Raw genomic sequence first — 115,343 nt, forward strand, 5'->3', positions numbered from 1 at the left:
GCGGCGGGGTCGGCGGCGCGCGCGGTGCGGAAGGCGACCTCGATCCAGTCGTTGCCGGTGCGCTGCAGGTTGGAGTCGCGCCGGCCGCCGCCGCTGTCGGAGAAGGCCTCGTTGACGACGTCCCAGGCGTAGATCTTGCCCTTGTAGTGGTTCATCACGCCGTTGATGTGGTTGATCATCGCCTGGCGCAGCGAGCTGCCCTCCATCGACCGCATCCAGTTCGGCTGCTGGTTGTGCCAGGCCAGGGTGTGGCCGCGCACCCGCTTGCCGTTCTGCACCGCCCAGTTGTAGACCCGGTCGCCGCCGGAGAAGTTGAACTGGTTCTGGTTGGGCTCGGTGGCGTCGATCTTCATCTCGTTCTCGGCGGTGATCATGTCGAACTCGCGGTTGGCGATCGTGGTGTACTGCGAGTCGCCGAGCCTGCTCGTCGAGATGGCGGTGCCGTAGTAGCGGCCGCTCTGCTGGGCCGCCGCGCCCAGCGTGGACGCCGCCGCGCTGACGGAGGCGGCGCCGGAAGCGGCACCGGCGGAGACCTGGCCGGCCACCGCCGTGAACGTGCCGAGCACGAGGGTGCCCAGAGCGCCGACGGTCAGGACCCGGCGAAGACCGCCGAGGGGTCGCCGGGTGCCGGGCGGGGGTATGGCGTTTGTGCCCATGCCTGAGCCTCCATAAATGCGTCACGGGAAAGCGGGAACGTGGGGGGACACCCCCGCGAACTCGACGCCGCGCCCATTTCCGGGGAGGCACACACCACCGGGGCGTCGCAGGCGACGGCCCTGCTGCGCACCACCGACCCGGCCGTGGGAGGACGCCTTGGGGACTCAGTCTGGAAACCTCCCCGAAATACGTCAAGGCAGCCCAGAAACTTTCGGTTGGCCCGCCCTGACGGACATACCTCGTACATCTCCCAACCTTTGTCCCTGCCTCCTGAAACCTTGCGGCTTCGTCACGCCGGGACGAGGAACGGCGGATGTAAGTTTCAGCACGACGCCCGCACCGGACGGGGCGTGCCCGGCCCTGTGGCGGGTCAGACCTGTAGCGGGTCAGACCTGTGGCGGATCAGACCTGTGGCGGATCAGACCTGTGGCGGATCAGCGGGGACCGGCGCCTGCGAGCAGCCGCTCGCAGGTGTCGAGCAGGCGCTGCCTCAGCGGCCTCGCCCGCTCGGCGAACCCCCGCTGCTCGGCGGCGTACTCGGCCCGTCCTTCGGGTGTCTCGATCCGGATCGCCCGGTGGCCGAGGGCGCTCAGGTCGTACGGGCTGGCGCGCATGTCCACGGCGCGGATGTCGCGGGCCAGCGTGAAGCAGTCGGCGACCAGCTCACCGCTCACCAGCGGCGACAGCTTGTAGGCCCACTTGTACAGGTCCATGTTGGCGTGCAGGCAGCCCGGCTGCTCCAGCTCAGGCTGCCGCTCCCGCGTCGGCTGCAGCACGTTGAGCGGGCGCGCCTCGGGGGTGAAGAAGCGGAACGCGTCGAAGTGGCCGCACCGCACGCCCCGCTGCTCCACGACCTCCGCGATCTCCTCCCCGCTGAGCCGCAGCGGCCAGGAACCGTGCCGTACCTCCTCGGCCCGGTAGACCATCGCCCACTCGTGCAGGCCGAAGCAGCCGAAGTATCCCGGCCGTGACGCGGTGGCGGCCAGCAGCCGCATGATCCACTCGATGGAGGTCCCGCGCCTTTCCATCAGCGCCGCGACGTCGAGCGTCGCCCCGTCGGGGGTGTCGAGGTAGTCGCGGCCGAAGTCGCGCGCCCCCCTCAGGACCACCCCGGCGCCCGGGTGCCACCTGCGCAGCCGCGCCGGCCGGTGCCCGTAGTAGGTGAACAGGAAGTCCTCGATGGGATGGGCCTCGCCCCGCGCCCTGCGCGCCAGGTGCGGCTCCGCCCACACCTCGACCCGCCGCCGGTGGGCCTCCGCCCGCGCCCGCCACTCCTCCGGTTCCAGAACCTCCACCGCTGAATGGTACGCGCGGGCCGGTGGTGCCCGTCCGCCCCGGCCGGTCGCCCGGCGGCCCGGTGCGGCGACGGCGAGCGCCCGCCGAATGGCGCAACGGTGAACGGAAAATGAATTGTCAATACGTTGTGAGTGCCTCGCTCCGCACTGTCGTCATCAATCACATAATTCAAATACAACCGCTATTTCATAGCGGTATGGGGCAAGCCTTCGAGGAATCACATGAGGCGTTGGATCGGTGTCGGGCTGGCACTTCTCCTCGGCGCCGCCGTGGTGGCGGCGATCGTGGTGGGCAACCGTGACGGCGACGCGGAGACGCGGGAGCTCACCCTGGTCCGGGGGGTGATCGGATCGGAGAAGAAGCCGTTCTTCGACGATCCGAGGGTGCGGGCGGCCTTCGCCGCGCACGGCCTCCGGGTGGAGGTCGACACCGCCGGATCGCGCCAGATCGCGACCTCGGTGGACCTGGGGAAGTACGGCTTCGCGTTCCCGTCCAGCGCTCCGGCGGCCGAGAAGATCAGGCGCGACCGGGGTGCCACCCGCACGTTCGCGCCGTTCTCCTCGCCCATGGCGATCGCCACTTTCACCCCGATCGTGGACGTGCTCACCAGGGCGGGTGTCGTACGGGACTCCGGTCAGGGTTATCAGGTGCTCGATATCCAGAAATATCTGGATCTGGTGGCTAAAGGCACTCGGTGGGACAAATTACCGGGTAATACCGCTTATCCGGCGCGCAAGCGCGTGCTGCTCACCACCACCGACATCCGCACCTCCAACTCCGCGGCGATGTACCTCTCGATCGCCGGTTACGTGGCCAACGGCGACGACGTGGTCACCTCCGACGGGCAGGGGACCAGGGTCGCCCGGACCGTAGCCCCCCTCTTCCTCGACCAGGGATACTCCGAGACCTCCACCGAGGCGCCGTTCGAGGACTACCTGTCCCTGGGGATGGGGAAGACGCCCATGGTCGTGATCTACGAGGCGCAGTACGCCTCGCGCCTGTTCGCCGGGGACGGCTCTATCCGCCCCGACATGCGGCTGCTCTACCCCTCGCCCACGGTCCTGAGCAAGCACACGCTCGTACCGCTGGGCGAGCGGGGCACCGAGGTCGGCAGGCTCCTGCAGGAGGACCCGGAACTCGGGCGCCTCGCGGCCCTGTACGGCTTCCGCACCGCCGCCGCCAGGGCGTTCGACGACCTCGTGGCGAAGGTGGGGGCTCCGCTGCCCCCCGGCCTGGTCGACGTGGTGGAACCCCCCGACCACGAGCGGCTGGAGGGCATGATCTCCGCGGTCGAGACGCTCTACCGCTCCGGAGCGGTCCCCTCACCCACCCCCTGACCTCACCCTCCCAGCGCTTCGAGGAGAGACCACCGTGAGCGATCTCGTGCTCAGCCCGCCGGAACCCGTGGCCAAGGTGCCCGCGGAGAAGGCGGCCACCATGCTGCCGGTCCCGGAGGAGCGGGAGGCGGAACTGGCGGAGAAGGCCCGCGGTTTCGCCGAGGAACTGGGCGGCCTGGACCCCAGGTCGCCGGAGTTCACTCAGAAGGTGCACGACATCACCTCCATGGGCGACTCGGAGATCCGGGCCTCCTCCCAGGTGGCGAACCGCATGCTGAGGCGCCCGGTGGCCGCGCTGGCGTCCGTCAGGGGCGAGGGCGGGGACGCGCAGGCGGCGGTGGCGGGGCAGCTGGTCGCGCTGCGCCGGACGATCGTCGACCTCGACCCCAAGCAGACCTCCGGCCCGGCCAGGAAGCTGCTGGGGCTGATCCCGTTCGGCGACAGGCTGCGCGACTACTTCGCGAAGTACCGGTCGGCGCAGAAACACCTCGACGACATCATCCGCGCCCTGAAGTCCGGGCAGGACGAGCTGCGCAAGGACAACGCGGCCATCGAGGGCGAGAAGACCAGCCTGTGGGAGTCGATGAAGCGCCTGCAGGAGTACGCCCTGCTCGCCGCCGCCCTCGACGCCGCGGTGGAGGAGAAGATCATGTATGTCGAGGCGGCCGAGCCGGAGAAGGCCACCGCCCTGCGCTCGGACGCGCTGTTCGGCATCCGGCAGAAGCACCAGGACCTGCTGACCCAGCTCGCGGTGTCCGCCCAGGGGTACCTCGCGCTGGACCTGGTCCGCAGGAACAACCTCGAACTGGTCAAGGGCGTGGACCGGGCGACCACGACGACGGTCGCGGCGCTGCGCACGGCCGTGACCGTGGCCCAGGCCCTCGCCGACCAGAAACTCGTGCTCGACCAGATCACCGCGCTGAACGCCACCACCTCCGACCTGATCGTGGCGACCAGCGAGATGCTGCGCACGCAGGCCGCCGACGTCCAGACCCAGGCGGCCTCGACCACGGTCGGCATGGACGCGCTGCGCAAGGCGTTCGACAACATCTACGCCACCATGGACATGATCGACACGTTCAAGGCGAAGGCCGTGGAGAACATGGCGATCACCGTGGACAGCCTCACCGTCGAGCTGGACCACGCGCGCACGTACCTGGAGCGCTCCCGGCGCGGCGACGACCAGGGGCTCCCGCGATGAGGGGCCCGGCGCCGTCACCGGACTGCCACCCGGCACCTGGCCTGTCATCCGGTTCCCGCCCGGCCGGATCGGCATCCGGCCTGTCACCCGGTTCCCGCACGGCCGGATCGGCGCTCGGTGTGCGGGCGGGTGGTCGCCGGGTCGGTTGGGCGCTCGCCGCGCTGGTCCTGCTGGTGGCGTCGGCCGCGTGCGGCGGAGCCGGCACGCCTGACACGCCCGGCACCCCCGCCGACGGCCCCGACGTGCTCCGCGTCCTCGCGGGAAGCGAGGTCGGCGACCTGGAACCGCTGCTCAGGCGGGCCCAGGACGCCGTCGGCGTCCGGGTCACGCTGTCGTACGCCGGAACACTCGACGGGGCCGACCAGGTGGCGAGCGGCGGCGCGGACGGGCGGTACGACGCGACGTGGTTCTCCTCCAACCGCTACCTTTCGCTGATCGACGGGGCGGCCGCGCGGCTCTCGACCCAGACCAAGGTCATGGTCTCGCCCGTGCTGCTCGGCCTGAAGGCGTCCAAGGCCCGCGAGCTCGGGTGGGACGCCAGGCCCGTGACCTGGAACGACATCGCCTCGGCCGCGCGCGCCGGGAAGTTCACCTTCGGCATGACCAGTCCCGCCGCGTCCAACTCCGGGTTCTCGGCGCTGGTCGGCGTGACGGCGGCGCTCTCCGACGCCGGTGAGGCCCTGGAGGAGGCCCAGATCACCGCGGTGACCCCCAAACTGAAGGAGTTCTTCTCCGCGCAGACGCTCACCTCCGGCTCCTCCGGGTGGCTCGCGGACGCGTACACCAAGGAGGGCAAGGTGGACGGGCTCGTGAACTACGAGTCCGTGCTGCTCGGCCTGAACGCCTCCGGAAGACTCCCCGAGCCGCTCACGCTGGTCTATCCGGGCGACGGGGTGGTGACGGCCGACTACCCGCTCACGCTCCTGAGCTCAGCGCCCCCGGAGAAGAAGGAGCTGTACGGGAAGCTCGCCGCCTGGCTGCGCACGCCGGAGATCCAGCGGGAGATCATGACCACCACCCACCGCAGGCCCATCGTCCCCGAGGTGAGGCCGGAGCCGCGTTTCGGGACCGCGTCGCTGGTGGAGCTGCCCTTCCCCAACCGGCGCGACGCGGCCGACGAGCTGATCGGCGTCTACCTCAACCAGGTGCGCAGGCCGTCGCGGACCCTGTTCGTGCTGGACACCTCCGGTTCGATGCGCGGGGAGCGGATCGACGCGCTCAAGCAGGCGCTGACCGCCCTGTCGGGCGCCGACACCTCGGCCAGCGGGTCGTTCTCACGCTTCCGCGACCGCGAGACGGTCACGATGATCCCGTTCAACACGGGCCCCGGTACCCCGCGGACCTTCACCCTGCCCGACCGTGACGCCGAACCGGTGCTCCAGCGGATCCGCTCCTACGGCGAGGGACTGCGGGCCGACGGCGGCACCGCGATCTTCGACAGCCTGCGGGCCGCCTACGAGCAGGTGCGGTCCTCGCCGTCGGAGGACTTCACCTCGATCGTGCTGATGACGGACGGCGAGAACACCGACGGCGGCTCGTACGACGACTTCGCCGCCTACTACGCGTCACTGCCCGTGAAGTTCCGGACGTTCGTCGTGCTCTTCGGCGACAGCGACGTCGACGAGATGAGGCGGATCGCCGAGCTCACCGGCGGGGCGACCTTCGACGCCCGGCAGGGGTCGCTGGCCACGGCCTTCAAGGAGATCCGTGGCTACCAGTAGCCCGGGAGGGCGGATCCTCGCCTACGCCGGATCGGCCAGGAACATCGCCGGGTGCGCCCTGGCGCTCGTCGGGGTGGTCCTGGTCTTCCTCGGCGTCGCCGGGACGTTCTGGCCCGTCGTGGTCGCCGGGTTGTACGGCGTCGGGGCGCTGCTCGCCCCGGCGGACCGGGTGAGGCTCACGATCTCGCACGCGGAGGTGGAGTCGCGGAGCCTGATCGCCGACCTGGACACCCTGCTGGCCGAGGTCGGCAAGAACGGGTTCCCCGACGACGTGACGACGAGGGTCGGCGCGCTCGCCGAGGTGCTGCGCGACATCCTCCGGCGGGCCGACACGCTCACCTCCTCGCCCGACCACCTGCACATCGTGTCGCAGACGATCAGGGACTACCTGCCGTCCAGCCTGGAGACGTACGCGAACCTGCCCCGCTCCCGCGCGCTCACGCGGCGCGGCGAGCGGGAGCGCAGCGCGCACGAGGAGCTGCTCGCCCAGCTCGACCTGCTGGACACCCGGCTGCGCGAGGTGGCCGAGTCGGTCTACCGGGGTGACGAGCAGGCCCTGCGCGACCAGGGCAGGTTCCTGCGGGACCGGTTCGGCGGCTCCGGCCTGGACCTCTGACCCCGCCACCCGACGACGCCTTCGACGACCGCGGTCGGTGAGCGCCTTCGGTGAACGCCTTCGACGACCGCGGTCGGTGAGCGCGTTCGGTGAGCGCGTTCGCGAAAAGAGTTTCGCGCCGTCTTCGCCCCGCCTTCAACGCGTTCCACCTGGGGGAACAGCGTTCCGTTGACCGGAACAGCCAGGGCGTCGGCGGCCCCAAGGCGAACTGGGTGCTTGACCCGCACCTTTCTCGGGGCGTAAAAGTGCGAAAAGAGTTGGATAGCGCTTTCCCACCCTTCGTCCAAGAGCGACGTGACGGGTCTGCTCGGCGTACTCCGCCGCAGGTCAGCCATGCCCGAAGCCCTCATCCAGGGGGCCGGAGGCGGGCTCGCACGTCGCCCGACGGACACCGCTCGCCGGGCCCCGGCGACGCGGGCGCGTGACCGCGGAGTGCGGCACGTGCCGGCGGCGCCGGTTCGGTCCCGGCGCGAGGCCATGGCCGACCGGGCCGGGAGCACGGCCGGTCGGTACTGACGGAACTTGGAGGTTCCACGGTGCGAAGAAGGAAAGGGCTCGGCGGTTCGCCGCTCATCGCGCTCGCGACGTCCCTCGCTCTCGCGGTGATCGGGGCGCTGGTGCTCGTGGCGATGCCCAGCGCGTTCGCCGCCTCGTTGTTCTCCGACAACTTCGAGGACGGCAACTCCAACGGCTGGTCGAAGTCCGGGGGAAGCTGGTCGGTGGTGGCCGACGGCTCCCAGGTGTACCGGCAGTCCGGGACCGGCGCGGACGCCAGGACGGTGGTCGGCACCGGCTGGTCGGGCCAGGCGGTGCAGGCCCGGGTGAAGCCGATCGCGTTCAACGGCAGCGGGCGCTATGTCGCGGTGCTGGCCAGGGCGCAGAGCTCCAGCAACTACTACTACCTGGGGTTGAGCAACTCGGGCTCGGTCGTCCTGGGCAAGCGGACCGGCGGCGCCCCGGCGACCCTCGACTCGGCCGCGGCGACGGTGACCCCGGGTACCTGGTACACCCTCAGGCTCGAGGCGTTCGGCACGACGCTGCGCGGCTTCGTGAACAACGTGGAGGTCGTCTCGGCGACGGACTCCACCTTCTCCTCCGGCAAGGTGGGCCTCGCCGGTTACTACGCGAGCGCCTCGTTCGACGACGTGCAGGTGACCGACAGCGGCGGGCCGAGCGAGCCGCCGGTCACGCCCACGGTGACGCCCACAGTGTCGCCGCCCCCGGGCTCCTGCCCCACCTCCGGGACGCCCGTCGGGTTCGCCTCGGTGAACGCCTGGGGCCGTAACGGGACCACCGGCGGCGCGGGCGGGCCGACCGTCGAGGTCGACACCGCGAGCGAGCTGATCTCCGCGATCGGCCAGAGCGGGCCGCTGAACATCTGCGTACGCGGGATGATCACTGTTCCGGCCGGGATGTACAACGTCACCTCCGACAAGTCGATCGTGGGCATCGGCTCCACCGGCGGCATCAGCGGCGGCGGCCTGAACGTCGGCCTCCCCCTCGACAACTCGGTCACCTCGCCGCCCGCGAACGCGGTGAACAACGTCATCATCCGCAACCTGTCGTTCCGGAACGCCAACGACGACTCGATCAACGTGCAGATGTTCTCCCACCACGTCTGGATCGACCACAACGACCTGGCCGACGGGTACGACGGGCTCATCGACATCAAGCGTGGTTCGTCGTACGTCACCGTGTCGTGGAACCACACGCACGACCACACCAAGAACATGCTGCTCGGCCACGATGACGGCAACAGCGCGCAGGACGTCGGCCGCCTGAAGGTCACCTACCACCACAACTGGTTCGACCAGACCCCGCAGCGCAACCCGCGGGTGCGGTTCGGCGAGCCGGTGCACGTGTTCAACAACTACTACGTCTACAACACCGACGTCGGGGTGGCCTGCCAGCTGAACGCCGGATGCCTGGTCGAGGGCAACTACTTCGAGCGGGTCGAGGTGCCCGCGACGAACACCTACGCCGGTACCGCCGGCAGGTGCGTGGCGCGCAACAACGTGCTCGACGACTCCGGCCCGCCCGAGTGCAGCGGCAGCGTGCAGGAGGCGAGCTCGTACTACGGCTACACCCTGGACGACCCGAACTCCGTGAAGGCGATCGTCAGCGCGGGGTCCGGGGTCGGCAAGATCGGCACCTGATCCCCCGGGGTCCCGGTGATCCCGGGCCCCCCGGAATCGAGGCCCTGCGGGCGGTTCACCGCGTCGCCCGCAGGGCCCCGGAAAGTGACTCCGGGAAACATCGACGGATTGGTCACCGGAGTCCACCCTCGTGAAAATCGGCCGGGGCACCCTCCGGCCGCAGCCGGTGCGCGTGCCCGGTGACCGGCTCGACGACGAACCCGGCAACCTTCCCCGGCCGCTCCGCGTCGAGAACCCGCGGGTGAACGTCACCGTCACCTCCGGCGACCGCCCGGACGCCGGTCTCGCTCTCCTCGTGGCCGGTCTCGCCGGGAACGACCCGCCAGGCGGTGAGATCGGCGGATCCGAGCTGCTCGCACCTGGGAACCACGATGTCCTCCTGCTCGTGTTCGCGGATGAGGCGGTCGCGCGTGACGGCCTCCCATCGTGCCGGGCTTGATGATCGGTAAGGCGGGAACGGCCAGATTCGTCAGCGCCGCCCGGGACGGGCGGCCACCCGGACGGTAATCGTCCCGGAACGCCGGTCCCTCGTATCCGGGAACCGTCGCACCGGTGCCGTCCCGTCCGGCTCGTCGCTTCCTGGGCGGTCTCCGTCCGGGCGGGCCGAGTGGGAGGGGTGGGGCGGGTGCGTGGCGGTCCCCTCCCCCCTTCCGTCCGAGGCAGGACAGCTGCGGGAGTGCCCCGAACTCTGGCGGACACTTCCAGACTCTCCCCAAGCTTGAACATGCTCACTCCGAGTAGTCCCATTGGCGCTCACAGCAACGGTGGGGTGGTCGGCGCGACGCGGGCCGCCCCTGTCCGAAAGGAAGAAACAGCAATGAACCGCATCACGATCGCCGCCGGGCTGATCGCTCTCGGCGCCGTCCTGGCCGCGCCCGCTCTGGCCGTCGGCCCGGCCCACGCGACGGCGTCCCCCTCCGACCCCTGGGACGGCCTCGGCCTCAGCCTCGGGAGCGGAACCGGGGGCGGCACCGGCTTCGGGAACGGGAGTGGCCTTCTCGGGAACGGGATGGGGGGCGGCTTCGGGAACGAGATGGGCTTCAGGAACGGGGGCGGCCTCAGCTTCGGGGACGGGACCGGGAACGGGATCGGCCTCGGGAACGGCATGCCGCTCCTCGGCTACGGCAACCTCGGCCTCCTCTAGGAAGGACGACGCCAGGAAGGACGACGCGCCCCGGTGGTCTCGTCCCCCGGGCCGAGGCCACCACCCCGACCGGCGTCCCCGTCAGCCGAGGCGCACGGTGACCGTGTTCGAGGCGCCGCCCCGGCTCGCCAGGCGTCCGAAGGTGAGCGTGAGCCGCGCGCCGGTCGTGGCACCCGCCAGGAGGGGGTGCCCGCGGAGCACCCCGGCCACCGGCCGGTTCCAGGTGACGGTCAGCTCGTCCAGGTCGCGCCGGGGGTCCGACACGGTCAGCGTGGCCGTACCGTCGCCGAGCTCCCTGACGAGGACCGCGCACGGGGCGGAGGCGGCGAGATCCCCGGTGGCGGCCCCGGCGGCTCCGGCGGCTCCGGCGGCCCAGATGTCCCCGGTGGCTCCGTCGTTCCAGAAGTTGACGGCGGTGATCCCGAGCGACGGGACCCGGACGCCCTGCCGCCGGGCGGTGTTGGCGAGCACGCGCGCCCAGTCGGGGTCGGCGGCGCGGGCCCGGGTCTCCGCCAGGCTCGCGCCCGGCAGGAGGAGGTACACGTAGCCCGCCGAGACGGGGTCGACACCGTGGTCGAGCCAGAGGGTCACGTAGCTCCGGGTCACCCGGTCCCGGCCGCTGGCGCGTTCCTCGCGCAGCGTGCGCAGGCGGGTGCCGCAGGGCAGCACGTAGCCGCCGTGCCCCTCCAGGTGCGCCCAGCCCCGCCCCTCGTCCACGACGAGAGGCGCGCCGGTCCTGCGGTTGTCCACGACGGTCTCGACCGGTACGCCGTCCCCGGCGGTGATCCCGGCACCGAGGCAGACCACCGCGTCGTCGAGGAAGAACCACGACTTGAAGGCCTCCAGGGTGCTCTCGAAGCCGTTCAGGTGCTGGCCGACCGTCGCGTACGCACCGTCGGTGGCGCCCCCCACCCAGCGGCCCTGCGGGCAGGTGTCACCCCACGCCTCACCGGCGCCGTCGGCCAGCCGCCGGGTGGAGACGGTCGTGCCCGGCAGGCGGTAGGGGTCGACGGTGGCCCAGAAGGAGTCGGAGTACTGGTCGCCGTGGCCGTCGGCCCACCAGTAGAGCATCCCCGAGCCGGTGTGCCAGCCGCGGAGGTTCTCGCCGTTGCCGTGCTCGTAGTGACCGATGCGGTGGGAGGCCATGCTGAGGCCCGCGCACCAGCCGGGCCCGCCGCGCGCACCGCGCGCACCGCGAGCCGGGCCGGTGCGCGGGGCGCGGTGGACGGCGCGGGCGCTCATCGCCGGCAGCCGGTGCCCCACGGGTTCCTCCGCCGCGGGTACGGCGTCGTCGTCCAGGATCGCGGCGAGGCGGGCGTGGAACCCCAGGTCGTCGCCCTCGGCCGCTTCGAGCATGGGCCGGTGGGTGTTCCGCAGCGCCCACCCCTTCACCATGCCCTGCCAGCGCGACCGCTCGGCGGCGGAGGCCGTCTCCCCCAGCAGCAGGATCGCGGAGGCGATCGCCCGCCCCCTGTCGTGGTCGCCGTACGGCCGCCTGCCGACCGCCCGGCCGCTGACCAGGTCCATGCAGAAGCCGTCGTGGACGACCGGGGCGAACGTCCTCTCGACGCTGTCGAAGACGACCTGCCGGTTCGGGTCGACGACCTCCCACGGCGAGCCGCGCAACACCGCGAACAGCGTCGCGAGACCGGACAGCAGCGACGCTCCGTACGTGCCCTGGTAGGGGACGGTCGTGTGCTGGACGAAGGAGCCGTCCCGGTAGAACCCGTCGCCCTCGGAGACGTGGGGGAAGACCGGGGAGAGCGCGGAGACCGCCAGCGCCGCCTTCGCCGGATCGGAACCGAGGACGGCCCGCAGCAGCGTCACCACGCACAGGTCCACCCGGTTGGCCCCGGTGCTGGTCCCGTCGTAGTCGTCCAGGCGGCACTCCGGGACGAAGTGGTCCACCGCCTCCCGCAGCGCCCGGCTTCGCGGGTCCGCCAGGTGCGGGCCGATCAGCAGGGCCGCGTCGAGGAGGTTCCTGGGGGTGCCGATCTGCCAGTACCACCAGTTGCCGACCTCGTCGGCACCCGCCGCGTACACCCGCCGCCGGTAGTGGTCGATGCCGTCCGCGACGGCCGCGGCCAGGTTCGCGTCGCCGGTCAGGCCGGTCCCCGGCAGGGCGTACGCGCGGGCCATGGTCCGCAGCCGGGCCGGGGTGGCGCCGAGCGAGGGGAACGCCAGGCCGGGCCAGAGCGACGCGCCGGCCGGGGCCATGGTGTCCCGGTATCCGGCCGCTCTCGTCCCCAGCCTCGCCAGCCGGGTCCGGTACGGCTCGGCCGTCGCGTCGAACCCCGACCCCGCCGTCACGTCCCGCCACCGGTGGCGCAGCGGGGCGAGGGGGTCGGCCGACGTGCCCGGCGCAGTCTGTGGGTACGCGGTTCGTGTATGCGCGTCATGCGCCGGGATCAGCGCCCCGGCCGCGGCGACACCACCGAGCTGAAGAAACGATCTCCGGGAATGTCGGTCCACGCCTAGATTGTCAGGCGGAAATCTCCCTTACCGCGGATACCACGCCGTATTGCCCCCGTGTGGTCTCTCCCGTCCCGGCCGGGGCCATCCTCGTGTCCGGGTTCGTGAGCGCCGTCGCCGGAGGTCAGAGATCCACGTCGCGGGAGGCGACCACGCGGACCCCCTCGGGTTCACGGCCCGCCGGGGTCACCACGACCCGCCTTCCCTCGTCCTCGTAGCCGTGCTCGGTCAGCCACAGCAGGGTGTACGGGTCGAGCTGGCTGAAGTCCACCGGGGAGGCGGGCGAGAAGATGTCGTCGCCGGAGGAGACGCCGCCGGTGTCGCCTTCGACGATCGACAGGGTGTACGCGGTCATGGCAGCCTCCGGGCCGTGGTCGTCCTCGGTGAGGTCCATACCCCGAGGACGACCGCACTCCCCTGACCTGGTGATACCCGTCGACACCCGCCGTGTCCGGCCCGGCTCCCGGAATCGCCGGGAGAGTCTTTCCCACGGGGGCGCCCCTGGCACGGGGAACCGTACGGACTCACCGTCCTGGAGTGACGGATTTCGGTCGATATCGCTCGCGTCAAAAATCATTGTGGTGGCGGCGATGTCTTCCTAATGTCGGAGACATGACTCAGGAGGGCGTGCCGGACGGGCGACGCATTCACGAGATCGACGTGGTGCGCGGGTTCGCCCTCGCGGGCATCCTGGTCGTGAACATCGAGTTCTTCGGCGACCCCGGGCTGCTGGGAGCGATGACCGGCGGGACCGGGATCGGGGGCGGGGAGCACGGGCCGGTGCAGTTCGTCGTGCAGGCCCTGTTCGAGTTCAAGTTCTACGTCATCTTCTCCTTCCTCTTCGGCTACTCCTTCACCCTGCAGATGCGCTCGGCGGAACGCGCCGGGGCGAGCGTCCGGGCCAGGACCCTCAGGAGGTGCCTCGGCCTGTTCGTGATCGGCGTGCTGCACGGGCTGCTGCTGTGGGTGGGCGACATCCTCACCCTGTACGCCGCGCTGGGCCTGGTGCTGCTGGCGGCACGCAACATCAGTGTGCGGGCCGCCACGATCGCCGCGACCGTGCTCATCTCGTTGATGTCCATCCTCGCCCTGCTCCTGGCCGGTCTGGTCGCCCTCGTACCCGGCCCACCCCCCGCGGGCGCGGACGGCGCGCTGGCCGCGGAGACCGCGCGGATCCTCGCCGCCACCACCGGCGGCCCTCTCGACTACCTGGGCCTGCACCTGACGCAGTACCCACAGGTAGCGATCATGATCTGGCTGCTGCAGGGGCCGATGGCGATGGCCCTGTTCCTGCTCGGCCTGGCGGCGGGCAAGAGGCGACTGTTCGACGAGCCGGACCGGTGGGCCCACCTGCTCACGAGGGTCCAGTGGATCGGCTTCGGCCTCGGCCTGCCCACGGGGGTGTTCCACGCGACGGTCTCCGGCCGGGGCGACACGACGGAGCTGGTGGCGCTGGCGCTCACCCTCGCGACCTCGGTGCCTCTCGCAGCCGCCTACGTGGTCACCCTGCTCCGCCTGATCAGGCGGTTCCCCGCGGTGGGAGGCGTGCTCGCCCCCGCGGGCCGGGTGGCGGCGTCCAACTACGTCGGCCAGTCCGTGCTGCTCTGCCTGGTTTTCACCGGGTACGGCCTGGGCCTGATGGGCCGGATCCCGCCCCTCGGGGTGATGGGCGTCGCCGTCGTGGTCTACGCGGTGCTGCTCGCGCTGAGCGCGTGGTGGCTGCGCGGCCACCGTTACGGTCCCGTGGAGTACGGTCTGCGCCGCCTGACGAACTGGAGCTGACGACCGGACGGTCCGGACGGTCCGAGCGGCTCGCGGGGATCGGCCGGGGTCGCCCCCGCGCCGGGCACCGACCGGCACCCGCCCTCGCGCCGGGCCACGGGCCGGTCACACCCGTCCGCGCGGCCCCCGGAAGGCGGCGCGCCCGTTCGTCCTCGTACCGGCCGATCGCGCACCCGCGCGCCCTGCCGGGCGGGCGCCCGGGGGCGTAAGGCGGCCGTCCGCGCGAACCCGGAAAAGCGGGCTCCAATTACCCGAACGAGGGGGCGGGAGCCGGACCGCCAAACAGAGGAAACGCATACATATCAACTTGCTATGACGGCTTGCAACAATCCGGAGAAGGAAACTCGTGGCGCGATCTTCCGTACGCGACGAGAGCGCGCACGGGCACCGGAAAGCCCAACGGGAGACGAACGACCGGCCGACACCGGAGAAATGGCAGTTCAACAAGAAACGTGAAGGATCATCCGAAACCTCGCGATGACCGTACCTCTCCAGAGAACTCGTGGCACGGTCCACCCGCAGGATGGCAGCAGGTGGGGGGATTGCATGTTTCGGACGGCCCATATATCTACTTAAGTGTTATTTATAATCCAATAACCATAAGTGTCAATTACTGAGCCCTTTACCTTCCAAATAGATCACGGTCAGTCTAATATTTGGACCTATGTCATGGCGTGCATCAGATTTCCCAGATGGACAGGCTGGGTCCTCTGGCCGTGGCAGTGCTTCCTCTAGGCACGATTCCGAACACTCATCCGACTGGCATCCCGAACGCCTCCTGTCATTCGATTGGCGGAAGGTCATTCTGTTCACGGCGGTTTTAGCGATCATCGCCGTGGCGGTGTTCTGGCTCGCGACCAGAACACCCTCCGATCCGTCCCTCGCGGCGAACCCCACCCCAGACCCCTCGGACACCGGCTGGGAGAAGGCCCCTTCCTCGCCTTCACCGACGCCGGCCTCCTCCCGATCCACCCCCCCACCAACCCCGAAGCCCACCGGAAACGGCACGGCCAGGTCCCCCCGCCCCGAGGCCACTCCCACGAAGAGGCCGCGGACCGAGACCAGGACCACCCCGCCGCCCGCCGACCCGCCGGCCGCCGGAGCCAACTCGCCCCAGCTCACCGCCAAGGAGGCGTACGGCATCCACGGCCGCTACCAGCGGGGGCTGTCGGTGGCCCAGGCCAGGAAGGACCAGGCGGCCATGGCGAAGCTGGAGCACGGGCTCGCGCTGGAGATGACGAGGGCGGCCTTCAAGACCGCGAAGATGCAGGGCACCTCACTGGCGACGGGTATATGGCCCAACCCCCAGGTGTGGATCCCGCGTCATGTGGAGGGCGCCGCCGACTGGTTCGTCGCGGTCTCGCACGAACCCGGCGTCGCGCGGATCGTCGACGTGATGAGCTCGGCCCCCGGCGGCTGGCGGCTCGTCGCCTCGGCCGCCGACACGCGCGCCACCCCGGCGCGGTTCCCCAAGATAGCGACCGACGGCGAGGGCTACGCGACGAGCCTCCCGGAGAACGCCACCGGGCTGAGCGCGACCCCTCGGCAGATCGCCCGCGCGCATCTGGCGAGCCTGCAGAACGCCGAGGTCGACCCGGCGTTCGACGAGGGGCCGTGGACCAGCGAGGCCTCGCTGTTCTGGCAGCAGGAACGCGACCGGCTGGAACAGGCCGACTGGAAGCTCGCGCTGTCGTACCGGCTTGAGGGACCGGTACGCGCGCTCAGGACCAGTGACGGGGGCGCTCTGGTCTGGTACGGAGCCCGATCCACCGAGCTTCGCGAGGCGGTGCGGGAAGGGGCGAAGGTCAAGCTGAAGGGCTCGGCCGCCGTCCGCACCCGCGACAAGGCCTTCGCCCGCTCGGTGAGCGCCACATACGGACGCATGTATGTGACACATGTCCCCCCCGCCGGCTCGAACGAGCCCGCTCGCGTACTGGGCGAGTGGAGCGACGTCCTGGAGAGCCACGGCGACTGACGTTTTCACCGGAAGAAAAGGAACATTCTAATGACACCCTCACGTAAGCCATCGCGCGCGACGGTGATCACTGCGAGTGTCGCGATCGGCGTCTTCGGAGCCGGCGCCGGGCTGGGAACCGTCATCGCCATGCGCCCCGATCCCGGCGAGGGGCAGGTGATGCGACTGGCGGCGGGCACGTACCTCCTCGACGACCAGGCGGGAGCCTGGACGTCGAGCACGGCACCCGGCGGCGACCAGCCGCTCCCGCTCTCCGGCGCCGACGCGGGCAGCACGATCGCGGACGGCGCCGAACCCGCCGCCGCCGGGGACCAGCGGGTCTGCCTGACCGCCACCACCGACGGGCACGCGATCGCGGGCTCCGCGGAGGGCTGTGTCGCCCTTCCCGTCCTGGGCGTGGCCGCCGGCGCCGCCGCCCCCGCGGCCGCGCAGCGGCCGGGAAACCCCAAGAGCACGCCGGCCCCGCCGCCGGCTCCCAAGACGACCGCGCCGAAGCTCGCGGCGACCAAGAAACCCGACCCGCCCGCCAAGGCCGACGTCGCGCCGGTGCGGCCCGCTCCCGACCCCGGACCCGCGCAACCTCCCCCCGCCCAGCCCCCGCCGGTGAACAACCAGCCCGTCCAGCCTCCCGCCCCGCCGCCCCCGACCCCGACGAAGAAGATCAGCGGCAACATCTCGGAGAGCGACAACGAGAGCGGCAGCGTCATCCAGCGTCCCGCGGAGCAGAAGATCGAGGTCGTCTCGCCTCCCAAGCCGGCTCCCGAGTCCGGCGGGACGAGGTCCTCGGGCCCCTCGCAGCCGGCGCAGCCCAACGGCGGCAACGGCCGGTCGCAGCCCCCGGTGAGCAACGGCGACAGGCAGCAACAGCAGCCCCAGCCCACCGGAAACAGGCAGCAGCAGCCCCCGCCGAACGGGAACGACAGGCAGGCGCAGCCCCGGCCCACCGGCGGCCTCAAGCCCCCGCAGGCCCAGCCCACCGGGGGGAACAGGCAGCAGCCGGGGCCCACCGGTGACGTCAGGCCCCCGCAGCCCGGCGACAACGCCAGGAACCCCCGGCCGACGGGCACCCTGAAGCCGGCGATCCGGTCGGGCCCCGGCCGGTCGATCGTGCCCTCGGGCGAGGTCACCCTGCCCACGGCGCCCCCCGAGACCAGGCCGACCGGCGACGCGCCCTCGACGCCGCCGACCGTGGTGCCGACCGCGCGCGACGACCAGAGGCGCTCGCAGGCGCCCAGCCCGTCGCGGAGGCTTCCCTCGGCCGGGCCGTCCCGGCCCGTACAGCCGCAGCCGTCCGTCGGTCCCGGTGAGAACGCGTCGCGGGGTCCCGACGGGACCGTGCTCATGCCCGCCGACCCGCGGCTTCCCGGTGGCGGCCCGGACGGCGGTGTCTCGCTGCCGGTCTTCGAGAACCCCGACCTCCTGCGGCGCGCCTACGAGGCCCTCGGGCTGGACAGGGGCATGCGCTACACGGACGAGAACGGCGTGTGGGACCTGAACATCGCCCCGCCGGGCACCCCGCCGTGCCGCAACTACACCGCCGAGGAGATCCAGGCGCTCAGCGCGACCCAGGGGCCGAGCGCGTCCCCGGGCGCGCAGGCGACGATCCCCCGCGACTCGTGTCTGTGGCCCGCCTTCATCCGCTGGCTCTACGCGGAGCCCGCGCCCGGCCAGATCAGCAACTGGACCAAGTTCACCGGCCTGCCCCAGCGGAACCTGGAGCTCGTGGTGACCGACGTCCCCCCCGTCCCGCTTCCCAGCCCGCTCCCCAGCGAGAGCACCCTCCCGCAGCCCGACCAGGTACAGCCTGACCAGGGACAGCCCGACCAGCAGCAGCCCGACCAGCAGCAGCCTGACCAGCAGCAGCAGCCCGACCGGCGGCAGGGCGTCCCCGGCGAGGAGGAGCCCTGGCAGCCGGACACCGGCGGACTGGACCCCGCCCGCCCGGGAACCGGGGACGTGGCCCCCAGGAACTCCGGGGACGGCGTTCCCGAGCGGCAGTGGCCCGGCGGGAACACCGGGGACCGGACCGCTCCCTTCCAGCCCGACCAAGGCCAGGTCGACCCTGACTCGGTCGAGTACTACGGCCGATGAGCACACCCACCGGATCCGGGCGTCTCACGCCCGGCCCCGGCCAGGGGGCGGCCTGGGTGCGCGAGCACGGCGCGCACCTGATGGACTACGCCGCCTCCCACCTCGAGTCCGGCCGGGCGCGGGCGGCGGTCGTCTCCGCGCTGGCGGCCGGCCGGGCCGAGGCCGCCCCCGGGGACGTCACGGTCCGGGGGCGGCTGCTGGCCGTACTGCGACGTGAATGCCGCACCTCTCCGGGGTACCGGGAGCGGTACGTGCCGGGTTCGGGGCCCGGCATGCCCGACGCCTCGCTGATCGAGCGGGTGTGGACGATCGTCGACCCCCTGGGCACGGAGACGCTCAGGCTGACATACCGCCACGCGCTCGGTATGGAGGATCTCTCCCACGTGCTGGCGATGCCCGTCGACGAGGTCGGCAGGCTCGCCACCCGCACCCAGGACCTGATCGAGACCCTGGTGAGCGGGCTGGACGCGCTCGCCCACGGGCGGCGCACCTGCCCGGAGCTCCCCCCGCTGGTGGAGACCGTCTTTCCCGGCGTCTTCCCCGCCGGCCCGGCCGTCGAGCGGGCGGACTCCTCTCCCGACGGCCCGGAGGACGCCGAGGCGCGCCTGCTCTCTCACATGATCAGGTGTTCCGTGTGCACGCGGCCGATCAACATCCGTTACACGGTGCCGCAGATGATCTCCCATCCTCCGGTCGCGCCGCTCTCCGCGGAGGAGCGGCAGAGGCTCACGGACGCGCTGCCTCCCGAAGCCGCCCCCGGGGCGGCCGCGGAGACGGCCCCCGAAGTGATCCCGCCCGCGCGTCCGGCCCGTGGCGGGTCACCTGTCCTGTCCGCCCCTCCGGGAGGGGGACGGTCCCCGGTCCTTCCCGCGCCCCCGCCCGGGGGCCGGACCACCACCCCGCCCGGACACCGGCCCCCCGGCTCACCCGGGCACCGCTCCACCACCCCGTCCGGGCACCGGTCCCCCGGCTCGCCCGCCACTCCGGCCGGGGGCGGCGTCCCGGCCGCCCCGACGTCGTCGGCCGCGGCGCCGTCCACGCCCACTCCCAGGGTCGGCACGCCTCCCTACCCGCCGGTGGCATCGAAGCCCCCCGCGAGACCACCGGCCGCGACACCGTCGAGCACGGCGGCGAGCACGGCACCGGGAGACGGACCCGCGACGGGCTCCCCCGATCCCGCCAACCCCTCGGGGCTGCCCCCGCTGCCCGACCTGCCGCCCCGCAGGACCCGGCCGTCCCGGCCGCCGTCCCCGCCTCCCGTACCCGGGCACGACACCCCGCTCTACGACGCCCTGCTCACCCAGGCGTGGGCGCGCGAGGTCCTCGCCCAGAGCGAGGAGCTCACCGGCACCATTCCCCGGCAGGCACCGCCCGTCCCCAAACCCGTCACCAAGGCCGAGCCCGTCGTCATCGCCGGGCAGGCCTCCGTCGAGATGCGCGACACCGGCGTACGCGAGACCGGAAAGCGTCAGACCGGAAAGCGTGAGACCGGGATACGTGACACCGGGACGCGTGAGATCGGAACGCGCCGGACCGGGGCGCGCGGGACCGGGGCGCGGGACGACTCCCAGGTTCCCGCGCTGCGCTTCCACACCGAACCCGACGACCGCCCCGACGAGGAGCGGATCGAGATGGGGATCCGCGTGCTGGAGGCGCTCAGCTGGGCGGGCGCCCGGATCAGGAACACGACGATCAAGCTCGTCATCATCGTCGTGGCGGGCGCGGCGGGCACCCTGACCGGGATGAACCTCCTCGGCCCCGCGATCGAGTCCAAGGAGCCCGCGAGGTCGTTGCAGGCGTCCACCAGCCAGGCCACCCGCTCCCCGCCCCCCGCCGCCGCCCCCGGGCCGGCGCGACAGGACGGGCTCGCCTCGCGCCTGCGGGTCCCGCCCGTGGTGACGCTGGACGAGTTCGGCCTGGGAAGCATGGTCATCACCATCTCGGGAGAACCGTTGAAGTGGCGGATATCGGCTCCCGGCCTGGCCGTGAGCCCCTCCAGCGGCACGTTGCGGGAGGGGGTCACGCAGGTGATCAACCTGCGCGCCCACCGGGTCCGCAACTGGTGCGGCGCCCCCGCCTCGGTCACCGCCCCGATGACCGTTCACGGCCTCGACGACTCGATCAGCACGACGGTGCGCTGGCGGACCTGCTGATCTCCCGTTCCCCCTCAAGATCGCTATTCGAGAAAGGACCCTGGCAGTGACGGATACCTCCCCTCATATCCATACATCGCCGCCCACCCCGCCCGAGCAGTTCCACGAAACGGTCCCGCTCACCGCGGAACACCTGCTCACCAACCGCCGCCCCGAGCCCGCCGGCGGATGGCGCCGTCTGGTCTGGCAGCTCTCCGGCAAGCGCTTCATCCCCGCGGAGTCGGCGGCGGAACTGGAACGTCGCACGCTGATGGCGCAGGCCCAGACCCCCGTCGCGAGCGGGCACCACCGGATCGCGGTCATGAGCCTCAAGGGCGGGGTCGGCAAGACCACGACGACCGTCGCCCTCGGCAACACGCTGGCCTCCCTGCGCGGCGACCGGGTGATCGCGATCGACGCCAACCCCGACCGGGGCACCCTCGGCATCAAGGTCAAGTCCGAGACGGCCGCGACCATCCGCACCATGCTGGCCGAGGCCCCCCACATCCTGCGCTACGCCGACGCCCGCGCCTTCACCTCCCAGTCGCCCGCCCGGCTGGAGGTCCTCGCCTCCGACACCGACCCGGCCGTGAGCGAGGCGTTCAACGCCGAGGACTACCGCACGGTCGCCGGGCTCATCGAGCGCTACTACTCCATCTGCATCACCGACTGCGGGACCGGCCTGCTGCACGGGGCCATGGGCGCGACGCTCGAGATGGCCGACCAGATCGTGCTGGTCAGCCTGGTCGCGGTGGACGGGGCGAGCTCGGCCGCCGCGACGCTGGACTGGCTGACCGCCCACGGCCACGCCGACCTCGTCAAGAACGCCATCGTCGTGCTGAACGCCGTGGAACCCAAGTCCGACGTGGACCTGGACCTGCTGGAGCGCCACTTCACCTCCCGCTGCCGCGCGGTGATCCGCATCCCCTACGACCCGCACCTCAAGGAGGGCGCCGAGGTGGACCTGGTGCGCCTGCGGCCCACGACACGGGGCGCCTACCTCCGCCTGGCCGCGGCGGCCGGGCAGACCTTCGGGCAGCGCCCAGACCGGAGCCACTAGTGCGGCCGGTCGCCGACGATCCCACGCTGAACTGGGATCTGGGCCCGCCGCCGAGCGCCCGGCGGCGGATGCTCATCGTGGTCGTCTCGATCGTGGGGACGATCCTGCTGGCGGCCGGGGCATGGCAGCTCCTTCGAACCGATTCCACCCCCGTGAACGCCTCCGCGCCGAAGGCCGTCGGGGACACCGTTCTCCTCGCCCCGCCCTCCGGCTACGAGGGCGCGGCCGGTTACCCCGTCGGGTTCCCCCGCACCGAGCTGGGCGCGGCCTCGGCCGCCGCCGCGGCGCTGGAGGCGGCGTGGACCCTGGACGCCGAGCAGGCCGAGCAGGCCGCGGTGCTGTACGCGCGGCCCGAGCAGCACGAGGCGGCACGGGCCGGCGCCCGCGAGGCCGTCGCGGGCTGGCGGGAGATCCTCGGCCTTCCCAAGGACGGGGCGCTCCCCGACGGCGCCGCGATGCGGACGCGGACGATCGGCGTCCAGTGGAAGGCTCGCGCCCAGGATCAGGTGCAGGTCTCGGTCCTGGTCCTGGTGACCGCGACCAAGGGCGTCGGCGACACCGATCCGACCTATTCGAGCCCATACGCCATGAGCCTGCTCATGGTCTGGCAGCCCGGCATGCGCGGCGCGAACCAGGGGGACTGGGTGAACGTCCCCGATCCCCTCGCCACCTCCGTGCCGCCGGTCGCCCTCCCGGGCACCCCCGAATTCACCGCCGCGGGCTGGAAACCCATCTCCGGCCCAGAGCCCACCCAATAGATCCAGGAAGAGCGATCAATGCCCCCACGCAGCTCGTCCCGGCGTGTCACCTTACTCTCCGGCCTTCTGCTGGCCGCGGTATCCGCGACGACAAGCGCGGTCATCGCCCAGCCGTGGGCCGCCCTGGCGGATCCCGGCGTGAGTTCGGGATCACCGTCGCAGGAGTTCGCCGTCCCCCCCGCGGCCGCCGCCCCGGCGCCCCTGGGAGAGGAGCCTCCCTCGACGGTGAACGTCCCCGAGACCGGGAACCGCTCCGGATCGGACCGGAGCCCCCGCTCGAACGGCGACTCCGGCTCGACGTCGGACAGGACCCCGCCCTCGGAGAGTGGAACCCGCCGCGCCCCCGCGGAGAGCGGGTCACCCCCCGAGACCCGCGACTCCCCTCCCACGTCCCGTAGCCGTCCCGGCGAGCGGAACACCGCCCCCCGCACGGAGGAGTCCTCCGCGCCCTCGCGGGAGACCGTACGGCCCAGGAACGAGGCGCCGGCGAACCCGCCGTCGAGAAGGACGCGCGCCGACGAGGACCCGCCCGTGAACACCCGGCCCACCGACGACCCGCCGACGACCTCCAGGAACACCAGGCCCGACGACGACCCGCCGACGACCTCCAGGAACACCCGGCGCACCGAGACCCCGCCGGAGACCTCCAGGAACACCCGACGCACCGAAAGCCCGCCGGAGACCTCCAGGAACACCCGACGCACCGAAACTCCGCCGGAGACCTCCAGGAACACCCGACGCACCGAGACCCCGCCGGAGACCAGGAAGGCCACCCAGGCACCTCCGAAGAACACGGCGCCCACCAACGCGCCCCCGGAGACCAGGAAGGCCACCCAGGCACCGCCCGGCGGCACGAAGCCGTCGGCGTCGTCCTCGGCGTCCTCCGCCCCGGCCACCCCCGCGCCGTCGGCGAGCGCCACCTCGTCGCCCACGTCGAGCGCCACGCCCACGGCGACCGGAACGTCACAGCCGCCGAAGGCGACGCCGAACCCCTCCGTCACGGCCACCAAGCCCGCGCCGCCCCCGGCCCCCACACCCCCCGCCCCCACCGCGACACCGAAGCCGACGGCAACCGCAACGGCGACGGCGACGGCGACGGCGACGGCGACGGCGACATCGAAGCCGACGGCGACGGCCAAGCCCGTGCCGACCAGCACCGCGCCCAAGCCCACCCAGTCCACGGCGCCGAAACCCACCACCCCGCCGGGGAAGACGCCGAAACCCTCGGCGAGCCCGACCCTCAAGCCCACCGGCCCGCCGCGCACCGCTCAGCCGAGCTGGGTGACCCACGCCCCCCGTCCCGCGCCCACGCGGACCGGCGCGTACGAGCCCTCCCTCCTGACCGAACCGGTCCAGAACACCCGATCCCCGATGGCGGCCCCGTCCCCGGCGCCCTCGATCCCCACCATCCTGCCCCTGCCCCCGCTCAAGCGCTCCACCTCCGACGTCTGTGAGCCGGGGGACCTCGCCTCGTGCTGGAGCCTCGGGCCCTGGCGGGGCCGTACCGCGGAATCCCCCGTCGTGCTGATCGCGAACCGGGAGCCGGCGGGCGCGCCGCGCTGGGTGTTCGCACCGCCCGCCTCGCCCGCCCAGCCGCCGCCGAGCCAGTACAGGTCGTCAATCCCCAGCCCGACGAGCATCGGCTGCTGGAGCTTCAGTCCCTCCAAACTCTGCGCCAGATCCTGGGAGGAGTAACCATGATCACCAGATCCCACGTGCGGGTGGCCGTACTCAGCATGGTGGCCGCGCTGACGGTGAGCACCCTCAGCGCGGCCCAGGGAGAGGTGGTCTCGGCGGCGCCCTGCGCCCCCGCCGCCACCGGCGAGGCCAGCGCCGCGCAAGCCCTCAGCTGGGGCGCACCGTCCTGGTGCGCGGAGTTCGACGACTACCTCGACGAGTCCGACTGGGTGTTCTACGACTCGGCCGGGCACGCCGGGAACGGCCGCCGTTCCCCCCAGCAGCTCTACCTCGGCAACGGGGCGCTCTACCTCTACGGCCGCGAGGACGGGACCACGGCCGGTCTGGCCGCCCGTCACGACCAGGCCTACGGGCGCTGGGAGACCCGTATCCGCCTGTACCCGGGCGCGGGGTCGTACCATCCCGTGGCCCTGCTGTGGCCGAAGGACGGCGGCGGCAACGTGCGGAGCTCCACGGGTGAGGAGATCGACTTCCTGGAGGTCATCAACGATCCGGACAGGCAGCGGCCGAACTTCTTCCTGCACACCCCTCAGGGGCAGGAGCAGGCCCACGCCAACATCGACATGACCACCTGGCACACCTACGCCGTGGAGGTCACTCCCGACAACGTCGTCGGCTACATCGACGGGCAGGAGTGGTTCCGCTCCGGCAACGCCACCAGCAGCTCGATGTCGGTCTGCCTGCAGCTGGACTGGTTCCCCGGCCAGGGCAGCTCGGGAGAGGCGTGGATGGAAGTGGACTGGCTCCGCATCTACCCGGCCTCGACGGGCACGGCGGGCTGAGCCCACCCGGGCGGCACAGGAGGGTGCGGGATCCGTGAGGACGGGTCTCGCACCCTCTTCGCGTCTCCGGCGCGAGCCGTCCCGAGCGAGCCACCCTGAGCGAGCCGTCCCGAGCGGGCCCGCCCCGAGCGGACCGTCCCGAGCAAGCCACCCTGAGCGGGCCCGCCCCGAGCGAGCCACCCCGAGCAGGTCGTCCCGAGCGGGCCGTTCAGCCCGTGGCGGCGGGAAGTCTCGCCTCCAGGATCTGGCCCGGCCAGTCTCCGACCCTGAAGCTCTCGGTCCTGGTGAAGCCCTGGCTCTCGTAGTACGCCACCAGCCTGCCGTCGTCACCGGCGTAGCAGTCGACCCGCACCAGCGAGACCCCCAGCCAGGCGGCCTCCGCGCGGGCACGTTCCAACAGCGCGGCCCCCACCCCCCGGCCGTGGTATCTCCGGTCGACGACCAGCCCCTGGACGTACAGCTCAGGCTCGCGGGCGGGGGAGACGTAGGGCATCGCGGCCCCCACCACCAGGCAGCCCGCGGGCCGGCCGCCGAACTCGGCGACGCGCATCCCGCCGGACATCGCCCACAGGGTGATGCTCTCGACCCGGGCCGCGTTGAGGGAGAACGGCTCGCTGCCCCACTGGCCGGTGCGTCCCAAAGAGGACAACCACGCCACCGCGCCGTCGAACATGGCCAGGACGGCAGGTACGTCGCCGAGATGCCCGTGGCGGATAATCACCGGCGGATCGTAACAGGGATGCGTACCACCACACAGGACAGGCATCCGTACCCCCACCCGGGACAGACCCGCACCGGACCGGTCGCATCGGGAGGTCAGTAAACTCTGCGACGGCCGGAACACGGCTTCTCGGCCACGGGCGCACGTCGTGGCCGCTTCCCCCCCGGGAGTCACGTGAGCAGCGGGTTGATCGACGCTTTCCCCGAACCGCCCTCCGAGCCGCCGGCGCCGTCCGGCCGGCGCTCGTGGCGGCCGCGCCGCAGGTGGTTGTGGTGGCTGGTGGCCGCCGTGACCGCGGTGGTGCTCGTGGCGGCGGGGACGGTGGCGGGCGCGTACGTCAAGCTCACCGGCAACGTCAAGCACGTCGAGGTCTCCGCGGAGGACCTCGGGCGACGCCCGGTCAAGGCCGCGGGCAGGGCGATGAACGTCCTGGTCGTCGGCTCGGACCAGCGGGGCGGCAAGAACGCGAGGTACGGCCGGGTGGCGGGCGAGCGGACCGACACGATCATGCTCGCGCACATCTCGCCGAAGCGGGACAACGCGATGGTCGTCAGCTTCCCGCGCGACTCGATGGTCCAGCTTCCCGCCTGCCGGGCCAAGCAGGGACTGCCCGGGCAGCGACCGCACGTGGGCATGATCAACGAGTCGTTCAACTCCGGCGGCATCACCTGCACCTGGAAGACCGTCGAGTCCCTCACCGGCATCCACATCGACCACTTCGTGAAGGTCGACTTCACCGGCTTCAAGGGCATGGTCGACGCGGTCGGCGGCGTGGAGGTCTGCGTACCCGAGGCGATCGACGACAAGAAGGCCCTGCTCCACCTGGCCGCCGGCCGGCAGAACCTGGGGGGCGAGCAGGCCCTGGGCTACGTCCGGGCCCGTTACAGCCTGGGCGACGGGTCGGACATCGGGCGCATCCAGCGCCAGCAGATGTTCATCGCCTCCATGGTCAAGAAGGTCATGAGCGGCGAGACGCTGACCGACCCCGCCCGGCTGTTCGGCTTCCTCGACGCGGCGACGAAGTCGGTCACCACCGACCCCGGCCTGACCCCGGGCGTCATGAGGGACCTGGCGACCAGCGCGCAGGGGCTCGCCGCGGGGCAGATCCACTTCATCACCACCCCGTGGCGCTACTCGCTGGTCCACCCCGGCCGGGTGGAGTGGGTCCAGCCGCAGAGCGGCAGGCTGTTCAAGATCGTCGCGACGGACCGCGCCATCACCGGCTCCGGGGTCAAGGGCGGCCAGACCAGGACGCCCAGGTCGAAGATCCAGGTCGAGGTGCGCAACGGGACCATGCGGTCCGGCCTGGCCACGCTGGTGGCCGTCCAGCTGGAGGAGCGCGGTTACCACGTCGCCAGGATCGGCGACGCGTCGCGCAAGCCGTACCCGACGACCACGATCGCCTACTCCCCGAACGGCACCGCCAAGGCGCCCACCCTCAGCCGCGACCTGCTCGCCTCCAGGCCGCTGCCCGTCCGCCGGGCGACCACGGGCAGGCTCGTCCTGACGATCGGCGACGACTGGAAGGGCCTGAAGCCGCTTCCCCGCGACGACACCGAGAGCCTGAAGGGGTTCGACGCGACCCACGACTCGTGCGCCGGCGCCTGACCGTCCCCGCCGGGGAGAGAACCGCCGTCCCGCCGGGATCCTGGGCCGCGCGTCCCTCCGGCCCCCGGCGGGTGGTAACCATTGCCCTTCACCTCCGAACGGCGTGAGAGCTTGGTCTGGCTTTGCCTTTTGATTAATACCAATCACCTATAAATGGTCAAAAGCATGTGCTTATGGGAGGGACAGCCCTTTTTGAGGGGGTAGCCGTATTGCGACATCCGCGCTCGATCCGGGGTCGGGTGACCCTCATAGCGATCATCGTGTTCGCGGTGGTGCTGGGGACCGGCGCGTTCGCCACCTGGCAGGTCGTGGAGACCAGGCTGTCGGCCGACCTCGTCGACTCGGCGGCCGAGGCGGCGGGAAAGACGGTCCAGGACATCGAGACGGGGCCCGCGGACTCCGTCGTCCTCCCGGTCACCCGGATCAACCGGATCCAGGTCGTCGCGAACGACGGACGCGTGGTCGCCTCCAGCCCGGCCATGAAGGGAAAGCCCCCGATCACCCGGATGCGCCCGGCCCCCGGCGAGATGCGTGTGGACGGGACGCCGTGCGTGGGCCTCTCCGCGAGTGAGCGGACGTGCTACGTCGCCGTGGGCCTGCGGGCCGATCACACCGTCTACGGCAACGTCATGGTCTACGCGGCGACACCGGAACCGCAGTCGCTCCGCACCAACTTCCTGGAGATCACGCTGGCGCTCTTCTCCTCGGCGCTTCTCGCGCTGCTCGGCTGGGGCACCTGGCATCTGGCCGGCCGCACGCTCGCCCCGGTGGAGCGGATCCGCACCGAGATGGCCGAGATCACCGCCTCCGACCTCAGCCGCCGGATGCCCGTCTCCGACTCCGAGGACGAGATGGCGCAGCTCACCGGGACCATCAACGCGACCCTCGAAAGGCTGGAGCGGGCCGTGGAGAACCAGCGCCGCTTCGCCTCCGACGCCTCCCACGAACTTCGCACCCCCCTGACCGGGCTGCGCACCAAACTCGAACTGGCGATCTCCGATCCGGGCTCGGAGGACCCCCTGGTGACGATGTGCTCCGCGCTGGCGGACACCGAACGGCTCCAGATCCTCATCGAGGACCTGCTGCTGCTCGCCCGCCTCGACGCCGGCGTACGAGGCCCGCCGGAGCTGATAGACCTCGCGGAGCTGGTCACCTCCCAGGTGGAGAACCAGCCGACCCGGCACGAGGTGCTGCTCAAGCTCGACCCCGGCGTCGTGGTGCGGGGCAGCAGGTCCCAGCTGGGCCGGCTGCTGACCAACCTGCTGGCCAACGCCGACCGGCACGCGGTGAGCGAGGTACGGGTCCGTGTCGGGAGCCTGCGGGGCGAGGCCGTGATGGAGGTCACCGACGACGGGCTCGGCATCCCCGTGGAGGAGCGGGAGCGGGTCTTCCAGCGGTTCACCCGGCTGGACTCGGCACGCAGCCGCGACGCCGGGGGGACCGGCCTGGGCCTGCCCATCGCCAGGGACATCGCCATGGCGCACCGCGGCCGGCTCTACGCCGCCGACAGCACCACCGGCCGCGGCGCCCGGCTCGTCCTCCACCTGCCGCTGTCGACCGCGTTCCGCCCCTGAGCCCGCCCCGCGGAGCGGCCCCCACGAAGATGGCCCGTATCTTCCATGTGTGAGAATCAGGTCATGCACAGGATCGTCATGCTCGCGCTGGACGGTGTGATCCCCTTCGAGCTGGGCATCCCGCCGCGCATCTTCGGCGGCGCCAGGGACCCGGACGGCGAACCGTTCTACGAGGTGCTCACCTGCACCGTCGACGGCGCGCCCGTACGCACCGACGCCGACTTCTCGATCACGGTGGAGCACGGGCCCGAGGCCCTGGAGAGCGCGGACACCGTGGTGATCCCGGCCACCCACGCCCTCGGCACGATCTCCGGCGAGGGACGGCTCCCCGAGCCCTTGGCCGCCGCGCTCGCGCGCGTCCGGCCGGGCACCCGCCTGGTCTCGATCTGCACCGCCGCCTACGTGCTCGCGGCGGCCGGGCTGCTCGACGGCCGTCCCGCGACCACCCACTGGAGCTACGCCGACCACTTCCAGGAGCTGTTCCCCCAGGTCAAGGTCAACCCGAGCGTGCTGTTCGTGGACGACGGGGACGTGCTCACCTCGGCCGGGGTGGCGGCGGGGATCGACCTCTGCCTGCACATCGTCCGGCACGACCACGGCACCGAGGTCGCCAACCGCGTGGCCAGGCGATGCATCGTCCCCCCGTGGCGCGACGGCGGCCAGGCCCAGTTCATCGAGCGCCCGCTGCCCGCCCCGACCGCCGCGACGACCGCGGCGACCAGGGCCTGGGCGCTGGAGCGGCTGCACGAGCCGCTCCCCCTCAGCGAGCTGGCCGCCCACGCCCGGATGAGCCGCCGTACCTTCACCCGGCGCTTCCGCGACGAGATGGGGCTCAGCCCGGGGCAGTGGCTCATCCTGCAGCGGATCGAGCTGGCCCGGCGACTCCTGGAGACCAGCGACCTGCCGGTGGACGGCGTCGCCCTGCGGGCGGGGTTCGGCACCGCGGCCTCGCTCCGCCAGCACCTGCAGGGAGCCATCGGCGTCTCGCCGATGGCCTACCGCCGCACCTTCCGGCTCGTGGACGCCTGACCCGGCCGGGCGCCCCGGGACCGCCCGGCCGGGCGTCCCGGGGACGTCACGCCCAAGGAGCCGTCACTGACCGCGGGCCCACTCCTTCTGCAGGAGGTCGGCCGCCTTCTTCGCGGTGGTCCGGCCGTTGGCGACGTCGAGGATGACGTCGCCCTCGGCGCGCTCCAGGAAGACCTCGTCGGGGACGTTCAGGGAAGCGCCGTCCCTGACGAGTTCCTGGATCGCGGCGTAGCCGTCCTTGCCCTCGGAGGCGGCGAAGACGGACGAGGCCGGCCGGAAGTCGTCACGCGAGGGGATCATCGTCAGGTCCCCGGCCCAGCTGGAGACGCCGTCGCCCGCGGTCAGGAACTCGATCAGCGCGGCCGCCTCGGCCACGTGCTTGGAGCCCTTGGGGACGGCCAGCCCCACTTCGGGCGTGCTGCGCACGGCGTGCTCGGCACCCGACAGGACGGTCGGGAAGGGGCCGGCGCCGATCTTCTTGACGGACGCCTTCCCGCTCCCGGGGTAGGACGCCGACAGCATCGGGCTCCGGCCCGAGCCGTCCACCAGGAACAGGGCCTTGCCCTCGCGGAAGAGCTCGGCCGGGCGGTCGCCCTTCAGGGCCAGCCCCGACTTCGCCAGCACGCCCCTGTCGAACAGCGACCGGTACGCGGTCAGGGCCGAGACCATCTCGGGGCCGTTCCAGGGCTTGTCACCGGCCAGCAGGTCGTCGGAGAGGGTCGGGTGGGTCTGGCTCGCGACGGTGAACAGCAGTTCCTCCTGCCGGCGCGGCTCCCCGGAGAAGACGACCGGGCGGAGGTCGGGGATCTCCTTCTTGATCCGCCTGACGACGGACTCCAGATCGGCGGCCGTCTTGGGGAAGGACTCCCCGAGCTCGGACAGGAGGGAGGCGTTGTAGTACATGACCGCGCCGCCGCTGGACCCCATCGGGACGGAGTAGAGCTTGCCGTCCTTGGCGGCCTTCCCCGTCTGCTCCACCACGCCCTCGTCGAGTTCCTCGACCCAGTCGCCGGAGACCTTGCCCTTCCAGTCGTCGACCGGGCGGAGCCGGTTCGCGACGGCGCGGGTCATCGTCGGGATCTGGAGGCCGACGACGTCGAGCGCCTCGCCGCCGTCGAGCGCCTTGGGCAGCCGCTTGCGGTAGTCGGCCTCGCCGAAGGTGCGCAGCTCGACCTCGATACTGGGGTTGGCCTGCTCGAACGCGGTGATCGCCCTCTTCAGCGCGTCCGCGGGCGGGGAGAAGGTCCAGTACTTCAGGGTGACGGGTCCGGCCGGCTTCTCGGGCTTCTTGGTCTTCTCACCGGCGTCGGGGACGGACTGCTGGACCGGTCGGCCGTCGGCCGCCCCGCCCGCGCTGCAGGCGCTCAGCCCGAGGGCGAGGGCGGCGGTGGTCACGGCGAACGCACGAGCTGTATCACGCATGCATACCTCCAGCAGAATCACGGTGCGGGTGACGATGTTCAGCCCGGCGAGGTCGATCACGGCCGATCCGGCCGATCACGAAAAATGATCTTATGGGTCCTCTGCCGCGACAGAGGGCCGCCAAACTTACACCAAAGGACTACCGGACTTCCGGCATGGCCGTGGCTCTCAGTCCGGGGTGGTGCTCAGCGGCTCGGCGATGTCCTCCAGGCCCCTGCCCTCGGCCTTGACCCCGAGGAAGAGCTCCACCAGCCCGGCGGCGACCATGAGGGTCGCGCCGATACAGAAGGCGAGAGCGGTGTCACCGGGCCTGCCGCTCTCGACGAGACTGGCGAAGATCAGCGGCCCGGACACGCCGCCGACGAAGGTGCCGATCGCGAAGAAGAACGCGATGGCCATGGCCCGGGTCTCCATCGGGAAGATCTCGCTGACGGTCAGGTAGGCCGAGCTCGCCCCGGCGGAGGCGAAGAAGAGCACGACGCACCAGCAGGCGGTGAGCGTCGTCGCGGTCAGCACCTCCTGGTTGAACAGCCAGGCCGTGCCGAAGAGGAGCACCCCGGACAGGATGTAGGTGCCGGAGATCATCGGGATGCGGCCGATCGTGTCGAAGAACCGCCCGAGCAGGAGCGGGCCCAGGAAGTTGCCGACCGCGATGACGGCGAAGTAGTAGCCGGTCTCGGTCTCGATGCCGAAGAAGGTCGACAGGATCTGCGCGTACCCGAAGGTGATGGCGTTGTAGAGGAACGCCTGGCCGATGAAGAGCGACAGCCCGAGGACCGTCCGCTTGGGATAGCGGGCGACCATGGTGTGGGCGATCCTGCCGAACCCGATGGACTTTCGCTGGTGGATGGTCATCGACTGCGAGGGCTCGTCGAGCTTGACGCCCTTCTCGCGCTCGATCCGCTTCTCCACCCCGTCGACCAGCCCCTCGGCCTCCTCGTCACGGCCGTGGATGAACAGCCAGCGGGGACTCTCCGGCACGTGCCTGCGTACCAGCAGGATGGCCAGGCCGAGCACCACGCCCATGCCGAACGCGACGCGCCAGCCGATGTTCAGCGGGAGGTTGTTGAGCAGCGGCACCGTCAGCAACGCGCCGCCCGCGGCGCCGAGCCAGTAGCTGCCGTTGATGATGATGTCGATCCTGCCCCGGTGGCGGCTCGGGATGAGCTCGTCGATGGCCGAGTTGATGGCGGCGTACTCGCCGCCGATGCCGAACCCGGTCAGGAACCGGAACAGGAAGAACCACCAGGCCGAGAAGGAGAACGCCGTCGCGGCGGTGGCGACCAGGTAGACGACCATCGTGATGATGAACATCTTCTTGCGGCCGAACCTGTCGGTGAGCCAGCCGAAGAACAGCGCCCCCAGGCACGCCCCGGCCACGTAGAGGGCGGCCGCGGTACCCGCGACCTGGGCCTGGGTGATCGCCAGGCCGCTGCCCTCCTTGGCCAGCTGGGCGGAGAGGTTTCCGACGATCGTCACTTCGAGACCGTCGAGGATCCAGACGGTGCCGAGCCCGATGACGACCATCCAGTGCCATCGTGACCATGGCAACCGGTCCAACCGCGCGGGGACCTTCGTGGTCACCGGCCCCGTCCGAACGTCGCTCATGGCGGCACCCGCTACCCCTTCACGACCGGCTCATACCACAGTGGGTCTCCTCTTGCTTCTGTGCCCCCCTCACCCTCGGACGATCAGGACAAATCATCGTCTTTTAGATACATTGCGCGAACATGGGGAGACTTGACGCTGTTCAGGGAGATCAATGAAAGCCCGGATCACGGGCGTCGCGGCGTATCTGCCGGAGCGGACCGTCTCCAGCGCTGACGTCGAACGGCGGATCGAGGGCTACGCGCCCCACGGAGGCCTCGTCGAGCGGCTGACGGGAATCCGGCGCCGGCACGTGGCCCGCGAGGACCAGCAGGCGTCGGACCTGGCCGTGGAGGCGGCCCGCGAGCTCGACCACTCCGACGTCGACCTGCTCGTCTTCGCGTCGGCCTCCCAGGACATGGTCGAGCCCGCCACCGCGCACATCGTCGCGGCCAAGCTGGGACTCTCGTGCCCGGTGTTCGACGTCAAGAACGCCTGCAACAGCATGCTCAACGGCATCCAGATCGCCGAGGCGCTGATCCTGACCGGCGCGCACCGCAAGGTGCTGGTCTGCTCGGGCGAGATCCCGTCGCGGGCGATCCGCTGGCGGGTCAGGGACCGCGCGCAGTTCGTCGACTCGTTCGCGGGCTACACGCTGTCGGACACCGGTGCCGCGGTCACGGTCGCCGCGGATATGGAACGTGGCATTTTCTACCGCGACTTCGCGGCCGACTCCACGGCCTGGGCGGTCGGCACCCTGCCCGGAGGCGGTTCGGCGCACCCCCGCGACCCGGAGTACTCCTACTTCCGCGGCGACGGGCGCAGGCTGAAGGAGGCCTTCGAGGCGGTCGGCCCGGACATCTTCCTCAACGCGCTCAAGCGCACCGGCCTGACCTGGGACGACTTCGCCATCGTGGCGGTTCACCAGGTGGCGATGCCCTACCTGCGCTTCCTGGCCCAGGTGCTCGACATCCCCGAGGACAGGCTGGTGGTCAGCCTGCCCGAGCACGGCAACTGCGCCTCGACGACGCTGCCGATCCAGCTCGCGCTGGGCGGCTGGCGGCCGGGCGACCGGGTGGCGCTGCTCGGGCTCGGCGGCGGGATCAGCACCGGCGTGATGCTGGCGGAGATGTGACGGATCGGCACCGGCATGACACCGGCGAGAACGTGACAGACCAGTACCGGCATGACACCGGCGAAAACGTGACGGACCAGTACCGGCATGACACCGGCGAGAACGTGACGGACCAGTACCGGCATGACACCGGCGAGAACGCGATGGACCTCTGGGTGATCGTCCCCGCCTACAACGAGGCCCCCGGCATCGAGGCGACGCTGCGGGCGCTGGCCGAGCAGGAGGACCGGGACTTCACGCTGCTCGTGGTGGACAACGCGAGCACCGACGGCACCGCCGAGGTCGTACGGCGGCACGGCGTCCAGGTGGTCGTCGAGACGCGGAAGGGCACGGGCGCCGCCTCCGACACCGGCATGCGCCACGCCATCGCGCACGGGGCGACCCACCTGGCCAGGACCGACGCGGACTGCCTGCCCCGCCCCGACTGGGTGCGCAACATCCGGCGGGCCTTCGGCGACGGGCTGGAGATGGTCGGCGGGCAGTTGCGGCCCCGGACCGACGAGTTCCGGCTGAAGTTCTGGGAGCGCCACCTCATCCCGTTCGTGGTGGAGGTGGCGGCGACCTTCGGGCGCTTCCGGCCGGGCAACAGGGACCCGCGCTACCTGGGCCCGTACGTGATGATGCCCGGCGCCACCCTGGCCATCACCGCGGGCCTCTACGAGCGCGCGGGCGGCTTCCCCAGGACCGCGATCGAGGAGGTCCACGAGGACCGCGCCCTGGTAAACCGGGTGCGCACCCTCACCCCCGCGTACGCCTCGCGTCGCGACGTGGTGGTCTTCGGCTCCGTGCGCAGGCTGCGGGCGTACGGCCTCGCGGGCACCCTCGCCTGGTACGCCGACCACCACTACCGGCCGGAAGTGATCGACGTCCGGTGAACCACGAGACCCGCCTCTACCTGGCCGCCCACCCCTTCGTCTACCCGCTCATGCGGCTGCTGGCCCGGCTCGGGCCCGTGGTGCGCGTCCCCGGGCTGGGGGTGGTGGTCAACGACGCCGCCGTCGCGCGAGCAGTGCTGATGGACGAGCGGTTCCGCAAGGACGGCCCCGGCTCGCCCGGCGACCTGTGGACGCCCGTGCTCGGCCCCTCCGTGCTGCTCAACATGGAGGGACCCGGCCATCTCGCGCTCCGCAGGAAGCTGATGCCGCTGTTCACCACCGGCTACGTGTCCGCGCTGGTGGACGACGTGCTCCGCGAGCCGCTCGGCGCCCTCTCCGCGCGCCTGGGGCGGGGCGAGACGGTCGACCTGGTGGACGCGATGCGGCTGATGGCCGGGGCGGTCATCTGCCGGGTGATCGGGCTGGGCGAGGTCTCCGAGGCGCGGGCCAGGGAGCTGTTCGCGGACGGGGAGCGGGTCGTCTCGATGGTCTCGCTGCGCTCGCGACGGCTGTCGGGCCGGCAGGTGGCCGTCGCCAGGCGGGTGCTCGACCGGATCGGGGACATCGCGCAGGCCGCCTACGAGGCCGGGGACGAGTCCACGGTCATGGGCCGGATGCGGGCTCAGGGGCTGTCCGTGGCCGAGGCCAGGGGCGCGGCCGGGGCGTTCTTCCTGACCGGTACCGAGACCGTCGCCACGTTCGTCCCCCGGCTCGTCGCCCTCCTGCACGACCACCGGACCCCGGTCGGCGACCTGGACAGGACCATCGAGGAGGCCATGCGGGTCACCACGCCGACCCCGCTGATGCTGCGCTCGGTGGCCGCCCCGGCGCGCGTCGGGGACACGGCGGTACGTCCCGGCGACCGGGTGCTGATCGTCACCCACAACTGCGCCAGGGCGTACGGCCCGTTCGACCCTTCCCGCGCCCACCCGCCCGAGCTGCGCAGGCTCTGGTTCGGCGCGGGCCCGCACTTCTGCATCGGCTACCCGCTGGCCCTGGCGGAGATCAGGGCGGTGGCCTCCGTCCTGCTCTCCCACCGGGTGCGCGTGGTACGGCGACGCGCGGCCAGGGGGGTTCTCATCCCCACCTACGAGCACCTGTGGGTCGGCCGGGTCGACGCCGCGTGAACGACATCATCCACGGGATCATGACGGCCGCCGCCCGGGAGCCGGGACGTACCGCCATCGTCGACGGCCGGGGCCGCGAGATCACCTACGGCGAGCTGGCCCGCCGGGTGTCGGCGGTCCGCGACGCGATGGGCGGGCCACCGTCACGCGGCAGGGCACGACCGGAAGACCGGGTACGACCGGAGAACGAGGCCCGGGGGGAGGACCGGACGCGACCGGAGGACCGGACCCGGCCGGAAGGCGGGATGCGGCCCGGGGACGGGGTGCTGTTCGCGGTGCGGCCCGGGGTGGACGCGGTGGCACTGGCGCTGGGAGCCGTGGCGGCGGGCGGGACGCTCGTCCTCGCGGACCCCGGCCTCGCGCCCGACGTGCTCGCGGCCCGGATGGCCGCGGCCCGGCCCGCGTGGGTGGTCAGCGAGTCCCTGCTCTACACCCTGAGCGGCCCGCTCAGGGGCCTGGCCCGCCGCCGGGGCCTGCTCCTGCCGAACCTCGCGGACCCGCTACCCGGCCACCCCGTCCGCCACCTGTACGCGGGCCCGTGGCTGCCCGGGGTCCCCCGGGGGGCACTGCGGCTCTCCCGGATCCTCCGGCCGTCCGGCGTCTCCACCGACCCGGCGACCCAGGGGACCGGCCCGAACAGCCGCCGGGACGGCGAGGCCGCCCTCTGGGGGGCCGAACCGGAGGCGTACCGGGCAAACCCGGACCAACCGGCGGCAGTGATCTTCACCTCGGGGACCACGGCACGCCCCCGGGGAGTGGTGCACACCCGAGGGTCGCTCGCGGCCGGGCTGGAGATGTTCAGGAGCGCGTTCCCGCTGGGCCCCGGTGACGTCGTGCACACCGACCAGCTGATGCTCGGGCTCCCCGCCCTGCTGGCCGGGGCGACCTGGTCCCTGCCCGGAGGCGGCGACCTCGCCGCGGAACTGGCCGCCCGGCGGGCCACCCACACCTTCGCCGTGCCGGTCCACCTGGACAGGCTGCTGCGCGAGACCCCCAGGCTCCCCGGGACCCTGCGCTACCTCCTGCTCGGCGCCGCCCCCGCCCCGCCGGGCGTGCTCCGCCGCGCGATCGAGGCGGGGCCCGAGATCCTGTCGGTCTACGCGATGACCGAGGCGCTCCCCATCGCGATCGCGTCCGCCGGGGAGAAGCTGGCCCAGGCGGGCGGAGACCTGCTCGGGGTGCCCCTGCCCGGCGTCGGCGTCCGGATCGCCGAGGACGGTGAGCTGTTCGTCTCCGGCCCCCACCTCGCGCGCCGCTACCTCGGCGAGGAGCCGCTGCGGGAGATCGCCACCGGCGACCTGGTCCGGCTCGAAGGAGACCGGCTGGTGCTGCTCGGCCGGAAGAAGGACATGATCCTCCGCGACGGGTTCAACATCTACCCGGGCCTGTACGAGTCCGGTGTCGCGGCGCTGCCCGGGGTGGCCGAGGCCGCGATCGTCGGGCTCCCCGACCCCGAGACCGGGGACGAGGAGGTCGTGCTGGCCGTCGTGCCCGCGGACGGCTACGACGAGAACCTGCTGCGCGGGGCCCTTCCCAGGATCGTGGACGCCGCGGCCATGCCCGACCGGATCGAGCCGCTCGACGCCTTCCCCCGCTCGGGCCGGGCCGACAAGCTCGACCGGGCCGCCCTGCGAGACCTGGTCGCCCGCCGTGCCTGAGTTCCCCACCGTGCCCGAGCGACCCGCCACGCCCGGCGGGCGGGGTCCGAGGATCGCGGTGACGGGCGCCTCCGGGTTCGTGGGGGGCGCGGTCTGCCGGGCGGCCGTGGCGCGGGGCTGGACGGTGTCGGCCTTCGGCAGGCGGCCCCGGGTGGACGCCGAGCACGTCGGCGGCGCCCCGTACACCTCGTGGGATCTTCTCGGCCCCCCTCCCGTGACGTTCCCCGGAGGGGTGGACGCGGTGATCCACTGCGCCGGGAGCGTCACGGACTGGGGGCCGCCGCGTGAGATCTGGGCCGCCAACGTGGACGGCACCCGCAACGCCGCCTCCGCCTTTCCCGGTGCCAGGTTCGTGCACGTCAGCACGGCGAGCGTCTACGACCCGTTCCGGCCGACCGTGATGGCCGCCGAGGACGCCGCCCCGGTCGGGCGGTACGCCAACGCGTACGGCGCCTCGAAGGCCGCCGCGGAGAGGTGCCTGGAGCGGGCGGTCGTCCTGCGCCCGCACGCGGTCTACGGCAGGGGGGACACCACGCTGCTCCCCCGGGTCCTCGGCGCGGTCAGGGGCGGCAGGCTGATCGCGGTGGGCGACGGCCGCCAGCGGATCAGCCTGACCTCGGTGGACAACCTGGTCCGGGCCTGCCTGCTCGCCGCCGAGGGCCCGGTCGACCACGGCGTCTTCAACGTGACCGACGCCGAGCCCGTCGTGCTCGACGACGCCCTGCGCGCGATCCTCCGGGAACGCGGCATCGACGCCGAACCGTACTACCTGCCGCTCGGGCTCGCAGACCCCCTCGCCGCCGTCGCCGAGACCGCGTCCCGGCTGCTCCGGCGCCCGCGCCCGCCCCGGCTGACCCGCTACGCCGCGGGCCACCTGGCCGTCGAGCGGACCCTCGACATCACCGCCGCGCGCACCCGGCTCGGCTATCACCCCTCGGGAACGTCCTTCGAGGGCTCCGCGGACTGGTGAGAGCGGGCTTCGAACGCCGCCCCCGCGAGCCTGGTGCGGATGAGCCTGCCCCTGAAAAAGAAGGCCGCCGCCGCCACGAGCAGGCCCAGCGTGAAGATCACCCGAAGGGCGTTCCGCAGGAAGGCCGTCAGCGCGTCGAAGATCGCGACCACGGCGGCGTACGACAGGCCGCCGGTGACGACGCCGGGCAGGTAGACGTTGCGGACCGCGGACATGGCGATCGCCAGCGCGAGCATGCTCGCGGCCAGGCCGAGCCCGGCGCCGATCAGCGCGACGCACCGGTCGCGCGTCAGGGCCACCCCCGCGGCGATCAGGACCGGTGACATGCCCACCAGGACCCACCTCAGCGAGATCAGCTCGTCGTAGACCTTCTCGATCATCATCATGGCGGAGGCGGGCAGCAGCAGGGTGACGGGGTGCGTGTTGGGCAGGCGCGACGCGGCCCCCATGCCGGCGACCTGCAACCTCCGCTTGACCAGCTCGTACACCGGGGCGAGGTCGTAGCCGACGCCGTCATCCTCCACGCTCGGGTTCGGGTCGTGGCCCAGGATCGCGAGGAACCTGCGGTGCGTCAGCTTGTTGATCTCCACCCAGGCGATGGCGAAGTCGTCGTCGACGCCGGCCTTCACCGTCTCGCGGATGAGTTCGCCGCCGACCGAGAGCCCCAGGCCGCGCAACCGCAGGACGATCTCGTCGGTGACGCGGTCCGTGACGGCGTCCTTGACGGCCGGGTGAGAGGACAGCGGGGACACGTTGCGGATGTAGCGGTCGGGATCCGCGATCTCGCTCGCCGCCCAGTGGGCGGTGAGGGCGAAGGGAGCGAGCAGGCATCCGAGCGCGATCAAAATCGAACCGATCACTCTACGCACGGGCCCCCCTAACCGCTTTACCTGGGAATCCCCGCGTTTGCCTGACAAAACCAGATACAGGCTCTTTTTGACGCGAACTTGAAGATCAGTGTCATCCCGGCGGCGGAATCTGGTTTACAAACCTTGACCCACCATCCCCAGCGCGTCGAACAATCACATAGCCGATTCAACCGAAAACCGTTACTAACCTGCGACGTATTGGGCTGACGGACAGGAGATGTCACGGCGATGGCAGGCAATACGGGGCGAACAGGCGTCGGATCGAGCCTGGCACTGACACTGGGCTCGGCCGTTCTGTGGGGGCTGGCCCACATCTGGACGGGCCGCCGCCTGACCGGCGCCTTCCTGATGGGTGTCGAGCTCACCCTCGCCGGGGCCGCCGCGACCGCCTGGCTGACCGCCGGGCCCTCGCTGCTCTCCCTCGCCGTGCAGCCGGCCTGGCTCTGGGTCTTCGCGCTCACCGCGATGCTGGTCGCGGTCGTCGCCGTCGCCGTGATCGTCCGCTCCTACCTGCTGGTACGGCCGGAGTCGGCGCCCCTCGCGGCCCGGTACCTCTCGGCCGCCGCCGTCGGCGTGCTGTGCGTGCTGGTGATCGCTCCCATGGCCTACGCGGCCCGGCTGGCCTACCTCTCCCACAACGTGGTGACCTCGGTGTTCGCCGAGAGCGTCACGCCGATCCCGGTGGACCCGTGGAAGGGCCTGGACCGGCTCAACATCCTGCTCGTCGGCGCGGACGCGGCGGCCAACCGGGTCGGCGTGCGCACCGACAGCATGACCGTGGCCAGTGTCGACACCCGGACCGGCGACACCCTGCTGTTCGGCCTGCCCAGGAACCTGGAGGACGTCCCGATGCCGCCCGGACCGGCCCGCGACCGCTTCCCCTACGGCTTCCAGGGCGAGCCGCCGTACACGCCGGGCATGCTCAACGAGATTTACCAGTACGCCGAGGACTATCCGGAAATGGTCCCCCGGCAGAACAAACGGCACCGCGGCCCGACACTCCTGAAAAGAACGATCAGCGGCATCCTCGGGCTCGACATCCCCTATTACGCGATGGTCGACATGAGGGGATTCGTGGAAATCGTCGACGCGATAGGCGGCGTACGGGTCCGCATCAAGGATCCCATCGTGTACGGCAGGCAGAACGAGGGCCTGATCGAGGCGGGCAGGCGGAAACTCTCGGGCGAGGAGGCGCTCTGGTACGGCAGGTCCCGCACCGACAGCGACGACTACGTGCGGATGGGCCGCCAGAAGTGCCTGCTGAACGCCGTCGCCAAGCAGGCCGACCCGGTGGCGGTCTTCCAGAGCTTCGAGAAACTGGCCACCGCCGCCGTCGACGCGATCTCCACCGACATACCCCGGCAGCTGCTGCCCGACCTGATCGGGCTGGCGGAGAAGGTGAAGGACTCCAGGATCAGGAGCCTCCAGTTCGTTCCCCCGCTGATCTACTCGGGCGCGCCCGACTACCACCTGATCAGGCGCGAGGTCACCGCCGCCCTGGAGGCACCGCCCGCCCCGCCCCGCTCCGTTCCCGCCCTGCAGGCCGGAAACCGGAGGAACGCGAGCCAGCGCGCCGAGACGAACGCCGTCGTCCTCGACTCCGCCTGCCACTGACGACCCCGCGACCCGCCTGCCACTGACGACCCCGCGACCCGGCGGCCCCGGCGAACCGGCGACCCCGGCGAACCGGCGACCTGGCGAACCGTGCGGACGACACGCTCGGCGCATACGGCGTGTATGGCGCGTACGGCGCGTTGAGAGCGCCCACGAGGGTCGGAATGCTGTTATGGAGTGATTACTCACTGTCACCATGGAGGTTCGAGGATGAAACGTCATCTGGCGAGCGCGAGCCTGCTCGCCGCAATCGCCGCATTCACCGCACCCGCTGTTGGATCGCCCCTCGCCTGGGCCGATCCGGTCCCCTCGGTCTCCATCTCCCTCGACGACGGGGCGCGGGAGACCGCCCCCGGCGCGGAGAACACGTACACGCTCCGTATCAGCAACCAGGGGACCAGCCAGCTGAAGCGCGTCCTCCTGGTGCAGTCCCTGCCGTCGTCCATGACCTTCGTGAAAGCCGACGCCGGGGGGCGGGTGAAGCAGGGCAAGGTGGCGTGGACGGTGAACGTCCCTCCCCAGAAGGACGCCATCGTCCACATGAGCGCCCGGGTCGGCGCGGTCGCGGGGGCCGCGCTGCGGAACCTGGCGACGACGGCCTGCGCCCGCAGGAGCGCAACCGGACCCGTGCTGGTCTGCGCCACGGACATCAACACCGTGGCCGTGCCGGAGAAGACGGCCGACTGGGTCCTGCCGGTCTCGCTGGCCTGCGCCGTCGCCGCGGGACTGGCCACCGGCGCGTTCCTGCTCCGCCGTCGCCGCCGGATCCCGGCGATCTGATCCGGCATCCGGCCGCGGTGAGCGCCCGGCTAGGGCCTTCCTCCCCGGGTACGCCACCGCGGGACCAGGCCGAGGCCGGAGAGCAGGAGGCCCACCAGGACCGGCCAGAGCGGCAGCCCCGTGAAGGGGAGCGAGGGGCCGGCCGGTCCCTCGCGAGGCCCGTCCTCAGGACAGGGAATCGCGAAGGACCGCCCCCTGCCCGGCCCGCACGACGGCACGACGGACGGTTTCGGCACCCGCGCGGGTGCCAGGGCCGGCTCAGGACTAGAGACGGGCGCGGGCCCCGGAGGGGACACCGGCGTTCGCCCTGGAACGGGTAGCGACCCGGGAGCGGGCGCCGGCACCGCCCCCGGATCGGACACCGACCCGGGAGCGGGCATCGGCACGGCATCCGGATCGGGCACCGGCCCAGAGGCGGGCGCCGACGCCGGTTCCGGCGTGGAGGCGTTCGCCGCCGATCCCGTCCCGCAGCCCGGTCCGGTCGACCCCGCCGGGCAGCCGGCCCCGGGCGCCACGTCCACCGCGGCGTCACCGGACCCGGAAGCCTGGGGCCCGAGCGGCCCGGTGGTCGTCCCCTGCACGGCGATCCGCTGCGCGCAGCCGAAACCCGCGTCAGGCACGGGGGCGGCGCGCCTGGCGGACCACGGCACCGGGTCGGGGCAGTTCGTTCCGCCCCCCGGGGCCTGGACGGCACTGTCCAGCACCCCGTCCCCGGCGCCCGAGGTGCCGACGGTCACGCTGTAGGTGATCGTGACCGTCTCTCCCATCGGGATGTCGCCGTTCCAGGCCAGCTTGGGCGCGCCGTACGAGACGGTGCCGCTCGTGACCCGCGCGTCACCGTTGTAGGTCGCGTCGTCGAGGACCCGGGAGAGCTCCCCGGTCAGCCTGGCCCCCTGGTAGGCGGCGTTGCCGACGTTGCCGACGGTGATCGTGTATGCGACCGCCTGACCGGGACCGGCGGTCTCCCTGTCGGCGGTCATGAGGACGTACAGCAGCGGCAGGCCGGGCGCGCCGAGGTTTCCGCAGGCGGGATCGGCGGACCCGGCCGCGCAGTTGGAGCCTTCGGGGCCGACCAGCTCACCGGAGAGACGCAGGTCCCCGGCCGGGGGGTCGTCCACCGTGACGCCGTAGGTGACCTTCACCGTCTGACCGGCGGCCACGTCACCGGTCCAGGTCACCTCGGGCGCGGTGAAGGACACCGTGCCCGAGGTGGCCCACTGGTCGTGGTCGAAGCGCGCGTCGTCGAGCAGGCCCGACAGGTCGTCGGTGAAGGTGAGACCCCGACGGCCGGTGTCACCGGTGTTGCGCAGCTCGACGGTGTAGGCGACCTTCTGCCCGGGTTTGGCGAGGGCGGGCCAGGCCGTCTTGGTGATCTCGACTTCCGGCTTCCCGGCCCCCGCCGCCGCACGGCTCTCGCCACCGGCGGCGACCCGTACGACCCGCTTCCCCGTCACGGACGCGGGCGAGGGCTCTTTGTCCTCCGCCGGTACGGGGACGGGCACCCCGTCCACCCCCTGGATGGACCCGTCGTCCACCGTCCGGGCGGAAGCGGACGTTCCCCCGGGTTCCGAGGCGGCATCGGCCCCGGCCGGCGCCGCCACCTCGCCCTCCTGGCCCTGCTGCTCCTCCTCGTCCTTCTCGTCCTTCTCGTCCTCCTCGGCAGGCACGGCCGAGCTCCCCGCCGGCACGGCCGAGTCCTCCGCCGGCACGGCCGAGGACTTCTCCTCCATCGGCACGGGCAGGTTCTTCACCGGTACGGACGAGGACCTCCCACCCGGGGCAGGCACGGGCGGAAGTCTCCTCTCCGCCCGGACGGACGGCGAGGACGCCTCCGCCACCCCCCGCCCGGATGCGGCGAGAGCCGGCGACGGCGTCATGGGCACCGCGAGCACCGCGAGCGCGACCCCCCACGCGGCGAACCCCCGGGCCCGCCGCCCGAGGCCCCTCCCCCCGAAGGCCCACCGTTCGGAAAGCCCTCGCGCGGAAAGCCGCCGCCTGAAGCCCCTCCGCCCGAAGGCTCCCCCCTCGGCGAACCTCCGCCCGGAGACACCCCGCCCGGAGACACCCCGTCCGGAAAACCACTGTCCGAGAACCCGCCGTGCGGAAACGCGACGCGACCAGGTACCGCTGTGTACCACCAAAGCCCCTTGCTGACCCTTGTCCACGATCTCGCAGGGGGGCTCAAGATCAACCGACTCGGGGTGGGATACCCGGACCGGCCGGATCTCACCGGCGCCGACGGTAAACATCCACCCCGCCGACTACCAAGGAGGTCGCCGAATCCGTACAGGAGACCCCGAAGCGGTAAGAGCGGATCTTTATCGCCGGTCATGACATGGCAGGTGTTTTCCCTCGCCCCTTTCACCCGTCTCCGTCATGGGAGATCACTCTCATCCGCGTTCGCGACACGGACGCGCCTCCCCTTCTCCTCGCGATACGCGCCCCGCGCCCCCGCCCGCCGTGGCATGATGGGCCTTCGAAGTTCTTGAAATGATTTTCATAATCAGATTGGATCGTCGTTATGAGGGTGGCGTTCGTCGGCAAGGGCGGCAGCGGCAAGACGACCCTGTCGGCGCTTTTCTCGAGATACACCGCGAGCCGGGGCGGTCCCGTCGTGGCCGTCGACGCCGACATCAACCAGCACCTGGGCATGGCGCTGGGGGTGGCCGACGGCGCGCTGCCGAGGCCGATGGGCTCGCACCTGACCGAGATCAAGGAATACCTGCGGGGCGACAACCCCCGCATCTCCTCGGCTGCCGCGATGGTCAAGACCACCCCGCCGGGGTCCGGCTCGCGGCTGCTCCGCCTCGACGAGCAGGACGACCCGATCCACACCGGGTTCTCCGTCGCCACGCCCGAGGGGCCCCGGCTCATGGTCACCGGGCCGTTCAACGAGGACGACCTGGGGGTGGCGTGTTACCACTCCAAGGTCGGCGCCGTGGAGCTCTACCTGAACCACCTGCTCGACGGCGCGGGCGAGTACGTCGTGGTCGACATGACGGCCGGGGCCGACTCCTTCGCCTCGGGACTGTTCACCCGCTTCGACATGACCTTCCTGGTGGCCGAGCCGACCCGCCAGGGCGTGAGCGTCTACCGCCAGTACCGCGACTACGCCGCCGACTACGGCGTGCCGGTGGCGGTGGTGGGCAACAAGGTCCACGGCCCGGGAGACGTGGCGTTCCTGCGCGACCAGATCGGCGACGACCTGCTGGTCTGCCTGGAGCACTCCGCGGCGATCCGCGCGATGGAGCAGGGCCGCCCCTTCACCCTCCGGGACCTCGAACCGGCCAACTCCCGGGCTCTGGGCACGATCCTCGACCATCTCGACGCCCAGGAGAAAGACTGGTTCCGCTTCGGGCGCCAGGCGGTGCAGTTCCACCTCCGCAACGCGGAGGCCTGGGCCAACAGGGCCACGGGCGAGGATCTGGCGGCCCAGATCGACCCCGGCTTCGTCTTCGGGCCCACACGAGTGTCGCTCTCCCGCTAGATGGAGCGCTCCGTAGGCCCGACCTAGTGTCTGATGAATCCCCTTCTGTGAGGAGAACGCAGCATGTCGCTGACCGTTTCAAACGATCTTCTCGACCAGGCCAAGGCCGGTGAGGTGGACGACGCGGCATTCGTCACCTGTGTCAGAGACTCCCTTCCGTACGCCTGGGCGCTCATCAGCGGCCTGGTCAAGGAGCGCGAGCACACCGGTGCCGAGTTCGCCGACAACACGGTGCCCCCACCGGACGAGGCCGCTCGCGGCCAGCTCCTGCGCGCCCTCGCCAGCGACGCCATGCGCGGTGCCCTGGAGCGCCACTTCGGGGTGAGGCTGGCCTTCCAGAACTGTCACCGGGTCGCCGTCTTCGACCCGTCCGCCACCGGCGCCCACGCGAAGTTCGTCACGGCCAGATCGCAGATCCTCAACCAGACGCCCGAGCTGGTCGACTGCTGACGGCCTCGTTCCGAGGCGAACCGCCTTCCCCGGTCTCATCCCGGTCTCCGGACCGGTCTCATCGCGGTCCGAAAAGTCCGAGTTGGCCCTCTCCGGCCAGCGGGTTGCGATGCCTCTTGAGATGGCGCCACCGGGGAAGGTCGTCCAGATAGGACCAGGACAGGCGGTGGTGCTCCGTCGGGCCGAGGGCCGCCAGCGCCGCCTGGTGGACCGGTGAGGGATAGCCCGCGTTGTCGGCGAACCCGTACTCCTCGAAGCCCAGCGAGGCCATGTAGGTGTCCCGCCGAACCTTGGCGATCACGGAGGCCGCGGCCACCGAGACGCAGGAGAGGTCGCCCTTGACCTCGCATCTCACCGGCCAGGGCGCGCCCAGATAGTCGTGCTTCCCGTCCAGGACGACCACGTCGGGCCGGACGGGAAGCCCGGCCAGCGCCCTCCTCGCCGCCCTGCGCAGGGCCTCGGTCATCCCGAGCGTGTCGATCTCCTCGTGGGACGCCTCGCCGTACCCGATCCCGGCCGCCCAGGCGGTGATCTCGGAGACCATGGCGGCGCGGCGGGCGGGGGTGAGCAGTTTCGAGTCGGTGAGCCCGGCGGGCGGCTCCGACAGGTCGGTGACCACGGCGCAGACCGCCACCGGACCGGCCCAGGCTCCGCGCCCGACCTCGTCCACCCCGGCGACCAGTTTGGAACCGCCGTCGTTCAGCAACCGCTCTAGCGCGTAGGTGGGAGGCACGTGCCGACGTTACCGGGACACGAGCCTCCGTGCGCCCCCGGACCGGACACCACCCCGCTCCGGCCGGGCCGTCGAACTCCGGCCGAGCCTGTCACTCCGGCCGCCCCTCGGACTCCGGCCGACCCTCCGGGCACTCCGGCCGCCCCTCGGACTCCCGCCGGCCCTCCGGGCACTCCGGGCACCCCTCGAACTCCCGCCGGCCCTCCGGGCGTTCCCTGAGCGCCGGCGTCACTCCGGCCGCTTCTCGGACTCCGGCCGACCCTCCGGCCCCTCGGGCTCGGGCCGGTCCTCCGGGCGTTCCCGGGACGCCGGCTCGACCCCCTCCAGGTCGGCGGCGAGGAGCCTGGCGGCGACGTGGACGGCCCGGAGGGTGACGGAGACGGCGGGGCGGTGGATGCTGGACGATCGGGCGACGGCGTGCACGACCCGGCCCACCGGTGACCCGGGAAACCGGCGGACGGCGATGCCTCTGACCCCGCTGGCCAGTGCCAGGGCGGGGACGGCCGCGATGCCGATGCCCTTGGCGACCAGGCCGATGATCGTGCCCAGTCCCTCGAACTCCCAGGGCACCGGCCGGTGACCGCCGACGTCGGCCATCAGCCGGTCCACCGCCAGCCGGGAGGGCTCTCCGTCCGGGGTGGCCATCCAGGGCTCGTCGCGCAGCTCCCGCAGGTCGACCGGGACGTCGGGAGAGGCGAGCCGGTGCCTGCGCGGCACCACGAGCACCAGCGGATCACGCAGCAGCGGGAAGACCCGCAGGGTGTCGGGCTCGCGCATCCGGCCGTGCCAGTCGTCGATCACGGCGATGTCCACCTCCCCCGACTGCACCTCGCGCATCCCACGTCCCGAGCGGGCCTGTCCCATCCGCAGGGTGAGCTCGCCGTGCCGGCGCAGCGTCCTGGCCAGCGCGGGCGCGAAGGCCACCGCGGCGGTCGGGAAGGCGGTCACGGTGACCCGTCCCGAGGGGGTCGCGGCCTGGGCCGACAGGTCGGACTCGGCGCTCTCCACCATGGCCAGGATGCGTTCGGCGTGCTCGACCAGGCGGCGCCCCGCGTCGGTCAGCTCCGCGCTCCTGGCGGTCCTGTCGATCAGCACGGCGCCCGCCTGGCGCTCCAGCGCGGCCAGTTGCTGCGAGACCGCCGAGGGACTGTAGCCGAGAGATGTCGCGGTGGCCGCGATGCTGCCCCTTCGGGCGAATTCACAGATCAGCGCGAGCCTTCGTAAATCGAGCATCGGTTTTCCTTACGCCCACCCACGACAACCGAAGCTTGTCCTGATGCATCCCATCCCACCAGGCTGGAAGGCGTTCCACAACGGTTCGCGCCGTGCCGTGCCGTGGCGGCCCGCGCCGTGCCGGGACGCGTTCCGTCCTGTTCCGCGACGAGAGGGACCCCGCGATGAGCGTCACACTTTCCGCCACCCTGGCGGCCAACGAGGACATCGAGCGAAGACGGCGCGCCGGTGAGCGCGTGCTGCACCTGGCCTTCGGCGAGGCCGGCCTGCCCGTGCATCCGGCACTGAGCGAGCGGCTGGCCGAGGCGTCCGGGCTCAACGGCTACGGACCCGTCGCGGGCGCGCCCGCCCTGCGCGAGGCGGCCTGCGGCTACTGGTCGCGGCGCGGCCTGCCCACCGACCCCGACCTGGTGGTCTGCGGCCCGGGAAGCAAGCCCCTGCTGTACGGCCTGCTGCCGGCGATCGGCGGCGACATCGTGCTGCCGATGCCGAGCTGGGTCAGCTACGCCGCCCAGGCCGAGCTGGTCGGGGCACGTTCCCTGCTCGTCCCGACGCCCCCCGGCGAGGGTGGGGTGCCGGATCCCGAGCGCGTGGTCGCGGCGGTCAGGCAAGCCCGCGCCCGGGGACGCGACGTGCGCTCGCTGCTGGTCACGCTTCCCGACAACCCCAGCGGGACGCTCGCCGGGGCGGCGACGATCCGGCGGATCGCCGAGGTCGCCCGCGAGCTCGACCTGACGATCATCTCCGACGAGATCTACCGCGACCTGGTCCACTCCCCGGACACCGGTTTCCTCAGTCCCGCCGACGTGGCTCCGGAGCGGACGGTGATCACCAGCGGGCTCAGCAAGAGCCTCGCCCTGGGCGGCTGGCGGATCGGCGTGGCCCGGCTCCCGTCGCCCGCCCTGCGCGACCGGCTCCTGGCGGTGGCGAGCGAGATCTGGTCCAGCCCCGCCGCGCCGGTCCAGCAGGCGGCGGCGTACGCCTACACCGAGCCGCCGGAGCTCGTCGAGCGGGTGGGCCGGAGCCGCGAGCTGCACGGCGCGGTGACGCGGGCGGTGTACGAGCGGTTCGTCCGCGCGGGCGTGCGGGTGGACGCGCCGCGGGGTGGTTTCTACCTCTACCCCGACTTCACCGGGCTCGACTTCGCCTCCTCCGCCGACCTGGCCGCGTACCTGCTCGACCGGCACGGCGTCGGGGTGCTCCCCGGCCACGCCTTCGGCGACGACCCGGCGGCCCTGCGGGTGCGGGTGGCGACCAGCCTGCTGTACGGCGAGACGGCGCGGCTTCGGCTGGCCGCGCTCGACGCTCCGGACCCCCTGGCGCTGCCGTGGATCTCGGCCTCGCTGGACCATCTGAGCGAGGCGCTGGCGGGCCTGCCCGCGAGGCGGGAGGAGCCCCCGCGCCCCGCCCGCGTCCCGCTCGTCGCGGCCCCCGCGAAGGGGTGATCGCACCCCGCCGGATCACTCCGGCGGTAAGGGTTTTCGGGGTGGCGTCGGCGGTTCCGGCCCGGGATCTCCTACCGTGGAAACCCACAGGTCACGCGCGTTCCTCGATGCTCACCAAGATGTCTCGTGTCGTTTGGTATCAAGCGAGGGAAAGAGCCCCCATTATGTGCTCATGCTCGCTTTCGTCACCCTGTCCGGGCGCCTCGTGCGCCTGGAACCGCTCAGCCTCGCGGTCGTCGACGACCTCGTCGCCGCGGCGAGTGAAGACCGTTCCACTTACGCCTTCACTCGCGTCCCCAATGGCCGGGACGAGATGGTCTCCTACGTGGAGGCCGCTCTGGCTGAGCAGGCGGAGGGCCGCACGATGCCCTTCGCCATCCGGTGGCTGCACACCGATCGCGTGGTCGGTGCCACCCGTCTCATGAACCTGGAGTACTGGCAGGGCCCCATGCCCTGGCCGCCGGGCGCTCGCGGGGCGGTGGGCGATGTCCCGTCCGTGGCGGACATCGGTTACACCTGGCTCTCCGCCTCCGCGCAGGGAACCGGCGTCAACCGCGAGAGCAAGTATCTGATGCTCTCCCTCGCCTTCGAGACCTGGCAGGTCCACCGCATAACCCTCAAGGCCGATATACGGAACGTACGCTCCCGGGCCGCCATCGAAGCCCTCGGCGCGCACCTCGACGGTGTGCGGCGGGCGGAGAGCCGAGGCGCCGACGACACGGTCCGAGATACCGCGTACTACTCCATCCTGAGTGACGAATGGCCGGTCGTCCGAGAACGGATGCACGCGCGGATGGGCCTGGCCGAGGCCGCGTGAGACGGACACCCGACGTGCGGTATTACGAGGAGCAGTGGATTTCCCAAAAAGGATAAAAACCTAGAAATTACACAGAAAGCACATAGAGTCGAAAACAGTATTTAAATTACTTAACGGAACAAAAGGCCCGCCCGAAATCTCGGGCGGGCCTGGTGTTCGTCCGGCGTCGTACGCGAGTGACGCCTCGCGCGGTCAGCGGGTCGAACGGAGATCGCGGGTACCGCCGGCGGCGCTACCGGCCGGGCTCACCGGAGGCCCTGGAGACCCCGAGGTCCCGGAGCCTCCGGGTCACTCCTCGTCGGACTCGATCTCGTAGATGTAGCGCCACTTGCCGCACAGCGTCTTCTTGCCGTGGTGCCTGTCCCAGTAGCAGACCCTGACCTGCAGGTTGTCGATCTCGTCCGCTACGTAGTGGAAGTTCTGGTAGCCGCTGCTGCCGCACTTGCGGGCCCAGGAGTAGTTCTCGTCGCCGTCGTGGGTCTCGAACTTGAACTGGGCGTAGCCGCAGAGCCGGCTCGGCGAGTACTTGTCGTAGAGCCGGCCGCGGACGTGGAGACGGTCGTCATCGTCGAGCGAGACGCTGCCCCTGGCCTTGGCGCGGGAGTCGTCGTAGTACTTGGAGTAGTAGTAGCCCCAGGGCTCCTCGTCGTAGCTGTTCGAGGCGACGGGAGCGGCGGTGGCCGCGGAGGCGGGGGTGGCGAGGGCGGGAACACCGATCGCGATGACGGCGGTGGCGGCGGCGAGGCCGAGAATCCTGCTGATCGAGCGGCGCATGGTGGTTCTCCTTGAGGGGTGCGGCTCCCGGCTTCCTTGAGGAGCCATGGCTTATTGATAGGCCTGGGTGCCTGCATCGCACTTACAGCCCCTTTATCCGCGCCTGCAATCCGCTGACATGTCGGGCATGGCCGCCCCCGTATGGGGCCATGCCCGACAACACCAGGATTGAGGGCATGGCTCAACAGCCGATTGACGTGCAATCAACGTCTCGGCGAACAAGCAAGCCTCTACCTACGGGGTAAGCAAGAGAGGATCTATCATTTGGCCATAAAACTTCCCATTGGGCGGAGATTTGAGAAATGGCTGTTCAGGACAGCGGAGACGGGCTGCGGTTCGCCGTACTCGGTCCTGTCCAGGCATGGCGCGACGGTTCCGAGCTCGATCTGGGGACCCCGCTGCAACGTTCCATCCTGGCGATGCTCCTGCTGAGGGAGGGCCGCGCGGTCACCCCGGCCGAGATGATCGACGCGATCTGGGGGGAGGACGCCCCGCCCCGCGCGCTCGGCGCCCTGCGTACCTACGTCTCCCGGCTGCGCGCGGTGCTGGAGCCCGGCAGGTCGCCGCGCACCCGTCCCGAGCTGCTCACCTCCGTCGGCAGGGGGTACGCGCTGCGGCTGAACGGCGGCTCCCTCGACCTGGTCCTCTTCGAGCGCGGCGTGCAGGAGGCGGAGACCGCTCGCCGCGAGGGTGATCCGGCGCGGGCCGCGGAGAGCCTTCGCGCGAGCCTGGCGCTCCACACCGGCGAGCCGCTCGCCGGGGCCGTCGGGCCGTACGCCGAACACCAGCGCGGGCGGCTCGCCGAGCGCAGGATGAGCGTGCTCGAGGTCCTGATGGACCTGGACCTGGAGCTGGGCAGGCACGCCGACGTCCTGTCCGAGCTGATCGCGCTGACCGGCGACCACCCGCTGCGCGAGCGGCTCCGCGCCCAGCTGATGCTGGCCTACTACCGGTGCGGGCGCAGGGCCGAGGCGCTGGCCGCCTTCGCCGACACCCGCGCCACGCTGATCGAGGAGCTGGGCATCGAGCCGGGCTCCGACCTGACGAGCATGCACCAGCGCATCCTCACCGGCGACCCGGCCCTCGCACCGGCCTCGGCCGGCCCGCCCGCGCGGCCCGCGCCCGCCGAGGTCGCCAGGACCACCGGGGCCACCAGGGCCACCGAGACCGCGGAACCGGCCGCGCGGGAGGGCTCCGAGACGAAGCCGCCCCCGGAGGCGGACCCGGAGCACGCGAGGACGCCGGAGGCGCGGGCGGCGAGCCCGGAGCTGCCGCGACCGGCGCAGCTTCCCGCCGCCGTGAACGACTTCACCGGCCGACGCCAGATCATCGCGCGGCTGCGCACGCTGCTGTCGGTCCAGGACGGCTCCGAGGGCGTGCCGGTCGCGGCCATCTCCGGTATCGGCGGCGTGGGCAAGACGGCCCTGGCCGTACACGTCGCCCACGCCATGCACGACCTGTTCCCCGACGGCCAGCTCTACGCCGACCTGCGCGGGTACGGCGAGGAGCCGACCTCTCCCGAGTCGGTGCTCGCGGCCTTCCTGCGCGGGCTCGGCCTGCCCGCCGACGCCATCCCCGACGGCCTGGCCGAGCGGTCGGCGCTGTTCCGCTCGATCCTGGCCGACCGGCGGATGCTCGTGCTGCTGGACAACGCCCGCGACGCCGCCCAGGTGAGCCAGTTGCTCCCCGGCTCGGCCGGGTGCGCGGCGATCGTGACCAGCCGGGGCAAGCTCGCCGACCTGGCCTCGGCCAGGCTGGTCGACCTGGACGTCATGGAGCCGGAGGAGGCCCTCGCCCTGTTCGGCATCGTCGCCGGCGTGGAGAGGGTGGAGGCCGAGCGCGCCGCCGCCATGGACGTGGTCGCCGCCTGCGGCTTCCTGCCGCTCGCGGTGCGGATCGTGGCGGCCCGCCTGGCCGCCAGGCCGTCCTGGACGGTCGCCTCCCTGGTGCCCCGGCTGGCCGACGAGCGCCGCCGCCTGGACGAGATGCGCGTGGGCAACCTCGCGGTGGAGGCGACCTTCGCCCTCGGGTACGGCCAGCTCAACCCCGCCCAGGCACGCGCGTTCCGGCTGCTCTCCCTGCCCGGGGGACCGGACATCTCGATCGGGGCCGCCGCCGCGCTGCTCGCGCTGGACCCGATGGACACCGAGGACGTCCTGGAGTCCCTGGTGGACACCAGCCTGCTCGAAGCCCCCGCTCCCGGCCGTTACCGCTTCCACGACCTGCTCAAGCTCTTCGCCCGCCGCGTCGCGGAACGGACCGAGAACGCGACGGAGGAGAGCTGCGCCGCGGGCGAGACGAAGCGGGGGGAGCGGCGCGGATCCGGTGTGAGCGTGACCATCGGCGGGGAGGGCGAGGCGGCGCTGCGCCGGTTGCTCGGCTTCTACCTGGCGTCCGCGCGCTCGGCGCACCGCCTCGCCTACGAGGGCAGCACGATGGCCGACCGGCTGGGAGTCACCGGCACCGGTCACGCCTTCGCCTCCGCCGACGAGGCGGTGGCCTGGCTGTCGGTGGAGGCGGAGTCGCTGTTCGCGTCGATCGCCCAGGTGACCTGCGCGGACAAGGCCGACGAGCTGCTGCCGGGGGCCGACCTGCTGCTCGCGATGGAGCCGCTGCTGGAGTCGGGCAGCCACGTCCGCGAGTTCGAGAGCCGGACGCGGGAGATGCTGGCCGTCGCGCGCCGGCTCGACGCCGTCTCCAGCGAGCTGCGCTGCCGCTACGTGCTCGGGCGGGTGCTGTTCGGCGCCAACCGGCTGGCCGAGGCGGAGGAGGAGTTCCGCACGTCGCTGGAGCTGTCGGCCGGGGGCGACCGCATCGTCACCGGCGAGGTGCTCAACGCGCTGGCCGTCGTGGCCGGGCGCCGGCGCCGCCACGTGGAGGCCCTGGCCTGGTTCCACTCCGCGCGCGAGGCGTTCAGGGAGGTCGGGGCGCGCGGCGGGGAGGCGCTGACGCTCAGCTACTCCGCCCGCGACCACCTGTTCCTGGAGCAGCCGAAGGAGGCGATCGCCGCCGCCGAGCAGGGGCTGGCCCTCTTCATCGAGATGGGTTCCAGCGCGGGCACCGCCAGGGCCCGCTACCACCTGGGGATGATCCTGTCGCGGGTCGGCCGGCTGAACGAGGCGGTCCACCACCATGCCGAGTGCCTCGCCTTCTTCAGGGCGAGCAGGCAGCGGGTCTGGGAGCAGCGGGTCTGCTCCCGGCTGGCCGAGACGTTCATCAACGCGGGCCGCTTCACGGACGCGGCCCGTCACGCGGAGCAGGCGCTCACCGTGAGCCGGGAGATCAGCCACCCGTACGGCGAGGCGCAGGCGCTGTCGGTGTTAGGCAAGGCGCTCAACGGCCTCGGCCGTGTCGAGCGCGGCCGGGACTGCCTCGAACGCGCCCACGACCTGTTCGGCAGGCTCGGGGCGCCCGAGGCCGAGGATCTGCGTCTTCTGCTGGAGCGCGACCAGGTCGACAGCTGATCCCAGCCCGTCGTACAGGTCGTCGTCGAGACGCGTCATCCAGACGTGGTTGATCACCGGCATTCCCCTCGAAGTCAGGCCCCGCGGTTCGGGATGGGCGTGGGGGTCCGGCCGGCCGTCTGACCCGGGCGACGCGTAGGGGGCCCGGTCATCCGGTGCGTCGCTCGCGGGTCGGCCGCCTCACTGTGACGGTCGGCCGGACACGGCACGGACCCTTCACCCCCCGGGTCCGTGCCCCACGACAAGAGGTTCTCCCGTGGCGTTTGCCATCCGATTGACAAGCGATAGCGGCGATTTCCACAGCCTGTGGACAGTCACCCTGTGGATATGTGGAAAAACCCTTCCGCGATCAGCGGCCGGAGGGCGGCGGGAGCCTTCGTCCGCAGGTCGTCGTGGTCCTCGCCGGTCAGTTCCGCGATCGCGGCGAGCAGCGGGTCCAGTGGATAATCGCCGTCGCAGACCCCCGCGAGGGCGGCCTCCACGGTCCCGACGGCCACACCGCGGCGCAGTCCCGCGGTCTGCCGCAGCACGATGCGCGACGGATCCTCGGCGCCCGGCGGGCCGATCCGCTCCTCCAGCACACCCTCGGCCACCACGAGCCTCGCGCCGAGCAGCTCGGCGTCGGTCAGCCGGTGCGCCGTGACGATCGCGCCGAGCACCTCGTCCACGTATCCGCCGACCGGCAGCTCCACCGGCCGCCCGTACTCCTCGACCCGCACCACGGGGTCGAGGCTCCCGGAGTCGTGCAGCGTGATCCAGCCGAAGCCGATCCCGGTGACGTCCCCCGCCTCGAACCAGCCGAGCCAGTCGTCGTAGAGCTCGCGGTGGCGCGGGGTGCCCTGCTCGGCGGCGTCCCTCAGCCACAGCTCGACGTACTCGGCGGGGTCCTGGACGTCGCGCTGCACCACCCAGCCGTCGCAGCCGGTCCCGGTGAGCCAGCCGCCGACCCGGTCGCGCCAGTCCTCGCCGTCGACGTGCAGCCAGTTGGCCAGCAGGTGGCAGGTGCCGCCGGGCGCGAGGTGGCGGGGCGCCCGGCGTACGAGGTCGCGGCAGAAGTCGTCGGCGTGGAAGCCCGACTCGCGGTAGGTGAACCGGCCGGCCGGGGAGATCACGAACGGCGGGTTGGAGACGATCAGGTCGAAGCGGTCGTCCTCGACGGGGTCGAACAGGGAGCCCTGCCGGGCGTCGACGCCGGTGATCCCGGACAGCGCCCAGCTGAGGCGGGCCAGCTCCAGCGCGCGCGGGTTGACGTCGGTGGCCGTGATCTCCTCGGCCCTGCCGTCCAGGTGGAGGACCTGCACCCCGCATCCGGTGCCGATGTCCAGGGCGCGCCCGACGGGGCGGCGGGAGGCCAGCTGGGCCAGGTTCGCCGAGGCGCCGCCCGCGCCGACGACGTGGTCCGGGCGCAGGGCCGGGTCGCCCGGCCTGACCTTGCGGTCGGAGACGACGTAACCACCGGCGCCACCGGCGCCGTCGGTCTCCCAGGGCTGCAGGTGGACCGCGGAGGTGACCCGGCCGCCCTCGACGGTCACCAGGCCCGCGGCGGCCAGCTCCTCCACGGCGAGGCCCGCCGGCACCGCTCGCGCCTCCACAGGGGCGCCGAGCCACCACAGCCGGATCAGGGTGGCGAGCGGGTCACCGTCGGCGGTGGCGCGCAGGGCGGGGATCGTCTCCTCACGGGAGAGCGCGGTGGCGGCGACGTCGCCGAGGCGCTCGCGGACGCCGTCGATGGTGTAGCCGGTGTCGAGCAGGAGCCCCCGGAGCCGGCCGAGCAGATCGTTCACCGGACAATCCTCGCACCGGGCACGTCCGGATGCTCCCGGTGATGAGACTGTTACCCACCGGGGTAAGCGTTCTGCAAGCGGACTTCAAGTGGAAAGCGGTACTTCTTGGGAGCCGCACCACACGCTCCAAAGGATCCATGATGCTGATCCCCTGCTTCGCCTGCGAGTCCCGTTTTCACCCTGACGAATACTTCCGCGCCTGCCACGACTACCACCGTGGCAAGGATCTGGTCGCATGGACCTGCCCGCGGTGCGGCAATCAGGATGAGTTACGGGTCTTCCCCGGGGAGCTGGGGTTCGGTTACGCCCGGCGCGGCAGGTTCGACGTCTCCGACCGGGTGCGGGTGCCCGGCCTGCGGCGCCGGCGTCAGGACCTGCGGTTGGACATCTCGCTGGACGAGGACGTCTGGCGGGTGTCGACGCGGACGCGTCAGCTGGTGGGAGCACACTGAGACCGCTCCGGCCCGGAAAAGCCCCCGTGATCCGGGCCGGAGTATCAGTGACGCTCACCAGGGGCATCTACCCAGGGGGCATTGTCGCCCGCTCAGGTCTGCCGCCTCCTCGGGTCTGCCGCCCGTCCAGGCCTGCCGCCTGCTCGGGTCTGCCACCCGCTCAGGTTCTGTCGCCTGCTCAGGGGTTCTGCTGCCCGGTCAGGGGTTCTGCTGCCGCAGGCTCTGCCAGGCCGCCTCGCGGAGGCCGCTGATCTCCTCGGGAGTGGGCTGGTGCGCGCCGGCGAACCACAGGCGGCACATCTCGGTGGCCGGTCCCAGCCAGAGCACGTAGCACATCGTCGGGTGGACGGGCTGGAGCAGGCCGTCCTTCATGTGCGGGCGCCACCAGTCGGAGACCTTCCTGAAGAACGCCCTGCGCGACTCCGACACCTCGGTGCCGCCCGGCTCGTCGCGCCTGGGCGGGCGCTCGCTGATCAGCAGGTGGGCGCGCTCGCGGTTCTCGCCGCACCACGACATGTGCAGCGCGACGATGGCCTCGATGCCTCCCCGCGCGCTCTCGTGGCGCTGGAGCTCGGCGAGGAACGCGTCCTGGTAGATGCGCAGGGTCTCGGCGTACAGGACGCCGAAGACGTGTTCCTTGCTGGCGAAGTGGTGGTAGAAGCTGCCGACGCTGACGCCGCTCTCCTCACGGAGGCTGGCCAGCGTGGTGGCCGAGACCCCGTCCTGGCTGAATCGGCGCAGGGCACCCTCGACGATCCTGGTGCGGCCGTCGCGTCCGCTCTTGGCAGTCTTCACGGATCCATGGTGGGGCAACAGAACCTTGTTCCGCAAACTGCTCGGGAAACAGCTTGGACCACGTCGATCGTACCGCCTTGATCCGGGGGAGCCGCATCGCCACCCCGGACGCCCGGTCCGCCCGGTCCGGCGCCCCCCTCTCCGGCCGGAGCCTCCCTTCGGTACGCCCGCGACGAGACGCCCGGTGAGACCGGGCAGGACCCGCGCGGTAACCGGCCAGGGGGTCGCTCAGCGGAGAACCTTCGCGGTCACCTCGACCGTGCCGGAGGAGACGCGCATGGTCGCCTCCGGCCACGCCCCGCGGACCATCGCCAGGACCGTGCGGTTGTCCCCGAGCACGTCCATCCCCACCGTCCTGGCCCCCCTGCCCGCCGCGCGGCGCATCAGCGCACGGACGAGCCGGGAGCCCAGTCCCATTCCCTGCCACTCGTCGCTCACCACCACGGCGATCTCGACGTCGGCCTCCTGGCCCCGGTAGCTCATCGCGTGCCCCACGAGAAGGTCCCCGTGCACGGCGAGCAGGGCGTCGCGGCGCTCGTCCACCGTGAGCAGCGTCCTGACGAAGCTCACGCTCGGGCGGCTCATCCCGGCGAAGAACCTCCGCGCCTGCGTGCGAGGCGACAGTCCCCCGAGGAAGCGGCGGATCCCCTCCTCGTCGTCCGGCCGCGCGGGCCGGATCTCGACGGCACCCTCGGGCACGGTCGCGACGTCCCCGGAACCGGTCGCGACGCCACCGGGCACACGCGCGAGGCCCCCGCTCCCCGCCGCCACGCCACCGGGCACACGCGCGATGTCCCCGTACGCGACCGCGACGTCCCCGGACGTCCGCGGGACGTCCTCACACACGAGCGCCGCGTCCCCGGACGTCCCCGGGACGTCCCCGCGCACGACCGGGACGTCCCCGGGCGCCGGGGCACCGCCCGCCGGCACCAGCTGAGTTCGCATCATGAACTCAGAGTCTCGCGAGACAGCTGAGTATGTCAACTAGACTTAGGTGAACGTTGGAGGTGGTGCGATGGCGACCTACGATTCGCACATGAATGAGGCGGCTCCCGGCAACCTGCCCTTGCGAGTGCACAACTGCTCCATCGAGCGCGCCCTGGGCGTCGTCGGCGAGAAGTGGACGTTCCTGGTGCTGCGCGAAGCGTTCAGCGGCGTGCGGCGCTTCGCCGACATGCAGGCCGCCACGGGAGCCCCCAGGCAGGTGCTCAGCGCCCGGCTGACCCGGCTCGTGGAGGAGGGGCTGCTGCGCAAGGTCCCCTACCGCGAGCCCGGCCAGCGGCAGCGCGACGAGTATCGGCTGACCCAGATGGGTCTCGACCTCTATCCGACCCTGGTGGCCCTGATGCAGTGGGGCGACCGGTATCTCAGCGACCACGAGGGACCGCCGGTGCGCGTCACCCACCGCGGCTGCGGCGCCCCGGTCGAGCAGCACTTCCGCTGCGCCGAGGGGCACGAGGTGTCCGGTCCGAGAGAGGTCACCCCGGTGCCCGGTCCAGGAGCGCGCCTTCGCTCTACAGTGCCCGCGTCTCCGGACCCGGCGTCCCCGGCTCCGGGGTCTCCGTCTCTCGCGTCTCCAGCCTCCGCAGGCAGTGCCTGAAGCTGAGCACCGAGACCAGCGCCGCGCCGCCGAGCAGCACCGCCACCGCGGAGGTGCGCACGAGGAGGTAGGTCTCCAGGGTCTGGCTGAGCAGCAGCCACAGGCTCAGCGCCCCGTTCAGCAGCTGGGCGCAGCCCCACAGCACCGACTGCGCCACGAAGAAGCGCCGCATCCGCGGGTGCTCCATCACCTGGTCGGGCAGCGGTACGAGATCGGCCACCACCCGCCGGATCAGCGGTCTCCGCAGCGGCGCGGTGAGCAGGAAGCCCATGCTCACGCAGAACACCCCGAGGCAGGGCTGCAGGAAGAACACGATGGGGTTGCCCGTCGCCACCGTCAGCGCCACCCTGACGGTGATCGTGCCCGCCGCCAGCAGCAGCGTGCCGGGCGCCTCGCCGCCCTTGACCAGCCGCCAGGCGACGCCGCCGTAGACCCAGGCCGCCGCCACCGCCAGCGCGCCGTTCGCGTTGGTGAAGATCAGCGCGACGTAGAAGACGAGAACGGGAAGGATCATGCTCTCGAACACCCTGGGGGCGGCGTGCCGCAGCAGGACCCCGAGGCGGGGGAGTACGAGCGGAGCCGGGGGGGCGGGCATGAGCACAGTCATCAGGGGCGGGCTCCGGAGGTGGTGGAACATCCCGGGGGAAATCTCACACGACCGTACGTGATGTCCGGAGTGTCCGGCGAGCTTTTCCATGACATCCGAGGATCGAGCGGTCCCGGGCACCCTACTACGCCCAAAGACGCGTCCGGCTGCCCCCAAAGGCACACGCGGAGGACGGGGCGGTGCCCCCGGTGCCTACTCTTGATGACGTGTACCGGTTCCTGCTGACTCCCCGATGGCTGGCCCTCCACGTGGTGGTGCTGCTGGTCATCCCCGCTTTCGTGCTGCTCGGCCAGTGGCAGTTCGGGCGTTTCGAGGAGAGGTCCACCAGTAGCGACCAGATCACCGGCAACCTCCGCGCCGCCCCCGTCGCCGTGGAGAGGCTCACCTCGCCCGGCGGCACCGTCTCCACGCAGGACAAATACCGCACCGTCCTCGCGAAGGGGACGTACGACACGAACGCCCAGCTCCTGGTCAGGCGCCGCGTCCAGGACAGGGCGGTCGGCTTCTACGTGCTGACCCCGCTGGTCACGGCGGACGGCACCGGCGTGCTGGTGAACCGGGGCTGGGTCAGGGCGGGCAGCACCGCCGACGCCCTTCCCGAGGTCCCGGCGCCGTCCTCGGGTGAGGTGACTGTCACCGGCAGGCTACGTCCCGCCGAGACCGAGGAGACCTCGGGCATCCGCGACCGGGCGGGCCTGCCGGCGGGGCAGGTCCTGCTGATCAACACCGAGGCGATCGGGCGCCGCCTGCCGTACAAGCTCCTCGGCGGGTACGTCGAGCTGACCGAGCAGTCGCCGGCGGCCGCCGCCGCGCCCGCGCCCGTCCCCACGCCGGACGTCGGCGAGGGGGGCGGCCTCAACCTGGCCTACGGCGTGCAGTGGTGGCTGTTCATCGGGGTCGCGATCGGCGGCTGGGCGCTGCTGATCCGCAGGGAGGCGGCCGACCTCAGGGAGGCGGCCTCCGCACCGGCCGCACCCGGCGGCCCGGACCCCGGCGCCCCCTCCGGACGCGACGAGAACGAGAAGCCGGCCGGGGAGGCCGGGGAGCCCGACGTCGCCCCGCGGGCCGCGGCGGCACCGGCGGAACGGGCCGGGTCCTGACCGGTAGAACCCTCGCGACAAGGGAACCCGGAGGCAGGCCGCCGGGAGCTCGCTTCGCCGGTTCTAGCTGAGCACGAGGTTCAGAAGGTAACCGGCGGCCGGTGTCAGGACCTTGGAGAGCGCCCCCAGGACCGCTCCCACCAGGAAGCCGTGCAGGCCGCCCAGCCGCTCGCGCGGCGCGGGGACCCGCCCGGCCTCGAACCAGAGCGGGCGGGGTTCGAGCAGCAGGAACAGGATCGCGCCGATCCACCCGGCGCCGAAGATCCAGAACCAGGCCCACCGGTTGCCCAGCCGGGGCGTCGAACCGAGCATGATCAGGAGGGTGAGCCCCCAGGCCGCGATCGGCCACTCACCGCCGATGGGAATCGGCATCTCCAGGGTCCACCGGGGCCCGACGCTGATCTCCCCCGAGTCGCTCAGCTCGGTCACCTTGGCGCCACTCCGGCCCATGTCGCCCCTGAGGTCCGCCGTCGTGTAGGGGGCCGGGGCCGCCCCGAGCGCCTCGGCGTCGAGTTCGCGCCAGGTCAGCGGGCCCTCGACCCATCGGACGTAGCGGATCGCGCCGTCCCGCTCGTCGTACTCGACGAGGGAGACACGGTCGGCCGCGGCCGCGGCGCGGAACTCGGCCCGCGTCTCCGGCAGGGGCGCGCGGTTCAGCACGGTGATCAGGACGCCGAAAATCAGAACGATCAGGAGAATCGACCGGACGGCCGATCCGGCGATCCGCCGGCCACGACGGACCTCTAGCGCTTCAGGTGCCATACCTTATTTACTCTGGACGATCACGCGTTGACCATCGCCATGCCGAAGAGAAGCGCGACCGCGATCGCGAACCCGCGTGTCCCGTCGAGCTTGGCCGGTGCGGGCAGCGCCTCGTACGGGTCGCGCCACAGGGGTCTCGGCTCCAGCAGGACGTAGAGCAGCGAGCCTCCGGTGAGGAACATCCAGAACCACGCCCAGCGGCTGGCGTAGCGGGGGTTCGGCCGGGCCAGCATGAGCAGCCAGGCCAGGACCTCGGCCGTCACCGCCGCCGGGCCGAACGGCTCCCACCACCGCCCGTAGGCGGGCGAACCGGCCAGGGCCCCGAAGCCCTCGGTGCGCACGATCTCCACGGAGGGGTCGGCGGCGGCGCGCACCTGGGCCAGGAAGGCCTCCTGGCGGCGCTCCAGGGCCTCGGGGACCAGCCGGGTGGTCCGGGGATCCCAGACGTCGTCGGGCTGGTCGAAACGGGCCTGGCTCCAGGAGAGCGGCCCGTGGGACCACGTCAACGTGCCGTAGGCGGGCCAGTTGCGGTCGTAGACGACCTTGGTCACCCCGCCCGCCCGCAGGTCCGACACGAGCTCCGCGGCGGGCCGCAGGGGCGGTGCCTGGTTGATGTGGACGATGACCGTGGAGAGCGCGAGCACGAACAGCAGTGCCACCCGCGCGGCGTACGGGATGTCGTCCCGTGCCGGAATTACCACTCGCATCCCTGCCCCCATCACGCGAGACCCACCGCTGGATAGGTTAGAGGGCGTGATCCGGCATATCGAGTTCGCGCGGCTGTACAACTTCCGTGACGTGGGCGGCTACCGGACGGACGGCGGGACGGAGGTGCGCTGGCGGCGGCTCTACCGCTCCGCCTCGCTGCACATGCTCGCCGACGACGACCTCGACCGTTTCCACGCGCTCGGCGTACGCACCGTGATCGACCTTCGCCATCCCGACGAGGTGGCGCGTCGCGGCCGTGCCCCGCAGGGGCCGGGCTACCACAACCTGCCGGTCGAGCACCGCAGGTGGGACACCGTTCGCGACTACCACCCCGACGCCGGGGTCGCCAGGTTCTTCGCCGACCGCTACCTGGAGGTGGCCCAGGACGGTCACGCCGAGCTCAGGAGCGCCCTGGAGGTGATCGCCGAGGCGGGCAACGCGCCCGTGGTGGTCCACTGCGCGGCGGGCAAGGACCGCACCGGGCTGCTGGTCGCCCTGGTGCTGCGGCTGCTGGGGGTGTCCGAGGAGGACGTGATCGCCGACTACGCGCTGACCGGGCTGGCCAGGCCCCAGATGGTCGCGTACTGGGAACGGGAGCATCCGGGCGAGCCGCTGCAGTGGGCGGGGTTCGGTGAGGCGCCCGCCGAGGCGATGCGTCTCTTCCTGGACGAGCTGGGCCCGGTACGGGACTACTGCCTGCGGACCCTGGGCGTGGACGAGAGTGTGATGACCGCTCTCAGGAATCATCTTTTGAAAAATTCTGATATCGAGGCGATCTCTGGGTAGGCGCTCTCGCAGGGCCCGCCACGGGCAGCACCCTCCGGCGGGCCCGCCCCCCCGGGGCCGCCCTACCCCCCCTCCGGTGGCCCCGGGGCCCGCCCGTCACCTCCCGCGCCGCCCTCCCTCCCCGTCCCCAGCCCTGCCCTCCCGCCCTGTCCTCCCGCCCGCCGAAGACGCCGCGAAGGACATCACGAAAGACATCACGAAAGACATCGCGAAAGACTTCGTGGGAGACAGAGATACCAAGCGGAGACCTTGCGGCTTGATGAGTGTTATTCCAGCGGAATACGGTTGACCGTGTGACTACGCCGCTGCTCCCCGACCCCGAGCCCAGGCGGCGGGACTATGTGATCATCTCAGCCGACGACCACCTGATCGAGCCGCCCGACATGTTCGACGACCGGCTCCCGGAGAAATACGCCGACAAGGCGCCCAAGGTGGTCGAGACCGACTCCGGTCACCAGGTCTGGCGTTACGGCGGGGCCACCTACCCCTGTGCCGGGCTCGACGTGGGCGCCGGGCTGCCCCGCGAGCAGTGGACGCTCGACCCGGTGCGGTTCGAGCACATGCGTCCCGGATGCCACGACGTCGAAGCCCGGATCGAGGACATGGACCGCGCCGGCGTCTGGGCCGCGCTCTGCTTCCCGGGCATGCTGGCCGGGCAGTCGGGCATGGTCTTCGCCAAGACCCGCGACCAGGAGCTGGGCCTGGCGGTCCTGCGCGCGTGGAACGACTGGCACGTGGAGGTCTGGGCGGGCACCTACCCGGAGCGGATCATCGCCCTGCAGCTGCCCTGGCTCACCGACCCCGAGGTGGCCGCCAAGGAGATCCGCGACAACGCGGCGCGCGGCTTCAAGGCGGTGCTCTTCCCCGAGTTCCCCACCCGGCTGCGCCTGCCGTCCATCCACAGCGACCACTGGGACCCGTTCTTCCAGGCGTGCGAGGAGACCGGCACCGTCGTCTGCCTGCACGCCGGGGCCGGTTCCTGGGCTCCGGTCCCGTCCCCGGACACGCCGATCGAGGCGATCACCACGCTGATGCCGGCGAGCGCCATGTTCGCCTGCGCCGACTGGCTCTGGTCGGGCGTCCCGCTGCGCTTCCCCGCGCTGCGGATCCTGATCGTGGAGGGTGGCGTGGGCTGGCTGCCGATGCTGGCCGAGCGGGCCGACTACGCGCTCGACCACCCGGTGGCCGGGGAGGCCTCCTGGGAGGGCGGCCTGAAGCCCAGCGAGGTGCTGCGGAGAAACTTCTTCTTCGGCACGCTCAACGACCACGCCCTCTCCGGGGTGCGGCTCGCCGTCGGGCTGGAGCACGTGCTGCTGGAGAGCGGCTACCCGCACTCCGACTCCACCTGGCCGGACACCCAGCAGGCCGTCGCGACGAACCTGGGCAGCCTGCCGCCCGCCGACATCGCCCGGGTGGCCTACGGCAACGCCGCCCGCCTGTTCGGCCACCCGCTGCCCTCGCGCGCCTGGCTCAGGATGGAACAGATCTGACGCTCCCCGCCCGGGGCCGGACAGGACCTGATCCGGCTCAGGGCCGGACGGACCTGACCCGCTCGCGCTCCCAGTCGACGTAGCGCCCGCCCTCGCCGAGCAGGGAGCCCATCAGCCACAGGAACACGCCGAAGTCGTCGGCCACCCCGATCAGGACCAGGAACTCGGGGACGAGGTCGACCGGCGAGACGATGTAGAGCACGCCGAGCCCCATCATGGCCAGCTTGCCCTTGCCCATGCCGGGGTAATCGCCGTGCATGACCGCGCTGATCATTCTTGGGAGGGCTCGCAGACGGGCTCCGAGACCGGGCGAGCCCGGCTTCGTCACGTCCTTGTACGTCCGCCACGCCTGCGCCGCGCGCGCCGCCTTCGCCATGGAATCCTCCTCGGAACCACGTTCGCCTGGCGGCGTACTACCCCACCGCCTCACGATATAACGCGTGAATTCCGAACAGGGTTCCCGAACCCCGCTCACATCCACCTTCCACGCGTCCCGGCCGAGGCCGCGCCCTCGCGGATCACCGGGCGTGTCGAGGCGGACGTACGGCTAGCGCATCGCCGAGTGCCGGAAGGGGCGTTCCCCCTCGATCTGGGCGGCCACCCGGACGAGCAGGTCCTCCCGCCCGGCCGCGGCGACCAGCTGCACCCCCACCGGCAGGCCGTCCGCGGTGAGGTGCAGCGGCAGGGAGATCGCGGGCTGCCCGGTGGCGTTGACGGGCGAGGTGAACGCCACCGCCTGGTTCGTACGGCCCCGCGAGGTGCTGACGTCGTCGGGAGGCAGCCAGCCGAGGCGGAAGGGCGCCACCCCCAGCGACGGCATGAGCAGCAGGTCGTGCGACTCCCACCAGGCGGCCATCCGGCGCCTGAACCCGTCGATCCAGTCGCGCGAGGTCACGTAGCCGACCGCGTCGAGCCTGCGGCCCGCCTCTCCCAGGACGCGGTTGCGCGTCTCCAGCTCGTCCGGCTCGACGGGCCTGCCGCGCCAGCGCCCGATGTCCTCCACGTCGGCGGCCACGTGGGCGGCCACGACCGTGCCGAAGTGCACGGCGAAGCCGTCGTCGGCGAGCGCGGAGGGCCACCCAGGCTCGACGTCGTGGCCCAGCGCCTCCAGCAGCCCGGCGGCGCCGGTGACCGCGGCCACCAGGTCCGGGTCGGGCGGGAAACCCCCGCCGGGGTGCTCGGCGAGGAAACCGATCCGCAGCCGGCCGGGGTCCGCCCCGGCCTCCTCGGCGAGCGGGCGCGCCCAGGCGGGCGCGCCGTACGGGTCGCCCGGCATCGTCCCGGCGATCACGTCGAGGGTCGCCGCGCTGTCCCTGACCGTACGGCAGAGCAGGCCCGCCGCCGAGAAGCCCGCCCACGGCTCGCCCCCCGAGGGGCCGGAGCTGACCCTGCCCCTGCCGGGCTTCAGCCCGACCAGCCCGCACATGCTCGCCGGGATCCGGATCGACCCGCCGCCGTCGCTGGCCGTGGCCACCGCGACCATGCCCGCCGCCACCGCCGCCGCGGACCCGCCGCTCGATCCCCCGGTGCTGTAGCGCGGGTCGTACGGGTTGCGGGTGGGACCGGACACCACCGGCTCGGTGGTGATCGCGGTGCCGAACTCCGAGGTGTTGGTCCGGCCCAGGATCGTGAACCCCGCCCGGCGCAGCTTGGTCACCGCGTAGCCGTCGCGCTCGGCGCGCATCCCGTCGAGGGCGCGCGACCCCGCGCCGTACGGTTCCCCCGCCATGGTCCAGCCCAGGTCCTTCAGCAGCGTCGGCACGCCCGCGAAGGGAGCGGCGGGGTCGACCTCGCCCGCCTCCGCCAGTGCCCGCTCGAACCTGCGGTGGACGACCGCGTTGATCGCGCCGTCGTGCGCCTCGATCCGCGCGATCGCCGCCTCGGCGAGCTCCCTCGGGGAGACCTCCCCCTTCCTCACGGCCCGCGCCTGTCCGAGCGCGTCGAGCTTCAACAGGTCGTGCAAGGGGGTCACTCCTCGACAGGGGCCAGATCTCGCACGGCCTGGGCGATCGGGACCTCGCCTCCGGGGATGGGGGCGAGGATCGGGGTGTTCAGGCCGTTGTCCACATACTCCCGGATCCTGGCCCGGCACGTGGCCGCGTCGCCGTGCACGATGAGCTCGTCCACGACCTCGTCGGGGATCGCCTTGAGCGCCGCCTGCCGGTCTCCGGCCGCCCAGGCCTCGTGCATCGGCCGCAGCACCTCGCCGCGCCCCAGCCAGTCGTGGAAGGCGGCGTAGACCGGGACGGTCAGATAGCTCGCGAGCATCCAGCGCCCGAGCTCGCGCACCTTCTCCGCGTCCTCGCTGACGCACACGAACAGCCGGGCGATGAGCTCGGTCTCCTCGCCGGCCTCGGCCCTGACCTTCCGCACGTCGGCGGGCGAGAGCCAGTTGGTGATCGCGCCGTCGGCCTCCTCGGCGGCCAGGCGCAGCATGCGGGGGCGCAGCGCGGCGAGCACGATCTTCGGCGGGATCTTGGGGGCGCGCTCCAGCTTGAAGCCCTTGACCTCGAACGTCTCGTACCGCTCGGTGACCTTCTCGCCCGCGAGAGCCTTGCGCAGGAAGCGCAGGGTGTCTCTGGTCCTGGCGAACGGCTTGACGAACTCCCCGGCGTTCCAGCGTTCCACGATGGCCGGGGAGGAGGCCCCGATGCCCAGGACGAAGCGTTCGGGGGCGAGGTCGGCGAGCGTGGCGGCGGACATGGCCAGCAGGCCGGGCCCCCGGGTGGAGACCGGGACGATGGCGCTGCCGAGCCGCACCCCCGGGGCCCATTCCGAGGCCATCGCCAGGGGTACGAAACCGTCGACGCCGTTGACCTCGGCGGACCAGGCGTCGGTGTAGCCGAGTCCGGGGAGCTCGGCGATCAGATCCCTGGAGGCGGCCAGTGAACGGTCGTAGAAGGGGATCGTCATACCCCAGCGTGGGCCCGTGGTCATCGTGCCGCCTCCGTGTCGATGGTCGCCGCCGGGGACCTTTCCCCAGAACGATGTTCTGAAGTAGCTTGCCGCACCCGCTCGGGGTGCCGTCAATAGATCTGCCGTACCAACCGGCCGGTATGCCATCGAAACAATGATCTATATCGACCGTCCACTTACCGGCCCGCCACTTTCCGTGTGATGTTAGAAACTTTACGTGACGAAGCATTGGCGAAGGAACCGACGGCGGGGGCTGCACGGAGTGGCGGCCCTCGCGATCTGCATGGCGGCCCCCGTCCTGGCCGGAGCACCTCCCCTCGGGGCGGAGGACGGGCCGGACCCCGGGGTGTCACACGTGGCCCCGCGCCTGCTCTCCGGCCGATCGCCCCTGCCCGCCTCCCCGTCTCCGGGGCCGGGCCACCGGTCGAAGCCGGAGAGCGGCCACCCGGCCGCGCTGAAGCCCGAACCGCCCTACCCGACCGCGCCTCCGCCCGAGGCCGATGACCGGAGGGTTCCCTGGTGGCACTGGTGGCACTGGTGGGAGCTCGCGCAGGGCCGTCCGGCGGACGTCCCGTTCAAGCCGAAGGCGGAGCCGAAACCGAAACCGGAACCGGCCCCGGAGCCAAAGCCGAAGCCCGAGCCGAAGCCCGAGCCGAAACCGAAGCCGGAGCCGAAACCGGAGCCGGAAGCGACGCCCACGCCCGAGCCCGCGCGGCCGACGCCCACCCTGTCCGCCCCGCCCGACCCGGAGCCCTCTGTGCCCCCTGGGCCCCCACAGCCCCCCGGGCCCCGCGCCCTGGCACCCCCGCCCGTCCTCGAAGCCGTCGTCACGCCGACACCGACGCCGACCCGGAGCCGCACTCCCCGGCCCAGGACGACTCCCTCCGGCGTGCCCCCGCTCCTGCGGCAGCGGCTGGTGCTCGACCGCTACGCCGAGCGGCGCAAGGGCACCGACAGGAGGCTGGTCCTGCTGGTGATGTGCACCGGCGTGATCTCGGTCGCCGCGGTCAGCGCCTTCAACCACAGGGTTCGCAGATAGCGCGGGCCCCGACGGCGGCACGCGCGGCGAAGCCCGCCGGTGAACCTTCCACCGGCGGGCTTCGCCGTGCGTGCCAGACCCCGGCCAGACCCCGGCCAGATCCCTGCCAGACCCCGGCCAGATCCATGCCGGGTCGCCGCCGGGCCGTCGAGGAGAACTACGGCTGGGCGGGGAACAACCCGTCGATCTGGTCGTACTGCCGCTGCGCGGCCTTGAACGCGTCGGGCTCGACGGCGCCGAGCCCGCTGAACGGGTGGCTGATCAGGATGATGAAGCACACGCCGACGACGACCACCCCCAGCCTGACCAGGTCGGCGACGACCGACGAGGTCGTGGGCCGCACCCCCAGCGTCCAGGGCAGCGCGATCACCAGCAGCCCGGAGAGGATCATCGAGATCACGAAGATGCTCTCCAGGCTGGTGCTCGCGTCGTCACTTCGCACGATGCGGGCGTGGGAGACCTCGGAGATCCGGTCGAGCGTGTCCTGCTGGAGGTTCTTGCTCTCCTCGCCGACCGGACGGAGCCTGAGCACCTCGGCCCGCATGTCCATGAGGGTCTGCCCGGGTAGCGGGGACATCTCGCTGTTGGCCATGAGCGGCCAGTCGAGGTCGATGCTCTGCGCGGTGTACAGCCGGATCTGGGACCGGACGGGTGCCGCCTCGGGGACGGGCGCCACCGACCAGTACATCTCGGTGAGGCTCTCGGCCTCGGCCTGGACGTCGGCCTCCGACACCGAGAGCGCGTCCCGGCACAGGACCGCGGCGTAGGCCAGCACCAGGAGATAGACGGCGAGGGCGAGGTTGGCGGAGAAGTCGACGGACGACGAGCCGTGCTCGCCGTCGTCCCGCCCCCTCTTCCGCAGGACGCGGAACGCGATCAGCGCGATCGTCACGGACACCACCACCAGCACGGCTACCCAACCCATGGGACTCCCTCGAAACCGTCATCGAATCAGCTACTCAGGGTAATCAGATCGATACGGCGAATCATGGGATTCGGCCGGGATTCACTCGCGAAGTTCGTGGATCCCCGCGATGAAGTCACGCGCGACCCCGCGCAGGCCGGGCAGGTGCGAGAGCCCCACCAGGCGGTCCACCAGCGGGACGGTGAGCTCGATGAGCCGGTGCGTCCTGCGGCACCCCTCCGACTCGTCGTGCACCCAGAACAGGACGACGCCCATCGACATCAGCCACAGCAGCTCGGGCAGCTCGGCCCGCAGCTCGCTGTCCATGCGGTCGGAGGACCCCTCCACGACCCGCCGGTAGATCGCGATCGAGGCGTCCCTGGAGGGCGAGGACTCGGCGCTGAACGGGTTGAGCGGGTTGCTCGGCTCGGCCGCGTGCTTGAAGAACTTCACCGCGAACTCGTGGTACGGCTCGGAGACCCGCACCCACTCCCGCAGCACCCCCGTCAGCCGCGCGGCGAACCGGGGCTCGGCGGCCAGCAGCCTCTCGCACGCCGCCTCGTGCTCGGCCTGCGCCCGGTCGTAGTACGCCTGGATCAGGACCTCCTTCGAGGCGAAGTAGTAGTAGGCGTTGCCCACCGACACCCCGGCCTCGGCGGCGATGGCCCGCATGGTGGTCGCCTCGTATCCCCGCTCGCGGAAAAGCCGCAGGGCCGTCTCCACGATGACCTCACGGGTCCTGTCCGATCCACGGGTTCTCGGGGGCGGCTCGGTCATAGGGGGCTCGTCACCTGTCGATTGGAGCTGGGAGAACGGGCTCGTCTGGTCTTTCCCCACTGGACGAACCCTAGATCATCCGTCCCGCACCACCGGGGATGAGCCTCAGTGAACGACCCTAGGCGCGCTCCATGGCCCCCGCCACTCATATCGGTGATTGCCCTGCCGCTCCCGGTCCCGCGCCGCCGCGCGGCGTGCCCGGCACGCCCTCGCGCCACCCGCTGAGGACGTGACGACGGCACCGTACGCGGCAAACAGCGATATGTCGGCTATATCAAGAATTGCCGTCTCAGCAGGTCATCGAGCTGCCCGATCATTCCCACTACCGGGCAAAAATCACTCTTCGTGAGGGATCATCCGGGTTCGGGAGTGGGATTGATCCTTCTGGCGGAAGGGCTCCCGCGACAAGGGATACATAAATGGGGACATGTCCCTGTAGACAGCGGGCTGCCCGGTTCACCGCCGGAGCACTGCTCGCTCTGCAGCTATCTTTCATCGCATCGGTTCCGCACGACAGCGCGACCGCGGAAAGCGGGAACGCGTCGGCCGGGGCCGCGATCGTGAGCCGGTCCGTCATGGCCGGCCCGGCGAAGGCACGCCGGTCCACGATCATCGGAGTGTACGACATCGCCACCCTGGAAATCGCCCGGCGCTACGCCCGCGAGCTGTGTCACCCGGGTCACCGGGCGGCTCCCGGAGACCTGAGGATCACGGTCCCCCTCTGGACGGGGAACGTCACCTCCGAGGACACGCCGCCGAGATCCTCCGGGACCACCGCGCGAACGCGGACCACCGCCCCGGCGGACGAACAACCGCCCGAGGCCACCGGGAGAGCCCGAACCGCCGCCGCGGCGGGCGCGCCCCGCGAGCAGACGGCCCCCCGGACACCCGAGACCACCGCGCGAACGCGAACCGCCGCCCTGGCGAACGCGAACCGCGAGCAAGCAGCCCCCCGGACATCCGAGACCGCCTCCCAGACCTCCGGGGAGGGGCGGGCGTTCCAGGCCCAGGGAAACGTGCAGGCCCCGCCCCCGACCGCCGCCTCGGCGGAGCAGGCCGTCGCGGCCCCCGCGGAGGCCGCCGAGGCCAACCCTCCCCAGGCGCAGCAGGCCCGGCATCCCGTACGACTCCAGCAGACGGACGCCAAGCGGCTCCTGCGGGCGGCGGGCCTGCGCTGGACCTCCTCGGGCAAGTGCGCGAACCGCCAGGGGAGCAACTGCACCTCGCTGGAGGCCGTACGGTCCGCGACCGTCTCCAGCGCCATCGAGCTGAAGCGCCGCAGCGGCTGTCCCATCGTCGTCACCGGCGGCACCGAGGTGGGCCACGCCCCCGGGCCCTACAGCCACTACGAGGGCTACAAGCTGGACGTGAAGCCCAACGCGTGCGTCAACCGCTACATCACGAAGAACTACCCGGCGCAGGGGGTACGGGGAGACGGAGCCCGCCTGTACGGCCACTCGACGACGTCGGGCCCCCTCTTCGCCCGCGAGGCGGACCACTGGGACATCCTCTTCCGCTGACCCGGCGGACCACTGGGACATCCTCTTCCGCTGACCCGGCGGACCACACGACCACGCGGGACCACCGACCTTCGAAGGGCCCGCCCTCGACGGCCTCGCCGTCGCACAGGGTCCACCGCGAGGGCCGTACGGCCCGGGAAGGGCTACGCGAACTCGGCCGCGACCAGCTCGGCGATCTCCGCCGCGTTCAGGGCGGCGCCCTTGCGGAGGTTGTCGCCGCAGACGAACAGGTCGAGGGTGTTGGGGAAGTCGAGCGCCTGGCGGACCCGGCCCACGTAGGTGGGGTCGGTCCCGACGACGTCCGCCGGGGTCGGGAAGACGCCGTTGGCCGGGTCGTCCATGACGACCACGGTCGGGGCGGCCTCGAGGATCCGGTGGGCGTCGGCGACGGTGATCTCACGCTCGAAGGTCGCGTGCACGGCCAGCGAGTGGGTGGTGATCACCGGGACGCGGACGCAGGTCGCCGAGACCTTCAGGTCGCCGATCCCGAGGATCTTCCGCGACTCGTTGCGGAGCTTGAGCTCCTCGGAGGCCCAGCCGCCGTCCTTGAGCGAACCCGCCCACGGCACGACGTTGAACGCCACCGGCGCCGGGAACGGCGACTCCTCGTCCCCGAGCTTGTTCTGCAGGGCCTTGCGCACGTCACCAGCGGTCTGCCCGACCGTGCGGTCACCCGCCAGCGCCTCGACCTCGTCGTAGAGGCGGGCCGAGCCCGCCACGCCCGCGCCGGAGACCGCCTGGTAGGAGGCGACGACCAGCTCGCGCAGGCCGTACTCCTCGTGCAGGGCGCCCATCGCGGCCATCATCGACAGGGTCGTGCAGTTGGGGGTGGAGATGATCCCCAGCGGCCTGGTGCGCGCGGCCTGCGGGTTGACCTCCGGCACGACCAGCGGGACCTCGGGGTTCATCCGGAAGGTGCCCGACTTGTCGATGACGACGGCCCCGCGCTCGGCGGCGATCGGCACCCAGGTCGCGGAGACCTCGTCCGGCACGTCGAAGATCGCGATGTCGACCCCGTCGAAGACCTCGGGGGTCAGCTCCTGGACGACGAGGTCCTCGCCGCGGACCCGCAGGACCTTGCCGGCCGAGCGGGCGGACGCGACGAGCTTGATGTCGCCGTAGACGTCCTCGCGGTTGGAGATGATGTCGCGCATCACGGTGCCGACGGCACCGGTCGCGCCGATCAGGGCAAGGGTGGGCTTGCGGCTCATCGCCCGCTACCTCCGTAGATCACAGCTTCAACCTGGTCCGCGTCGAGGTCGAACGCGCGGTGCGCGGCGCTGACCGCCGTGTCCACCTCGTCCTGCCCGACGATCACCGAGATGCGGATCTCCGAGGTGGAGATCATCTCGATGTTCACCCCCGCGTCGGCGAGGGAGGCGAAGAACGTCGCGGTGACGCCCGGGTGCGAGCGCATGCCCGCCCCGATCAGCGAGACCTTGCCGATCTGGTCGTCGAAGAGCAGCGACTCGAAGCCGATGCGCTCCTGGATCTTCTTCAGCGCGGTGAGCGCGGCCGAGCCGTCGCTCGTGGGCAGCGTGAAGGAGATGTCCGTCCGGCCGGTCGTCGCCGCCGACACGTTCTGCACGATCATGTCGATGTTGATCTCGGCGTCGGCGAGCGTTTTGAAGATCGTCGCAGCCTCACCGACCTTGTCGGGCACCCCGACAACGGTGATCTTGGCCTCGCTCCGGTCGTGCGCGACGCCGGAGATGATCGGCTGCTCCATCTCTGTTCCTTCGCTGTCGGGGTCGGAGACGACCCACGTGCCTTCCTTGGTGCTGAACGAGCTTCTGACGTGGATCGGCAGGCTGAAGCGGCGAGCGTACTCGACGCAGCGCAGGTGCAGGATCTTCGCACCGCACGCCGCCATCTCCATCATCTCGTCGTACGAGATCTGGGGGATCTTACGGGCGGCCGGGACGATGCGGGGGTCGGCGGTGAAGACGCCGTCCACGTCGGTGTAGATCTCGCACACGTCGGCGCTCAGGGCGGCGGCGAGCGCGACCGCGGTGGTGTCGGAGCCGCCCCTGCCGAGCGTGGTGATGTCCTTGGTGTCCTGCGAGACGCCCTGGAACCCGGCCACGATCGCGATCTGGCCGCTGTCGAGCGCCCCGCGGATCCGGCCGGGCGTCACGTCGATGATGCGCGCGCGGCCGTGCGAGGAGTCGGTGATCACGCCGGCCTGGGACCCGGTGAACGAGCGCGCCTCCTGACCCAGGTTGGCGATCGCCATCGCCAGCAGCGCCATCGAGATGCGCTCACCCGAGGTGAGCAGCATGTCGAGCTCGCGGCCCGGCGGGAGCGGCGAGACCTGCTGGGCGAGGTCGAGCAGCTCGTCCGTCGTGTCGCCCATGGCCGAGACGATCACCACGACGTCGTTGCCGGCTTTTTTCGTCGCGACGATCCGCTGCGCGACCCGCTTGATGCAGGACGCGTCGGCGACGGACGAACCACCATACTTCTGAACAACGAGCGCCACGAGATGTCTCCGAAGCAATCTAGGGCTGTGGAGCTCACAGTCTACTGGCGCCCTCGCTGAGGCCCTCTGATCAAACCAGTATGTGGACGATCACACCGTTGTGCGCTCCTCCGCGACGTCGAGCCGCGTGTGGGCGACGAGCGCCTGAAGTGCCCGCATCGCCGCGCCCGCGTGGTTTCCCCAGGTGTTGAAATAGGAGTACTGCCACCACCAGAGCGCCTCCAGGGGGCGCCCCGCCCTGTGGTGCCGCAGGCCGTGCAGGAGGTCGGCGGCCACCGCCGTCAGGTCGTCCGACAGGCGGTACGGGGTGACCACGGTGTCCTTGTAGGGGTCGAAGACCTCGGCGTAGTCGTCGACCGGCCCCAGCCTCTCGGCGAGGGCGGTGCGGACGACGTCGACGTCCGGGTCCTCGCCCAGGTGCGGCTCCCAGTTGCCCGACAGGATCACGTCCTGGCTCGCGCCGAGCTGCGCGCCGGCCGAGCTGACCTGCGCGACCTCCACCAGCAGCAGCGGCAGGATGGCGTCGCCGCCCTCACCGCCCGCCAGGCGGGTCAGGCCGTCGATGTAGTTCTTGGCGTGCTCCGCGATCCGTTCCGCGAGAGCGCTCCACGCATCGTCAGACATCAAGGAGCCTTCTTCCTTCGAACGCGCGGCCCAAGGTGACCTCGTCGGCGTACTCGAGGTCACCGCCTACGGGCAGACCGCTGGCCAGTCGTGTCACTTTCAGTCCCATCGGCTTGACCAGACGGGCGAGATAGGTCGCCGTCGCCTCCCCCTCCAGGTTGGGGTCGGTGGCGAGGATCAGCTCGGTGACCTGGCCGTCCGCCAGGCGGGTCATGAGCTCTCGGATGTTCAGGTCGTCGGGGCCGACGCCGTCGATCGGGCTGATCGCCCCGCCGAGCACGTGGTAGCGGCCCCGGAACTCGCGGGTCTTCTCGATGGCCACGACGTCCTTGGACTCCTCGACGACGCAGATCACGTGGAGATCGCGCCTGGTGTCGCGGCAGATCCGGCACTCCTCCTCCGCTGCGACGTTGCCGCAGACCCGGCAGAAGCGGACCTTCTCCTTGACCTCCAGCAGAGCGTGCGCGAGCCGCTTCACATCGGCCGGCTCCGCGGCCAGCAGGTGGAACGCGATGCGCTGCGCGCTCTTGGGACCGACGCCGGGAAGCATCCCGAGCTCGTCGATCAGGTTCTGGACGACCCCTTCGTACATGACCTAGAACCCGGGAAGCTGGCCGAGCCCGCCCCCGCCGCCCAGCCCCTGCGCGAGGGGACCGAGCTTCTCCTGCTGCAGGTCGGCGGCGGCGCGCACGGCGTCGCGAATGGCGGCGATGACCAGGTCGGCGATGGTGTCGGCCGTCTCCTGGGGATCGCCGGGGTCCACGGCCTCGGCACTGATCTTGAGTTCGAGCAGCTCGCCCCCGCCGTTGACCGTGGCCACGACGAGGCCGCCGCCCGCGGAGCCCTCGACTTCCGCGTCGTTCAGCTCCTGCTGGGCGCTCACAAGCTGCTGCTGCATGAGCTGGGCCTGCTCCAGCAGCTGCTGCAGGTTGACATCCCCTGGGTTCACCGTCGGTGTGCTCCTCGTCCGTGACATCGGTCGTCACGAGCCTACGGGGTTCGGGCCGGGTGTTGTACTGCAGCGAGCACGCGTTCCCCCAGTATGAGGATTAAACCCCCGTCGGGCCCCGGGCCCCCCTCCAGACGTCCGAGACCCGACGCGACACGCGCCGGAGCGGCCGCACACGACAGCGTGTGATCGGAAGGTAGCCCTCCGGAGGTTGCACACACGTTGCGATCGTTCACTCACCCTTCGCACACCCTCTTTGGCCGAACGGGTTGCGGGCGGGGGTCCGGACCACCGATGCTTCGGCCATCGGCTCTATTCCGGGGGGATATGTGCGCGACAGCCACCGGGGAGCTGTCCAGGCGGCCGGGCCCGACTCCTACTCGTCACGGCTGCGACGCCTGCACGAGGCGCTGATCATGGGCGAGCGGCCCGCGGGCGAGGGCCCCAGGAGCGTGATCTCCGCGTCGTGGCGGCGGTCGCTGGACGCCGGGGTCGACCCGGACGCCAGATCGGCCCCCCTCGCCTTCGAGGGCGAGGACATCCGCGAGGTCCGCTCGGCGCACCCGATGAGCAGGCTCCTGCCGATCATCACCGGAACCCTCCTGGAGGCCGTCGACGCGGACGACCAGATCCTGCTCGTCACCGACGCCCGCGGCAGGGTGCTCTGGCGCGACGGCAACCACCGGACGATGGAGAGCGCCGACGAGGTGGGGCTGGCCGACGGCTTCGACTGGAGCGAGGGCGCGTTCGGCACCAACGGCCCGGGCACCGCGCTCGCCACCCGGCGGCCTCTGCACGTCTTCTCCGCCGAACACCTGGTCAGGGCGCTCCACCTCTGGTCGTGCTCGGCCGCGCCGATCGTCGACCCCGACAGCGGCGACCTGCTGGGCTGTGTCGACATCAGCGGCACGACGCGCTCCATGCACCCGGCGAGCGTCGCCCTCGTCGAGGCCGCGGCGCGGCTGGCGGAGAGCCACCTCACGCTTCGCATGCTCGAACGCGACGAGCGGCTCAGGCGTCGCCACGAGCGGCACCTGAGCGCGCTGCGCGGCGAGCCGGGCGCCCTGGTCACCGCGACCGGCCGGATCATCGCCGGTGACGACGCGCGGCAGTGGGCCCCGCGCGTACGCCTGCCGGAGGCGGGCAACCGGGTGGTCCTGCCCGACGGGCGCAGCGCCTTCCTGGAGGCCCTCGACGGCGACGGCTTCCTGCTCCGCCTCGCGGGCCCGGCCAGGGGCCCCGTGCTCACCCTGACCTTCCTCGGCGCCGAGCACCCCTCGGCGAGCCTCGACGGGAGCCGCCTGTCGCTCTCCCTGCGCCACGCCGAGATCCTCGCGATACTCGCCCTCAACCCCCGGGGCATGACCGCCGCCCAGCTCTCCTTCCACCTGTACGGCGACGCGGGCAACCCGGTGACCATCCGCGCCGAGATCCACCGCCTCCGCGCCCAGCTCGGTCCCACGATCGCCGCCAAGCCGTACCGCCTGGCCTGCGTGGTGGAGGCCGACTTCCTGGAGCTCAAGCGGCTGCTCGCGGCCGACGAGGCCGCCCCGGTCGCCCGCGTCTACCGCGGCCCCCTGCTGCCCCGCTCCGAGGCGCCCGCCCTGCGCCTCGAACGCGAGGAGCTGGAGGGGCAGGTGCGGGCCCGGCTGCTGCGGCGGGGAGGTCCCGAGGACCTGTGGGCCTACGCGGAGACCGAGCACGGCAGGAACGACATCCAGATCCTCGAACGCCTCGTCACGGCGCTGCCGCGCCACGACCACCGCGCGGTGGCCGCCCGGATCCGCCTCAGCGGCGTCGACCTGCCCTGAGCCCGCCGCGACCGGCGGACCCGCGAACCTGCGGGCGCGGGCTCACCGTGACCGGCGGACCCGCGAACCTGCCGGGCGCGGGCTCACCGGGTGTCGCCCTGTGCGGCCGGCACCTCGCCGGGTGAGACCTGTCAGGTGGTGTCCCGCCGGGTGAGATCTCCCGGGTGGTGCCTCTCGGGACGAGGCCTCCCCGGTACGCCCGTCAGGTGTGGTCGATCTCGCCGATGACCTGGCCGCCCAGCTCCCGCTGGAGGAGGGCCATGCCGGTGAGCGCGTCGACGTCGGCGTCCGCGTCGTTGAGCGGGTCGACCTCGTCGGCGTCGGGGGCGGTGCCGCGGCCGCCTCGGGCCGGGACCGCGTCAGGCCAGGCCGCCGCCTTGGCGCCGGTCTTGACCGCGGCCTTGGGCCCGGCCTGGGCCGCCGCCCTGGCCGCCGAACGGGCCGCGGCCAGGCCGGGGCCCGGCATGGAGCCCGGCATGGAACCCGGCATGGAATTCTGCGGGGGAGGCGAGCCGGGGTCCTCCGGCAGGGGGGCGTCCGGCCAGGACTCGTCCGTCGCGGGCGGCGCCTGCCTGGGCGCGGCCTCCCGCGAATCCGCGGGCGCGGGCGGTGACCCCGGAGCGGGCGCCTGAGGCGGGGACTGCGGGGCCTGTGCCTGCGACGCCTGGCTCTGAGGGGCCTGGCTCTGGGGGGCCTGGCTCTGGGGAGCTTGGTTCTGAGGGGCCGGGTGCTGGGGGGCCGGAGGCTGCCTCGGAGCCGGCGGGCGGCCACCGCCCGAGGGAGCCGGCCCGCCGCCGACGACGGCCTCGACCTTCCAGGTGCCGCCCAGGACCTCCTGCAGCACCGCCGCGACGACCGCGTCCTTGCCGCCGCCGGTGAAGTTCCTCATCGCGCCGACCTGGGCGAACCCGAGGGTGACGACCTTGCCCTCCACCCCGACGACCTGGGCGTTGGTGTTGACGTTGGCCCACACGACGATGCTGCGCCGCTTGAGCGCCGCGAGCACCTGGGGCCACGCCTGCTGCACGGTCCCGGCTCCGGAACCCGACGCCGTCGCCGGGTCCGCCGGCGCGGGCGCCTGCTGGGCCGGGGCCGGTGCCTGATCTCCCTGTTCCCGCTGTTCCCGCTGTTCCTGCTGCCCCTGGGCCGGCGCGCCGGGCCTGACCGCCACCGGCCAGTCGTCGCCCTGACCACCGGACCGCTCGGCGGGGGCGGCGGGCGTGGCGGCGGGCGCCTGCGGCGGGGGCGCCGCGTGGGCCACCGGGGCGGGGGCGGGGGCCTGGTGTGCGGGGGCTGTGGGTGCCTGTTGCGGGAGGGCGGCGGGGGCGGGAGCCGCGACGACTCCCCCCTGCTCCAGCCGCTCCAGGCGGGCGAGCAACGCGGCCTCTCCCTGGGCGGCGCCGGGAAGGAGGATCCTGGCGCACATCAGCTCGAGCAACAGCCGGGGCGAGGCCGCCCCGCGCATCTCGGTCAGCCCCGCGTTGAGGATCTCCGCCGCGCGGGTCAGCTCGGCCGGGCCCATCGAGGCCGCCTGGACCTGGAGCCGCTCCAGCTCGTCGCCGGGCCGGTCGAGCAGCCCGCTGGTGGCGGCCTCCGGCACGTTGGCCAGGATCACCAGGTCGCGGAAGCGCTCCAGCAGGTCCATCGCGAACCGCCGGGGGTCGTGGCCGCCCTCGATCACCCGGTTCACGACCTGGAACACCAGCGCGCCGTCACGACCGGCGAAGGCCGCGACCACGTCGTCGAGCAGGTCTCCGTCGGTGTAGCCGAGGAGGGAGACCGCGCGGGCGTACGTGATGCCCGCCTCGTCGGAACCGGCGAACAGCTGGTCGAGGATCGACAGCGAGTCGCGGGCCGAACCCGCGCCCGCCCGGACCACCAGCGGGAGCGCGGCGGGCTCGAACGGGACCTTCTCCGAGGTGAGGATCTCCTCCATCAGCGCGCGCAGCGCGGCCGGGGGGATCAGCCGGAACGGGTAGTGGTGGGTCCGGGACTTGATCGTCCCGATGACCTTCTCCGGCTCGGTGGTCGCGAAGACGAACTTCAGGTGCGGGGGAGGCTCCTCGACGAGCTTGAGCAGCGCGTTGAAACCCTCGCGGGTCACCATGTGCGCCTCGTCGATGATGTAGATCTTGAAGCGCGACGACACCGGCGCGAAGAAGGCCCGCTCGCGCAGGTCGCGGGCGTCGTCCACGCCACCGTGCGAGGCGGCGTCGATCTCGATGACGTCGAGGTGTCCGGGGCCGGTGGGCGCCAGCGCCACGCAGGACTCGCACTCCCCGCACGGGTCGGGGGTCGGGCCCTTCTCGCAGTTGAGGGAGCGGGCCAGGATGCGCGCGCTGGAGGTCTTGCCGCATCCCCTGGGCCCGCTGAACAGGTAGGCGTGGTTGATGCGCCCGCTGCGCAGCGCCTGGCGCAGCGGATCGGTGACGTGCTCCTGACCCTTGACCTCGGCGAAGGTCCCGGGCCGGTACTTGCGGTACAGCGCAAGACTCATGCGGCGATCCCACCTGCGAGGGGTCTCAACGAAGAGACCCCTCGCACACCCGCCAGAGCCCGCTTATCCTTGCTGCCTTCCGGCCCTGGGGAGGTTCACAGGATGACGCCGCGCGAGGGGTCGGCCCTCAGTCTAGCCTCAGATCCGAGTGGTCGGTATCCGAAAAGATCAGAGTGGTCGGTGTCGGAAATTAGTGGTCCGCGCCGCTCCGAAAGTTGGGTAAGCTTCTCCACGGAGGATTCGCCTAGTTGGCCTAGGGCGCACGCTTGGAAAGCGTGTTGGGGGCAACCCCTCAGGAGTTCGAATCTCCTATCCTCCGCCACCTGAGAGGGGCCGGACCGCACACGCGGTCCGGCCCCTCTGGCGTTGTGGCTCTCACCCCTGTCCTGGAGAACCGCCGGAAGAGCCGTCGGCAAGGACGCCAGGAGAGCCGTCGAGGTCACGCAGCCTGGCGCGGACCCGCTCGGCGTCGGAGTGGCCGAGGTCGTCGAAGATCTCCAGCGCCTGTTCCAGGACCGCGCGGGCCTCCTGGCGCCGGCCGTCCGCGAGGTGGGTCGCGCTGAGCCGGGTGAGCGTGTCGGCCTCGCCGTAACGGACGCCCAGCCGCCGGTACAACTCCAGGGCGCGCCGATAGTCGGCGGTGGCCTGCTCGTAGTCGCCGAGGTGGTGGTGGGCGTACCCCAGGCTGTCCCAGGTGTCGGCCTGGCCGTAGTGGTCCTCCAGTTCCTCCAGGAGGACGAGGGCCTGCCTGCAGTGGCCGAGGGCCTGCTCGTGGTGACCGAGCAGGGCGTGGTACCAGCCGACCGCGTTGAGCGCCGCGGCCTGCCCGGCCCGCCTGCCCGACTTCTGGAACAGGATGAGGGCCCGCCGGGCGTGGACGAGCGCGCCGCCGTACCTGGCCTGCTGTTCGAAGACCCAGCCGAGCTGGCGGTGGGTGTGCGCCTGGTCGTCGCCGTCCCCCGCGTCGGCGAACAGTGCCAGCGCCCGTTCGAGGTGGAGCCTCGCCTCGTCGTGGCGGCCCAGGTCGGCCTCGGCGCGGGCGAGTCCCCGGTGCGCGTGGGCCGTCCCGATGGGGTCGCCGAGCCGCCGGGCGGTCTTGAGCGCGATGCGCTGCGAGGTCACCAGGTCGTGCCAGTGGCCGTGCCGGTCCATGAAGTGCTCCATGGTCCAGGCCAGCCGCCAGGCGTAGCCGCGGAACTCGGTTTCCGCGACCGAGCCGAGGACGGCCAGCAGCGTGGCGTGCTCGGCGGTGAACCAGGCTCCCGCCTGCTCGCGGTCGGCGAGCTCCTCGGGGAAGACCCCCGGCGCCGGGGGCGTCAGGGGGATCGGGTTGCGGTGCGGGGAGAACAGCAGGGCCGCGCGGTGGGCGGTGTGCAGGTAGTGGTCCAGCAGGCGGCGGACCGCCGCCTGGCGCTGGCTCTCGGTCTCCTGGTCACGGCTGCGCTCGGCGGCGTAGGAGCGGAGCAGGTCGTGGCAGCCGTAGCGGCCGGAGGCGTGCTCGACGAGGAGGTGGACACGGGTCAGCTCGTCGAGCAGCAGGCGCGCCTGGTGGACGGGGACCGCCCCGAGCGCGGCGGCGGCGGGAACGCTGAAGCCGGGTCCCGGATGCAGGGCGACGAGGCGGAACAGCCGGGCGGCGGGCGAGGGGAGCGCCCGGTACGACCAGGAGAAGACCGCGCCGACGTCGGGTCCGTCACCGCAGTTGAAGGCGTCGAGGCTGCCGTGGACCCCCCGCAGTTCGGCGGCGATGACGGCGAGCGGGAAGGCCGGCCGGCTCGCCGCCCGCGCGGCGGCGACCGACAGCGCGAGCGGCAGCCTGGCGCACAGGTCGATGATCTCCTGTACGGCGACGGGGTCGAGCTCCACCCGCTCCGCGCCGAGCCGCAGCGCGAGGAACTCCCGCGCCTCGGCGTCGGAGAGCAGCCCGAGGGTGAGCGAGCGGGCGCCTTCCGCGGCCACCAGGCCGGAGAGGTGGTGGCGGCCGGTGACGATGACCAGGCAGCCGGGCGCGCCGGGGAGCAGGGGCCGTACCTGCTCGGTGCCGCAGGCGTTGTCCAGCAGGACCAGCATCCTGCGGTCGGCCAGCAGGCTGCGGTACAGCGCGGTCTGGTCGTCCAGGCGGGCGGGGACGTCCCGCGACGGTACGCCCAGCGCGGTCAGGAATCCGCGGATCGCCTCGGTCGGGTCCAGGATCTTCCCTCCGGCGTCGAAGCCCCGCAGGTTGACGTACAGCTGGCCGTCGGGGAACAGGTGGGCGACCCGGCGGGCCCAGTGCACCGCGAGGGTGGTCTTGCCGATCCCGGCCATCCCCTCGATCGCGATGATCGTCACGGCCTCCGCGAGCCGCGGCTCCTCCGGGAGCAGGTCGGACACCTGGGCGAGCTCCTCCCGCCGGCCGGCGAAGGCGGGCAGGTCGGCGGGGAGCTGGGCCGGGCGCGGCGGACCCGTGGCGACCGGGGCGATCGGGGTGGCCAGGGTGGCCAGGGTGTCCGTGTCCGGGGTGGCCGGGGGCGCCTCGGGCGCCTCGGGCGCCGTCTGATCGAGTACCCGCTCGTGGGCGGAGCTCAGCTCGGGGCCGGGGCTGATGCCCAGTTTCCCGGCCAGCCGCGCGTACGCCGCCCGGTAGGTGGCCAGCGCCTCGGCCCGGTGGCCGGTGGCCGCCAGGGCGAGCACCAGCCGGGCGTGGAGCGGCTCGTCGAACGGGTTGAGCGCCGCGGCCTGCTGGAGCATCGGCACCAGCGGGGTCACCGGGCCGCCGCGCAGCACCGTGTCGGCCGCCTCCTTCAGCACGGCGAGGTACTCCTGGTCCAGCGCCACGAAAACAGGATGGGCCCGTACGTCGGCGGTGATCCCCTCGGCGGCCGGTCTTCGCCACAGCTCCAGGGCCTCGAAGAACAGCTGTCCGGCCCGCGGCCCGTCAGGGCCGGCCTCCCTGGCGCGGTCGACGAGGTGGCGGAACCGCAGGAGGTCGAGCGTGCCGGCGTCGACGTCCAGCCGGTAGCCTCCGCCGCTGCGTGTCAGCCACCGCCCCACCGCCCTGCGCGGCAGGTCCGGTTCGAGCAGCCGCCGCAACGCGCCGATGTGCCGCTGGACCACGTTGACCGCGCTGTCCGGCGGGTCCTCGCCCCACAGGATGTCGACGATCTCGGCCAGGCCGACGGGACATCCGGCGTGGGCGAGCAGCACGGCCAGCAGGGCCCGCTGCCGGGGCGGCCCCAGGTCCAGCTCCTCGTCCCCCCGCCGGCCGTGCACGGGCCCCAGGATCGTGAACCACACGGGTTCACGCATGGGTTCTGTGACGTCATCCCGGCCCCCCGGCATCGGTTTCCCCCTGTCAGCGCCCGCTCACAGAGAGATCCGGAGCGCGGCCGTTCCTCCAACCATGTCCATTATGCGCTATTTGTCCATATTTTTTAGGGAAGCGAGATACTACCGCGACATCGCCTTGGCGCCGTGGGGGGTCACCGCGAACCACGTGCCGCCGACAGCCTGGCCGTTCGCGTCACCGGGCTTCTCGTCACCGGAAAAGCGGTAGACGGGCCACCCGCCGACGGTCAGCTGCACCCCTCCGTCACTCCTGCGGATCGCCCCGACGTGCGAGGGATCGACCCCGGCCACGTAGACGCGGCCGCCCTCCTGGACGGTCACCGGGGGCCAGGTGACGGCGCAGTCACCCTCGCAGTTCGACCGGGAGGGGTCCGCCGTGTCCTTGTCGAACCTGTAGAGCGTCGACTGATTGACGTCGACCAGGTGGGCGCCCAGCGCGGGGGAGGTGACGGCTGAGAGCTCCACCCAGACCGGCGGCCGCTCCTGGACCGCCGCCCCCCTCACCGTCCCGCCGTCGCCGGTCAGGCCGTTGTCCGCGGCCGAACCGTTGACCAGCTGCGGCGCCGCGCCACTGGACGGCGGCGCGGTGTCGGCCGCCGGGGCGGAGGGGGTCGAGGGGGCCTGAGCCTGTGGGGTGGCGGGCGCCGAGGCCGACGGCGACCCGGCGGCCGGCGCGGCGTCCCCGATCGTGATGACCTTGCCGCAGCCGGAGGCGCCTGCCAGGCCGCAGAGAAGGGCGGTCACGACCAGCGCGCGGGTGTACGGACCGCGCGCCTTGCTGCTGTTGCTTTCGAGTGTCACCTGCGGAACACGCGGCGAGCGGCCCGTTCGGTTCAAGGAGATATGACCTTTTATGAACCCGATCGCATTATTTTTCGTGTTCCGCATGGAGACCACACCCACGACCACACCCACGACCGCGCTCAGACCGCGTTCACGACCGCACGAGGGGAGCCACGATGGCCGACATCAAAGTTCCGGGATCGGAGCTGGAGGAGGTGTCGAGATCACTCGGGTTCGTCCTCGACCACATCGACACCGACAGGTCCGGGATCGACATCGACCGGGCGGTGGGATACCCGCTGGTCGACCAGGGTGAGCACTTCGAGAGCCGCTGGAACGACGGCCGCAAGCAGCTGCACCGGCAGTGCGAGGCCATCAAGAAGGCCGTCGACCAGATCCTGGAGACGTTCAAGGACACCGACGACAAGGCCGTGGCCCACCTGGAGGGTGGCTGATGACGACCGTCGACCGCTTCGTGCTGGACGTCCCCGGCTCCTGGACCGACCTCGACCTGTCCGGGAGCGTGCTCGCCGAGACCCGCGCCGCCGCCCTGGCCCTCGCCGGCAGCCCTCGCGAGCAGATCGCGGTCAACGACCTGTTCCGGCAGGCCCGCGAGATCAGCAGGGCCGCCCGCCGGCGCGGCGCCCTGTTCGCCGCCGGTACGGCCGTCATGTTCGACGACGGCCTCTTCCTCGGCTACGCGATGGTCTTCGCCGTCACCGTGCCGCCGGGCCGCGAGCTGACGCTCCCGGTGCTCGCGGCCCAGCTCGCGCCGCCCGCCGCGAACGGGCCGGGAAGCCGTAACGGCGGCGGGGAGCCCGCGGACCGTACCGTCTCCTCGGTGACGCTCCCGGACATCGGGCAGGTGGCCAGGATCACCGGCACCGAGGAGGCGCCGCTCACCGCCGACATCTCGATCCGGATGCTGACCATGCACACCGTGGTTCCCATCCCCGGGTCGGCGCGCGACTATCTGATCGTCACCTGCGCGAGCCCCAACCTCCCCCTCGCCGGAGAGGTCTACGAGCTGTTCGACGCGATCAGCGGCACCTTCCGGTTCCTGCCCGCCGAGGCGCCCGCGAGCGCCTGACTCTCGGCTCGCACGAGTACGCGAGCCCGAGACCGGGCGGGCAGACGCAGGCGGACAGGGACACGGGGGGCGGGGTCGGTTCCCGCCCCCGTCCGGCACGTTCAGCCGCTGACCGCCGTGTTCGGCACCTGTACGGTGATCAGGGTCCCGTCGCCCAGGTGCAGCAGGCCCCGGCCGGGCTGGGGGGCCCGCCCGACCAGGCCACGAGAGATCTTGAGGCCGATCACCTCGCCGTCGCTCAGGCTCTGCGGGGACAGGAGCATCCCGGAGCGGTTGCGCTTGACCTGCCCGACCCAGCCGGCGAGGCCGTAGGAGAGCGCCTCGGCGTTGCCCGCCAGGACCAGCCCCCACCCGTTGCCGGCGCCGCCACGGGCCAGGAGCGCGAGGTCGGCGTCGATCTCCGACTGCATGAACAGCTCCGCGTCGTCCACCATGATCACCGCGTTCTCCTGCGGCACGTCGCCGAGCACCGCGCGGAAGGCGGCGGCGGACACCTCGGAGTCGGTGAGGACGGCCGCCACCCCCGGCGTCCCCTCCAGCTCGCGCAGCGGCGACCGCCTCGGCGCGAGCACGATCAGCCCCGTCCCCTGTTCCAGCAGGGAGCGGGCCATCGTGACGAGCGCCGTGCTGCGACCCGTACGGGGCGGCCCCGCGACGACGAACGTCGGCACGTCCGCCAGGTCCGGTCCCAGCCCGGCCAGGGTGTCGCCCCCGACCCCGGCCAGCGGGCGCATCGGGCCGGGGTTCGCCCGCAGCGCGGACGCGGCCGGGTAGGACACCTGGTCGGGGAGCACGTCCAGGCGCATCGGCCGGCGCTCTCGCGGGACGTCGGCCTCGCGGATCGCCAGCTCCTCGCCCAGCGCGATGAGGACGGACGCCTGCGCGGTGCCGGAGAGGTCGGGACCGAGGACCGCGATCTGCACCTCGCTGGTGTCCTGCGTCCTGATGCCCCGCCCGGGAGGCGGGTCCGACGGCGCCGACCGCTGCGTGAGACCGACCGCCGAGTAGTCGGTACGGTCGTTGAGCCGCAGCACGATCTTGTCCTCGGTGGTGCCCGCGAAACGGGCCGAACCCAGCACGCGGTCACCGGCCAGCACCAGGTGGATGCCCACCCCCGCGCCGTCCCGCAGCAGGCGCATGAGCCGCTCCAGGTAGCTGCCGTTGTCGAAGGAGACGAACTCCCGCTCGAAGACCTCGAAACGGTCGACCATGACGACGATGTGCGGCGGCCGCTCGCCGGCCGGCGCCATCTTGCGGAACTCTGCCAGGTCGGCGGTGCCGCGCGCGCCGAGCAGCGACTGGCGGGCGCTCAGCTCGGCGGTGAGGCGGTCCAGCAGCCGGTCCAGCCGCTCCGTCTGGTTGCGGTCGACGATCGCGCCGCAGTGCGGGAGCGCGGCCAGCGCGTTGAGGGACCCGTTGCCGCAGTCGATGCCGTACAGGTGGACGTCCTCCACGCCGTGGGCCCGGCCGAGGGCGGCGGCCAGGGTCCGCAGGGTCTGGGACCGCCCGCTGCGCGGCGAGCCGATGACGTGCAGGTGGCCGGACCGGTCGAGGTCGAGGACGAGCGGGCTGCGCGCCTGGTCGGCGGGCAGGTCGACCAGGCCGTACTCCACGGCGGGCAGTGCCGGGTCCCGTTCCCCCTGCGGCTTGGGCCCGGCGGGCTCGGTCCAGCGCAGCACCTCCGGCAGCGCCGGCAGCCACGGGCTGGGCTGCCTGGGCACGCCGGCCACCAGGGCGGCCTCCGCGACGACCCCGGCCAGGACCGCGAGGTCGGTGACGGCCTCCTCGGCTCTCGCGGCACCGGCGCCCCCGGCACCGCGCGGCACCGGCCCGCCCAGCTCGCGCCAGCTGATCTCGTGGACCCGCACCGGCGCCTCCACCTGCGCGGCGACCAGCCCGGACGGCCGACGGCCGCCCACCCGGCCCGCCTGGAAGGGCAGCAGCGCCGCCGGACCCAGCCTCGCGTACGCCCGCCCCGGGGTGCCGGGGGAGATGTCGCCGGAGTCGGGCGCGTCGATGATGTCGCGGCTCTCGCCCGCGTCGGTGGTGCGCAGCGCGATCCGCAGGTTGGTGTTGGCGCGGATGTCCGCCGTCACCGCGCCGCTGGGCCGCTGCGTCGCCAGGACCAGGTGGATGCCGAGCGACCGGCCCCGCTGGGCGATGTTGACCAGGCCGGAGATGAAGTCGGGCAGCTCGCGGGCCATGGACGCGAACTCGTCGATCACCAGCAGCAGCCGGGGCAGCGGGCCCAGCACGTCGCCGCCCCGCGCCCGCTTGTCCAGGTAGTCCTCGATGTCCTTCGCGCCCGCCGCCGCCAGCAACTGCTCGCGGCGGCGCAGCTCGGCTCCCAGGGAGACCAGGGCACGCTCCACCAGGTGGGTGTCCAGGTCGGTGACCAGGCCGACGGTGTGCGGCAGGTCGGCGCACTCGGCGAAGGCGCTGCCGCCCTTGTAGTCGACCAGGACGAACGTCATCTCGTCGGGCCGGTTCACCACGGCGAGCGTGGCGACCAGCGTCTGCAGCAGTTCCGACTTGCCCGAGCCGGTCGTCCCGGCCACCAGCGCGTGCGGCCCGTCCCGGACCAGGTCCACCGAGAAGTCGCCGTCGTAGCCGGTCCCCAGGATCGCCCGGGTGCTGCGGCCGCCCAGCGCCCAGCCCGCGACGACGGCGCCGGCGGTCGGCGGCTCGATTCCCAGCAGGTCCAGCAGCCGTACCGAACCGGGGAGCGCGCTCTCGTCGCCGTCCCCGACACCCCGCAGCGGCGCGAGCGCCCGGGACAGGTGCTCGTACCAGCCGGGGTCGGGAGAGTCGACGCGCACGTTCTCCGGCGGCGCTCCCGGACCGGTGCGCACCAGGACGCCCTCGGGTCCGATGGCCACCACCGCGGCGCACTCCTCGGGCAGCAGCCGCTCCTCGCGGTCCAGGCAGATCGTGTAGACGCCCACCGAGGGTCCGTCACGCAGCAGCGCGACGACCCCCGGCAGCGACCGCGCCCGGCGGGCCTGGTCGAGCACCACCAGGATGTCCGGCGAGCCCGCGGCACCGCCCCGGGGCACCCCTGGCCCCGCCGCCATCCGGGCGGCGACCAGCTGGCCCAGCTCGCCGATCCGGCGGGCCATCGAGTCGGCGGTGCTGCCGACCAGCGCGTAGGCGTCCTCGCCCTGCGGCCGGCAGTGCGGCAGCCAGCGCACCCACGACCAGCCCTCCTCGCCGTCGGGACCGGCGAGCACCAGGATCCGCAGGTCGGCGGGACTGTGCAGGGCCGCGGCCTGGGCCGCCATCCATCCGGCCAGGTTGGCGGCGTCCCGGCCCGCGACGCCGGTCACCCCGGCGCCGCGCAGCGGGATCGGCACGGGGACCTGGGTAAGCGACGGCACCGTGGTACGGCGGTGCTCGTCCAGCGCGGGATCCTCCACGGTCAGCGAGGAGGGCAGATCGGCGGTGCCCACCCGCACCTCGAGGAAGTCCGGGTCCTGCCACCGGCGTTCCCACAGCCGTTCCGAGGGCTGGGAGGCCATCTGGAGCAGGGACGCCGGGTCGGGGTGGGACAGCCGGAGCACGTGCTGCTCCCGCAGCACGGCGGCGTCCACGTCGGCGCGTACCCGCGTCATGGTCTCGTCGTACTCGCGGAGCTTCTGTTCGTAGCTGATCTGCGTCTGCTTGCGGCTGCCGAACTGGGTCGCCAGCGCGCCGATCGGCGACAGCAGCGCGAGGAAGATGAACGCCCAGTTGCCGGTGACCAGGATGGAGACCAGGGCGCCGCCCGCCGGGACCAGCAGGATCGGCAGCAGCGGGATGGGCCTCTTCTCCGGCTTGATCGGCGCGCTCGGCAGCCGGAAGCGGGCGGCGGCGGCGGTGGCGCGGAAACGCGGCGGCCGGTTGAACTCCAGGCCCAGCCCGTCCGCCGCCGGGGTGAGGGGGACTCGTGCGGTCGTCGGCAGAGCCAGCTCCAGCAGGGTGTCACCGGCGGCGAGCTGGCTTCCCTCCGGCCAGTCGTCCCAGTCCTCGGCGCCGGCCGGCTCCCTGCCGTCCAGCAGGACGTGCTCGGCCGCCGTCACCCGCACGGTCCGGTCGACCCGGACACGCACCCCGGCGGCGATCGCCGGGGCTCCGGGGGGCAGCGGGATCCGGCAGGTGGCCGCGCTGCCGATCTCGTACTCGCCGGGCGGCAGCCGGAAGGACGTTCCCGCCCCCGGGCCGCTGACCACCCTCAGCTCCACCAGGCCCTCGGGCTCCGGCTCCCGGGGTACCGGGGCGCCGAGCCCGAGGTCCAGGCCGTCTCGTACGCCGGCGGCGTACAGGGTGGCCTCGGGGTCGGCCGGGTCGGAGCCGATGTAGAGGACCGGCCCGGTTCCCGAAGAGCCCCCATCGCCCTCGGGATGTCCGAGATCGACGGCCCGCGCCAGTTCCACGGCCAGCCGCCCCACTCGCGCGGAGGGTTCGGTGTCCACGACGACGGCCGTGGAGTCCCCGTTCTCCCTCGGGTCCCGGACGCTGATGTTCAAACGCACGGCAATCGATTCCTCGTATGTGAGTGGTGTGGCGCGCCGCGACGGCGGCGCGCGGACGGCCGTGTCCCGGCCCGGGACACGGAGCCGGTCCCCGTTACGACAGGCGGTCCCGTTACGACAGGTTGGAACCCAGCTGCTCGTCGGTCTGGGAGAACGCGTCGCCGACGGCCTTGACGTACTGGCCGATGCCCTGCAGCGACTGGTTCACCTGGTCGAACCCCCGGGCGAACTCGTCGAAGAAGGGCTGGAACTTCTGCTGGGCGGCCGGGGTGCTGTACCCCTGGGCCAGCAGGTTCTGGATCTTGCCGCGTACCTCGGTGAGCTTGTCCTGGAGCTGGGAGAAGTCGTTGAGGAGCGCGGTGGAGGTCGAGGCGGTCTCGTCGGAGTTGACGGCGAAGTTGGGCATTGTTCTCTCCTGTTTTGATCGTTTTTTCATCCGTCCACCGGCGGTGGAGGTCTGTGAGGCCCTGCCTGACCCGCCCGGGGTTTCGGGGCATGGCCGGCGAGGGCGGGAGGGGATGTCCTACGGCTTGGTGGAGTCCGAGGCTCCCTGGGAGGACTGGGCGGACGAGGGCGGGCTCGTCGGCGACGGAGGCAGCGGGACGTCCGCCGGATCGACCGAAGTGGGACTGGACCCACCCGTCGGCGACGGAGGCGGACTCGGGGGCACCGGCGACGGAGGCGGAGGCGGACTCGCGCTCGGGCTCGGGCTAGTCGGCGACGGAGGCAGCGGGACGTCCGCCGGATCGACCGAAGTAGGACTGGACCCACCCGTCGGCGACGGAGGCGGGCTCGGGGTCGCCGGCGACGGAGGCGGACTCGGATTCGCCGGCGACGGAGGCGGACTCGGATTCGCCGGCGACGGAGGCGGACTCGGGCTCGTCGGCGACGGAGGCAACGAAACATCCGCCGGATCGACCGAAGTAGGACTGGACCCACCCGTCGGTGACGGAGGCGGGCTGGGATTCGTCGGCGACGGAGGCGGGCTCGGATTCGTCGGCGACGGAGGCGACGAGACATTCGCCGGATTGGCGGCGGCGGGCGCCGGTGGCGGGGTGCCCTTGATCGGGATGATCGAGTCGATGCCCTGCGAGGCGGCGCGCTTGCCCACCGGGCCGACCGCCAGCGGGATGAAGTTGCCCGCCTCGTTGAGGATCGCGGCATTGGGATCCTGGCCCTCCGCGACCGCGACACCTACCTTGGCGCCGCTGGAGGCGCCTTCCTGGACCAGGCCGAGCCCCTGATCGGTGGCCTTCTCCCCCAAGCTGGGAGGCGGGACCTTGCCCGCGCCCCCGGCCGCGGCACCTGCGGCACCCGCGGCACCCGTCGCACTCGGAGGGCTCGCGGGGTTCGCGGGGTTCGCGGGGTTCGCGGGCGGGGGAGTGAAGGCGCCCCCGGCGAACTCGTCGTTCTTGGCGGCACGCCCTCCCTTGATGGCCCCCCCGACCACGGCTCCCGCGGCGGCGCCCGCCAGCAGGTTGCCCGCGGTGATCTCCTCCTTGTTGAGCGTCTTGACGATCGCCTCCTGGGCGACCCGTGCGCCGAAGTCGCCGACCGCTCCCACGGCCAGACTCCCGGCCGGGCTCTTGAAGATCACCGTGAAGGCCTTGCTGTCGGCGATCGTGTCCGCGAACTTGGTGATGCTCCCGGGGATCACGCGGACGAAGCCTCCCGGCGACGAACCCACACCGGCCAGCGCGGGGCTGATCCTGCCGGCCGCCCTGCCGCCGAGTCCGAGAAGGGCGCCACCGGGAACGAGGGCGAAGATCCCCGCCGCGAAGTCACCGGCCCTGAAATCGCCGGTGACGATCTGTTGGACGGTCTGAAAGGCGAATAACGCCGCGCCCAGGAGAAAACCGGCCACCGGGAAGAAGACGGCGACCACCGCGACGAGGATGTCGAGAAGGATCTTGACGAACGGGAAGTCCGCGAAGAAGTCCGCGATCTTCTGGAAGAAGTTGCGCTCGGGGATCGCCTTCGCCGCCGCGTCGTCGAGCTCCTGGCCCGCCCGCCGGGACGCCTGCTCGCGGAGGTTCCTGGCGTCCTCGGCCAGGCGCCTGGCGGCCGACATCGTCTGCTGGGCGGCGTCGATGCCGTCCTGCTGCCGGCGCGCGTCCTGCCGCTGCTGGTCGGTGGCGTCCGGTGCGAGGGCGGGGACGGTCTGGCCGGCCGCGCCCGCCACCGGCCCGGCCTGGTCCATCGCCCTGTCCACCTGCGACTGCGCCTCCTGCAGCTGCCCGGCGTAGGTCTCGTACGCCCCGGCCGCCTGGGAGAAGGACTGCGCCGTCTTGTTCAGCTTGTCGGGCAGTGACTTCAGCTGCTTGCGCAGCGCGTCCATGGCCTTTCCCGAGCCCTGCTCCACCGCGCCGCCGCTTCCCAGGATCCGGGTGGCGGTCTCGGCCTGCTGCCCGACCTGCCGGTAGCGGTCCGCGAGGCGCCGGATCTCGTCGGGATCTCCAGGGGTGGGGTCCTCCGACATGCCGAGCACGTCGAACCCTGAGCTGTGTCGTCGCGGCACCTGACCCCCCCGGATGATGACTGCTTGCCCGACGTACACGGAGCCTTTACTGCAAAAGGTTCAAATCCGACGTACGCGAAATCGCGTCGAACCGTTTTCGCGTCCGCCACGTGTGCCCTGTGAGGCGCGGTGGGGCGTCCAGTCCCCTGGTGCCTGACCAGAGCACGGCGGGCGCCGAGAAGATGGGTGGAACCACATGGTGAGGAGCGGCGGCTCCGGCGCGGTCCACCGGCCCCGTAGGGGATCCGGACGGGCGGGACGGCGCGGGCGGGCGGTCCTGCGACGGCTGGCCGCCGTCGTGCTGCTGGCCCTGGGCTCCGCCCTCTACCTCGGCTGCCTCGGCGGGACGGCGGCCGCGAGGAGCGACGACCTCGTCAAGGTGTACGTGGTCAAGACGGCCGAGCAGAACGGCGGGACGCCGGACACCCTGGCGAACGCCGCCGCGCGCACCCTGGGCGACCCGAACCGGGCCGGCGAGATCTTCGAGCTCAACCGCGGGCGCACCCAGGCCGACGGATCCGCCCTGCGAGACCCCGCCGACCTCAGGGCCGGCTGGATCCTCAAACTCCCCGCGGACGCGCGCGGCCCCGACGTGCGGCTGGCCCAGGAGACCGGCGACGACACGGGACAGACCGGCGACACAGGGCAGACCGGTGGTACAGGACAGGCCGGTGACACGGGACAGCCCGAGGGCGCGGCGGACACGGCGCCCGCCGGGGTCCGGCCCCCGCCGCAGGACTCCGCCGCGATCGTGCTCCCGCTGCCGGCCGCGCTCGCGGGGCTGGGCACCCTGCTGCTGGCGCTGCTGACCGCCGCGATCATGGCCAGGCGGCGGGTACGGCGCGCGTTCGGCGCGCTGGCGCGCGCGATCCACCGCCTCGGGGAACCGGTCCGCCGGGCGCGCAGGCTCAGGTTCAGGAGGTCGCTCACGACGGCCTTCGAGGGGGACGGGGAGTCCCCGCGGGTGGCCTACGGGGCGCTGGCCGAACTCACCGGCCCCGGAACCCGTGCCGTGCACGCGGTTTCCGTCGGCGACGAGGGGGTCACCGCGTGGGTGGCGACCCCCGGCGCCCCACCGGCCCCTTGGCAGGATCTGGGCGAGGGACGCTGGTGGCGCCCGGCCGGCGCCTTCGCACGCCCCGCCGCCCCCCGCCCGGACGTCCCCGCGCCGTGCCTGGTGGCGGTGGGCGTGGACGAGCGGGGCGGGAAGGTCTTCGTGGACCTCGGACGGCTGGACGGGGCGCTGAGCGTCACCGGTGACCGCGGGGTGGCCCGCGACGTCGTGCGGGGGCTGCTCGCCGGGGTGGCCCGCGACAGGCCGGCGGTGCCGGTGGCCGTGATGCAGGTGGCCGACGGCCTGGCCGTCCCCCTTCCCCCCGCCATGCCGAGGGTCGAGCCCTCCGGGCGGCGTGCCGCGGGCATGCCGGTCGCGGCGCGCGGGACCGGCACGCTGCGGGCGACGGCCCGCCCCCGCCCGCTGGAGGCGCTGCTGGTCGTGCCCGGCACGCCCGCGGCGCGGGAGAGCGCGGACCTGGCCGCGCTGAGCGGTCCCGGAGGGGCCGGCTGGACCGCCCTGGTGTGCGGGGACGCCGACGGCGCCCACTGGCGCTGGCGGGCGGCCCCGGACGGCTCGGTGGAGATTCCCGTCCTGCGCCTGGCGGTGACGGCCCCGGCGTGATCGCGTTTGGCGACAGCGGCCCCGGCGTGATCGTGCCTGGCGACAGCGGCCCCGGCATGATCGCGCCTGGCGACAGCGGCCCCGGCATGATCGCGCCTGGCGACAGCGGCCCCGGCATGATCGCGGCCGGAGGTGACGGCCCCAGTGTGATCGCGGCCGGCGGCAGCGGCCCCGGCGTGATCGCGTGGAACGCGGCGGGCCGGCCGCCCCGGGCTCAGGCCGCCCTCGGACTCTCGTACCTCTCGTGCTTCTCGTGCCTCTCGTGCGCCCGCAGGTGGTTCAGCGCGTAGTACTGCCGGGACTTCACCGTGCCGACCGGTATGCCGAGGACCTTGGCCGCCTCGCTCACGGTGCGTCCCCGCAGGTAGGTGTGGACGAGCACCTCGCGGTGCTCCGCGGAGAGCGAGTCGAGCATCCCGGTGACCGTCACCGTCGCCGCCACCATGTCCGCGTGGTCGCGTTGCAGCACCTCCAGGGTGTCGGTGCCGATCACCTCGTAGCGGTGGAAGCCGCTCCGGGACCGGTCGATCACCAGGTTCCTGGCGACCGTGAGCAGCCAGCCGCGTACCGACCCCCGGGAGTCGTGCAGGCGCTCCACGTGGTGCCAGGCGCGGATCAGGGTCTCCTGCACGATGTCCTCGGCCAGGTGGCGGTCGTGCAGCAGTTTCTCCGTGTAGGCCAGTAGCGCCTTCTCGTGCTCGCGCACGAGAAGGCCGAGGTGGTGCTCCCGCGAGGTCTCCGGTGACGTGGACCCCCGCGGGAGGGCTTCCGGCGGGACGGCGGGCGGTACGCGCAGCTGGGACGTCTTCATCTTCTCTTCCGAAGGGGCCACGGGCGAGGCCGTCGCGGGCGGACCCGGGCCGCCGTGTGATCGGTGCACGGCACGGGAGGCCCCGTACCGTGCGCGAGAGCAGAAAATAGGCGAACCCTCGTGCCGAGAAAGTGCCGAAACCGGTACGGCCCCCGGATCGCCGGGCAGGGCCGCGTTCCGGCCGCCTCACCGGCCCTGACCAGCCGTCCAGTCGCGTAGATGGATTCGTGGGGGGAATGTCCAAGACAGCGAAGGGAGAAGTCCGCCCCATCCGGTCGCCGGATCGCGGCCCGGTGGACGAGACGGGACCCGAGGGCATCCCGCCCCGGTCACCTGATCACCCGAGTGATCACCCGAGCCACGGTGCCTTCCCCCGAGGGGGTGTCCGGCCCCGTCGGCATGGTCGGCCCTCCCCTGGGCAGTCGGAGGGCCCCAAGCGGATCGAAGGGACGTCGGCGATGGATTTCAAGGATGACGCCCAGCTGGACAGCTCGCAGGTCGAGAGTCGCGGCGGTGGGGGGAGGATCCCCGGTGGCGGTCTCGCGATCGGCGGCGGCGCGGCGGGGATCATCGCGCTCATCGTGGCCCTGGTGTTCGGAGTCGACCTCGGTGGCGTCACCGGCGGCTCCTCCCAGCCGGCTCCGGTGGGTCCGAGCTCCGACCTCACCGCCCAGTGCAAGACCGGGCAGGACGCCGACCAGAACGAGGAGTGCCGGGTGGTCGGGGTGGTCAACAGCATCCAGGACTACTGGCCTAAGGCGGTCCAGGGGTACGAGCCGGCCAAGACCGTCATGTTCTCCGGCCAGGTCGACACCGCCTGCGGGGCCGCCGACGCCTCCGTCGGCCCCTTCTACTGCCCGGCCGACCGCCAGGTCTACCTGGACCTCAGCTTCTTCAAGGAGCTGGAGAGCAAGTTCGGCGCCAAGGGCGGCCCCTTCGCCCAGGCCTACGTGATCGGCCACGAGTACGGCCACCACGTCCAGAACCTGCTCGGTACCAACGCCAAGGCCCAGCAGGGTCCGGAGAGCGGCCCGGAGAGCGGCTCGGTCCGGCTGGAGCTGCAGGCCGACTGCTTCTCGGGCGCCTGGGCCAAGAACGCCTACGAGACCGGCCTGTTCGAGAAGCCGTTCACGAAGACGGACATCGAGGAGGCGCTCAGCGCCGCCTCGGCCGTGGGCGACGACAGCATCCAGGAGCGGACCCAGGGCCGGGTCAGCCCCGAGGGGTTCACGCACGGGACGTCGGCGCAGCGTGTCAAGTGGTTCACCACCGGTTACCAGAGCGGTGACCCCGGCAAGTGCGACACCTTCGCCGGGAACATCTGAAAACCGCCTCTGAGCTGGGACGAGAGAAACCCGCCGGGCAAGCGGCGGGATTCTCTCCTAAACTACATACCGTGATCTTCAAGTTGGTCGGCGACGAACGGCCCTATCCCGAACACGGTCTCTCGCATCGCGAGTGGGCCCAGATACCGCCGCGACAGGTCCGGCTCGACACCCTGATCACCACGAAAGCGGTGCTCGACCTGCACTCCCTGCTCGCCAAGGACTCCACCTTCTACGGCGACCTGTTCCCGCACGTGGTCCAGTGGCGCGGCGACCTCTATCTGGAGGACGGCCTGCACCGGGCGCTGCGCTCGGCCCTGCACCAGCGCTCGGTCCTGCACGCGCGGGTCCTGGACCTGCCCTCCGGGGACTGAGCCCCTTCCACCCGCGGATCACCGCGGTGAGACGCGAAAGAGCCCCCGGCCCGCGTGTGCGGATCGGGGGCTCTTCCCGTGGCGGTGGAGGTGGGATTTGAACCCACGGATAGGTTGCCCCATCACACGCTTTCGAGGCGTGCGCCCTCGGCCACTAGGCGACTCCACCGCGGAGCAGCTTACCGGATAACCGCTATTGCTCGCGCATCCGGCGAGCGGTGAAGAACTCGGTGAGAACCGCCGCGCATTCGTCGACCAGGACGCCCCTGAGGACCTCCGGCCGGTGGTTGAGGCGGCGGTCCCTGAGCACGTCCCACAGTGACCCCGCGGCGCCGCCCTTGGGGTCGTCCGCGCCGTAGACGACGCGGTCGACCCGGGCGAGCACGGCGGCCCCCGCGCACATGGTGCAGGGTTCCAGGGTGACCACCAGCGTGCAGCCGCTCAGCCGCCACTGGCCGCGCGACCTCGCGGCCTGCCGCAGGGCGAGCATCTCGGCGTGCGCGGTGGGGTCGGCCGAGGCCTCCCTGTCGTTCCCCGCCCGTGCCAGCACGGAACCGTCGGGACCGAGGACGACCGCGCCGACGGGCACCTCCCCGCGGGCTCCGGCCTCGGCGGCCTGCGCCAGCGCGAGCCGCATCTCCCGGACATAACCCACCGGCGCCAGGCCGCCTGCCGAATCGCTCACCGTACGCCCACCGGAGCCAGACCTCTCACCGCACGCCCACCGGCACCGAATCACTCATCGCGGCCCGCCGGCACCGGACCGGCGAGCATGTCCGCCGGCGTCGGGCCGGTCAGCACGCCCGCCGGTGTCGGGCCGGTCACGGCGTCTCCGTCAGCGCAGCCGGTCGAGCTCGTCGGCGAAGGCCAGCCGCTCGGCGATCACCGAGAGCGTGTCCGCGGGGAGCGCGCCCTCCTCCATGCTGAGCTCGACGAGCTCCTCCGAGCTCAGCCCGAGGTCCTCCAGCAGCTCGAAGTCACCCGCCGGCCGCACACCGAGATCAGGGGTGTCCTTGTCGACCGCCACCCCGGCGAGCTCGGTGAAGAGCTCACCCAGGTCGTCGGAGAGGCCCGCGTTGGCGTCGGACAGGAACGTGCGCGGCTCCAGGTCCCCCTGGTAGCGGACGATCGCGAACCACTCGTCCTCCACCTCCACGCACAACAGGGCCAGCTCGTCACCGGTGAGCCCCAGATGCTCCTGGACGGCGTCGCCGAGATCGTCGGCGATCTCCGCCTCGCCGAGGTCGACCTCCGCACCGTTCCAACCGTCCGTCGTACGGACGAAGGCGGCGGAGAACACACTGTTGGTTGGTCTGGAGGGCATGGCCGATCTCCCGAGGTCAGCCGAACACAGAGTCGATGGCGCGTTCGAACGGCTCGGAGAACCCCAGCCGCGCGGCGATGCTTGACAGGACGTCCTCGGGGAGGAGGTCGATATCCCCTGACAGGATGCCGAGCTCCATCTCGTCGAGGCCCAGGTCCGCGAAGATCGACAGGTCTCCCGCGGGGAGCGCCGTCTCCTCGTCCTGCAGGATCGCGTCGAGCTCGTCCTCGTCGGGAACCGGCACGTCCAGGTATTCCAGCGCCTGCTGCGCGAGCGGGAAATCCCAGGACGCGGCGATGTCCGAGAGGAACACCTCGACCCTCTCACCGAACACCCGTAGCGCCACGAAGAACTCATCCCCAACGGCGACCAGGCCAATCGTGCCGTTCATGCTCGGCTGCTGGCGCAGGGCGTGGATGAGGCCCTCGAGGTCGGAGGTGAGCGACACCGGGAGCATCTCCGCCTCCCAGCGGTCGTCCTCGCGGTAGATCACGATGGCAAAGTCCAGCGAGTCTTCGTCTGACATGGCCATCCCCACCGAATGCTTTCTCTACGGAGGTCAATGCTTTCAGAAGCGAAGCACCGACGTGGGCCTCTCCGACCAAATTGTGATCAAATCCGAGCGACCGGACGATGTCCGGCGGGGGGTGGCCCGTCATCCCCCCGGCTTATCGCCGCCCGCCGGCCCAGGATACCTTTGACCACCATGGAAACCCTGGTCGTCGACCATCCCCTGGTGGCCCACAAGCTGACCGCGCTGCGGGATGTGAACACCGACTCCCCCACGTTCCGGCGGCTCGCCGACGAGCTGGTGACCCTGCTGGCCTACGAGGCGACCAGGCAGGTCCGCGTCACCGAGTGGTCGGTGGAGACCCCCGTGGCCCCCGCCAAGGGCGTGCGGCTGGCGCACCCGTACCCGCTGGTGGTCCCGATCCTGCGCGCGGGGCTGGGGATGCTGGAGGGCATGACCCGGCTGCTGCCGACGGCCGAGGTGGGTTTCCTCGGGATGATCCGCAACGAGTCCACGCTGGAGGCGGAGACCTACGCCACCCGCCTGCCCGAGGACCTCTCGGGCCGCCAGGTCTACGTGGTCGACCCGATGCTGGCCACCGGCGGCACCCTCGCGGCCGCGATCAAGTTCCTCTTCGACCGGGGCGCCGACGACGTGACCGCGCTGTGCCTGCTGGCCGCGCCCGAGGGGATCGCCCACCTCGACGAGGCCTTCGCCGGCACCGGCAGGCCGATCCGCCTGGTGACCGCGGCCCTGGACGAGCGGCTGAACGAGAACGGCTACATCGTCCCCGGGCTGGGCGACGCGGGAGACCGCCTCTACGGCGTCGTCTGAAACGCTTCCGTACGGGCCCCTGCAGGCCGGCCCCCGAGATTCCAGCACCATCCTTTTCCCTTGAGGGATGGTTCTTCTACCCGCCGACAGTTACATAATGTGGTTCCCCGGGTACTAAGCGTGGCGAAGACATCTCTTCTGTGTCCCCGGTCCGCCGAGGCCGCGGGCGCACACCAGGGAGAACCATGAGCGAGCGAATCATCCCGGACACCGAGCCGGACCCGTACGCGGAGTTCAGCGCCGCGCTCAGGGACGAGTTCTCGGAGATCCATCCGGCGACCACGGTGACCCGCTGCATAGAGGCGGCCCACTTCGGAGCGCTGGAGGTGGTCGGCCACGCCCATCCGGCACTGGTCGAGCGGATCGCCCGCAAGCACCTCGAGGTCCTCGCGCTGGTCGCGAGCGAGCGCGGGTGACGCGGGCGGCGGACGACGGCGGGCGCGCCGGCCGGTAGTGCACCGCGAGGACCTCGGACAGGATCCTCGCGACGCGCACGAGACCGAATCGGCCGATGCGCTTTACCTCGGCATGGCCCTGGGTAATGTATATGGCGGGTGCAGTGGGTGAGCGGTAGCAGGAGGCCAAGGTGCAGGTCAAAAAGGTTCTGACGTACGGCGCTGTCGGATTTGTAGCGTTTTTCCTGTTCACACGACCAGGTGACGCGGCCAACGCTGTGAGGGGTGCCATGGACACGGTTTACACGGCGGCCGATTCTCTGGCCCAATTCGTCTCACATCTGTCATGAGGCTCGTGACCCACGGGGACTCCGCTCCCTCGTCGGTCAACCGCTATCTGCTCCCCCACGAACACCAGGTCATCATGGTGCGGCGTCACCCGGCCGTGCTGCTTCGCGCGGTCGCCGAGGTCTTCGGCGGCCTGATCCTCGCCGGACTGCTGAGCAAGTGGTTCGGCGACCAGGGCGGCGGCGGCGCGCTCGTCGTCGTCTGGTGGGCCTGGCTGCTGCTGCTGATCCGCTTCGTCTGGAAGGTCGCCGAGTGGTCCGTCGACTACTTCGTCGTCACCTCCAAGCGAATGCTGCTCACCACGGGGCTCATCACCCGCAAGGTCGACATGATGCCGCTCGGCAAGGTCACCGACATGAGCTTCCAGCGCTCGATTCTCGGCCGCATGCTCGGCTACGGCGAGTTCGTGCTGGAGTCGGCGGGCCAGGACCAGGCGCTGTCGAGGGTCAATTACATCCCGTACCCGGAGACCCTCTACCTGGAGGTCTGCCAGATGCTCTTCCCCGGGGGTAACGACTCCGATGATTAGCGTCCCGTGCCGCAATGGCACGGGAATGTGTGTCCACGGAACATGAGCACCGTTGACACTTTCCGGTGAGGATTTTTCACTCGGGGTTACCTGATTCGACTTCTTCATGCAATCATGGCGAGAACATTGACCATCCCCCGCCCTGAGAGATCAGATGCCGAGTCAGGGAACCATCGGTGACCGCGTCCGCGGACTACGCCTGAGCAGGCGCATGTCCCAGGCCCAGCTCGCAGGGCCGGACCTTTCCGACAGCTACGTCTCCCTCATCGAGTCCGGCAAGCGGACCCCGACCCCCGTGGTCGCCCGCCTGCTGGCCGACCGCCTGGGATGCACCACCGAGTTCCTGCTGCACGGGATCGAGCCGCGCCAGCGGATCGACACCGAACTCGGCCTGCGCCACGCGGAGCTGGAGCTCCTCCACGGTGACCCGTCCGTCGCGGCCGACCGCTTCGGCGAGATCGTCAAGGTCGCCGGCGAGGAGAACGCCATGCTGGCCGCGCACGCGCGGTTCGGCCGCGCCCGCGCCCTGGAGGTCCAGAACAGGATCGGCCCGGCGGTGAAGGCGTTCGAGCGCCTGCGCCGCGAGGCGGCCGCCCACCCCGAGCGTCTGGCCGATCTGCCGCTGGCGGTGGCGCTGAGCCGTTGCTACCAGCGCGCCGGAGACATCCTTCGCGCCCGCGACCTGGCCGTCCACGCGCTCGGCGAGATCAACCGGCTGCCCCTGGCGCAGGGAGAGATCGCCATCGAGCTGGCCGCCGCCCTGATGGGGATCGACGGCACCCGCGGGTCGGGTTCGCCGAGCCTGTCCTACGTCCGGGACGTCCTGTCGGTCAACGGCGTTCCCAGCGTGGTCAACCGCACCGCTGAGATCCACACCCTCTGGCGGGCGAGCGTCACCGCCGCCGACGGCGAGGACTCAGCGCTGGCCGTCCGCCTCGCCGACGACGCGATCGCGACCGGGCGCCCGGCGCGGATGGCCTCGCAGCTCGCCCTCATCGCGACCGACTGGGCCCATCTCGCCGCCACCGGTGGTGAGGAGCCGCTCGACGAGGCCCGCGAACTCGCGACCGCCGCGAGCGAGGTCTTCGCCGCGTTCCCCGAGCACGTCCACGAGCACGTCAGGAATCTCGTCGTACGCGCTCACGTCCAGTTGGGGACCGGAGACCCGCAGGGCGCGATCGCCCTCGCCGAGACCGCCCTCGACACGCTGGGCGACCAGGCGGGCGCTCTCGCGGCCAACGCACGGCTGGTTCTCGCCCGTGTCGCGCTCACCCGCGGCCTGGGCGGCGACGCCACGGCCGCACTGCACGCCGCCAGGCAGTCGCTGAGCGACATCCGGCACGCGCTTTCCGGTCCCGACCGGGAGACCGCGCGGACCTGGCGTGACCTGGGAGACCTCTATGGCCAGGTCGGTGTGGTCGACGAGCAGACCGGTGCGTATCGTAAGGCTCTTGAGGCTGCCGGAGTGCGCGATGCGATGGTGGGCGTGACAGTCGATTCGGCTCTGGTCCGTTAAGACGGCCCGCTGCCGAAGTCCCAGATTTGTTTTTGCACCTCCGGAATAACTAGGGTCTACCAGTCATTGATTCGTAGGATGATTGGTTTCTCCGGAGGAGGCGGACGGTGAGTCTGCGTACGGCGCAGCGAGCATCCCTCGTCGATCAGGTGATCGATCAACTCAAGGAGCAGATCACCTCTAACTCCTGGCAGATGCACGCGAAGATTCCTACTGAGACCGTGCTCGCCGAGCAGCTCGGGGTGGGGCGCAACACCGTGCGCGAAGCGGTGCGCGCCCTCACACACGCCGGACTGCTGGAATGCCGCCAGGGCGACGGGACGTACGTCCGTGCCACGAGCGAGCTCTCCGGGGCCATGCTGCGGCGGCTGCGCACGGCCGAGCAGCTCGAGATCCTGGAGGTGCGGCGCGCGCTGGAGGTGGAGGCCGCCAGACTGGCCGCCACCAGGCGCACCGAGGCCGACATCGCCGGGATCGAGGCGGCGCTGGCCGAGCGGGAGCAGGCCTGGGAGAGGGGAGAGCCCGACGCGTTCGTCGAGGCCGACCTCGCCTTCCACATGGCGGTCGTCCGAGCCACCCACAACCTCGTGCTGATCGATCTCTACGAGGACTTCTCGGCGGCGCTGCGCGCCAGCATCACCGCCGCGGGCACCTCGCTGAACAGCACCCTGAACAGCACGTACATTCCGCACGAGGCGATCGCCCGCGCCATCGCCGTCGGTGACGCCGCCGCCGCCGAGCGCGCGGGTCACGCGTGCATGGAGCACATCCTGATCGCCCTGACGGAGGAGCAGGAGCTCTCTCTCTGACCCTGTCCTTCCTCGCCTTCTCATGACGTGGGCCCCCTCACCCGGCCGGGTGAGGGGGCCCACGTCATGAGAGCGTCACGGGCGCGAGGCGATCAGGTCAGGCGCAGGGACATCACGAGGTAGCGGAAGGAGGGGGCGGCGTCGCCGGGAACCTCCGTGATGAGGGCCGGGCGGCTCGGCGACTCCATGTTGAGCCGGACGAACTCGGTCTCGACCCCGCTCAGGCCGTCGAGCAGAAACTGGGACTGGAAGGCGATCTGGATGTCGCCGCCGGACAGCTCGGCGTCGACGACCTCGGTGCCCCGGCCGATGTCACCGCCGCCCGCCTGGATGAGGACCTGTCCCTGGGCGAAGGAGAGCCGGACCGCGGTGTTGCGCTCGGCGACCAGCGCCACCCGCTTGATCGCGTCGATGAACGGCGCCACCGGCAGGTCGGCCCGGATCGACCAGTCGTCGGTCAGCCGCGAGCGGTAGTCGATGAACTGCTCGTCGAGCAGGCGGACCGTGGTGGCCCGGCCGACGCTCTCGAAACCGGCCACGCCGTCACCCAGCGCCACCGACACCTCGCCGCCGCGCAACGACCTGGCCACGTCGACGAGCACCCGCGCGGGCACCATCGCGGCGGCCGTGGCACCGGCCGTCTCGGGGCGCCAGCCGAACTCCCTGGCCGCGATGCGGTAGCGGTCGGTGGCGGCCATGGTCACGTCGTCGCCGGAGATGTCGACCCGGATGCCGGTCAGCATGGGCAGGCTCTCGTCGCGGCTGGCCGCCGGAGCAACCTGGCCGACCGCGCTCGCGAAGACCACACCGCCGACCGCGCCGATCTTCGGCGGCATCTCGGGGAGGGAGGGGAAGTCCTCGACCGGCATGGTCAGCAGGCCGAACTCCGCGCTCCCGCAGGTCAGGACCGCTTCGGAACCGCTGGTGAGCACCTCCACCACCTCGCCGGGCAGGCTGCGGGTGATCTCCGCGAGGATCCGGCCCGGGATCAGCACCCGGCCGGGCTCCGCCACGACCGCGTCGATCGAGACGCGGGCGGAGACGTCGTAGTCGAAGGCCGACAGCACGAGGTCTCCGTCGTCGGCCTCCAGGAGCAGGCCGGAGAGCACGGGAATGGCCGGCCGGTTCGGCAGCACCCGGGCCACCCAGGCCACCGCGTCGGCCAGGACATCACGGTTAACCCGGAACTTCACCTGATCATCCCTTCGTCCCGAACGGCACCCCACGCGCGGAAGCCGTACTCCAACAGCACGTTATCCGCTGAGACCGACAGAACCGTTACCCGGCCGGGAAAAGGGGGCGGGGAGCGTCGGCACGGGTGGCCTTGAGGCGGGTCAGGACGGCGCGGCGGGCGTCAGCGCGGGCGGCGGTTGAGGTGAGACAGGAGACGGCGTCACGGCGGGCGTCAGCCGCGGGCGGCGTGAGGCGGGTCAGGACGGCGCGGCGGGCGTCAGCCGCGAGCGGCGTTGAGGTAGGTCAGGACGGCGCGGCGGGCGTCAGCGCGGGCGGCGGTTGAGGTGAGACAGGAGACGGCGTCACGGCGGGCGTCAGCCGCGGGCGGCGTTGAGGTAGGTCAGGACGGCGAGCACGCGGCGGTTGTCGTCGTCGGAGGGGGCGAGGTCGAGCTTGGCGAAGATGCTGGCCGTGTGCTTGCCGACCGCGCTCTCGCTGAGGAACAGCCGCTGGGAGATGGCCGCGTTGGAGCGGCCCTCGGCCATCAGCTCCAGCACCTCGCGCTCGCGCGGGGTGAGCGCGCCGAGCGGCTGGTGCCGGGCGGTGCTGGCCAGCAGCTTGGCGATCACCTCGGGGTCCATCGCGGTGCCGCCCGCGGCGACCCGGCGGACCGCGTCGACGAACTGCTCGGCGTTGAACACCCGGTCCTTGAGGAGATAGCCGATCGCCCCCGAGCCGTCCGCGAGGAGCTCTCGCGCGTACAGCTGCTCGACGTGCTGGGACAGCACGAGCACCGGCAGGCCGGGGACGGCCCGGCGCGCCGCCAGCGCGGCCTGGAGCCCCTCGTCGGTGAACGTGGGCGGGAGGCGTACGTCGACCACCGCCACGTCGGGCCGCAGGCCGGTCAGCGCCTCCAGCAGCTCGGGCCCCGACTCCACGGCGGCCACCACCTCGAAGTCGTGCGCCTGGAGCAGGTGGACCAGGCCGTCGCGCAGGAGGTACAGGTCTTCGGCGATGACGACTCTCGGGCTCACCGGCCCAACCATAGGCGGCCCGGCAGGACCTCCGCCAGCCGCTGCTGGCGGGCGTGCATGACGGGGATGAGCATGCCCGCGGCGTACATGGACAGGCCCAGGAGGATGTTGAAGACGATCAGCGGCCACTGCAGGAGCTCGGGCAGGTAGAGGGCGAGGAACCAGCTGCGGTTCTCGACGTCGAGGATCTTCATGACCATCGCCACCAGTCCCTGCGGGAAGAGCGGGAGCCAGCCGATCCCCCAGCAGATCCCGACGATGGTGGCCTTGCCGCGGGGCAGGGACGGCGTGCAGTCCGGCCCCTTGTCGCTCAGCAGGGCGTTGGGCAGGTCGAACGTGGCGGTGGTCGGGCCGCCCCGCGGGCTGTTCACCGCGAGCACCCCGCCGAAGGCCGCCAGCCTGCGCTCGATGCCGCGCAGGCCGCTGCCGCGGGACGGGTCGGCGCCTCCCGAGCCGTCGTCGGTGACCACCACGCGCAGCGCGTGGTCGTTGCTGCTGATGTCGATCCACACCCGCTCGGCGCCGCCGTGGCGGGTCGCGTTGGTGAGGAGCTCGCTGATCGAGAAGTAGGCGGCCGACTCCACGGGCGAGTCGGGGCGGGTGTCCAGGTCCACGGTGACCGTGACCTTCAGCGGGCTGTCCAGCGCGAGGGCGCGCACGGCGTCGCCGAGGCCGCGCTCGGCCAGGACCGGCGGGTGGATGCCCTTGACGAGGTCGCGCAGCTCGACGAGTGCCGTGGACGAGGCGTCCCTGACCTTGGCGAGCAGGGCCTTCGCCGCCACGGGGTCCTTGTCCATCAGCTCCTCGACCGCGCCGAGCGTCATGCCCATCGCGACGAGCCTCGCCTGCGCCCCGTCGTGCAGGTCGCGCTCGATCCGTCGCAGCTCGGAGGCCTGGGAGTCGACCGTCGCCAGGCGCGCCTGGTCGAGGCGCTGGATCCGCGCCGCGAGCACGGACCTGGCGGTGGGGGACAGCAGCAGGTGGTTCCACCACGCGTACCCCCGCAGCAGGCGCGGCGTCGCGGCGAGCGCGACGGCCGAGGCGCATCCCAGGGCCAGGGACAGCGGCACCGGGACCGGGGCCCACGCCGCCAGGACCGTGCATCCGGCAAGGGTGAGGGGCAGCAGCGGGAGGACGCAGACGACCAGCGGGTTGAGGAACAGCCACAGCCCGTCCCGCCAGGTGGCCGGGTCGCCGACGATCCACTTCCAGCGGTTGTTCCAGTCGGGCCACTTCGCCGTCTTGTAGAGCTGGCGCTCGTGGCGGTACCAGCCGTCGGGCTGGGGCCGGGTCGGCAGCGGCGGAGGCAGGTAGGGCGCCGGGACGGCGATCCCGAACCACGTGCCGTTCAACCTCCTGGCGAGCGCGGTGCGGTGCCTGATCAGATGGGCCGCCGGGGGGAACATGAAGATCATCCCCAGGCCGAACGCCAGCACGAACCCGACCAGGGTGAGCGCCACCAGGACGACGTCCACCAGCGCCGCCGCGCCCAGGGCCAGCGCTCTTCCCGCCGCCACCGCGTATGTCCTCATGGACCAAGTGTCGGCGATCCGGCCGGGCCTGCCCAGTGGTGGCGGACGCCGTGGAGGGGTGGAGGTAGCCACACCCCCGCCGGGTGCCTGGCCCGCTCCCACCGGGGATGTAGACGGATTCTCCGGGCGCGGCGCGGCTCGTAGCGTCGTTGAGCATGAAGGTCATCGAGGTCAGCAACCTCCGCAAGCAGTACCGCGACCAACTGGCGGTGGACGACGTGTCGTTCACCGTCGAAGAGGGCGAGATCTTCGGCGTTCTCGGCCCCAACGGCGCCGGCAAGACGACCACCGTGGAGTGCGTCGCCGGCCTGCGCGTCCCCGACTCCGGCACCGTCAGCGTGCTCGGAGGCCTGCACCGCACCGAGCTCAAGGAGAAGCTGGGCGTCCAGCTGCAGAGCTCCACGCTGCCGGAGAAGCTCAAGGTGTGGGAGGCGCTCGACCTGTACGCCTCCTTCTACCGGAACCCGGCGGACTGGGTGGCGCTGCTGGAGCGCGTCGGACTCACCGACAAGCGCGACACCCCCTACGGCAAGCTCTCCGGCGGCCAGCAGCAGCGGCTCTCGATCGCGCTGGCGCTGGTCGGCAACCCCCGAGTGGCGATCCTGGACGAGCTGACCACCGGCCTGGACCCCCAGGCGCGCCGGGACACCTGGGAGCTCATCGAGCGGGTCCGCGAGGACGGCGTGACGATCCTGCTCGTCACCCACTTCATGGAGGAGGCCGAGCGGCTCTGCGACCGGCTCGCGCTGATCGACTCCGGCCGGGTGGTCGCGATGGACAGCCCGTCGGGCCTGATCGCCAAGGTCGGCGGGCAGCAGACCCTCAGGTTCCGGCTGTCCGGGCCGCTCGACGACTCCCGGCTCAAAGCCCTGCCCGAGGTGACCGGGGTGAGCCGCAGCGGCGAGCAGATCGCGGTCACCGGCACCGGCAACCTGCTCCTCGCGGTCACGACCGTCCTCTCCGCCGCGGGAATCGTGCCCACCGACCTGCGCATGGAGCAGGCCACCCTCGACGACGCCTTCCTCAGCCTCACCGGAAAGAAGATCTCCTCATGAACAAGATGCTCCTGACCGAGGCCAAGCTCTTCCTGCGGGACCCGGGCGGCCCGATCTTCTCGATAATGCTGCCCCTCATCCTCCTGCTCGGGCTCGGGCAGATCCCCGGCTACCAGGAGAAGGTCCCGGAGCTGGGCGGGGAGCGGGTCATCGACACCCAGCTGCCCGCCATGATGGTGATCCTGGCGGTGGTGACGATGGCGCTGACCGTCCTGCCGGCGACGCTGGTGACCTACCGGGAGAGCGGCGTGCTGCGCCGGATGTCCACCACCCCGGTCAACCCGGTCCGGCTGCTGGTCGCCCAGGTCGTCAACAACCTCGCGGTGGCGATCGTCGCCACACTCCTCCTGGTCGGCCTGGGCTATCTCGTCCTCGGCTCGGTCCCGCCCAAGAGCCCGCTCGCCTTCGCGGGGGTGTTCGTGCTCGGCACGGCCTCGTTGCTGGGCCTGGGGCTGCTGATCGCCGCGCTGGCGCCCAACGCGAAGGTGGCGCCGGGCATCGGCTCGCTGCTGATGTTCCCGCTGATGTTCATGGCGGGGATGTGGGTCCCCCGGGACCTCATGCCCGAAGTGGTGCGGCGGATCGGGGACTTCCTGCCGATGGCGCCGTTCGCCGACGCGCTCCGCGACACGTGGGCGGGGCACGCGCCGCAGCCGCTGCACCTGGTGGTGATGGCGGTGACCGTGCTGGTGACGGTCGGCCTGGCCGCGCGGGTCTTCCGGTGGGAGTAGCCGGTACGACCTCCGATCCGCCGGGGCCCGTCCCTCACGAGGGGCGGGGCGGGCCCCGGCTCATTCGGCTGCCCGGAGACCGCCCCCGGGGCTCGTCCCGCCCGGTTGACACCTGATGCCGGATCGCTCCCGCCCGGTTCACGCTTGATGCCGGATCGCTCCCGCCCGGTTCACGCCTGATGCCGGATCGCTCCCGCCCGGTTCACGCCTGATGCCGGATCGCTCCCGCCCGGTTCACGCCTGATGCCGGATCGCTCCCGCCCGGCCCGACATCCGCTTCCCGCCCGGTTCACCGCCCGGCCCGGCATCGTTCTCCGGGTCCGTCCGGTTCCACCGCCCGGCCCCCGCGTCCGCGGCCCGTCCCGTTCGGCTCTCCCGCTCACACCGGCCTTCCTCGCCCGGTGCGTTCCCGCCCTCCGTCCCGGATGCCCGGCGGCGGGAAGCCGGATATGTCACTCTTGATTGATGCTGATCCTGGCGCACGTAAGTGACGTCCATATCGACGGTTCCCCCCGCAGCATCGACAGGACCCGATCCGTCATGCGACACCTGGAGAACCTGTCCGGTCCCCTGGACGCGGTCGTGGTGACCGGCGACATCGCCGACAACGGCCTGATCGAGGAGTACGAGATCGCGCGCGAGCTGCTGACCACGCGCTATCCGACGATCATCTGCCCGGGTAACCACGACGCCCGTTCGGCGTTCCGCAAGGCGCTGCTCGACCTCGACGAGGACGGCGACGGGCCGATCAACCAGGTCCTCAGGTTAAACGGGCTCACCGTCGCGCTGTGCGACTCCAGCGTCCCCGGGCGGCCGGAGGGCTTCCTGGAGGACGAGACGGTCACCTGGCTGAACGGCGTGCTCACCGAGGCCCCGGACACCCCGGCCATCGTCGGCATGCACCACCCGCCGGTGTCGCTGGGCACCCCGTACGTGGACTCGATCCGGCTGCGGAACCCGGAGCGGCTGGAGACGCTCGTACGGCGGCACCCGCAGGTGGTGGCCGTCATCGCAGGTCACGCCCACACCGCGGCGAGCACCACCTTCGCGGGCCTGCCGCTGTCGGTCGCCCCGGGGGTCGTCTCCACGTTGCGGCTCCCCCGGGAGCTCGACATCCCGATTCCCGTCGACTACGACCTGCCGCCGCAGATCGCCCTGCACGTCTTCGACGGCGGCCGTCTCGTCACCCACGTCCGCCCGGTCCTGTGACACCGCCGCGGCCCGCCCTCACGGCGTGCCGCGATCTGGGCGGCCCGCCTCACGAGACCGGTCACCCGATGTCCGCACGCCGCGCGACGACCGGTCCCGTCTCCCGTACGTCGCACGGTCCGGCACCCCGGCACCCCGACGCGTCCTGGTACGCCGCGCGACGGCCGATCCCGCGTCCCGTGTCCCGCACTCCCGTACCCCGCACCACGGCTGGTGCCGCGCCCCTATGCCCCCGTGCCCCTGCGCCCCCGTGCCCTCGTGCTCGCCTTGTCCGGCCGGGGGACGCCATGGTGGCTCGCCGGTTCGAGGAGTGTTCCGTGCCCGGAATTAGTCTGATTTGCCTCTTATGAGAAGCTGATTCGGCTGATAATCGAAAATCCACGCGATCTGGTGAACCCCCCGGGACCCGGCGCCGTACTGCATGCCGACACCGGAAAATTGTTCGGCGGCCGATCCCCGGAGGGCACAGCGTGATCGTGAACGCCTCGTGGCGGCCCGCTCCAGCGGGCACCGCTGTGATCGCGGAACCGCCACCCGGCATCCGCGCCCACGACGAGGCAGGCGACACCGTCCCGCGCACCGGTCACGACCGCCCGGCGCGAACCGCGGGACGCGCGTGATGACGCGGCAGGGCGCCTGCCCTGCCCCGCCGGCCGATTTTCCCGGAGAGAACCCCAACGTGAAAGCCTCTTCCTGGCCCGGTGACCGGCGGAGCCGGTCCCGCCGCCTGCGACCGGTCGACGCCCCCGACGACGAGCTGGTCGTCGCGGAGCTGTACCGGGCATACCACCGGCCGCTGCTCTCCTTCGTCTCACGGCTCACCCGTGGCGACCTGCAGTGGGCCGAGGACGTGGTGCAGGAGACAATGGTCCGCGCGTGGCGCAGCGCGGACCGGTTCGACGCCGACGCGTCGTCCCTGATGCCCTGGCTGGCGACGGTCGCCAGACATATCGTGATCGACGACCAGCGTCGCAAGGACGCGCGTCCCCACGAGGCGGGTGAGGGACCGCTGGAGAGTGTGACCATGCCCGATCAGATGGAAGATCTCTTGCGACAGGTCGTCGTGTCGGACGCGCTCGACTCGCTGTCTCCCGCCCATCGCGAGATCCTCAACGAGACGGTCCTGCGCGACCGGTCGGTGAACGACGCCGCCGAGGCGCTCGGCATCCCGGTGGGTACGGTGAAGTCGAGGGCGTACTACGCCCTCCGCGCCCTCCGCGTCGCCCTGGAGGAGAGAGGGGTGACGGCATGACCTCGCAAGTGGAGCACACCGACGTGGGCGCGTACGCCCTGGGCATCCTCGAGGAGCCCGACCGGACGGCTTTCGCGGCCCACCTGGCCACGTGCCCGTCCTGCACCGCCGAGCTCCAGGAGCTGTCCGGGGTGGCGGGCGCGCTCGCCGGCATCGCGCCCCTGGGAAACGAGCGAAACGGGCGCGACGACACCGGCACCGGCGACCGGGGTCCCGCCGAGGTGGTCAGCCTGCTGCGCCGCCGCAAGGCCGCCGACCGGCGCGCCCGCAGGGGCACGTTCGTGGTCGGCGCCGCCGCGGCCGTCACCCTGGTCGCCGGCGGGATCGCGGCGGGCACCGCGATCTCCGGCGAGAGCGGGACCGTCCCCGTCGGCCACTCCGCGCACGGCCCCGCCGAGGAGGCCTACCGGGCCGGCACGCCGCTCGCGGGCACGGGCGCCTCCGGTGTCACCGGCGGCCTGGTGCTGGAGACGAAGGGCTGGGGCACCCACGCCGCCCTGGAGCTCAAGGGCGTCAAGGGACCGCTGGAGTGCGAGCTGATCGCCGTCTCCCCGGCGGGCGAGCGGCGCGTGGTCACCGGATGGGCGGTGCCCGAGCGGGGCTACGGGGTTCCCGGCTCTCCCGAACCGCTCTACGTGCACGGCGGGGTCGCCTGGGAACCGGCCGGGATAGACCACTTCGAGGTGCGCACGACCGGCGGCGACACGCTGCTCACCGTCATGGTCTGAGCGGGGCATCCTAGCCCTCCCACGGAGTGGAAGAGCCCTCCGAGGGCCGTTTCCGTGTGTGCATTTTTACGTACTTGAAAATTGAACCTTAGGTGGTCGTGGCTCCGTACAACCGGCTGAAGAACGCAGCAGCCCCCTCACAGCTACGAAAGGTTCAAAGATGTCCAAGCGCACCCTCACCGTCTCCGGCGTGGCCATCACCGCGGCCCTGCTCTCCGCGGCCCTCGCCCCGGTCGCACAGGCCGGCACAGGCTCGGTCACGCGGTCCGATACCGCGAGCACAGCGGACGCCTACTTCGCGGGCACCCTGATCGGGAAGAACGAGGTGCCGGTCAGCGGCGGTCCCGCCGTCGGCGACAAGGACGGCAAGGCCATCGCCATCGTCCGCATCCGCGGCAACGAGGTCTCCTACGCCGTACGTTGGCAGGGGACGGACACCCCCACCGCCTTCCACATCCACCAGGGCAAGGCCGGCAAGAACGGCGACGTGAAGGTCGGCTTCTTCATGGAGGCCCTGCCCGGCGGCAGCAAGGCCATCCTCGGCAGCGTCAAGATCAACGACCGCGGCCTGCTGTCCGGGATCAAGAAGAACCCGAAGAACTGGTACCTCAACCTGCACACCGCCGAGTTCCCGGGTGGCGCGGTGCGTGCCCAGATGCACCGGATCAGCCCGACCAACCTGGCCAACGTGCTGGCCGCCGGCGTGCACCCCATCTACCACTCCAACGCCGACGGCCGCCAGGAGGTCCCGGCCCCCGGCAAGAAGGTCGGCGACCCGAACGGCCGCGCCGAGTGGCTCGTCGGCATCAAGGGCTCGAAGGTCTACTACGCCACCATCTGGGAGAAGCTCGCCGCTCCCACCAACGGGCACATCCACCGTGGCAAGAAGGGCAAGAACGGCGATGTCGTGATCGACTTCTTCGCCGACACGAACGGCCTGCCCAAGGGCGTCACCGGCATCGCCGGCACCGCGTCGGTGAAGTCCGACATCGCCCGGGGCATCAAGAAGAACCCGAAGAACTGGTACACCAACCTGCACACCACCGAGTTCGGCGGCGGCGCGGTGCGCGGCCAGCTCTACCGGTCCGGCAGCGGCTGGTAAACCGGCGTCCGGGGATCACGCGGCGGCTGTGAGCGTCCGGACGCGGAGGGGATCCACGGCGGCCACCAGCCGCCTGTGACCCCGGAGACGACGACGCCCGCCACCTGGAACACGACTCCGGGTGGCGGGCGTCGTCGCGTGTGGCGGCCGGTGGGCGCGTCCGGGCCCGTTCCGCCTGGACAGGCCCCGCGCCTGCGTGGCGGCCGGTGGGCCGCGTCCGGGCCCGTTCAGAGCGCCTGGACGGGCCTGGGTTCCTCCGCCGCACGGACGTCGTAGCGCTCGCGGGCGGCCATGATCTCGGGCACGTGCATCTCCGACCAGCTCTTGATGCCCTCCATCAGCGTGACCACGCTGTGCCCCAGCGCGCTGAGCTCGTACTCCACCCGGGGCGGGATCGTCGGGTAGACGGTGCGGATCACCATCCCGTCGCGCTCCATGTTCCGCAACGTCTGGGTGAGGCTCTTCTGGGTGATCCCGTCCACCCTGCGGCGGAGCACGCCGAACCGGACCGGGCCGTCCCGCAGGGCGTCCACCAGCAGGCAGGTCCACTTGTTGGCGATCGCCTCCAGGACCTTCCGCGAGCCGCACTCCCGCAGGTACGCGTTGGCGGCGCCGTACTCTCGCAGGCCAGAAGTAGTTTCCATAGGGTACCTATATCGCTAAAAGGTGCCTTCTTCCAGAGAGATACCGATGTCGCCGACGATTGGTCCCGAAGAACTTCCCCTCTGAGGAGATCACGATGCGCGTCATCACCCAGTCCGCCGTCGGCGCCCCTTCCGTACTCGGTGTCGCCGAGGCCGACCGGCCGGAACCGGATCACGGGCAGGTCCTGATCAGGGTCGGGGCCGCCGGGGTCAACCCCGTCGACGGGGCGGTCCGCTCCGGCCTCTACCCGCTGCTCGGCCCGCCGCCCTTCACCCTCGGCTGGGACGTCGCGGGCACGGTCGAGTCCACCGGGCCCGGCGTGTCCGCGTTCGCCCCCGGTGACGAGGTGCTGGGCCTGCTCGCCTACCCCGGCGCCGGCAACGCCTACGCCGACTACGTGCTCGCCTCACCCAACGAGATCGTCCACCGGCCCGCCGCGCTGCCCGTGGAGCAGGCGGGAGGGCTCCCGCTGGCCGGGCTGACCGCCTGGCAGGCGCTGGTCGGCATCGCCAGCCTCGGCGAGGGGCAGCGGGTTCTCGTCCACGCCGCCGGAGGAGGGGTCGGCCACCTCGCCGTCCAGATCGCCGCCTCCCTCGGGGCGCACGTCACCGGTACCGCTCGAACCGCCAAGCACGACCTCCTGCGCGAGCTCGGCGCGGACACCCTGATCGACCACACCGCCGCCGACTTCGTCACGGAGACCGAACCGGTGGACGTGGTGCTCGACCTGGTGGGCGGAGAGTACGGGGAACGTTCCGCCGCCGCGCTCAGGCCCGGCGGCCTGCTCGTCGGAGCGCTGAGCGGCAACCTCGGCATCACGCGGGAACGCGCGGCCGAGCTGGGCGTACGGCTCGCGGTGGTGAACGTGCGCCCCTCGGCGGCCGACCTGTCGCGGCTGACGGCCCTGGTGGAGGCGGGCCGGCTCAGGGTCCACCTGGACCAGGTGCTGCCGCTGGCCGAGGTGGTCAAGGCACACGAGCTCCTGTCGGCCCGCCGTACCACCGGGAAGATCGTTTTGATTCCCTGATGCGCCGCCGGTCGGGGTGACGGCGCATCCACCGAGGCTCCGTGGAAGAGAGGAAGGGCCGGTTCCACTCGCGGCCCCTCTCGGGCGTCCTCTCGAAGGGTTCTCCGCGTCCGCCGGGGTGCCGTCCAGGTCAGGTCGTGTAGGGGCGGGCGGTCCTGCCCTCGCGCAGCGTCCGCGCCCACCAGGTCAGCTGGTCGAGCAGGATCGTGGCCGCGCCGTCACAGCTGCGCGGGCTGGTCGGCGCCCCCTCCTCGTCGAAGTGCCTCCAGGCGCCGTGGAAGCTGACGGTGTCGCGGACGGTGACCGCGTGCAGTTCGGCGAAGACCAGGCGGAGCTGCTCGACCGCCCGCAGGCCGCCGGAGATGCCACCGTAGGAGATGAAACCGACCGGCTTGGCGTGCCACTGCCGGTTGTGCCAGTCGATGGCGTTCTTCAACGAGGCGGGGAAGCTGTGGTTGTACTCGGGCGTCACGACGGCGAACGCGTCGGCCCTGGCCAGGCGTGGTGTCAGGACCCCCAGGGCTCGCGAGGCCTCCGCGGCCGGCGCGGCCCCGGAACGGGGCAACTCCATCGGCAGTGGAGTCTCGGCCAGGTCGATGACGTCGACGTCCAGGCTCCCGTGCCGGCGGGCCCTGCCCGCGAACCACTCCGCGACGGTCGGGCCGAGCCGGCCTTCCCGGACACTACCGACGATCACCGCTAACCGGATCGGCTCTTCGGGCATGACGGTCCTCCGCTGGTCACAGTGGGCTTGTCCGCGCCCTCGCGGCGCCGTGTGAACAGGTTCGTACCTCAACCAAGGTTCACGTCAAGCCGGGAGGACACATCCGCGGGAACCGGATTGCCGGACAAGCCGTATTCGTAAGTCTTGTCACCGGCGTGTTCGACCGGTGAGAAGATCGGGGGTGCCACGAACAGCAGACGCAGTACTCGCGAGATTACCGGGACCGCTGCACGCACTCGCGCTGAAGCATCGTGAGCTGCTGAAGTTCGCGGTGGTGGGCGGAACGGCGTTCCTGGTGGACAACGCGGTGTTCTACGGTCTGAAGCTGACCGTTCTGGAACCGAAGCCGGTGACCGCGAAGGTCATCGCGGTGCTCGTGGCGACGATCGTGTCCTATGTGCTGAACCGTGAATGGTCGTTCCGGACCAGGGGCGGTCGCGAGCGCCGTCACGAGGCGGCACTGTTCTTCCTGGTCAGTGGCGTCGGTCTGGTGCTCAGCTCCGTGCCGCTGTGGATCTCCCGATACGTGCTCCTGCTGGAGACCCCGGACGTGAGCCTGGTGACCCAGGAGATCGCCGACTTCGTGAGCGCGCAG

The 115,343-nt window shown here is 71.9% G+C and carries 99 protein-coding genes, 2 tRNA genes and 1 other RNA gene (1 of these 102 running past the window's edge); 54 read left to right on the plus strand and 48 right to left on the minus strand.

Translation table 11 applies throughout. The features are described 5' to 3' along the window. The coding region (locus tag AC5L38_RS32720) for an endo-1,4-beta-xylanase (RefSeq protein ID WP_495246675.1) at positions 1–656 on the minus strand (656 nt) is incomplete at its 3' end. A 435-nt stretch (positions 657–1,091) separates the two neighbouring features. Beyond that, complete coding sequence (locus tag AC5L38_RS32725) at positions 1,092–1,952, minus strand: 3-methyladenine DNA glycosylase (RefSeq protein ID WP_495246676.1); 861 nt, start codon at positions 1,950–1,952, stop codon at positions 1,092–1,094. A gap of 222 nt (positions 1,953–2,174) precedes the next feature. Here AC5L38_RS32725 and AC5L38_RS32730 point away from each other — a divergent pair, with 222 nt between their 5' ends. The 5 genes from AC5L38_RS32730 (at position 2,175) to AC5L38_RS32750 (ending at position 8,984) form a co-directional block, all read left to right on the plus strand. Beyond that, positions 2,175–3,290 (plus strand): hypothetical protein, encoded by a 1,116-nt coding sequence (locus AC5L38_RS32730; protein ID WP_495246677.1) that lies wholly within the window; start codon positions 2,175–2,177, stop codon positions 3,288–3,290. Between the two features lie 34 nt (positions 3,291–3,324). Then, on the plus strand, positions 3,325–4,491 hold the full coding sequence (locus AC5L38_RS32735) for a toxic anion resistance protein (protein ID WP_495246678.1): 1,167 nt from the start codon (positions 3,325–3,327) through the stop codon (positions 4,489–4,491). A 119-nt stretch (positions 4,492–4,610) separates the two neighbouring features. Continuing rightward, positions 4,611–6,212 carry an extracellular solute-binding protein gene (locus AC5L38_RS32740; protein ID WP_495246679.1) on the plus strand — a complete coding sequence of 534 codons (1,602 nt, stop codon included), beginning with the start codon at positions 4,611–4,613 and terminating at the stop codon, positions 6,210–6,212. Next, positions 6,199–6,828: a hypothetical protein gene (locus tag AC5L38_RS32745; protein ID WP_495246680.1), complete on the plus strand. Its 630-nt coding sequence runs from the start codon at positions 6,199–6,201 to the stop codon at positions 6,826–6,828. Before AC5L38_RS32740 ends, AC5L38_RS32745 begins: the two co-directional genes overlap by 14 nt. 536 nt (positions 6,829–7,364) lie before the next feature. Next, on the plus strand, positions 7,365–8,984 hold the full coding sequence (locus tag AC5L38_RS32750) for a pectate lyase family protein (RefSeq protein WP_495246681.1): 1,620 nt from the start codon (positions 7,365–7,367) through the stop codon (positions 8,982–8,984). 112 nt (positions 8,985–9,096) lie between these two features. Here the strand turns inward: AC5L38_RS32750 and AC5L38_RS32755 are convergent, their stop codons facing one another. Continuing rightward, on the minus strand, positions 9,097–9,354 hold the full coding sequence (locus AC5L38_RS32755) for a hypothetical protein (protein WP_495246682.1): 258 nt from the start codon (positions 9,352–9,354) through the stop codon (positions 9,097–9,099). Positions 9,355–9,801: 447 nt separating this feature from the next. On the opposite strand from AC5L38_RS32755, the gene AC5L38_RS32760 reads away from it, so the two are divergent. After that, entirely contained in the window at positions 9,802–10,128 is a 327-nt protein-coding gene (locus tag AC5L38_RS32760) for a hypothetical protein (RefSeq protein ID WP_495246683.1), read from the plus strand. 81 nt (positions 10,129–10,209) lie between these two features. Here the strand turns inward: AC5L38_RS32760 and AC5L38_RS32765 are convergent, their stop codons facing one another. After that, a complete protein-coding gene (locus AC5L38_RS32765; protein WP_495246684.1) occupies positions 10,210–12,438 on the minus strand; it encodes a polysaccharide lyase 8 family protein in 2,229 nt (742 codons plus the stop codon). 286 nt (positions 12,439–12,724) lie between these two features. Further along, positions 12,725–12,994 carry a hypothetical protein gene (locus AC5L38_RS32770; RefSeq protein WP_495246685.1) on the minus strand — a complete coding sequence of 90 codons (270 nt, stop codon included), beginning with the start codon at positions 12,992–12,994 and terminating at the stop codon, positions 12,725–12,727. Positions 12,995–13,212: 218 nt separating this feature from the next. Between AC5L38_RS32770 and AC5L38_RS32775 the strand changes: the two genes are divergently transcribed. From AC5L38_RS32775 to AC5L38_RS32795, 5 genes are all read left to right on the plus strand, one after another. Then, positions 13,213–14,382 (plus strand): DUF418 domain-containing protein, encoded by a 1,170-nt coding sequence (locus tag AC5L38_RS32775; protein ID WP_495246686.1) that lies wholly within the window; start codon positions 13,213–13,215, stop codon positions 14,380–14,382. A gap of 835 nt (positions 14,383–15,217) precedes the next feature. After that, positions 15,218–16,357, plus strand: coding sequence for a DUF8094 domain-containing protein (locus AC5L38_RS32780; RefSeq protein WP_495246687.1), 1,140 nt, complete (start codon positions 15,218–15,220; stop codon positions 16,355–16,357). A 30-nt stretch (positions 16,358–16,387) separates the two neighbouring features. Then, entirely contained in the window at positions 16,388–18,448 is a 2,061-nt protein-coding gene (locus AC5L38_RS32785; protein WP_495246688.1) for a hypothetical protein, read from the plus strand. Further along, positions 18,445–20,601 carry a hypothetical protein gene (locus tag AC5L38_RS32790; protein WP_495246689.1) on the plus strand — a complete coding sequence of 719 codons (2,157 nt, stop codon included), beginning with the start codon at positions 18,445–18,447 and terminating at the stop codon, positions 20,599–20,601. Before AC5L38_RS32785 ends, AC5L38_RS32790 begins: the two co-directional genes overlap by 4 nt. Positions 20,602–20,647: 46 nt before the next feature. After that, entirely contained in the window at positions 20,648–21,640 is a 993-nt protein-coding gene (locus tag AC5L38_RS32795) for a MinD/ParA family ATP-binding protein (RefSeq protein ID WP_495246690.1), read from the plus strand. Between the two features lie 568 nt (positions 21,641–22,208). Here the strand turns inward: AC5L38_RS32795 and AC5L38_RS32800 are convergent. Beyond that, positions 22,209–23,648, minus strand: coding sequence for a hypothetical protein (locus tag AC5L38_RS32800; protein WP_495246691.1), 1,440 nt, complete (start codon positions 23,646–23,648; stop codon positions 22,209–22,211). Positions 23,649–23,666: 18 nt separating this feature from the next. Further along, positions 23,667–24,065: a hypothetical protein gene (locus tag AC5L38_RS32805; protein WP_495246692.1), complete on the minus strand. Its 399-nt coding sequence runs from the start codon at positions 24,063–24,065 to the stop codon at positions 23,667–23,669. Positions 24,066–24,095: 30 nt separating this feature from the next. Between AC5L38_RS32805 and AC5L38_RS32810 the strand changes: the two genes are divergently transcribed. Continuing rightward, positions 24,096–24,878: a glycoside hydrolase family 16 protein gene (locus AC5L38_RS32810; protein ID WP_495246693.1), complete on the plus strand. Its 783-nt coding sequence runs from the start codon at positions 24,096–24,098 to the stop codon at positions 24,876–24,878. A gap of 208 nt (positions 24,879–25,086) precedes the next feature. Here the strand turns inward: AC5L38_RS32810 and AC5L38_RS32815 are convergent, their stop codons facing one another. After that, positions 25,087–25,599 carry a GNAT family N-acetyltransferase gene (locus AC5L38_RS32815; protein WP_495246694.1) on the minus strand — a complete coding sequence of 171 codons (513 nt, stop codon included), beginning with the start codon at positions 25,597–25,599 and terminating at the stop codon, positions 25,087–25,089. Positions 25,600–25,773: 174 nt separating this feature from the next. Here AC5L38_RS32815 and AC5L38_RS32820 point away from each other — a divergent pair, with 174 nt between their 5' ends. From AC5L38_RS32820 to AC5L38_RS32830, 3 genes are all read left to right on the plus strand, one after another. Beyond that, positions 25,774–27,207, plus strand: coding sequence for an LCP family protein (locus AC5L38_RS32820; RefSeq protein ID WP_495246695.1), 1,434 nt, complete (start codon positions 25,774–25,776; stop codon positions 27,205–27,207). Between the two features lie 239 nt (positions 27,208–27,446). Next, a complete protein-coding gene (locus AC5L38_RS32825) occupies positions 27,447–28,781 on the plus strand; it encodes a sensor histidine kinase (RefSeq protein ID WP_495246696.1) in 1,335 nt (444 codons plus the stop codon). Between the two features lie 63 nt (positions 28,782–28,844). Next, complete coding sequence (locus tag AC5L38_RS32830; RefSeq protein WP_495246697.1) at positions 28,845–29,810, plus strand: GlxA family transcriptional regulator; 966 nt, start codon at positions 28,845–28,847, stop codon at positions 29,808–29,810. 63 nt (positions 29,811–29,873) lie between these two features. On the opposite strand, the gene AC5L38_RS32835 is transcribed toward AC5L38_RS32830, so the two are convergent. Next, the gene (locus tag AC5L38_RS32835) at positions 29,874–31,292 is read right to left on the minus strand and encodes an ABC transporter substrate-binding protein (RefSeq protein ID WP_495246698.1); all 1,419 of its coding nucleotides are present in this window, start codon (positions 31,290–31,292) and stop codon (positions 29,874–29,876) included. Between the two features lie 108 nt (positions 31,293–31,400). Then, a complete protein-coding gene (locus tag AC5L38_RS32840) occupies positions 31,401–32,840 on the minus strand; it encodes an MFS transporter (RefSeq protein ID WP_495246699.1) in 1,440 nt (479 codons plus the stop codon). Between the two features lie 154 nt (positions 32,841–32,994). On the opposite strand from AC5L38_RS32840, the gene AC5L38_RS32845 reads away from it, so the two are divergent. The 5 genes from AC5L38_RS32845 (at position 32,995) to AC5L38_RS32865 (ending at position 38,584) form a co-directional block, all read left to right on the plus strand. Next, positions 32,995–33,954, plus strand: a complete 960-nt coding sequence (locus AC5L38_RS32845) for a 3-oxoacyl-ACP synthase III family protein (protein ID WP_495246700.1) — start codon at positions 32,995–32,997, stop codon at positions 33,952–33,954. Positions 33,955–34,022: 68 nt separating this feature from the next. After that, positions 34,023–34,829, plus strand: coding sequence for a glycosyltransferase family 2 protein (locus AC5L38_RS32850; protein ID WP_495246701.1), 807 nt, complete (start codon positions 34,023–34,025; stop codon positions 34,827–34,829). Further along, on the plus strand, positions 34,826–35,956 hold the full coding sequence (locus tag AC5L38_RS32855) for a cytochrome P450 (RefSeq protein ID WP_495246702.1): 1,131 nt from the start codon (positions 34,826–34,828) through the stop codon (positions 35,954–35,956). The genes AC5L38_RS32850 and AC5L38_RS32855 overlap by 4 nt, the downstream gene beginning before the upstream one ends. Continuing rightward, positions 35,953–37,614: a class I adenylate-forming enzyme family protein gene (locus AC5L38_RS32860; RefSeq protein WP_495246703.1), complete on the plus strand. Its 1,662-nt coding sequence runs from the start codon at positions 35,953–35,955 to the stop codon at positions 37,612–37,614. Before AC5L38_RS32855 ends, AC5L38_RS32860 begins: the two co-directional genes overlap by 4 nt. Further along, complete coding sequence (locus tag AC5L38_RS32865) at positions 37,607–38,584, plus strand: NAD-dependent epimerase/dehydratase family protein (RefSeq protein WP_495246704.1); 978 nt, start codon at positions 37,607–37,609, stop codon at positions 38,582–38,584. Before AC5L38_RS32860 ends, AC5L38_RS32865 begins: the two co-directional genes overlap by 8 nt. Here the strand turns inward: AC5L38_RS32865 and AC5L38_RS32870 are convergent. After that, positions 38,542–39,453, minus strand: coding sequence for a hypothetical protein (locus AC5L38_RS32870; protein ID WP_495246705.1), 912 nt, complete (start codon positions 39,451–39,453; stop codon positions 38,542–38,544). The two genes, AC5L38_RS32865 and AC5L38_RS32870, sit on opposite strands and share 43 nt — an antisense overlap. Before the next feature lie 228 nt (positions 39,454–39,681). Between AC5L38_RS32870 and AC5L38_RS32875 the strand changes: the two genes are divergently transcribed. Next, positions 39,682–41,067 carry an LCP family protein gene (locus AC5L38_RS32875; RefSeq protein WP_495246706.1) on the plus strand — a complete coding sequence of 462 codons (1,386 nt, stop codon included), beginning with the start codon at positions 39,682–39,684 and terminating at the stop codon, positions 41,065–41,067. Positions 41,068–41,277: 210 nt separating this feature from the next. After that, positions 41,278–41,847, plus strand: coding sequence for a hypothetical protein (locus AC5L38_RS32880; protein ID WP_495246707.1), 570 nt, complete (start codon positions 41,278–41,280; stop codon positions 41,845–41,847). A 29-nt stretch (positions 41,848–41,876) separates the two neighbouring features. Here the strand turns inward: AC5L38_RS32880 and AC5L38_RS32885 are convergent, their stop codons facing one another. Continuing rightward, positions 41,877–43,598 (minus strand): DUF7927 domain-containing protein, encoded by a 1,722-nt coding sequence (locus AC5L38_RS32885; protein ID WP_495246708.1) that lies wholly within the window; start codon positions 43,596–43,598, stop codon positions 41,877–41,879. A 770-nt stretch (positions 43,599–44,368) separates the two neighbouring features. Between AC5L38_RS32885 and AC5L38_RS32890 the strand changes: the two genes are divergently transcribed. Next, a complete protein-coding gene (locus tag AC5L38_RS32890; RefSeq protein ID WP_495246709.1) occupies positions 44,369–45,334 on the plus strand; it encodes an ATP-binding protein in 966 nt (321 codons plus the stop codon). A 63-nt stretch (positions 45,335–45,397) separates the two neighbouring features. Further along, complete coding sequence (locus AC5L38_RS32895; RefSeq protein WP_495246711.1) at positions 45,398–45,784, plus strand: SCO5389 family protein; 387 nt, start codon at positions 45,398–45,400, stop codon at positions 45,782–45,784. Positions 45,785–45,842: 58 nt separating this feature from the next. Here AC5L38_RS32895 and rnhB read toward each other — a convergent pair whose 3' ends face one another. Next, positions 45,843–46,517: a ribonuclease HII gene (gene rnhB / locus AC5L38_RS32900; RefSeq protein WP_495246712.1), complete on the minus strand. Its 675-nt coding sequence runs from the start codon at positions 46,515–46,517 to the stop codon at positions 45,843–45,845. Positions 46,518–46,745: 228 nt separating this feature from the next. After that, positions 46,746–47,750, minus strand: a complete 1,005-nt coding sequence (locus tag AC5L38_RS32905; RefSeq protein ID WP_495246713.1) for a LysR family transcriptional regulator — start codon at positions 47,748–47,750, stop codon at positions 46,746–46,748. A gap of 164 nt (positions 47,751–47,914) precedes the next feature. Between AC5L38_RS32905 and AC5L38_RS32910 the strand changes: the two genes are divergently transcribed. Continuing rightward, a complete protein-coding gene (locus tag AC5L38_RS32910) occupies positions 47,915–49,195 on the plus strand; it encodes a pyridoxal phosphate-dependent aminotransferase (protein WP_495246714.1) in 1,281 nt (426 codons plus the stop codon). A gap of 172 nt (positions 49,196–49,367) precedes the next feature. Further along, positions 49,368–50,012 carry a GNAT family N-acetyltransferase gene (locus AC5L38_RS32915; protein ID WP_389908599.1) on the plus strand — a complete coding sequence of 215 codons (645 nt, stop codon included), beginning with the start codon at positions 49,368–49,370 and terminating at the stop codon, positions 50,010–50,012. A gap of 288 nt (positions 50,013–50,300) precedes the next feature. Here AC5L38_RS32915 and AC5L38_RS32920 read toward each other — a convergent pair whose 3' ends face one another. After that, entirely contained in the window at positions 50,301–50,786 is a 486-nt protein-coding gene (locus AC5L38_RS32920; RefSeq protein WP_495246715.1) for a hypothetical protein, read from the minus strand. A 302-nt stretch (positions 50,787–51,088) separates the two neighbouring features. Between AC5L38_RS32920 and AC5L38_RS32925 the strand changes: the two genes are divergently transcribed. Then, complete coding sequence (locus tag AC5L38_RS32925) at positions 51,089–54,250, plus strand: AfsR/SARP family transcriptional regulator (protein WP_495246716.1); 3,162 nt, start codon at positions 51,089–51,091, stop codon at positions 54,248–54,250. 314 nt (positions 54,251–54,564) lie between these two features. Here AC5L38_RS32925 and AC5L38_RS32930 read toward each other — a convergent pair whose 3' ends face one another. Then, entirely contained in the window at positions 54,565–56,034 is a 1,470-nt protein-coding gene (locus tag AC5L38_RS32930; protein ID WP_495246717.1) for a DUF7059 domain-containing protein, read from the minus strand. A 140-nt stretch (positions 56,035–56,174) separates the two neighbouring features. On the opposite strand from AC5L38_RS32930, the gene AC5L38_RS32935 reads away from it, so the two are divergent. Further along, a complete protein-coding gene (locus AC5L38_RS32935; RefSeq protein ID WP_344743918.1) occupies positions 56,175–56,486 on the plus strand; it encodes a hypothetical protein in 312 nt (103 codons plus the stop codon). 198 nt (positions 56,487–56,684) lie between these two features. On the opposite strand, the gene AC5L38_RS32940 is transcribed toward AC5L38_RS32935, so the two are convergent. Both AC5L38_RS32940 and AC5L38_RS32945 read right to left on the minus strand, forming a co-directional pair. Further along, complete coding sequence (locus AC5L38_RS32940) at positions 56,685–57,281, minus strand: TetR/AcrR family transcriptional regulator (RefSeq protein ID WP_495246718.1); 597 nt, start codon at positions 57,279–57,281, stop codon at positions 56,685–56,687. Positions 57,282–57,509: 228 nt separating this feature from the next. Next, positions 57,510–58,229: a GNAT family N-acetyltransferase gene (locus AC5L38_RS32945; RefSeq protein ID WP_495246719.1), complete on the minus strand. Its 720-nt coding sequence runs from the start codon at positions 58,227–58,229 to the stop codon at positions 57,510–57,512. A gap of 67 nt (positions 58,230–58,296) precedes the next feature. Between AC5L38_RS32945 and AC5L38_RS32950 the strand changes: the two genes are divergently transcribed. After that, entirely contained in the window at positions 58,297–58,881 is a 585-nt protein-coding gene (locus tag AC5L38_RS32950; RefSeq protein ID WP_495246720.1) for a winged helix-turn-helix transcriptional regulator, read from the plus strand. Here AC5L38_RS32950 and AC5L38_RS32955 read toward each other — a convergent pair. Then, positions 58,796–59,488 (minus strand): VC0807 family protein, encoded by a 693-nt coding sequence (locus AC5L38_RS32955; protein WP_495246721.1) that lies wholly within the window; start codon positions 59,486–59,488, stop codon positions 58,796–58,798. The two genes, AC5L38_RS32950 and AC5L38_RS32955, sit on opposite strands and share 86 nt — an antisense overlap. A gap of 188 nt (positions 59,489–59,676) precedes the next feature. Here AC5L38_RS32955 and AC5L38_RS32960 point away from each other — a divergent pair, with 188 nt between their 5' ends. Then, positions 59,677–60,588: an SURF1 family cytochrome oxidase biogenesis protein gene (locus AC5L38_RS32960; protein ID WP_495246722.1), complete on the plus strand. Its 912-nt coding sequence runs from the start codon at positions 59,677–59,679 to the stop codon at positions 60,586–60,588. 63 nt (positions 60,589–60,651) lie between these two features. Here AC5L38_RS32960 and AC5L38_RS32965 read toward each other — a convergent pair whose 3' ends face one another. Continuing rightward, positions 60,652–61,350 (minus strand): hypothetical protein, encoded by a 699-nt coding sequence (locus AC5L38_RS32965; RefSeq protein ID WP_495246723.1) that lies wholly within the window; start codon positions 61,348–61,350, stop codon positions 60,652–60,654. A 20-nt stretch (positions 61,351–61,370) separates the two neighbouring features. Next, positions 61,371–62,057, minus strand: coding sequence for a hypothetical protein (locus AC5L38_RS32970; protein WP_495246724.1), 687 nt, complete (start codon positions 62,055–62,057; stop codon positions 61,371–61,373). Positions 62,058–62,103: 46 nt separating this feature from the next. Between AC5L38_RS32970 and AC5L38_RS32975 the strand changes: the two genes are divergently transcribed. Together AC5L38_RS32975 and AC5L38_RS32980 are read left to right on the plus strand one after the other, a co-directional pair. After that, positions 62,104–62,844, plus strand: a complete 741-nt coding sequence (locus tag AC5L38_RS32975) for a tyrosine-protein phosphatase (protein WP_495246725.1) — start codon at positions 62,104–62,106, stop codon at positions 62,842–62,844. Between the two features lie 293 nt (positions 62,845–63,137). Then, positions 63,138–64,334, plus strand: a complete 1,197-nt coding sequence (locus AC5L38_RS32980; protein ID WP_389908632.1) for an amidohydrolase family protein — start codon at positions 63,138–63,140, stop codon at positions 64,332–64,334. A 37-nt stretch (positions 64,335–64,371) separates the two neighbouring features. Here AC5L38_RS32980 and AC5L38_RS32985 read toward each other — a convergent pair whose 3' ends face one another. The 3 genes from AC5L38_RS32985 to AC5L38_RS32995 all read right to left on the minus strand — a co-directional run bounded on the left by AC5L38_RS32985 (position 64,372) and on the right by AC5L38_RS32995 (position 67,271). Then, positions 64,372–64,710, minus strand: coding sequence for a YkvA family protein (locus tag AC5L38_RS32985; protein ID WP_495246726.1), 339 nt, complete (start codon positions 64,708–64,710; stop codon positions 64,372–64,374). A gap of 171 nt (positions 64,711–64,881) precedes the next feature. Beyond that, entirely contained in the window at positions 64,882–66,297 is a 1,416-nt protein-coding gene (locus AC5L38_RS32990; RefSeq protein ID WP_495246727.1) for an amidase, read from the minus strand. A gap of 5 nt (positions 66,298–66,302) precedes the next feature. Then, a complete protein-coding gene (locus AC5L38_RS32995) occupies positions 66,303–67,271 on the minus strand; it encodes an LLM class F420-dependent oxidoreductase (RefSeq protein WP_495246728.1) in 969 nt (322 codons plus the stop codon). Positions 67,272–68,139: 868 nt separating this feature from the next. On the opposite strand from AC5L38_RS32995, the gene AC5L38_RS33000 reads away from it, so the two are divergent. Then, on the plus strand, positions 68,140–68,289 hold the full coding sequence (locus tag AC5L38_RS33000) for a hypothetical protein (protein ID WP_495246729.1): 150 nt from the start codon (positions 68,140–68,142) through the stop codon (positions 68,287–68,289). Between the two features lie 157 nt (positions 68,290–68,446). Here the strand turns inward: AC5L38_RS33000 and AC5L38_RS33005 are convergent, their stop codons facing one another. Beyond that, the gene (locus tag AC5L38_RS33005) at positions 68,447–69,214 is read right to left on the minus strand and encodes a bestrophin-like domain (RefSeq protein ID WP_495246730.1); all 768 of its coding nucleotides are present in this window, start codon (positions 69,212–69,214) and stop codon (positions 68,447–68,449) included. A gap of 81 nt (positions 69,215–69,295) precedes the next feature. Continuing rightward, positions 69,296–69,970: a TetR/AcrR family transcriptional regulator gene (locus AC5L38_RS33010; RefSeq protein ID WP_495246731.1), complete on the minus strand. Its 675-nt coding sequence runs from the start codon at positions 69,968–69,970 to the stop codon at positions 69,296–69,298. A 617-nt stretch (positions 69,971–70,587) separates the two neighbouring features. Here AC5L38_RS33010 and AC5L38_RS33015 point away from each other — a divergent pair. Beyond that, positions 70,588–71,490, plus strand: coding sequence for a hypothetical protein (locus AC5L38_RS33015; protein ID WP_495246732.1), 903 nt, complete (start codon positions 70,588–70,590; stop codon positions 71,488–71,490). Between the two features lie 143 nt (positions 71,491–71,633). Here AC5L38_RS33015 and AC5L38_RS33020 read toward each other — a convergent pair whose 3' ends face one another. From AC5L38_RS33020 to AC5L38_RS33040, 5 genes are all read right to left on the minus strand, one after another. Continuing rightward, positions 71,634–72,701 carry an aspartate-semialdehyde dehydrogenase gene (locus AC5L38_RS33020; protein ID WP_495246733.1) on the minus strand — a complete coding sequence of 356 codons (1,068 nt, stop codon included), beginning with the start codon at positions 72,699–72,701 and terminating at the stop codon, positions 71,634–71,636. Beyond that, on the minus strand, positions 72,698–73,972 hold the full coding sequence (locus tag AC5L38_RS33025; protein ID WP_495246734.1) for an aspartate kinase: 1,275 nt from the start codon (positions 73,970–73,972) through the stop codon (positions 72,698–72,700). The genes AC5L38_RS33020 and AC5L38_RS33025 overlap by 4 nt, the downstream gene beginning before the upstream one ends. Before the next feature lie 90 nt (positions 73,973–74,062). Then, a complete protein-coding gene (locus AC5L38_RS33030; RefSeq protein WP_495246735.1) occupies positions 74,063–74,596 on the minus strand; it encodes a DUF5063 domain-containing protein in 534 nt (177 codons plus the stop codon). After that, positions 74,589–75,188, minus strand: a complete 600-nt coding sequence (gene recR, locus AC5L38_RS33035) for a recombination mediator RecR (protein WP_362688050.1) — start codon at positions 75,186–75,188, stop codon at positions 74,589–74,591. The genes AC5L38_RS33030 and recR overlap by 8 nt, the downstream gene beginning before the upstream one ends. Before the next feature lie 3 nt (positions 75,189–75,191). Beyond that, positions 75,192–75,545, minus strand: a complete 354-nt coding sequence (locus tag AC5L38_RS33040) for a YbaB/EbfC family nucleoid-associated protein (RefSeq protein ID WP_350968708.1) — start codon at positions 75,543–75,545, stop codon at positions 75,192–75,194. 329 nt (positions 75,546–75,874) lie between these two features. Here AC5L38_RS33040 and AC5L38_RS33045 point away from each other — a divergent pair, with 329 nt between their 5' ends. Then, positions 75,875–77,356, plus strand: a complete 1,482-nt coding sequence (locus AC5L38_RS33045; protein WP_495246736.1) for a helix-turn-helix domain-containing protein — start codon at positions 75,875–75,877, stop codon at positions 77,354–77,356. A 202-nt stretch (positions 77,357–77,558) separates the two neighbouring features. Here the strand turns inward: AC5L38_RS33045 and AC5L38_RS33050 are convergent, their stop codons facing one another. Further along, the gene (locus AC5L38_RS33050) at positions 77,559–79,853 is read right to left on the minus strand and encodes a DNA polymerase III subunit gamma and tau (protein ID WP_495246737.1); all 2,295 of its coding nucleotides are present in this window, start codon (positions 79,851–79,853) and stop codon (positions 77,559–77,561) included. Between the two features lie 29 nt (positions 79,854–79,882). Continuing rightward, positions 79,883–79,978: signal recognition particle sRNA small type (ffs, locus tag AC5L38_RS33055), an RNA gene on the minus strand. A 108-nt stretch (positions 79,979–80,086) separates the two neighbouring features. Here ffs and AC5L38_RS33060 point away from each other — a divergent pair. Then, positions 80,087–80,175 (plus strand) — tRNA-Ser (locus AC5L38_RS33060). A 53-nt stretch (positions 80,176–80,228) separates the two neighbouring features. On the opposite strand, the gene AC5L38_RS33065 is transcribed toward AC5L38_RS33060, so the two are convergent. Beyond that, positions 80,229–83,141 (minus strand): AfsR/SARP family transcriptional regulator, encoded by a 2,913-nt coding sequence (locus tag AC5L38_RS33065; protein ID WP_495246738.1) that lies wholly within the window; start codon positions 83,139–83,141, stop codon positions 80,229–80,231. Positions 83,142–83,282: 141 nt separating this feature from the next. Next, on the minus strand, positions 83,283–83,981 hold the full coding sequence (locus AC5L38_RS33070; protein ID WP_495246739.1) for a hypothetical protein: 699 nt from the start codon (positions 83,979–83,981) through the stop codon (positions 83,283–83,285). Positions 83,982–84,139: 158 nt separating this feature from the next. Between AC5L38_RS33070 and AC5L38_RS33075 the strand changes: the two genes are divergently transcribed. Together AC5L38_RS33075 and AC5L38_RS33080 are read left to right on the plus strand one after the other, a co-directional pair. Next, the gene (locus tag AC5L38_RS33075) at positions 84,140–84,418 is read left to right on the plus strand and encodes a hypothetical protein (protein ID WP_389908676.1); all 279 of its coding nucleotides are present in this window, start codon (positions 84,140–84,142) and stop codon (positions 84,416–84,418) included. Continuing rightward, complete coding sequence (locus AC5L38_RS33080) at positions 84,418–85,053, plus strand: hypothetical protein (RefSeq protein WP_495246740.1); 636 nt, start codon at positions 84,418–84,420, stop codon at positions 85,051–85,053. The genes AC5L38_RS33075 and AC5L38_RS33080 overlap by 1 nt, the downstream gene beginning before the upstream one ends. Positions 85,054–85,154: 101 nt before the next feature. Here AC5L38_RS33080 and AC5L38_RS33085 read toward each other — a convergent pair whose 3' ends face one another. The 3 genes from AC5L38_RS33085 to AC5L38_RS33095 form a co-directional block, all read right to left on the minus strand. After that, complete coding sequence (locus tag AC5L38_RS33085; protein WP_495246741.1) at positions 85,155–89,564, minus strand: FtsK/SpoIIIE domain-containing protein; 4,410 nt, start codon at positions 89,562–89,564, stop codon at positions 85,155–85,157. A 112-nt stretch (positions 89,565–89,676) separates the two neighbouring features. Further along, positions 89,677–89,970 (minus strand): WXG100 family type VII secretion target, encoded by a 294-nt coding sequence (locus AC5L38_RS33090; RefSeq protein ID WP_362837936.1) that lies wholly within the window; start codon positions 89,968–89,970, stop codon positions 89,677–89,679. A gap of 117 nt (positions 89,971–90,087) precedes the next feature. Further along, positions 90,088–92,082 (minus strand): putative T7SS-secreted protein, encoded by a 1,995-nt coding sequence (locus tag AC5L38_RS33095; protein WP_495246742.1) that lies wholly within the window; start codon positions 92,080–92,082, stop codon positions 90,088–90,090. A gap of 196 nt (positions 92,083–92,278) precedes the next feature. On the opposite strand from AC5L38_RS33095, the gene AC5L38_RS33100 reads away from it, so the two are divergent. After that, positions 92,279–93,760 carry a LysM peptidoglycan-binding domain-containing protein gene (locus tag AC5L38_RS33100; RefSeq protein WP_495246743.1) on the plus strand — a complete coding sequence of 494 codons (1,482 nt, stop codon included), beginning with the start codon at positions 92,279–92,281 and terminating at the stop codon, positions 93,758–93,760. Positions 93,761–93,974: 214 nt separating this feature from the next. Here the strand turns inward: AC5L38_RS33100 and AC5L38_RS33105 are convergent, their stop codons facing one another. Then, positions 93,975–94,571 carry a sigma-70 family RNA polymerase sigma factor gene (locus AC5L38_RS33105; protein ID WP_495246744.1) on the minus strand — a complete coding sequence of 199 codons (597 nt, stop codon included), beginning with the start codon at positions 94,569–94,571 and terminating at the stop codon, positions 93,975–93,977. Positions 94,572–95,029: 458 nt separating this feature from the next. Between AC5L38_RS33105 and ypfJ the strand changes: the two genes are divergently transcribed. After that, positions 95,030–95,896, plus strand: a complete 867-nt coding sequence (gene ypfJ, locus AC5L38_RS33110; protein WP_495246745.1) for a KPN_02809 family neutral zinc metallopeptidase — start codon at positions 95,030–95,032, stop codon at positions 95,894–95,896. Between the two features lie 71 nt (positions 95,897–95,967). After that, positions 95,968–96,270 carry a type II toxin-antitoxin system VapB family antitoxin gene (locus AC5L38_RS33115; RefSeq protein ID WP_495246746.1) on the plus strand — a complete coding sequence of 101 codons (303 nt, stop codon included), beginning with the start codon at positions 95,968–95,970 and terminating at the stop codon, positions 96,268–96,270. A 79-nt stretch (positions 96,271–96,349) separates the two neighbouring features. Here the strand turns inward: AC5L38_RS33115 and AC5L38_RS33120 are convergent. From AC5L38_RS33120 to AC5L38_RS33135, 4 genes are all read right to left on the minus strand, one after another. Further along, positions 96,350–96,439, minus strand: a tRNA-Ser gene (locus AC5L38_RS33120). Positions 96,440–96,463: 24 nt separating this feature from the next. Beyond that, the gene (tadA, locus tag AC5L38_RS33125; protein WP_495246807.1) at positions 96,464–96,907 is read right to left on the minus strand and encodes a tRNA adenosine(34) deaminase TadA; all 444 of its coding nucleotides are present in this window, start codon (positions 96,905–96,907) and stop codon (positions 96,464–96,466) included. A 198-nt stretch (positions 96,908–97,105) separates the two neighbouring features. Further along, complete coding sequence (locus AC5L38_RS33130; protein WP_495246747.1) at positions 97,106–97,594, minus strand: tRNA adenosine deaminase-associated protein; 489 nt, start codon at positions 97,592–97,594, stop codon at positions 97,106–97,108. A gap of 16 nt (positions 97,595–97,610) precedes the next feature. Then, complete coding sequence (locus tag AC5L38_RS33135) at positions 97,611–98,120, minus strand: tRNA adenosine deaminase-associated protein (protein WP_362688075.1); 510 nt, start codon at positions 98,118–98,120, stop codon at positions 97,611–97,613. A 180-nt stretch (positions 98,121–98,300) separates the two neighbouring features. Between AC5L38_RS33135 and upp the strand changes: the two genes are divergently transcribed. The 5 genes from upp (at position 98,301) to AC5L38_RS33160 (ending at position 102,536) form a co-directional block, all read left to right on the plus strand. After that, the gene (gene upp / locus AC5L38_RS33140) at positions 98,301–98,939 is read left to right on the plus strand and encodes a uracil phosphoribosyltransferase (protein ID WP_362688078.1); all 639 of its coding nucleotides are present in this window, start codon (positions 98,301–98,303) and stop codon (positions 98,937–98,939) included. 185 nt (positions 98,940–99,124) lie between these two features. After that, positions 99,125–99,355: a hypothetical protein gene (locus AC5L38_RS33145; RefSeq protein WP_495246748.1), complete on the plus strand. Its 231-nt coding sequence runs from the start codon at positions 99,125–99,127 to the stop codon at positions 99,353–99,355. Between the two features lie 325 nt (positions 99,356–99,680). Continuing rightward, the gene (locus tag AC5L38_RS33150; protein ID WP_329087979.1) at positions 99,681–100,211 is read left to right on the plus strand and encodes a PH domain-containing protein; all 531 of its coding nucleotides are present in this window, start codon (positions 99,681–99,683) and stop codon (positions 100,209–100,211) included. A 154-nt stretch (positions 100,212–100,365) separates the two neighbouring features. Next, on the plus strand, positions 100,366–101,727 hold the full coding sequence (locus AC5L38_RS33155) for a helix-turn-helix domain-containing protein (RefSeq protein WP_495246749.1): 1,362 nt from the start codon (positions 100,366–100,368) through the stop codon (positions 101,725–101,727). 107 nt (positions 101,728–101,834) lie between these two features. After that, positions 101,835–102,536, plus strand: coding sequence for a FadR/GntR family transcriptional regulator (locus AC5L38_RS33160; RefSeq protein ID WP_495246750.1), 702 nt, complete (start codon positions 101,835–101,837; stop codon positions 102,534–102,536). A 92-nt stretch (positions 102,537–102,628) separates the two neighbouring features. Here AC5L38_RS33160 and dnaN read toward each other — a convergent pair whose 3' ends face one another. From dnaN to AC5L38_RS33175, 3 genes are all read right to left on the minus strand, one after another. Then, positions 102,629–103,729: a DNA polymerase III subunit beta gene (dnaN, locus tag AC5L38_RS33165; protein ID WP_495246751.1), complete on the minus strand. Its 1,101-nt coding sequence runs from the start codon at positions 103,727–103,729 to the stop codon at positions 102,629–102,631. A 354-nt stretch (positions 103,730–104,083) separates the two neighbouring features. Beyond that, on the minus strand, positions 104,084–104,743 hold the full coding sequence (locus AC5L38_RS33170) for a response regulator (protein WP_495246752.1): 660 nt from the start codon (positions 104,741–104,743) through the stop codon (positions 104,084–104,086). Further along, on the minus strand, positions 104,740–106,275 hold the full coding sequence (locus AC5L38_RS33175; protein WP_495246753.1) for a sensor histidine kinase: 1,536 nt from the start codon (positions 106,273–106,275) through the stop codon (positions 104,740–104,742). Before AC5L38_RS33175 ends, AC5L38_RS33170 begins: the two co-directional genes overlap by 4 nt. Before the next feature lie 155 nt (positions 106,276–106,430). Between AC5L38_RS33175 and AC5L38_RS33180 the strand changes: the two genes are divergently transcribed. The 6 genes from AC5L38_RS33180 (at position 106,431) to AC5L38_RS33205 (ending at position 112,352) form a co-directional block, all read left to right on the plus strand. Continuing rightward, on the plus strand, positions 106,431–107,330 hold the full coding sequence (locus AC5L38_RS33180) for an ABC transporter ATP-binding protein (protein ID WP_495246754.1): 900 nt from the start codon (positions 106,431–106,433) through the stop codon (positions 107,328–107,330). Then, positions 107,327–108,061: an ABC transporter permease gene (locus tag AC5L38_RS33185; protein WP_495246755.1), complete on the plus strand. Its 735-nt coding sequence runs from the start codon at positions 107,327–107,329 to the stop codon at positions 108,059–108,061. Before AC5L38_RS33180 ends, AC5L38_RS33185 begins: the two co-directional genes overlap by 4 nt. Before the next feature lie 465 nt (positions 108,062–108,526). Continuing rightward, on the plus strand, positions 108,527–109,270 hold the full coding sequence (locus AC5L38_RS33190) for a phosphodiesterase (protein ID WP_495246756.1): 744 nt from the start codon (positions 108,527–108,529) through the stop codon (positions 109,268–109,270). A gap of 679 nt (positions 109,271–109,949) precedes the next feature. Further along, positions 109,950–110,522 carry a sigma-70 family RNA polymerase sigma factor gene (locus tag AC5L38_RS33195; protein ID WP_495246757.1) on the plus strand — a complete coding sequence of 191 codons (573 nt, stop codon included), beginning with the start codon at positions 109,950–109,952 and terminating at the stop codon, positions 110,520–110,522. Then, entirely contained in the window at positions 110,519–111,250 is a 732-nt protein-coding gene (locus AC5L38_RS33200) for an anti-sigma factor family protein (RefSeq protein WP_495246758.1), read from the plus strand. The genes AC5L38_RS33195 and AC5L38_RS33200 overlap by 4 nt, the downstream gene beginning before the upstream one ends. A gap of 160 nt (positions 111,251–111,410) precedes the next feature. Next, entirely contained in the window at positions 111,411–112,352 is a 942-nt protein-coding gene (locus AC5L38_RS33205; RefSeq protein WP_495246759.1) for a CHRD domain-containing protein, read from the plus strand. A 227-nt stretch (positions 112,353–112,579) separates the two neighbouring features. Here AC5L38_RS33205 and AC5L38_RS33210 read toward each other — a convergent pair whose 3' ends face one another. Then, positions 112,580–112,996, minus strand: a complete 417-nt coding sequence (locus AC5L38_RS33210; protein ID WP_495246760.1) for a winged helix-turn-helix transcriptional regulator — start codon at positions 112,994–112,996, stop codon at positions 112,580–112,582. A gap of 95 nt (positions 112,997–113,091) precedes the next feature. On the opposite strand from AC5L38_RS33210, the gene AC5L38_RS33215 reads away from it, so the two are divergent. Beyond that, positions 113,092–114,024: an NADP-dependent oxidoreductase gene (locus AC5L38_RS33215; RefSeq protein WP_495246761.1), complete on the plus strand. Its 933-nt coding sequence runs from the start codon at positions 113,092–113,094 to the stop codon at positions 114,022–114,024. 130 nt (positions 114,025–114,154) lie between these two features. Here the strand turns inward: AC5L38_RS33215 and AC5L38_RS33220 are convergent, their stop codons facing one another. Further along, complete coding sequence (locus tag AC5L38_RS33220) at positions 114,155–114,721, minus strand: NADPH-dependent FMN reductase (protein ID WP_495246762.1); 567 nt, start codon at positions 114,719–114,721, stop codon at positions 114,155–114,157. Positions 114,722–114,929: 208 nt separating this feature from the next. On the opposite strand from AC5L38_RS33220, the gene AC5L38_RS33225 reads away from it, so the two are divergent. Next, positions 114,930–115,343, plus strand: partial view of a GtrA family protein gene (locus tag AC5L38_RS33225; RefSeq protein ID WP_495246763.1) — the 5' portion only. The gene runs 138 nt beyond the window's last position; the window shows 414 of its 552 coding nt (coding positions 1–414); it begins with the start codon at positions 114,930–114,932; its stop codon lies beyond the right edge, outside the window.

The organism is Streptosporangium nanhuense (genome assembly GCF_059358815.1).

Coding starts and splice junctions, on each gene's coding strand:
- recR (WP_362688050.1), bottom strand. CDS start 75,188: ATGTACGAAGGGGTCGTCCAGAACCTGATCGACGAGCTCGGGATGCTT.
- AC5L38_RS32775 (WP_495246686.1), top strand. CDS start 13,213: ATGACTCAGGAGGGCGTGCCGGACGGGCGACGCATTCACGAGATCGAC.
- AC5L38_RS32965 (WP_495246723.1), bottom strand. CDS start 61,350: ATGGCACCTGAAGCGCTAGAGGTCCGTCGTGGCCGGCGGATCGCCGGA.
- AC5L38_RS33210 (WP_495246760.1), bottom strand. CDS start 112,996: ATGGAAACTACTTCTGGCCTGCGAGAGTACGGCGCCGCCAACGCGTAC.
- AC5L38_RS33090 (WP_362837936.1), bottom strand. CDS start 89,970: ATGCCCAACTTCGCCGTCAACTCCGACGAGACCGCCTCGACCTCCACC.
- AC5L38_RS32730 (WP_495246677.1), top strand. CDS start 2,175: ATGAGGCGTTGGATCGGTGTCGGGCTGGCACTTCTCCTCGGCGCCGCC.
- AC5L38_RS33005 (WP_495246730.1), bottom strand. CDS start 69,214: ATGGGTTGGGTAGCCGTGCTGGTGGTGGTGTCCGTGACGATCGCGCTG.
- AC5L38_RS32880 (WP_495246707.1), top strand. CDS start 41,278: ATGAAACGTCATCTGGCGAGCGCGAGCCTGCTCGCCGCAATCGCCGCA.
- AC5L38_RS32845 (WP_495246700.1), top strand. CDS start 32,995: ATGAAAGCCCGGATCACGGGCGTCGCGGCGTATCTGCCGGAGCGGACC.
- AC5L38_RS32785 (WP_495246688.1), top strand. CDS start 16,388: ATGACACCCTCACGTAAGCCATCGCGCGCGACGGTGATCACTGCGAGT.
- AC5L38_RS33150 (WP_329087979.1), top strand. CDS start 99,681: ATGAGGCTCGTGACCCACGGGGACTCCGCTCCCTCGTCGGTCAACCGC.
- AC5L38_RS33105 (WP_495246744.1), bottom strand. CDS start 94,571: ATGAAGACGTCCCAGCTGCGCGTACCGCCCGCCGTCCCGCCGGAAGCC.
- tadA (WP_495246807.1), bottom strand. CDS start 96,907: ATGCGGCTCGCGCTGGCGCAGGCCGCCGAGGCCGGAGCCCGCGGGGAG.
- AC5L38_RS33100 (WP_495246743.1), top strand. CDS start 92,279: ATGGTGAGGAGCGGCGGCTCCGGCGCGGTCCACCGGCCCCGTAGGGGA.
- AC5L38_RS32830 (WP_495246697.1), top strand. CDS start 28,845: ATGCACAGGATCGTCATGCTCGCGCTGGACGGTGTGATCCCCTTCGAG.
- AC5L38_RS33050 (WP_495246737.1), bottom strand. CDS start 79,853: ATGAGTCTTGCGCTGTACCGCAAGTACCGGCCCGGGACCTTCGCCGAG.
- AC5L38_RS33200 (WP_495246758.1), top strand. CDS start 110,519: ATGACCTCGCAAGTGGAGCACACCGACGTGGGCGCGTACGCCCTGGGC.
- AC5L38_RS32955 (WP_495246721.1), bottom strand. CDS start 59,488: ATGACTGTGCTCATGCCCGCCCCCCCGGCTCCGCTCGTACTCCCCCGC.
- AC5L38_RS32985 (WP_495246726.1), bottom strand. CDS start 64,710: ATGGCGAAGGCGGCGCGCGCGGCGCAGGCGTGGCGGACGTACAAGGAC.
- AC5L38_RS33145 (WP_495246748.1), top strand. CDS start 99,125: ATGAGCGAGCGAATCATCCCGGACACCGAGCCGGACCCGTACGCGGAG.
- AC5L38_RS32895 (WP_495246711.1), top strand. CDS start 45,398: ATGTCGCTGACCGTTTCAAACGATCTTCTCGACCAGGCCAAGGCCGGT.
- AC5L38_RS32995 (WP_495246728.1), bottom strand. CDS start 67,271: ATGACCACGGGCCCACGCTGGGGTATGACGATCCCCTTCTACGACCGT.
- upp (WP_362688078.1), top strand. CDS start 98,301: ATGGAAACCCTGGTCGTCGACCATCCCCTGGTGGCCCACAAGCTGACC.
- ypfJ (WP_495246745.1), top strand. CDS start 95,030: ATGGATTTCAAGGATGACGCCCAGCTGGACAGCTCGCAGGTCGAGAGT.
- AC5L38_RS33215 (WP_495246761.1), top strand. CDS start 113,092: ATGCGCGTCATCACCCAGTCCGCCGTCGGCGCCCCTTCCGTACTCGGT.
- AC5L38_RS32910 (WP_495246714.1), top strand. CDS start 47,915: ATGAGCGTCACACTTTCCGCCACCCTGGCGGCCAACGAGGACATCGAG.
- AC5L38_RS33080 (WP_495246740.1), top strand. CDS start 84,418: ATGACGACCGTCGACCGCTTCGTGCTGGACGTCCCCGGCTCCTGGACC.
- AC5L38_RS32935 (WP_344743918.1), top strand. CDS start 56,175: ATGCTGATCCCCTGCTTCGCCTGCGAGTCCCGTTTTCACCCTGACGAA.
- AC5L38_RS33075 (WP_389908676.1), top strand. CDS start 84,140: ATGGCCGACATCAAAGTTCCGGGATCGGAGCTGGAGGAGGTGTCGAGA.
- AC5L38_RS32915 (WP_389908599.1), top strand. CDS start 49,368: ATGCTCGCTTTCGTCACCCTGTCCGGGCGCCTCGTGCGCCTGGAACCG.
- AC5L38_RS32875 (WP_495246706.1), top strand. CDS start 39,682: ATGGCAGGCAATACGGGGCGAACAGGCGTCGGATCGAGCCTGGCACTG.
- AC5L38_RS33205 (WP_495246759.1), top strand. CDS start 111,411: ATGTCCAAGCGCACCCTCACCGTCTCCGGCGTGGCCATCACCGCGGCC.
- AC5L38_RS33155 (WP_495246749.1), top strand. CDS start 100,366: ATGCCGAGTCAGGGAACCATCGGTGACCGCGTCCGCGGACTACGCCTG.
- AC5L38_RS33020 (WP_495246733.1), bottom strand. CDS start 72,701: ATGAGCCGCAAGCCCACCCTTGCCCTGATCGGCGCGACCGGTGCCGTC.
- AC5L38_RS32770 (WP_495246685.1), bottom strand. CDS start 12,994: ATGGACCTCACCGAGGACGACCACGGCCCGGAGGCTGCCATGACCGCG.
- AC5L38_RS32970 (WP_495246724.1), bottom strand. CDS start 62,057: ATGCGAGTGGTAATTCCGGCACGGGACGACATCCCGTACGCCGCGCGG.
- AC5L38_RS33135 (WP_362688075.1), bottom strand. CDS start 98,120: ATGTCAGACGAAGACTCGCTGGACTTTGCCATCGTGATCTACCGCGAG.
- AC5L38_RS33185 (WP_495246755.1), top strand. CDS start 107,327: ATGAACAAGATGCTCCTGACCGAGGCCAAGCTCTTCCTGCGGGACCCG.
- AC5L38_RS32905 (WP_495246713.1), bottom strand. CDS start 47,750: ATGCTCGATTTACGAAGGCTCGCGCTGATCTGTGAATTCGCCCGAAGG.
- AC5L38_RS33190 (WP_495246756.1), top strand. CDS start 108,527: ATGCTGATCCTGGCGCACGTAAGTGACGTCCATATCGACGGTTCCCCC.
- AC5L38_RS32925 (WP_495246716.1), top strand. CDS start 51,089: ATGGCTGTTCAGGACAGCGGAGACGGGCTGCGGTTCGCCGTACTCGGT.
- AC5L38_RS32840 (WP_495246699.1), bottom strand. CDS start 32,840: ATGAGCGACGTTCGGACGGGGCCGGTGACCACGAAGGTCCCCGCGCGG.
- AC5L38_RS32950 (WP_495246720.1), top strand. CDS start 58,297: ATGGCGACCTACGATTCGCACATGAATGAGGCGGCTCCCGGCAACCTG.
- AC5L38_RS32810 (WP_495246693.1), top strand. CDS start 24,096: ATGATCACCAGATCCCACGTGCGGGTGGCCGTACTCAGCATGGTGGCC.
- AC5L38_RS33180 (WP_495246754.1), top strand. CDS start 106,431: ATGAAGGTCATCGAGGTCAGCAACCTCCGCAAGCAGTACCGCGACCAA.
- AC5L38_RS32790 (WP_495246689.1), top strand. CDS start 18,445: ATGAGCACACCCACCGGATCCGGGCGTCTCACGCCCGGCCCCGGCCAG.
- AC5L38_RS33030 (WP_495246735.1), bottom strand. CDS start 74,596: ATGTCTGACGATGCGTGGAGCGCTCTCGCGGAACGGATCGCGGAGCAC.
- AC5L38_RS32945 (WP_495246719.1), bottom strand. CDS start 58,229: ATGATGCGAACTCAGCTGGTGCCGGCGGGCGGTGCCCCGGCGCCCGGG.
- AC5L38_RS33130 (WP_495246747.1), bottom strand. CDS start 97,594: ATGCCCTCCAGACCAACCAACAGTGTGTTCTCCGCCGCCTTCGTCCGT.
- AC5L38_RS32890 (WP_495246709.1), top strand. CDS start 44,369: ATGAGGGTGGCGTTCGTCGGCAAGGGCGGCAGCGGCAAGACGACCCTG.
- AC5L38_RS33065 (WP_495246738.1), bottom strand. CDS start 83,141: ATGCGTGAACCCGTGTGGTTCACGATCCTGGGGCCCGTGCACGGCCGG.
- AC5L38_RS33010 (WP_495246731.1), bottom strand. CDS start 69,970: ATGACCGAGCCGCCCCCGAGAACCCGTGGATCGGACAGGACCCGTGAG.
- AC5L38_RS33175 (WP_495246753.1), bottom strand. CDS start 106,275: ATGAGGACATACGCGGTGGCGGCGGGAAGAGCGCTGGCCCTGGGCGCG.
- AC5L38_RS32760 (WP_495246683.1), top strand. CDS start 9,802: ATGAACCGCATCACGATCGCCGCCGGGCTGATCGCTCTCGGCGCCGTC.
- AC5L38_RS32920 (WP_495246715.1), bottom strand. CDS start 50,786: ATGCGCCGCTCGATCAGCAGGATTCTCGGCCTCGCCGCCGCCACCGCC.